The 113,894-nt window shown below is 67.6% G+C and carries 100 protein-coding genes and 3 tRNA genes (2 of these 103 running past the window's edge); 65 read left to right on the top strand and 38 right to left on the bottom strand.

The window, feature by feature from the left end:
• Positions 1–226, bottom strand: the beginning of a protein-coding gene (locus AC5P7F_RS09235; protein WP_164076945.1) for an aldehyde dehydrogenase family protein. Its footprint begins 1,271 nt before the window's first position; the window shows 226 of its 1,497 coding nt (coding positions 1–226); the start codon lies at positions 224–226; its stop codon lies beyond the left edge, outside the window.
• A gap of 103 nt (positions 227–329) precedes the next feature.
• On the opposite strand from AC5P7F_RS09235, the gene aptA reads away from it, so the two are divergent.
• The 6 genes from aptA (at position 330) to AC5P7F_RS09205 (ending at position 6,554) form a co-directional block, all read left to right on the top strand.
• A complete protein-coding gene (aptA, locus tag AC5P7F_RS09230) occupies positions 330–1,682 on the top strand; it encodes an omega-aminotransferase AptA (RefSeq protein ID WP_014646556.1) in 1,353 nt (450 codons plus the stop codon).
• A 62-nt stretch (positions 1,683–1,744) separates the two neighbouring features.
• Positions 1,745–2,623 (top strand): ParB N-terminal domain-containing protein, encoded by an 879-nt coding sequence (locus AC5P7F_RS09225; RefSeq protein WP_014646555.1) that lies wholly within the window; start codon positions 1,745–1,747, stop codon positions 2,621–2,623.
• A 124-nt stretch (positions 2,624–2,747) separates the two neighbouring features.
• A complete protein-coding gene (locus AC5P7F_RS09220) occupies positions 2,748–4,034 on the top strand; it encodes a DUF445 domain-containing protein (protein WP_046429775.1) in 1,287 nt (428 codons plus the stop codon).
• A 245-nt stretch (positions 4,035–4,279) separates the two neighbouring features.
• A complete protein-coding gene (locus AC5P7F_RS09215; RefSeq protein WP_046429774.1) occupies positions 4,280–4,594 on the top strand; it encodes a DUF3649 domain-containing protein in 315 nt (104 codons plus the stop codon).
• A complete protein-coding gene (locus AC5P7F_RS09210; protein WP_100449696.1) occupies positions 4,591–6,228 on the top strand; it encodes a PepSY-associated TM helix domain-containing protein in 1,638 nt (545 codons plus the stop codon). The genes AC5P7F_RS09215 and AC5P7F_RS09210 overlap by 4 nt, the downstream gene beginning before the upstream one ends.
• A complete protein-coding gene (locus tag AC5P7F_RS09205; RefSeq protein ID WP_032961601.1) occupies positions 6,225–6,554 on the top strand; it encodes a DUF3325 domain-containing protein in 330 nt (109 codons plus the stop codon). The genes AC5P7F_RS09210 and AC5P7F_RS09205 overlap by 4 nt, the downstream gene beginning before the upstream one ends.
• Before the next feature lie 120 nt (positions 6,555–6,674).
• Here the strand turns inward: AC5P7F_RS09205 and rlmKL are convergent, their stop codons facing one another.
• Together rlmKL and AC5P7F_RS09195 are read right to left on the bottom strand one after the other, a co-directional pair.
• The gene (gene rlmKL / locus AC5P7F_RS09200; RefSeq protein WP_197641411.1) at positions 6,675–8,813 is read right to left on the bottom strand and encodes a bifunctional 23S rRNA (guanine(2069)-N(7))-methyltransferase RlmK/23S rRNA (guanine(2445)-N(2))-methyltransferase RlmL; all 2,139 of its coding nucleotides are present in this window, start codon (positions 8,811–8,813) and stop codon (positions 6,675–6,677) included.
• A gap of 145 nt (positions 8,814–8,958) precedes the next feature.
• Entirely contained in the window at positions 8,959–9,486 is a 528-nt protein-coding gene (locus AC5P7F_RS09195) for an alpha/beta hydrolase (RefSeq protein ID WP_032961606.1), read from the bottom strand.
• A 72-nt stretch (positions 9,487–9,558) separates the two neighbouring features.
• Between AC5P7F_RS09195 and AC5P7F_RS09190 the strand changes: the two genes are divergently transcribed.
• On the top strand, positions 9,559–10,125 hold the full coding sequence (locus tag AC5P7F_RS09190; protein WP_014646548.1) for an N-acetylmuramoyl-L-alanine amidase: 567 nt from the start codon (positions 9,559–9,561) through the stop codon (positions 10,123–10,125).
• 256 nt (positions 10,126–10,381) lie between these two features.
• On the opposite strand, the gene AC5P7F_RS09185 is transcribed toward AC5P7F_RS09190, so the two are convergent.
• From AC5P7F_RS09185 to AC5P7F_RS09175, 3 genes are all read right to left on the bottom strand, one after another.
• On the bottom strand, positions 10,382–11,284 hold the full coding sequence (locus tag AC5P7F_RS09185) for a rhodanese-like domain-containing protein (RefSeq protein WP_164076946.1): 903 nt from the start codon (positions 11,282–11,284) through the stop codon (positions 10,382–10,384).
• Positions 11,281–12,084: a CoA pyrophosphatase gene (locus AC5P7F_RS09180; RefSeq protein ID WP_032960242.1), complete on the bottom strand. Its 804-nt coding sequence runs from the start codon at positions 12,082–12,084 to the stop codon at positions 11,281–11,283. Before AC5P7F_RS09180 ends, AC5P7F_RS09185 begins: the two co-directional genes overlap by 4 nt.
• Positions 12,085–12,261: 177 nt before the next feature.
• Entirely contained in the window at positions 12,262–12,963 is a 702-nt protein-coding gene (locus AC5P7F_RS09175; protein ID WP_014646545.1) for an FKBP-type peptidyl-prolyl cis-trans isomerase, read from the bottom strand.
• 167 nt (positions 12,964–13,130) lie between these two features.
• On the opposite strand from AC5P7F_RS09175, the gene AC5P7F_RS09170 reads away from it, so the two are divergent.
• Genes AC5P7F_RS09170 through nth form a run of 3 tightly spaced genes read left to right on the top strand, consistent with a single transcriptional unit; the run spans position 13,131 to position 14,963 of the window.
• Positions 13,131–13,913, top strand: a complete 783-nt coding sequence (locus AC5P7F_RS09170; RefSeq protein WP_014646544.1) for an enoyl-CoA hydratase/isomerase family protein — start codon at positions 13,131–13,133, stop codon at positions 13,911–13,913.
• 4 nt (positions 13,914–13,917) lie between these two features.
• The gene (locus AC5P7F_RS09165; protein WP_049442206.1) at positions 13,918–14,271 is read left to right on the top strand and encodes a hypothetical protein; all 354 of its coding nucleotides are present in this window, start codon (positions 13,918–13,920) and stop codon (positions 14,269–14,271) included.
• Positions 14,271–14,963 carry an endonuclease III gene (gene nth, locus AC5P7F_RS09160; RefSeq protein WP_014646542.1) on the top strand — a complete coding sequence of 231 codons (693 nt, stop codon included), beginning with the start codon at positions 14,271–14,273 and terminating at the stop codon, positions 14,961–14,963. The genes AC5P7F_RS09165 and nth overlap by 1 nt, the downstream gene beginning before the upstream one ends.
• 81 nt (positions 14,964–15,044) lie before the next feature.
• Here nth and AC5P7F_RS09155 read toward each other — a convergent pair whose 3' ends face one another.
• On the bottom strand, positions 15,045–16,277 hold the full coding sequence (locus AC5P7F_RS09155) for a porin (RefSeq protein WP_014646541.1): 1,233 nt from the start codon (positions 16,275–16,277) through the stop codon (positions 15,045–15,047).
• 554 nt (positions 16,278–16,831) lie between these two features.
• Between AC5P7F_RS09155 and pstS (AC5P7F_RS09150) the strand changes: the two genes are divergently transcribed.
• From pstS (AC5P7F_RS09150) to rnt, 11 genes are all read left to right on the top strand, one after another.
• Positions 16,832–17,848: a phosphate ABC transporter substrate-binding protein PstS gene (gene pstS, locus AC5P7F_RS09150; RefSeq protein ID WP_014646540.1), complete on the top strand. Its 1,017-nt coding sequence runs from the start codon at positions 16,832–16,834 to the stop codon at positions 17,846–17,848.
• Positions 17,849–18,264: 416 nt separating this feature from the next.
• Complete coding sequence (gene pstS / locus AC5P7F_RS09145) at positions 18,265–19,353, top strand: phosphate ABC transporter substrate-binding protein PstS (RefSeq protein WP_164076947.1); 1,089 nt, start codon at positions 18,265–18,267, stop codon at positions 19,351–19,353.
• Positions 19,354–19,432: 79 nt separating this feature from the next.
• A complete protein-coding gene (gene pstC / locus AC5P7F_RS09140; RefSeq protein WP_005412771.1) occupies positions 19,433–20,401 on the top strand; it encodes a phosphate ABC transporter permease subunit PstC in 969 nt (322 codons plus the stop codon).
• Positions 20,401–21,264 carry a phosphate ABC transporter permease PstA gene (pstA, locus tag AC5P7F_RS09135; RefSeq protein ID WP_014646538.1) on the top strand — a complete coding sequence of 288 codons (864 nt, stop codon included), beginning with the start codon at positions 20,401–20,403 and terminating at the stop codon, positions 21,262–21,264. Before pstC ends, pstA begins: the two co-directional genes overlap by 1 nt.
• A gap of 19 nt (positions 21,265–21,283) precedes the next feature.
• Positions 21,284–22,114 carry a phosphate ABC transporter ATP-binding protein PstB gene (gene pstB / locus AC5P7F_RS09130; protein ID WP_005408788.1) on the top strand — a complete coding sequence of 277 codons (831 nt, stop codon included), beginning with the start codon at positions 21,284–21,286 and terminating at the stop codon, positions 22,112–22,114.
• 76 nt (positions 22,115–22,190) lie between these two features.
• Entirely contained in the window at positions 22,191–22,898 is a 708-nt protein-coding gene (gene phoU / locus AC5P7F_RS09125; protein WP_005408787.1) for a phosphate signaling complex protein PhoU, read from the top strand.
• Between the two features lie 236 nt (positions 22,899–23,134).
• Positions 23,135–23,488 carry an HvfA family oxazolone/thioamide-modified RiPP metallophore gene (locus tag AC5P7F_RS09120; RefSeq protein WP_014646537.1) on the top strand — a complete coding sequence of 118 codons (354 nt, stop codon included), beginning with the start codon at positions 23,135–23,137 and terminating at the stop codon, positions 23,486–23,488.
• Positions 23,475–24,350, top strand: a complete 876-nt coding sequence (locus AC5P7F_RS09115) for an HvfB family MNIO-type RiPP peptide maturase (protein ID WP_164076948.1) — start codon at positions 23,475–23,477, stop codon at positions 24,348–24,350. The genes AC5P7F_RS09120 and AC5P7F_RS09115 overlap by 14 nt, the downstream gene beginning before the upstream one ends.
• Positions 24,343–25,098, top strand: coding sequence for an HvfC family RiPP maturation protein (locus AC5P7F_RS09110; RefSeq protein WP_069117332.1), 756 nt, complete (start codon positions 24,343–24,345; stop codon positions 25,096–25,098). The genes AC5P7F_RS09115 and AC5P7F_RS09110 overlap by 8 nt, the downstream gene beginning before the upstream one ends.
• A gap of 24 nt (positions 25,099–25,122) precedes the next feature.
• Positions 25,123–25,644, top strand: a complete 522-nt coding sequence (locus AC5P7F_RS09105; protein ID WP_164076949.1) for an HvfX family Cu-binding RiPP maturation protein — start codon at positions 25,123–25,125, stop codon at positions 25,642–25,644.
• A 131-nt stretch (positions 25,645–25,775) separates the two neighbouring features.
• Positions 25,776–26,426 (top strand): ribonuclease T, encoded by a 651-nt coding sequence (rnt, locus tag AC5P7F_RS09100; protein ID WP_032956522.1) that lies wholly within the window; start codon positions 25,776–25,778, stop codon positions 26,424–26,426.
• Positions 26,427–26,588: 162 nt separating this feature from the next.
• On the opposite strand, the gene AC5P7F_RS09095 is transcribed toward rnt, so the two are convergent.
• From AC5P7F_RS09095 to AC5P7F_RS09085, 3 genes are all read right to left on the bottom strand, one after another.
• A complete protein-coding gene (locus AC5P7F_RS09095; RefSeq protein WP_041864114.1) occupies positions 26,589–29,615 on the bottom strand; it encodes a ligand-binding sensor domain-containing diguanylate cyclase in 3,027 nt (1,008 codons plus the stop codon).
• Between the two features lie 176 nt (positions 29,616–29,791).
• Positions 29,792–31,201, bottom strand: a complete 1,410-nt coding sequence (locus tag AC5P7F_RS09090) for an ATP-binding protein (protein WP_164076950.1) — start codon at positions 31,199–31,201, stop codon at positions 29,792–29,794.
• Between the two features lie 6 nt (positions 31,202–31,207).
• Positions 31,208–31,936 (bottom strand): response regulator, encoded by a 729-nt coding sequence (locus AC5P7F_RS09085; protein WP_041863210.1) that lies wholly within the window; start codon positions 31,934–31,936, stop codon positions 31,208–31,210.
• A 204-nt stretch (positions 31,937–32,140) separates the two neighbouring features.
• Here AC5P7F_RS09085 and AC5P7F_RS09080 point away from each other — a divergent pair, with 204 nt between their 5' ends.
• Genes AC5P7F_RS09080 through AC5P7F_RS09070 form a run of 3 tightly spaced genes read left to right on the top strand, consistent with a single transcriptional unit; the run spans position 32,141 to position 36,773 of the window.
• On the top strand, positions 32,141–33,382 hold the full coding sequence (locus AC5P7F_RS09080; protein WP_014646531.1) for an efflux RND transporter periplasmic adaptor subunit: 1,242 nt from the start codon (positions 32,141–32,143) through the stop codon (positions 33,380–33,382).
• Entirely contained in the window at positions 33,379–35,337 is a 1,959-nt protein-coding gene (locus AC5P7F_RS09075) for a MacB family efflux pump subunit (protein WP_049442200.1), read from the top strand. Before AC5P7F_RS09080 ends, AC5P7F_RS09075 begins: the two co-directional genes overlap by 4 nt.
• Positions 35,334–36,773, top strand: a complete 1,440-nt coding sequence (locus AC5P7F_RS09070) for an efflux transporter outer membrane subunit (protein WP_164076951.1) — start codon at positions 35,334–35,336, stop codon at positions 36,771–36,773. The genes AC5P7F_RS09075 and AC5P7F_RS09070 overlap by 4 nt, the downstream gene beginning before the upstream one ends.
• Before the next feature lie 77 nt (positions 36,774–36,850).
• On the opposite strand, the gene rlmB is transcribed toward AC5P7F_RS09070, so the two are convergent.
• From rlmB to rnr, 3 genes are all read right to left on the bottom strand, one after another.
• Complete coding sequence (rlmB, locus tag AC5P7F_RS09065; protein WP_005408775.1) at positions 36,851–37,594, bottom strand: 23S rRNA (guanosine(2251)-2'-O)-methyltransferase RlmB; 744 nt, start codon at positions 37,592–37,594, stop codon at positions 36,851–36,853.
• Between the two features lie 161 nt (positions 37,595–37,755).
• Complete coding sequence (locus AC5P7F_RS09060; protein ID WP_014646528.1) at positions 37,756–38,238, bottom strand: GFA family protein; 483 nt, start codon at positions 38,236–38,238, stop codon at positions 37,756–37,758.
• An 84-nt stretch (positions 38,239–38,322) separates the two neighbouring features.
• The gene (gene rnr, locus AC5P7F_RS09055) at positions 38,323–40,782 is read right to left on the bottom strand and encodes a ribonuclease R (protein ID WP_495204150.1); all 2,460 of its coding nucleotides are present in this window, start codon (positions 40,780–40,782) and stop codon (positions 38,323–38,325) included.
• Between the two features lie 128 nt (positions 40,783–40,910).
• Here rnr and AC5P7F_RS09050 point away from each other — a divergent pair.
• Both AC5P7F_RS09050 and AC5P7F_RS09045 read left to right on the top strand, forming a co-directional pair.
• Positions 40,911–40,995: transfer RNA gene (locus AC5P7F_RS09050), tRNA-Leu, on the top strand.
• A gap of 207 nt (positions 40,996–41,202) precedes the next feature.
• Positions 41,203–41,287: transfer RNA gene (locus tag AC5P7F_RS09045), tRNA-Leu, on the top strand.
• A 56-nt stretch (positions 41,288–41,343) separates the two neighbouring features.
• Here AC5P7F_RS09045 and AC5P7F_RS09040 read toward each other — a convergent pair.
• Positions 41,344–42,090, bottom strand: a complete 747-nt coding sequence (locus tag AC5P7F_RS09040) for a sulfite exporter TauE/SafE family protein (RefSeq protein ID WP_014646526.1) — start codon at positions 42,088–42,090, stop codon at positions 41,344–41,346.
• Between the two features lie 98 nt (positions 42,091–42,188).
• Between AC5P7F_RS09040 and AC5P7F_RS09035 the strand changes: the two genes are divergently transcribed.
• Together AC5P7F_RS09035 and AC5P7F_RS09030 are read left to right on the top strand one after the other, a co-directional pair.
• On the top strand, positions 42,189–43,088 hold the full coding sequence (locus AC5P7F_RS09035; RefSeq protein ID WP_164076973.1) for a LysR family transcriptional regulator: 900 nt from the start codon (positions 42,189–42,191) through the stop codon (positions 43,086–43,088).
• A gap of 50 nt (positions 43,089–43,138) precedes the next feature.
• A tRNA-Leu gene (locus AC5P7F_RS09030) sits at positions 43,139–43,223 on the top strand.
• 153 nt (positions 43,224–43,376) lie between these two features.
• Here AC5P7F_RS09030 and emrB read toward each other — a convergent pair.
• Genes emrB through emrR form a run of 4 tightly spaced genes read right to left on the bottom strand, consistent with a single transcriptional unit; the run spans position 43,377 to position 48,097 of the window.
• Positions 43,377–44,963, bottom strand: coding sequence for a multidrug efflux MFS transporter permease subunit EmrB (emrB, locus tag AC5P7F_RS09025; RefSeq protein WP_005408769.1), 1,587 nt, complete (start codon positions 44,961–44,963; stop codon positions 43,377–43,379).
• 7 nt (positions 44,964–44,970) lie between these two features.
• Positions 44,971–46,152 (bottom strand): multidrug efflux MFS transporter periplasmic adaptor subunit EmrA, encoded by a 1,182-nt coding sequence (emrA, locus tag AC5P7F_RS09020; protein WP_032956867.1) that lies wholly within the window; start codon positions 46,150–46,152, stop codon positions 44,971–44,973.
• An 11-nt stretch (positions 46,153–46,163) separates the two neighbouring features.
• Positions 46,164–47,657 carry a multidrug efflux transporter outer membrane subunit EmrC gene (emrC, locus tag AC5P7F_RS09015; RefSeq protein ID WP_046429738.1) on the bottom strand — a complete coding sequence of 498 codons (1,494 nt, stop codon included), beginning with the start codon at positions 47,655–47,657 and terminating at the stop codon, positions 46,164–46,166.
• Entirely contained in the window at positions 47,654–48,097 is a 444-nt protein-coding gene (gene emrR / locus AC5P7F_RS09010; protein WP_014646521.1) for a multidrug efflux system transcriptional regulator EmrR, read from the bottom strand. Before emrR ends, emrC begins: the two co-directional genes overlap by 4 nt.
• Positions 48,098–48,269: 172 nt before the next feature.
• Between emrR and AC5P7F_RS09005 the strand changes: the two genes are divergently transcribed.
• Together AC5P7F_RS09005 and parC are read left to right on the top strand one after the other, a co-directional pair.
• The gene (locus AC5P7F_RS09005; protein ID WP_046429737.1) at positions 48,270–49,151 is read left to right on the top strand and encodes a helix-turn-helix domain-containing protein; all 882 of its coding nucleotides are present in this window, start codon (positions 48,270–48,272) and stop codon (positions 49,149–49,151) included.
• 60 nt (positions 49,152–49,211) lie between these two features.
• Positions 49,212–51,455, top strand: coding sequence for a DNA topoisomerase IV subunit A (gene parC / locus AC5P7F_RS09000; protein ID WP_164076952.1), 2,244 nt, complete (start codon positions 49,212–49,214; stop codon positions 51,453–51,455).
• A 318-nt stretch (positions 51,456–51,773) separates the two neighbouring features.
• Here parC and bfr read toward each other — a convergent pair whose 3' ends face one another.
• A complete protein-coding gene (bfr, locus tag AC5P7F_RS08995) occupies positions 51,774–52,262 on the bottom strand; it encodes a bacterioferritin (protein ID WP_005415872.1) in 489 nt (162 codons plus the stop codon).
• A 123-nt stretch (positions 52,263–52,385) separates the two neighbouring features.
• Here bfr and AC5P7F_RS08990 point away from each other — a divergent pair, with 123 nt between their 5' ends.
• Positions 52,386–54,713: a penicillin acylase family protein gene (locus AC5P7F_RS08990; RefSeq protein ID WP_164076953.1), complete on the top strand. Its 2,328-nt coding sequence runs from the start codon at positions 52,386–52,388 to the stop codon at positions 54,711–54,713.
• An 82-nt stretch (positions 54,714–54,795) separates the two neighbouring features.
• On the opposite strand, the gene AC5P7F_RS08985 is transcribed toward AC5P7F_RS08990, so the two are convergent.
• Entirely contained in the window at positions 54,796–56,184 is a 1,389-nt protein-coding gene (locus AC5P7F_RS08985) for a cation:proton antiporter domain-containing protein (RefSeq protein WP_014646517.1), read from the bottom strand.
• 101 nt (positions 56,185–56,285) lie between these two features.
• Positions 56,286–57,977: an asparagine synthase B gene (gene asnB / locus AC5P7F_RS08980; protein WP_164076954.1), complete on the bottom strand. Its 1,692-nt coding sequence runs from the start codon at positions 57,975–57,977 to the stop codon at positions 56,286–56,288.
• A 338-nt stretch (positions 57,978–58,315) separates the two neighbouring features.
• Here asnB and AC5P7F_RS08975 point away from each other — a divergent pair, with 338 nt between their 5' ends.
• Positions 58,316–59,194, top strand: coding sequence for an SEL1-like repeat protein (locus AC5P7F_RS08975; RefSeq protein WP_164076955.1), 879 nt, complete (start codon positions 58,316–58,318; stop codon positions 59,192–59,194).
• A 120-nt stretch (positions 59,195–59,314) separates the two neighbouring features.
• Here AC5P7F_RS08975 and dapE read toward each other — a convergent pair whose 3' ends face one another.
• Genes dapE through map form a run of 6 tightly spaced genes read right to left on the bottom strand, consistent with a single transcriptional unit; the run spans position 59,315 to position 66,205 of the window.
• Positions 59,315–60,442 (bottom strand): succinyl-diaminopimelate desuccinylase, encoded by a 1,128-nt coding sequence (gene dapE / locus AC5P7F_RS08970; protein WP_069117346.1) that lies wholly within the window; start codon positions 60,440–60,442, stop codon positions 59,315–59,317.
• Positions 60,439–60,810: a Spx/MgsR family RNA polymerase-binding regulatory protein gene (locus AC5P7F_RS08965; RefSeq protein WP_197602840.1), complete on the bottom strand. Its 372-nt coding sequence runs from the start codon at positions 60,808–60,810 to the stop codon at positions 60,439–60,441. Before AC5P7F_RS08965 ends, dapE begins: the two co-directional genes overlap by 4 nt.
• Positions 60,811–60,841: 31 nt before the next feature.
• Complete coding sequence (locus AC5P7F_RS08960) at positions 60,842–61,708, bottom strand: hypothetical protein (protein ID WP_046429728.1); 867 nt, start codon at positions 61,706–61,708, stop codon at positions 60,842–60,844.
• Positions 61,709–61,710: 2 nt separating this feature from the next.
• On the bottom strand, positions 61,711–62,790 hold the full coding sequence (gene dapD / locus AC5P7F_RS08955) for a 2,3,4,5-tetrahydropyridine-2,6-dicarboxylate N-succinyltransferase (protein WP_164076957.1): 1,080 nt from the start codon (positions 62,788–62,790) through the stop codon (positions 61,711–61,713).
• Positions 62,790–65,399, bottom strand: a complete 2,610-nt coding sequence (locus AC5P7F_RS08950; RefSeq protein ID WP_445978323.1) for a [protein-PII] uridylyltransferase — start codon at positions 65,397–65,399, stop codon at positions 62,790–62,792. The genes dapD and AC5P7F_RS08950 overlap by 1 nt, the downstream gene beginning before the upstream one ends.
• A gap of 20 nt (positions 65,400–65,419) precedes the next feature.
• The gene (gene map / locus AC5P7F_RS08945; RefSeq protein WP_005412748.1) at positions 65,420–66,205 is read right to left on the bottom strand and encodes a type I methionyl aminopeptidase; all 786 of its coding nucleotides are present in this window, start codon (positions 66,203–66,205) and stop codon (positions 65,420–65,422) included.
• Positions 66,206–66,435: 230 nt separating this feature from the next.
• Here map and AC5P7F_RS08940 point away from each other — a divergent pair, with 230 nt between their 5' ends.
• From AC5P7F_RS08940 to AC5P7F_RS08825, 24 genes are all read left to right on the top strand, one after another.
• A complete protein-coding gene (locus AC5P7F_RS08940; protein ID WP_032956855.1) occupies positions 66,436–66,966 on the top strand; it encodes a Csu type fimbrial protein in 531 nt (176 codons plus the stop codon).
• Entirely contained in the window at positions 66,966–67,715 is a 750-nt protein-coding gene (locus tag AC5P7F_RS08935; RefSeq protein ID WP_049403820.1) for a fimbrial biogenesis chaperone, read from the top strand. The genes AC5P7F_RS08940 and AC5P7F_RS08935 overlap by 1 nt, the downstream gene beginning before the upstream one ends.
• Positions 67,716–67,722: 7 nt before the next feature.
• Positions 67,723–70,092, top strand: coding sequence for a fimbria/pilus outer membrane usher protein (locus tag AC5P7F_RS08930; RefSeq protein ID WP_164076958.1), 2,370 nt, complete (start codon positions 67,723–67,725; stop codon positions 70,090–70,092).
• On the top strand, positions 70,089–71,126 hold the full coding sequence (locus AC5P7F_RS08925) for a Csu type fimbrial protein (protein ID WP_164076959.1): 1,038 nt from the start codon (positions 70,089–70,091) through the stop codon (positions 71,124–71,126). Before AC5P7F_RS08930 ends, AC5P7F_RS08925 begins: the two co-directional genes overlap by 4 nt.
• Positions 71,127–71,278: 152 nt before the next feature.
• Entirely contained in the window at positions 71,279–71,494 is a 216-nt protein-coding gene (locus tag AC5P7F_RS08920; RefSeq protein WP_041863203.1) for a hypothetical protein, read from the top strand.
• The gene (locus AC5P7F_RS08915; protein ID WP_049403809.1) at positions 71,494–72,192 is read left to right on the top strand and encodes a fimbrial biogenesis chaperone; all 699 of its coding nucleotides are present in this window, start codon (positions 71,494–71,496) and stop codon (positions 72,190–72,192) included. Before AC5P7F_RS08920 ends, AC5P7F_RS08915 begins: the two co-directional genes overlap by 1 nt.
• 220 nt (positions 72,193–72,412) lie before the next feature.
• A complete protein-coding gene (gene rpsB, locus AC5P7F_RS08910; protein ID WP_005408748.1) occupies positions 72,413–73,219 on the top strand; it encodes a 30S ribosomal protein S2 in 807 nt (268 codons plus the stop codon).
• Positions 73,220–73,344: 125 nt separating this feature from the next.
• On the top strand, positions 73,345–74,220 hold the full coding sequence (tsf, locus tag AC5P7F_RS08905; RefSeq protein ID WP_032956847.1) for a translation elongation factor Ts: 876 nt from the start codon (positions 73,345–73,347) through the stop codon (positions 74,218–74,220).
• 258 nt (positions 74,221–74,478) lie between these two features.
• The gene (locus tag AC5P7F_RS08900; protein ID WP_046429719.1) at positions 74,479–76,017 is read left to right on the top strand and encodes a GGDEF domain-containing protein; all 1,539 of its coding nucleotides are present in this window, start codon (positions 74,479–74,481) and stop codon (positions 76,015–76,017) included.
• 121 nt (positions 76,018–76,138) lie between these two features.
• Positions 76,139–76,867, top strand: a complete 729-nt coding sequence (pyrH, locus tag AC5P7F_RS08895) for a UMP kinase (protein ID WP_014646500.1) — start codon at positions 76,139–76,141, stop codon at positions 76,865–76,867.
• Positions 76,868–76,963: 96 nt separating this feature from the next.
• Positions 76,964–77,518 (top strand): ribosome recycling factor, encoded by a 555-nt coding sequence (gene frr / locus AC5P7F_RS08890; protein WP_014646499.1) that lies wholly within the window; start codon positions 76,964–76,966, stop codon positions 77,516–77,518.
• A 5-nt stretch (positions 77,519–77,523) separates the two neighbouring features.
• A complete protein-coding gene (gene uppS, locus AC5P7F_RS08885; protein ID WP_032956844.1) occupies positions 77,524–78,291 on the top strand; it encodes a polyprenyl diphosphate synthase in 768 nt (255 codons plus the stop codon).
• Complete coding sequence (locus AC5P7F_RS08880; RefSeq protein ID WP_014646497.1) at positions 78,288–79,124, top strand: phosphatidate cytidylyltransferase; 837 nt, start codon at positions 78,288–78,290, stop codon at positions 79,122–79,124. Before uppS ends, AC5P7F_RS08880 begins: the two co-directional genes overlap by 4 nt.
• Before the next feature lie 2 nt (positions 79,125–79,126).
• Positions 79,127–80,317, top strand: a complete 1,191-nt coding sequence (locus tag AC5P7F_RS08875) for a 1-deoxy-D-xylulose-5-phosphate reductoisomerase (RefSeq protein WP_495205414.1) — start codon at positions 79,127–79,129, stop codon at positions 80,315–80,317.
• Between the two features lie 55 nt (positions 80,318–80,372).
• Entirely contained in the window at positions 80,373–81,731 is a 1,359-nt protein-coding gene (gene rseP, locus AC5P7F_RS08870; RefSeq protein ID WP_164076961.1) for an RIP metalloprotease RseP, read from the top strand.
• A 74-nt stretch (positions 81,732–81,805) separates the two neighbouring features.
• Complete coding sequence (gene bamA / locus AC5P7F_RS08865; RefSeq protein ID WP_032956838.1) at positions 81,806–84,169, top strand: outer membrane protein assembly factor BamA; 2,364 nt, start codon at positions 81,806–81,808, stop codon at positions 84,167–84,169.
• 381 nt (positions 84,170–84,550) lie between these two features.
• On the top strand, positions 84,551–85,573 hold the full coding sequence (gene lpxD / locus AC5P7F_RS08860; protein ID WP_014646493.1) for a UDP-3-O-(3-hydroxymyristoyl)glucosamine N-acyltransferase: 1,023 nt from the start codon (positions 84,551–84,553) through the stop codon (positions 85,571–85,573).
• Positions 85,570–86,028: a 3-hydroxyacyl-ACP dehydratase FabZ gene (gene fabZ, locus AC5P7F_RS08855; RefSeq protein WP_005415845.1), complete on the top strand. Its 459-nt coding sequence runs from the start codon at positions 85,570–85,572 to the stop codon at positions 86,026–86,028. The genes lpxD and fabZ overlap by 4 nt, the downstream gene beginning before the upstream one ends.
• A 16-nt stretch (positions 86,029–86,044) precedes the next feature.
• A complete protein-coding gene (lpxA, locus tag AC5P7F_RS08850) occupies positions 86,045–86,836 on the top strand; it encodes an acyl-ACP--UDP-N-acetylglucosamine O-acyltransferase (RefSeq protein ID WP_014646492.1) in 792 nt (263 codons plus the stop codon).
• A 53-nt stretch (positions 86,837–86,889) separates the two neighbouring features.
• On the top strand, positions 86,890–88,092 hold the full coding sequence (lpxB, locus tag AC5P7F_RS08845; RefSeq protein WP_134967132.1) for a lipid-A-disaccharide synthase: 1,203 nt from the start codon (positions 86,890–86,892) through the stop codon (positions 88,090–88,092).
• Positions 88,089–88,748 carry a ribonuclease HII gene (gene rnhB / locus AC5P7F_RS08840; protein WP_014646490.1) on the top strand — a complete coding sequence of 220 codons (660 nt, stop codon included), beginning with the start codon at positions 88,089–88,091 and terminating at the stop codon, positions 88,746–88,748. Before lpxB ends, rnhB begins: the two co-directional genes overlap by 4 nt.
• Before the next feature lie 237 nt (positions 88,749–88,985).
• Complete coding sequence (gene dnaE, locus AC5P7F_RS08835) at positions 88,986–92,576, top strand: DNA polymerase III subunit alpha (protein WP_014646489.1); 3,591 nt, start codon at positions 88,986–88,988, stop codon at positions 92,574–92,576.
• Between the two features lie 64 nt (positions 92,577–92,640).
• Positions 92,641–93,510: a hypothetical protein gene (locus AC5P7F_RS08830; protein WP_014646488.1), complete on the top strand. Its 870-nt coding sequence runs from the start codon at positions 92,641–92,643 to the stop codon at positions 93,508–93,510.
• 113 nt (positions 93,511–93,623) lie between these two features.
• On the top strand, positions 93,624–94,583 hold the full coding sequence (locus AC5P7F_RS08825; RefSeq protein WP_014646487.1) for an acetyl-CoA carboxylase carboxyltransferase subunit alpha: 960 nt from the start codon (positions 93,624–93,626) through the stop codon (positions 94,581–94,583).
• 139 nt (positions 94,584–94,722) lie between these two features.
• Here AC5P7F_RS08825 and AC5P7F_RS08820 read toward each other — a convergent pair whose 3' ends face one another.
• The gene (locus tag AC5P7F_RS08820; protein ID WP_014646486.1) at positions 94,723–95,178 is read right to left on the bottom strand and encodes a CopD family protein; all 456 of its coding nucleotides are present in this window, start codon (positions 95,176–95,178) and stop codon (positions 94,723–94,725) included.
• A gap of 149 nt (positions 95,179–95,327) precedes the next feature.
• Here AC5P7F_RS08820 and AC5P7F_RS08815 point away from each other — a divergent pair, with 149 nt between their 5' ends.
• Together AC5P7F_RS08815 and AC5P7F_RS08810 are read left to right on the top strand one after the other, a co-directional pair.
• The gene (locus AC5P7F_RS08815; protein ID WP_014646485.1) at positions 95,328–95,918 is read left to right on the top strand and encodes a class I SAM-dependent DNA methyltransferase; all 591 of its coding nucleotides are present in this window, start codon (positions 95,328–95,330) and stop codon (positions 95,916–95,918) included.
• A gap of 93 nt (positions 95,919–96,011) precedes the next feature.
• Positions 96,012–97,319: a polyhydroxyalkanoate depolymerase gene (locus tag AC5P7F_RS08810; protein WP_014646484.1), complete on the top strand. Its 1,308-nt coding sequence runs from the start codon at positions 96,012–96,014 to the stop codon at positions 97,317–97,319.
• A gap of 199 nt (positions 97,320–97,518) precedes the next feature.
• Here AC5P7F_RS08810 and AC5P7F_RS08805 read toward each other — a convergent pair whose 3' ends face one another.
• The gene (locus tag AC5P7F_RS08805; protein ID WP_014646483.1) at positions 97,519–98,508 is read right to left on the bottom strand and encodes a sensor domain-containing protein; all 990 of its coding nucleotides are present in this window, start codon (positions 98,506–98,508) and stop codon (positions 97,519–97,521) included.
• Positions 98,505–98,870, bottom strand: coding sequence for a PadR family transcriptional regulator (locus AC5P7F_RS08800; RefSeq protein WP_004150914.1), 366 nt, complete (start codon positions 98,868–98,870; stop codon positions 98,505–98,507). Before AC5P7F_RS08800 ends, AC5P7F_RS08805 begins: the two co-directional genes overlap by 4 nt.
• A 136-nt stretch (positions 98,871–99,006) precedes the next feature.
• Here AC5P7F_RS08800 and AC5P7F_RS08795 point away from each other — a divergent pair, with 136 nt between their 5' ends.
• Entirely contained in the window at positions 99,007–99,909 is a 903-nt protein-coding gene (locus AC5P7F_RS08795) for a peptidylprolyl isomerase (RefSeq protein WP_075075656.1), read from the top strand.
• Between the two features lie 588 nt (positions 99,910–100,497).
• On the opposite strand, the gene AC5P7F_RS08790 is transcribed toward AC5P7F_RS08795, so the two are convergent.
• Positions 100,498–101,370, bottom strand: a complete 873-nt coding sequence (locus tag AC5P7F_RS08790; RefSeq protein ID WP_164076962.1) for an EamA family transporter — start codon at positions 101,368–101,370, stop codon at positions 100,498–100,500.
• 115 nt (positions 101,371–101,485) lie between these two features.
• On the opposite strand from AC5P7F_RS08790, the gene AC5P7F_RS08785 reads away from it, so the two are divergent.
• Together AC5P7F_RS08785 and AC5P7F_RS08780 are read left to right on the top strand one after the other, a co-directional pair.
• Positions 101,486–102,430, top strand: a complete 945-nt coding sequence (locus AC5P7F_RS08785; protein ID WP_014646480.1) for a LysR substrate-binding domain-containing protein — start codon at positions 101,486–101,488, stop codon at positions 102,428–102,430.
• A gap of 68 nt (positions 102,431–102,498) precedes the next feature.
• A complete protein-coding gene (locus AC5P7F_RS08780; RefSeq protein WP_005408721.1) occupies positions 102,499–102,792 on the top strand; it encodes a hypothetical protein in 294 nt (97 codons plus the stop codon).
• 31 nt (positions 102,793–102,823) lie between these two features.
• Here AC5P7F_RS08780 and AC5P7F_RS08775 read toward each other — a convergent pair whose 3' ends face one another.
• Both AC5P7F_RS08775 and AC5P7F_RS08770 read right to left on the bottom strand, forming a co-directional pair.
• Positions 102,824–103,639, bottom strand: coding sequence for a DUF4349 domain-containing protein (locus AC5P7F_RS08775; protein ID WP_032956827.1), 816 nt, complete (start codon positions 103,637–103,639; stop codon positions 102,824–102,826).
• Positions 103,636–103,992, bottom strand: a complete 357-nt coding sequence (locus tag AC5P7F_RS08770; RefSeq protein ID WP_014646478.1) for a GFA family protein — start codon at positions 103,990–103,992, stop codon at positions 103,636–103,638. Before AC5P7F_RS08770 ends, AC5P7F_RS08775 begins: the two co-directional genes overlap by 4 nt.
• A 112-nt stretch (positions 103,993–104,104) precedes the next feature.
• On the opposite strand from AC5P7F_RS08770, the gene AC5P7F_RS08765 reads away from it, so the two are divergent.
• Positions 104,105–105,913: a DUF885 domain-containing protein gene (locus tag AC5P7F_RS08765; RefSeq protein ID WP_032956825.1), complete on the top strand. Its 1,809-nt coding sequence runs from the start codon at positions 104,105–104,107 to the stop codon at positions 105,911–105,913.
• An 89-nt stretch (positions 105,914–106,002) separates the two neighbouring features.
• On the opposite strand, the gene AC5P7F_RS08760 is transcribed toward AC5P7F_RS08765, so the two are convergent.
• A complete protein-coding gene (locus tag AC5P7F_RS08760; RefSeq protein ID WP_046429698.1) occupies positions 106,003–106,239 on the bottom strand; it encodes a hypothetical protein in 237 nt (78 codons plus the stop codon).
• A gap of 211 nt (positions 106,240–106,450) precedes the next feature.
• Here AC5P7F_RS08760 and AC5P7F_RS08755 point away from each other — a divergent pair, with 211 nt between their 5' ends.
• Positions 106,451–107,449: a polysaccharide lyase gene (locus tag AC5P7F_RS08755; RefSeq protein WP_164076963.1), complete on the top strand. Its 999-nt coding sequence runs from the start codon at positions 106,451–106,453 to the stop codon at positions 107,447–107,449.
• A 9-nt stretch (positions 107,450–107,458) separates the two neighbouring features.
• On the opposite strand, the gene agp is transcribed toward AC5P7F_RS08755, so the two are convergent.
• The 3 genes from agp to AC5P7F_RS08740 all read right to left on the bottom strand — a co-directional run bounded on the left by agp (position 107,459) and on the right by AC5P7F_RS08740 (position 112,354).
• Complete coding sequence (gene agp, locus AC5P7F_RS08750; RefSeq protein ID WP_164076964.1) at positions 107,459–108,682, bottom strand: bifunctional glucose-1-phosphatase/inositol phosphatase; 1,224 nt, start codon at positions 108,680–108,682, stop codon at positions 107,459–107,461.
• 120 nt (positions 108,683–108,802) lie between these two features.
• Positions 108,803–110,635, bottom strand: a complete 1,833-nt coding sequence (smrA, locus tag AC5P7F_RS08745; RefSeq protein ID WP_164076965.1) for a multidrug efflux ABC transporter SmrA — start codon at positions 110,633–110,635, stop codon at positions 108,803–108,805.
• A 156-nt stretch (positions 110,636–110,791) separates the two neighbouring features.
• On the bottom strand, positions 110,792–112,354 hold the full coding sequence (locus AC5P7F_RS08740) for a serine hydrolase (protein ID WP_164076966.1): 1,563 nt from the start codon (positions 112,352–112,354) through the stop codon (positions 110,792–110,794).
• 110 nt (positions 112,355–112,464) lie between these two features.
• On the opposite strand from AC5P7F_RS08740, the gene AC5P7F_RS08735 reads away from it, so the two are divergent.
• On the top strand, positions 112,465–112,908 hold the full coding sequence (locus AC5P7F_RS08735) for a VOC family protein (protein WP_014646472.1): 444 nt from the start codon (positions 112,465–112,467) through the stop codon (positions 112,906–112,908).
• Positions 112,905–113,780, top strand: coding sequence for a DUF72 domain-containing protein (locus tag AC5P7F_RS08730; RefSeq protein WP_032956808.1), 876 nt, complete (start codon positions 112,905–112,907; stop codon positions 113,778–113,780). The genes AC5P7F_RS08735 and AC5P7F_RS08730 overlap by 4 nt, the downstream gene beginning before the upstream one ends.
• On the opposite strand, the gene AC5P7F_RS08725 is transcribed toward AC5P7F_RS08730, so the two are convergent.
• Positions 113,701–113,894, bottom strand: partial view of a Pr6Pr family membrane protein gene (locus tag AC5P7F_RS08725; RefSeq protein ID WP_164076967.1) — the 3' portion only. The gene runs 421 nt beyond the window's last position; 194 of the gene's 615 nt are visible here — the last part of the coding sequence; its start codon lies off the right edge, out of view; its stop codon occupies positions 113,701–113,703. The two genes, AC5P7F_RS08730 and AC5P7F_RS08725, sit on opposite strands and share 80 nt — an antisense overlap.

Genomic DNA, 113,894 nt, shown 5'->3' with positions numbered 1-113,894 from the left:
AGTGGCCCGCATCGAAGGCACGCCGCGCCGCGCCCACTGCGCGCTCCACGTCCTGTGCATCGCAGTCGGCGACCACCCCCAGCACGCGACCATCAATCGGGCTGATGCAGTCGAAGCGCGCGCCGCTGGCAGCGTCGGTGTAACGACCCTCGATAAAGGCCTGTCCGGGTATCGAAAGCTGCTGGGCCAGCGCCTGCCAGTGGCTGCGGTCGGGAAAGTCGGCCATGTCGGGCTCCTCGGAACAGTTTCCCCGGTTATACCGGCGCGGCCGCGACTCCACCGTGACGTGGCTGCGCTACATTTCCCCCATCGGACCCGATGGAGCTGGCATGAAGCGTTCCGCGAGCGACCTGCACGATCTGGCCACCCGACGCCCGGAGTCATTGGAGGCGTACTGGATGCCGTTCACCGCCAACCGCCAGTTCAAGGCCGCGCCGCGTGTGCTGGTGCGTGCCGAGGGCATGCACTACGAGGATGTCGACGGCCGCCAGATCCTCGATGGCACAGCCGGCCTCTGGTGCTGCAACGCGGGCCATGCACGGCCGCGCATCGTCGAGGCCATCGTCGAGCAGGCGCGCACGCTCGACTATTCGCCGGCCTTCCAGATGGGCTCGCCGCCGGCCTTCGCGCTGGCGCAGCGGCTGGCCGCCTTGGCGCCGGGCCCGCTCAACCATGTGTTCTTCACCAGCTCCGGTTCCGAGGCGGTGGATACCGCGATGAAGATCGTGCTGGCCTACCACCGCCAGCGCGGCGAGGGCCAGCGCACCCGCTTCATCAGCCGCGAGAAGGCCTACCACGGGGTGGGTTTCGGCGGCATGGCGCTGGGCGGGCTGCCCAACAACCGCAAGCCGTTCGGCCTGCAGCTGGGCGGCGTCGACTACCTGCGCCACACCCTGGACCTGCCGCGCAACGCGTTCAGCAGGGGCCTGCCACGCCAGGGCGCGGAGCTGGCCGATGACCTGGAACGGCTGATCGCGCTGCATGATGCCTCGACGATTGCCGCCGTATTCGTTGAACCCATTGCCGGCTCAGCCGGGGTGATCCTGCCCGCACCGGGTTACCTGCAGCGCCTGCGCGAACTGTGCGACCAGCACGGCATCCTGCTGGTGTTCGACGAGGTCATCACCGGTTTCGGCCGGGTTGGGATGCCCTTCGCCGCGCAGCGCTTCGGGGTCACCCCGGACCTGCTGACCTTCGCCAAGGCGGTCAGCAACGGCGCGGTACCGCTGGGTGGCGTGCTGGCCAGCGACGCCGTGCATGCAACCCTGATGCAGGCACCGCCACAGGCCATCGAGCTTTTCCATGGCTATACCTGTTCGGGGCACCCGCTGGCCTGCGCCGCGGCGCTGGCGACGCTGGAGGTCTATGCCGAGGAGCGTCTGTTCGAGCGCGCCATCGAGCTGGGCGAGTACTGGCAGGAACGACTGCATGCGCTGCAGGGCCTGCCCAACGTGATCGACATCCGCAACTTCGGCCTGGTCGGCGCGGTTGAGCTGGCGCCTCGCCGCGATGCGCCGGGCAGCCGGGGCTACGAGGTCTACCGGCGCTGCTTCCACGACGGCCGACTGCTGGTGCGCTGCACCGGCGACATCATCGCGCTGTCGCCGCCGCTGATCGTGGACAAGGCGCAGATCGACCAGATCACCGGCACCCTGGGCGAGATGATCCGGGCCACCGCCTGAGCCGGGCCGATGGTGGCGAGCGGGTACAATGGGCGGTTCCGCTCCTGCTCGCTGCCGTGCCCATGGATATCGTCGTCAAAGAAGAACTCAAGGCCTACATCGACCCGCTGACCGCGGACGAACATGACGCGCTGGAGCGCAGCATCCTGGCCGAAGGCTGCCGCGATGCGCTGGTGCTGTGGGGGAATGTACTGGTCGATGGCCATAACCGTTTCGGCATCTGCCAGAAGCATGGCCTGCCCTTCAATACCGTGCAGAACACCCGCTTCCAGAGCATGGAAGACGTGCACCTGTGGATGATCGAACAGCATCTGGGCCGCCGCAGCGTGTCCGACTTCCAGCGCGGCGTGCTGGCGCTGCGCAAGCGCGACATCCTGGCCGCCCGCAAGCAGGTCGAGCAGGCGCAGCTGCAGCGCGAGAGCGATGGCACCGCCGACGTCGCCGATGAGACCGGTGAAGACAGTCCGCCGTGGGAACCGGCACCGAAGATCAGCCGCGCCGAGCTGGCGCGCGAAGCCAAGCTGAGCACCAGTCAGGTCGGCATGATCGAGCGCATCCACGCCCAGGCCGCCGCGGAGGTGGTGGAAGCGGTCAAGGCCGGCGTGATCTCGATCAGCGCCGCCGCCGCCGTGGCCGACCTGCCGGAAGAAGAGCAGCGCGCCGCCGCCGCCGGTGGCAAGGACGAGCTGAAGCAGGCCGCCAAGCGCGTGCGCGAGTCCAAGCGCAAGCCGCGCGCACCGAAGCCGGAAGCGGCCGAGATGGACTTCGAGGAACCGGACGAGGAGCAGATCGCCAGCCGCGACGCCGAGGTGCTGTCGGCGCTGGAACAACTGGGCGAGGATGCCCCGGCACTGCGCCGCCGCGTCGTCGCGCTGACCCGCGAGAACGACACCCTGCGCGCGCAGCTGGCTGCGTTGCGCAAGCAACTGGAAGCGCTGTAAGCGCTCTCGACGCGCTTCTGTAGAGCCGAGCCCATGCTCGGCTGCTCTTTGCCACGCGCAAGGCAGCCGAGCATGGGCTCGGCTCTACAGGCAGGCGTCACCGGGCTGCGGTTAGACTTCCGGCATGACGCCTGCCCACGATCCGCGCCGCGCTCAGCTGCGACGCCTGAAAGCCCTCGCACTGGGCCTGCTGCTGTTGATGCTGGCCGGATTCGCGGTCAGCCACTGGCAGGGCGAACGCGGCATCTGGGCCTGGGTCTCGGCGTTCTGCGAGGCCGCAGCCGTGGGCGCACTGGCCGACTGGTTCGCCGTCGTCGCGCTGTTCCGGCGCCCGATGGGCCTGCCGATTCCGCACACTGCGATCATCCCGCGCAGCAAGGAACGCATCGGCGACAGCCTCGCCCTGTTCGTGCGTGACCAGTTCCTGGAACCGCAGGTGCTGCTGGCCAAGCTGCAGGTGTTCGATCCGGCCAGCCGCCTCGGCAGTTGGCTGGCCGACCCGGCGCGCTCGCGGATGCTGGCCGACATGGCACGCGGCTGGGCCCTGCAGGCACTGGACTTCTTCGACGAGACAGCGGTGCGCCGGCAGCTGCATGCGTTCGTGGTGCAGCAGCTGCGGCAGTGGAATGCCGCCGCCACCGCCGGTGAGCTGCTGGCCCTGCTGACCGCCGACGGGCGCCACCAGCGCGTGCTGGACGAGGGCCTGCAGCGGCTCGGCCGCTGGCTGGAACAGCCAGAAGTGAAGGAACGCGCCTCGCAGCTGATCGTGCGCTACATCCAGCGCGAATGGCCGACGCTGTCGAGCACGGTGAACTGGGTGAAGCCGATCGATGAGATCGGCGACAGCCTGGCCGAGCGCCTGGCGCGGGCGGTGCTGGAAGAACTGCAGCAGGTATTGGCCGAGCCGCAGCATCCGCTGCGCCAGGACTACGAGACCTGGCTGCAGAACTACGTGCAGCGCCTGCGCGAGGACCCGGCCCTGGCCGAGCGCATCGAACAGCTCAAGCGGGAAATGATCGACCACCCCGCCCTGCAGGACTACGTGCAGGGGCTGTGGGCGCGCATCCACGCCAGCCTGCGCGACGACCTGCAGCGCGAGGACTCGGCGCTGGTCGGACACCTGCAGCGCAGCCTCGCCTCGCTGGGCGCCAGCCTGCAGGCCGACCCGGCCCTGCGCGAGGCCCTCAACCAGCACCTGCTGGAAGGTGCGCAACGCCTGACCGGCCGCCTGCGCGAGGGTGTGACCACGCATATCGCGCAGACCGTGAAGGGCTGGGACGAGCGGCATCTGGTCGAACAGCTGGAACTGAGCGTGGGCCGCGACCTGCAGTTCATCCGCTTCAACGGCACGCTGGTGGGAGGGCTGATCGGCCTGTTGCTGCATGCGGCGACAGTGGTGTTCAGGTTCTAGGCCTCGGTGCGCCCCCGGATCATCATGCTTGATTCATAAAATGCGAATGCCTATCATTTACTGATCGGTTGTACGCTTAGCCAAGCGGGCGCGGAAGACGCGCCCATCGCCCGTGTACATCCCCGACCTCTGGATTGTCCGCCTGCGCGGGCAGTGCTTCGTCGATGGGACACGCTGGGCGACATGCGCAGGGCGCAAGGGGGCCGCGGACGCGTTCCATCCCCTCCCCTACCTGCAGGAACGCCGTGGACCGCTCGCCCGCAACCGCCAGCCCCCGCACCTTCTTCTCCAATCCACGCTGGGGCGTGCTGTCACGCTCGCTGGCCGCGATCTTCGGCGGCTACGCGCTGGCTTCGGCCACCAGCGTGTTCTGCGCGGTGGCCCTGCCCGGTGCGCGCGGCCAGGCCGTGCTGACCGGCATGCTGCTGGCCATCCTGGTCGCCGCGTGCGCAGCGCTGTGGGCGTTCGCGACCCGCAGCGCGCTGCGCGCCTGGGTGGGCATCCTCGCGCCCGCGCTGCTGATGGCCGCCATTGCGCGCCTGCTGGGGGCCTGGGCATGAAGAACGGCTTCCGCCAATCGATGGCCTGGCTGCATACCTGGACCGGCCTGCTGGTCGGCTGGTTGCTGCTGCTGATCTTCATGGCCGGCACCGCCAGCTACTATCGCGAGGAAATCAGCCGCTGGATGCGACCGGAACTTCCGTCCAGCCAGGTCAGCATCGATGTCGCCGCGCAGCGCGCCGTGGATTACCTGCAGGCCAATGCGGCGCAGGCCGGGAACTGGTTCGTCACCCTGCCGCAGCCGCGCAACCCGGCCATGCAGATGTTCTGGCGGTTGCCACCGGAGCTGGCCGATCCCAGTCGCGGCCGTCGCGGTGGCTTCGGCGAAGCCACGCTGGACCCGAATACCGGCCAGGCACTGAAGGCACGCGAAACGCGGGGCGGTGATTTCTTCTACCGCCTGCATTTCGACCTGCACTACATCCCGGTGCTGTGGGCGCGCTACCTGGTCGGCTTCTGCGCGATGTTCATGCTGGTGGCGATCATCACCGGCGTCATCACCCACAAGAAAATCTTCAAGGACTTCTTCACGTTCCGCAAGGACAAGGGCCTGCGTTCCTGGCTCGATTTCCACAACGTCAGCGCGGTGATGGCCCTGCCCTACCACGCGATGATCACCTACACCGGCATCGTCACCCTGATGGTCATGTACCTGCCGTGGGGGGTGAAAGTCGCCTACCCGCAGGACGAAGACAAGTTCTTCAGCGAAGCCTTCGGCGGCATGCCGGAGGTGACCGCGCCGGCCGAAGGACGCGCCACGCCGCTGCCGATCGCGCAGCTGCTGGACAGCGCACGTGCGCACTGGCACGGCGTGGAAGTGGCCGGCTTCACCGTGTCCAACCCGGGGGCGGCCAATGCGGTGATCGACATCCGCCAACGCGACGGCAAGCGCCTGTCCACCGACACTCCCGCCGTTCGCTACGACATGGTCAACGGCACGTTGCTGGAGGAAACGCCTCCATCCGGCGGCGCCACCGCCACCCGTGGCGTGCTGTACGGCCTGCACCTGGCGCGCTTCGCCGATTGGGGCCTGCGTGCACTGTTCTTCCTGTCCGGCCTGGTCGGCTGCCTGATGGTGGCCAGCGGCGTGGTGCTGTGGGCGGTGAAGGAACGGCCCAGGCATGCCAAGAGCGGCCGCACCGGCTTCGGCCTGCGCCTGGTCGATGCGCTGAACATCGGCACCGTGGCCGGCCTGCCGATCGCTTTCGCGGCCTACTTCTGGGGCAACCGCCTGCTGCCGCTGGACATCGCCGGGCGCGCGAGTGCGGAGGCCAACGTGTTCTTCTACGCCTGGGGCGGCGCGCTGCTGGCCGCCTTCATCTGGCCGAAGCGGATGATGTGGGCGTGGCAGCTGTACCTGGGTGCGGCTGCGTTCGCGCTGGTACCGGTGGTCAACGCGCTGACCACGCACGCGCATCTTGGCATCACACTGCGCAGCGGTGACTGGGTACTGGCTGGCGTCGATCTGTCGATGATCGCGTTCGGTGCGATGCTGGCGCTGTGCGGCTGGCGCATGCAGCGCTGGACGCCACCGCTGAGCGCGGCCGAGAAGAAGAAGCGCGCCGCCGCCGCAGCAGCACCCAGGGCCCCGGTGGACGCTGCGGAAACCGCCGAAGCGGAGGCCAGCGCATGATGCTGCTGGCACTGGCCCTGTCGTTCTCCGCGTTCACCGCGTTGTCGCTGGCGATGGAAAAGCACCAGCACGACCTGCACGGCAGGGCCGCAGCCACGCCCGCACGGCGCACCCAGTGGCGCGTGCTGGGCTGGGCCCTGCTGACGGTGGCGTTCGCGCTGTGCGTGATCGACCACGGCTGGGCGATGGGCCCGGTGCTGTGGCTGGGCACGATGACACTGGGCGGTCTGGCGCTGTCGTTCGGGCTGTACCCTTACCGGCCGAAGTGGATCGCGGCGTTGGCGATCGTGCTGCCGGTGCTGGGGCTGGTGGTGGCGGTGCTGTAGCCGGGCCACCGGGGTCGGATCCCTTTCGCGAAGCGCAAGGGCTCTGACCCCTGGTGCGTAGATCCGGATGGGGTCAGAGCCCCTGCGCTTCGCGCAGGGGATCCGACCCCGGGCGTCGCGTTACCCCAACCGCTTCAATTCCCACGCGCGGTGGATGCGCGCGTTGCGCTCGAAGTCCGGGCCGATGGTGCGCGCGGTGATCTCGCGGCACTGGGCGAATTCGGCGATGGCGTTCTCTTCCAGCTTGAAGCGGCGGAAATTGTTGGAGAAGTACAGCACGCCGCCCGGCGCCAGCCGCGCCACGGCTGCACGCAGCAGCTTGATCTGCTCGCGCTGCACGTCGAAGTCATCGGCGCGCGCGGAGTTGGAGAAGGTCGGCGGGTCACAGAAGATCACGTCGTACTGGCCACGGTCGCCCTCCAGCCACGCCATCGCGTCGGCCTGCACCAGCAGGTGCTGGTTGCCGCCCTGCCCGTTCAACGCCAGGTTGTCGTAGCACCACTGCAGGTAGGTCGCCGACAGATCGACGCTGGTGGTGCTGGCGGCACCGGCCACCGCCGCCTGCACGCTGGCCACGCCGGTGTAGCAGAACAGGTTGAGGAAGCGCTTGCCACGTACCTGCTCGGCCATCATCCGGCGCAGCGGGCGGTGGTCGAGGAACAGGCCGGTGTCCAGGTAGTCGAACAGATTCACCTGCAGCAGTGCATTGTTCTCGCGCACCACGATGAATTCGTCACGCTGCTCGAAGCGGCCGTACTTGCTGCCGCCCTTGCCGCGCTCGCGCGACTTCATCGAGACCTGCTCGGGCGGCACGCCGAACACTTCGCGCGCAGCGGCCAGCAGCTCGTTGCGGCGGCGGCGCACGTCGTTCTCGGGAATGGCAGCCGGTGCGGCGTATTCCTGCACGTGCAGGAAGGTACGGCGCTTGCCGCCGTCTTCCTCGTAGACGTCGATGGCGGCCGCGTACTCCGGCAGGTCGGCGTCATAGGCGCGGAAGCAGGTGATGTCTTCGCGGGCACGCCAGCTCTTGAACTTCTTCAGGTTCTTGCGCAGGCGGTTGGCCACCATCTGCGCGCCTTCGCTCAGCTCGCGCGGCTGTGCCGGATCACGGCCCGGCACGGCGATCGGGTCGCAGACGATCAGCACACATTCCAGCGCACCATTGAACATCTGGTACTTCTTGCCGGCGCGCAGGCCGGTGGCGAAGGCCAGTTCGTCGTTGCCGCACAGCAGGCTGGCGCGCCACTGCGGCACCGCCTTCTGCAGGGCGTTGCCCAGCGCGCGGTACAGCGCCGGATCGGCGGCCAGGCGTTCGTCGTACGGCGGGTTGCAGACCACCGCACCGATCTCCTGTTCCGGCGCGGCCAGGTCGGCCACGTCGGCGCGGGTGAAGCGGATCGCGTGGGCGACGCCCGCGACCTCGGCATTCTCGCGTGCCGCCTGGATCGCGGTCGGATCGATGTCGCTGCCGTGGATGACTGGCTTCAGCGCGGCCAGGCCGGCCGCTTCGCGCTCACGTGCTTCGCTCTGGATGGACTTCCAGGCGGCCTTGTCGAAGCCCAGCCAGCGGCTCGGCGGCAGGCTGCCATGACGCATCAGGCCGGGAGCGACGTCGGCGGCCATCAGCGCACCTTCGATCAGCAGGGTACCGCTGCCGCACATCGGATCCAGCAGGCCACCACCGGCAGCGTGCAGGCGCGGCCATTGCGCGCGCAGCAGCAGCGCGGCGGCCAGGTTTTCCTTCAGCGGTGCCTCGTGGGCAGCACCACGCCAGCCACGGCGATGCAGCGGGCCGCCGCCGAGATCGATCGACAACGAGGCACGGCCCTTGCGCAGCGACAGGTTGACGCGCACGTCGGGCAGATCGGTGTTGACCGAGGGGCGTTCCAGGCCTTCATCGCGCATGCGGTCGACGATGGCGTCCTTGATCCGCTGTGCGGCGAAGCGGGCGTGGGTGATCTTGTCGCCGGACACGTGCGCGTCCACCGCCAGGGTCATCTCCGGCGTGATGTGCTCGTGCCACGGCAGCGCACGCACGCCGTCGTACAGGGCCTGCTCGTCCGGGCACTCGAACTCGTCGATGGGCCACAGCACGCGGCTGGCCAGGCGCGACCACATCACGATCCGCAGCGCCTGCGCCAGTTCGCCCTCGGCGTTGACGCCGGCAATGGTGGCAGTGGCCTTGCCAAGGCCCAGGGCCGACAGTTCATCGGCAAGCAGGTATTCCAGGCCCTTGGCGCAGGAGACGAAGAATTTCACGGGATCGGTTCGCAGGTGGTCGGGCGCGGCACAGGGGCCGGGCCGGTCGGAAAGGAGGGCCGTAGGCACGGCCGGCAGGCCCGCGCCGGGGGCGGCGGGGCTGCCATTGTAGTCAATGCGGGCGGGCGCGCCGTGCGCCCGGGCTTCACAGTTGCCGCAGCAAGCGTTCGAAGGCCTGCGCGGAAGCCTCCACGTGGCGCTCGAGGCGGTGGCCGTCGTCGACCAGCAGCAGCTGCGCCGAGCGCGCCTGCGCCCACGCGATCACTCCCGCTGCTGGCACCACGTCGTCATGCCAGGCCTGGACCACGGTGGTCGGCACGGCGGCGGCGTCCAGCGCCGGCATCGGGCCCATCGTGGTCGGCGGCACCATCAGGAACAGGCCGGCCACCGGTACCTGCAACGAGGCGATGGCGGAGATGTAGGCGCCCAGGCTGGAGCCGGCCAGCACCACCGGCCCCTGCCGGGCCGCGATGGCGGCGCGCTCGACCAGGCGGCGCAGGCGGGTCGGCACGTCGCCTACCCGGCTGACCTCGCTCATCGCGTCCAGGTCGGTGTAGTCCGGGCGCTCATGGGTCCAGCCCAGGCGCTGCGCCACGTCGGCCAGCGCGGTGACCTTGGTCGCTTCCGGGCCGCTCTCGAAGCCATGCGACAGGATGCAGTGGCCGCGGCTCATGCGCGTGCTCCGTGCGAGCGGGCCAACGAGGAAAGAGAAGGCAGGTTCATGCCGCAATGCTAGCATCGACGGATGCCCAACCCGCTCCTGCCCGGCCTGCAGCTGCAGCCCCTGCCCTACGAAGACCGTCTGCCGCTGCGCGACCCGGCCACGCTGGAGATGGTGGTGATCCACTGCACCGAGCTGCCCGATCTGGCGACGGCCCGCGAGTACGGCGAGCGCGTACTGTACGACAGCGGCGCCGGCAACAGCGGGCACTTCTACATCGACCGCGATGGCAGCGTGGTGCAGTACGTGGCACCGGAACGCGTGGCCCATCACGTGCGCGGCATGAACGCGCATACGCTGGGCATCGAGCTGGTCAATACCGGGCGCTATCCGGACTGGTTCGACAGCCGCCACCAGGCGATGGACGAGGCGTACACCGAGGCACAGCTGCAGGCGCTGGAACAGCTGCTGCTGGCGCTGGTGGCGCACTACCCGTCGCTGCGACGGATTGCCGGGCATGACCAGCTGGACCTGGAACGGGTGCCGGCCAGCGACGATGCGACGTTGACGGTGGCGCGCAAGCGCGATCCGGGGCCGCTGTTCCCGTGGGCGCGGGTGCTGGCGAAGGTGCCGTTGCAGCCGGTTGGGTAAGCGGCAGGGCTGCGCCCTGCACCCGCAGAGGCAACGGCAACGTCAACGTCAAACGCTGGCATTCCGTGGGATGGCGGGGTGGGTCCGGTTGCGGACACCCCCGCAACCGGCCCCACCCCGCCTTCGACAGTTCTCCGCGATCCTTCGAATCGACACGGGGTTGGATCCCGTTGCTACGCAACGGGCTCTGACCCGATTTTCGGTTGATGGGGTCAGAACCGTTCTCCGTTGGAAAACGGATCCGACCCCGCGCGGCTCAGGCGCCGGTCGCCACCGGGCGGCTGCTGTCGCTGACCCACCCGCTCCAGGAGTCGGCGTAGATGCGCGCGCCGGACAGGCCCGCCGTTTCCATCGCCAGCAGCAGATGGCAGGCGGTCACGCCGGAGCCGCACATCAGCACCACCTGCTGCGGATCGCGGTTGCCGATCACGCCCTGCAGTTCGGCGCGCAGCGCCTGTGGGTCGCGCAGGTGGCCATCGAGTACGTTCAAGGCGAACGGGCGGTTGACCGCGCCCGGCACGTGGCCGGCGACCGGGTCCAGCGGCTCGACGTCACCGCGGAAGCGCTCACCCGCGCGCGCGTCGACCAACCAGCCCGGCGCGTGCTTCAGCCGTGCGCTGATTTCATCGGCGTTGGCGATCTGGGTGGTGTCGAAACGGCCCGGGTAGGCAGGTAACGCCGTCACTTCAGTCGGCCCGCTCGCCAGCGCGTGACCGGCGGCCTGCCAGGCGGCAATACCGCCGTCGAGCACGGCCACCCGGGTGTGCCCGATCAGCCGCAGCAGCCACCACAGGCGCGAGGCGGCCATGCTGCCGTCGCTGCCGTCGTAGACCACCACCTGGGTTTCGGGACCGATGCCCCACGTACCGAGCTTCGCGGCGAACGCATCGCTGTCCGGCAGCGGGTGCCGGCCATGGCCGCTTCGGGTCAGATCCGACAGATCACGGTTGAGATCGGCATGCACCGCAGTCGGTATGTGCCCTGCCAGATACTGGCCGCCCGCAGCCTGCGGATCGGCCAGCGAAGCACGCGCATCGACCACACGCACGGCGGTGCTGGCGGTGGCACGCGCGTCGACGACGCGCACGCCTGCGCCCAGCGCAGCGGCAAGGGTGGTGACATCGATCAGGGTGGTCCACGGCGGATCGATCGGCTTCATTTCACTTGCTCCAGGCGACGACGCAGGTTGTAGAGAATGGCGGCGGTCGCGCCCCAGATGCGCTGCCCCGGCCAGCCATACTCCAGGACGTGGCGGACCCGGCCGCGATGAGTGATTTCGACCTGGCGCAGGCTGTCGGGCGCCATCAGATAATCCAGCGGCACCTCGAACACTTCGGCCACTTCGCTGGGCTGCGGCACCGGCACGAAATCCGGGTCGACCACCGCTACCACCGGCGTGACCCGGTAGCCGGTGATGGTGACGAAGGGATCGAGATACCCCAGCGCCTGCACCTGGCCGGGCGCCAATGCGATTTCTTCCTGGCTCTCGCGCAGCGCGGCCGCCAATGCGTCGCGGTCATCGGGTTCGGTGCGGCCGCCGGGGAATCCGACCTGGCCCCCGTGCGTGCGCAGGGTTTCGGTGCGGCGGGTCAGGATCACCTGTGCGCCGTTGGCGCGCGGGACGATGCCGGCCAGCACCGCAGCCTCCACCGGAGGCCCGGGCGGCAGCAGGTCGATCAGCTCACTGCGGTTCCAGCCGTCGCCGGCCGGCGGTTGGGCCAAGGGGTGCAGCGCGCGCATCAGTCGCTCGTGGTCGGCCAGCGAGCCACGCAGCGATTGCTGCAGTTGTTCGCGCAGGGGCTGCACGCGGTGCAGGATGCGGCTGCGTTCCTCGTTGCTCATCGACGACCACCGCGCGATCTCATCGATATGCCGCGCGCAGCCGGTGCATTGCCGGTACGGATCCAGCGTGCACACTCCGATGCAGGGACTTGCGACAACACGCGCCGTTTCTTCCATTGTTTGCACCCGGCAACAGTAGCGCGATCGGGCTGAATTTGCGCGGGTGGCCCGGCCCAACGGTAGAGTCGACTGTCAGTCGACGCTCGCGCGCAGCGCGGGCGTTTCACCGCCAGGGGCTGCACAAACAGAAACGCGCCGGTGGGATCACCGGCGCGTTTCGTTTGCTGTTTCGATTTACTTGACGCTGACCAGCTTGATCTCGAACTGCACAGCCACGTTCGGCGGGAACGGGGTGCGCGGGTCGGCACCGTAGGCCTGGTCCGGCGGCAGGGTGACTTCCCACTTCGAGCCGGCCGGCATCTGCAGCAGGGTCTCGCGCATGGCCTTCATTTCAACTTCGCTGACCTTGATCGACGGGATCTGCTGGGCAGGGCGGGCTTCGGTCGGGCGCTGGCCGTACGGGAACGGACCGGCCACCTCCAGCTGCACGGTGCTGGCCTGGGTCGGCTTGGCGCCCTTGCCGGCTTCGATCACGCGGTACTGGACGCCGCTCGGCAGGGACTGCACGCCGGCCTTGGCCTTGTTCGCCGCGATGAACTGATCGCTCTTGGTCTTGTTTTCGGCAGCCGCCTTTTCGTACTCGGCCTTGGCAGCCTGGGCACGGCCCTGCTCGCGCTTCTGGAACGCTTCAACGGCCGGCTTCAGCTGCTCGGCGGTGATCGCCGGCTGCTTCTTGGCGTAGGCATCCTGCAGGCCCTTCACCACCGAGTTGATGTCCAGCTGCTCACCGCGACCGGTCAGCTCCGCCAGGTTGTTGCCGTAGTCGTAACCGAAGTAATAACTCAGCTTGCCCTTCTCGGACGCGATGTCCTGGGCGAAGGCATTGCCCGTCAGGGCCAGGGCCGCGACGGCGACCGCGATAGAACGCAACTTCATCAAACAGTTCTCCAGGGGTGGTAACTCAGGGACGTTCTTCGCCGCCCTGAGGCGACGGGTTAGGATAACGGGCGCAACGTGTAACCGCTACTCACGATGCAGGCTATGACCCGTCTGCGTTTGCAGAGTTCAATATCACTTTTTTTTAACGTTCCAGGAGTTTCCCCGTGGCCGATGCCCTGATCGCTGTTGCCGACGAAGGCGCCATCCGCACCGTGACCGTCCAGCGCCCGGACAAGCTCAATGCCCTGAACGCCGCGACCCTGCAGGCGCTGGCCGATGCCTTCAGGGACGCCGCTGCCGATCCGGAGGTGCGCGTGGTGGTGTTGACCGGGGCGGGCCCGAAGGCCTTCGTGGCCGGTGCCGACATCGCGGAAATGAACACCCTCAGCGCCGTTCAGGGACGTGATTTCTCGCTGCTGGGCCAGGCCCTGATGCGCCAGATCGAACGCATGCCCAAGCCGGTCATCGCGCGCGTGAACGGTTTCGCGCTGGGCGGCGGGCTTGAGCTGGCGATGGCGTGCCACCTGCGCATCGCCGCCGATACCGCCAAGGTCGGCCAACCGGAAATCAATCTCGGCCTGATTCCCGGCTTCGGCGGCAGCCAGCGCCTGCTGCGCCTGTGTGGCCGCGCCGCCACCCTGGAGCTGTGCCTGCTGGGGGCGCCGATCAACGCCGCGCGTGCGCTGGAGCTGGGCATCGTCAACGAAGTCGTGCCGGCCGACGCGCTGGACAACCGCGTGCAGGACGTCGCCCGCCAGCTGGCACGCTCAGCACCGCTGGCCCTGCGTGGCCTGCTCGACGCGGTGCACGTGGGCGGCGAGTGCAGCCTGGAGGCCGGGCTGGAATACGAAAGTGCGCAGTTCGGCCTGCTGTTCGCCACCGAGGACATGCGTGAAGGCACCAGTGCCTTCCTGCAGCGCCGCCCGCCGGCCTTCCAGAGCCGCTGACGCCATGGCATCCCGACCCAACCCCGCGCAGTTGTTCGCCCGGGTCCAGGCAGACGATCTCGATGGCGCCCTGCAGGCGGGGCTGATGGACTACGTCGCCCGAGCCGGCGACGAACAGCTGCTGCCTGGCCACCCGGACCTTCCGCAGCGGCTGCAGCAGGCCCAGCAGCAACTGCGTACGGCCTGGGCCGCACGCGAACGCTATCGCGCCCGCGCGGTGCGCCTGGCCCGCCGCGAAGCCGAGCGCGATGCACGTCGCACCCCGCCCCCGGCGCCGGACGTGAAGCCCCCCCTGCCCGCCGCGGCGGCCGCGATTCTCGCCCGGGCCAAGGCCCGCGTCACCGGCAAGGAGCCGTAATGGCCACCGCGAAGAAGACTGCCCGCGCACCGGCGCGGCGCGGCGGCCGCATGCCGCGCGCCGACGTGGTGGAAATGTTCACCCGCCTGCGCGAGCTCAATCCGCACCCGAAGACCGAGCTTGAGTACAGCTCGCCGTTCGAACTGCTGGTGGCCGTGGCGCTGTCCGCACAGGCCACCGACGTCGGCGTCAACAAGGCCACCCGCCGCCTGTTCCCGGTCGCCAACACGCCGGCGAAGATCCTCGCGCTCGGTGAGGATGGCCTGAAGCCGTACATCGCCACCATCGGGCTGTTCAACGCCAAGGCGAAGAACGTGATCGCCACCTGCGCGATCCTGCTGCAGAAGTACGGCGGCGAAGTGCCGCGCGACCGCGAAGCGCTGGAAGCGCTGCCCGGTGTGGGCCGCAAGACCGCCAACGTGGTGCTCAACACCGCCTTCGGCGAGCCGGTGATGGCGGTGGATACGCATATCTTCCGCGTCTCCAACCGTACCGGCCTGGCCCCCGGCAAGAACGTGCGCGAAGTGGAGGACACGCTGGTGAAGGTGATTCCGGCCGAGTTCCTGCTCGACGCGCACCATTGGCTGATCCTGCATGGCCGCTACGTGTGCAAGGCGCGCAAGCCGGATTGCCCGGGCTGCGTGATCGCCGACCTGTGCCGGTTCAAGGAAAAGACCACAGCCGAGACGTGACGCGGATCGTGTTGTGACGAAACGAAGACGGCGGGCACCAGGCCCGCCGTCCGCGTGTATGGACAAGGGTGCTTCAGGAGATCAGAACGACAGGTCGCCCCAGACGCCGAATTCCTTGGTCTTGTCGTTCTTCTTGTCGCTGGCGTTGGCCAGGTGCGTGTACTTGTACACGGTCGACAGCTTGAGGTTCTTCATGACCGGGAACTCGACGCCGACGTTCCAGTACTTGTCGCTCAGGGTCGGGTCCAGGGTCTTGCTGACGTCGGTGTCATCGTAACGACCGAACACGTTGATGCCACCGTCGGTCACGCGCACGCTGCCCCACACCGACCAGCCACTGGTCTTGTCGGTGGCAACGGTCAGCACGTTGTTGAGGTTCTTGGCCTGGAAGTACTCGCCGCCGACGCGGAAGTTGCTGTCGGCGTAGGCCACCATCGCGTTGGCGCGGGTGTAGGTGTTCTCGGCGCTCTGGATGTCGGTTTCCTTGCCCAGCTTGCCGCTGTAGCCGCCGACGGCGACCACGAAGTTCTCGTTCGGGGTGTAGGCCACGCGGCCTTCCACGTCCATGCCCTTGCTGCGGGTCGGGTTCTTGTAGCCGGCGCCGGACACGACCGAGACGGCGTAGTTGAAGTTGTTGCCCAGGTTGCCGAAGCCATGCAGGCCCCAGTCGGACGAGTTGCCGTACTTCAGGCGGTCGGTCAGGGTGTTCTCGACATAGCGCATGCCGTAGAACTTCTCGACGTACGGGATCCACGGCATGTCGGCGGCACCGACGCGCAGGTTGAAGGCCGGGTCGAAGCTGCCCTGCACGTAGGCCTTCTTGACGAACAGTTCGGTGTTGCCGATGGCCGAGCTGTACTGGAAGTCGGTGGTCAGGTTGGCCGACCAGATGTCGTTGAACTTGTGGTCGACGGTCAGGTAGAAGCGCTTGACGTCCAGGCCGGTGCCGCTGGCGGCGGTGTCCTTGCCGTTGCTGGTCTTGTCGATGTTGGTCAGGTCAAAGAACATGCGACCGCCAATCTTGTTGTCATTGACCAGCTTGGCCAGCTTGTCGACGCTGGTCTGGGTCTTCTGCGCACCTTCCAGGGCCTGCGCCTGGGTGATGTTCACTTCGGACTGCGCGTCGGACTGCGCCTGCAGCGCCTGCGAATCGTTCTGCAACTGCTGGACCTGGGCCTGCAGCGCAGCGATCTGTGCCTGCAGCTGCTGCAACTGTGCCTGGGACACGCCCGAGCTGGCGGGGGCTGCGAAGGCGTCGGCGGAAACCAGACCGAGGCTTGCAACGACCGCGGCGGCGAGCAAATGGGAACGCATTTTGGATTTCTCCAGAGGGTTGGAATGGCTTGGGCAGAACGCCACGCCGGCAGGCCGGTCAAGCGTTTTGCGAACGTTCCGTTAAAACCATGACAGCCGAATGACAGATTGAGCACCAACCCCAGATTTCTTCGTGCGGTCATGCGTACGACTCATTTGCGCGCACATGCTTATCGATCCCTTGCGCCCCATGGCGTGGTGTATCGGCACCGACACGCGGGCAAGCCGCCGGGTCACCCTGGTCCGCACCGCCCGGCTTCGCGCGGATGACGCGGAATCCCTGCGCAACGCCAGGCGCAGACCGCGCGAAGGGAGCCAGCCGTCACCTCATCGGCCACCTATGCAAGGTGACCGCAACCGGCGCCGGCGCACCTCCCTTGTGCCCGCACGACCGCCTCAGCCGCTGCGCGAAACCTTCACGGCCCGCGCTGCGCAAGCGTCAGCCAGCGCTGTAACGGATGCGTCATACAACGGTCCCCGCGCTGTCATCGAACCGTTATGGAATGTGCGCCGGGCGGGTAACCCCGCATTCCAATCAACCCAGGAGCCACCCCGTGATCCACGCCTTCAAGTCGCGCGTTGCCGTTGCCGTCTTCGCAGCGTCGTCCGTGTTCGCCGCCAACGCCGCTGAAATCACCGGCGCGGGCGCCTCGTTCATCTACCCGGTGATGTCGAAGTGGTCGGCCGACTACAACGCTGCCACCAGCAACAAGGTCAACTACCAGTCGATCGGTTCCGGCGGCGGCATTGCGCAGATCAAGGCCAAGACCGTTGATTTCGGCTCTTCCGATGCACCGCTGAAGCCGGAAGAACTGGCCGCCTCGGGCCTGGCCCAGTTCCCGTCGGTGATCGGCGGCGTGGTGCCGGTGGTCAACGTGGCCGGCATCGCCCCGGGCGCACTCAAGCTGGACGGCACCGTGCTGGCCAACATCTTCCTGGGCAAGATCAAGACCTGGAACGACCCGGCCATCGCCGCGCTGAACCCGGGCGTGACCCTGCCGAGCGCCAAGATCACCGTCGTGCACCGCTCGGATGGTTCGGGCACCACCTTCAACTTCGTCAACTACCTGTCCAAGGTCAGCCCGGAGTGGAAGAGCTCGGTCGGTGAAGGCACCTCGGTCCAGTGGCCGGCCGGCATCGGCGGCAAGGGCAACGAAGGCGTTGCTGCCTACGTGAAGCAGATCAAGGGCGGCATCGGCTACGTCGAACTGTCCTACGCACTGCAGAACAAGCTGTCGTACACGGCGATGAAGAACGCTGCCGGCAGGTTCGTCCAGCCGAGCGATGCATCGTTCGCCGCCGCTGCCGCCAGCGCCGACTGGGCCAGCGCCAAGGACTTCTACCTGGTGATGACCAACGCCCCGGGCGCCGAGTCCTGGCCGATCACCGCCACCAACTTCATCCTGGTGCACAAGAAGCCGAAGAACGCTGCCAACGGCAAGGCCACCCAGGAGTTCTTCCGCTGGGTCTACAAGAGCGGCGACGCCCAGGCCCGCCAGCTGGACTACGTGCCGCTGCCGGACAGCCTGGTCCGCCAGATCGAGACCTACTGGTCGCAGAACCTGAAGTAAGCACGTTCCCCCGCAGGAACGGGGCCGGCGGGTCCTCTCTCCCCCGCCGGCCCCAACCGGGCGCGAGATCCTCGAGATCTCGCGCTCTTCTTGTTTTCGGGGATGCATGCATCTGCCTCTGCAGCGCCGAGCCCACGCTCGGCTGGGTGCTGGAGCGTGCGGACCGACGGTCCGCACCTACCGAGGGCAGGGAGCCGTCGAACATGGCTTGACTCCACACGGGCCAACCGGCCGCCATACCGGTGCGCAGATCCGGGGTCTCCGGGGCTCTGCCGGATGGGGGCCAACCCGGTGAAACCCTTGTCAGAACGTGATCCAGGACACCTCTGTCATGGTCGTAATACGGCTGTAACAAAAACATCATTTCATAGCCGCATCCGCCGACCACGTCGGCTCTTCCCCGCTATGGAGTGACCATGAAACTGCACTCGGCCGGCCTTGCCGCCCTTTCCCTGGCCATCGCCCTGGGCCTGTCGGCCTGCGGTGGCGACAAGCAGGCCGCGCAGCAGCCGGCGGCCGACGGTGCCGCTGCCCCGGCCGCTGCCGGTGCCAAGGTGACCGCCGAAGTGTCCGGCGCGGGCGCGTCCTTCATCTTCCCGCTGGTCTCCAAGTGGTCGGCCGACTACAACGCCACCACCGGGGCCAAGATCAACTACCAGTCGATCGGCTCCGGCGGCGGCATCGCCCAGATCAAGGCCGGCACCGTCGACTTCGGCTCCTCCGACAAACCGCTGAGCAGCGAAGAGCTGGCACAGGCCGGCCTGGCCCAGTTCCCGTCGGCCATCGGCGGCGTGGTGCCGGTGGTCAACATCGAAGGCCTGGAAGCCGGCAAGCTGCGCCTGAGCGGCGCCCTGCTGGCCGACATCTTCCTGGGCAAGGTCAAGACCTGGAACGATCCGGCCATCGTCGCCGCCAACCCGGGCGTGAAGCTGCCGGACGGCAAGATCACCCTGGTCCACCGTTCGGACGGTTCGGGCACCACCTTCAACTTCTCCAACTACCTGTCCAAAGTCAGCCCGGAGTGGAAGAGCAAGGTCGGCGAAGGCACCTCGGTGCAGTGGCCGGACGGCGTCGGTGGCAAGGGCAATGAAGGCGTCGCTTCGTACGTGAAGCAGATCAAGGGCTCCATCGGCTACGTCGAGCTGGCCTACGCGCTGCAGAACGGCATGCCGTACACCGCCATGCAGAACGCCGCCGGCAACTGGGTCGAGCCCAGCTCGGAAACCTTCGCCGCGGCGGCCGCCAGCGCCGACTGGGCCAGCGCCAAGGACTTCAACCTGGTCATCACCAACGCCCCGGGCGAGCAGGCGTGGCCGATCACCGCCACCAACTTCATGCTGATGCAGAAGCAGCCGAAGGACGCCAAGCGCAACCAGGACACCCTGGCCTTCTTCAAGTGGGCCTTCGAGAACGGCCAAGCCCAGGCCAACGAGCTGCACTACGTGCCGCTGCCGGCCGAACTGGTCAAGCAGATCGAGGCCTACTGGGCGACCGACCTGAAGTGACGGACTCGACGGTGCCCGCCCCGCGCGGGCACCGCTTCCACGCCGTGCCGCCCCGCCCCTTCCTGGCCCTGCCGTCCCCATGAATGCCATCGCCCAGCCTGTAGCCGCCCCGTCCACGCGTGATGCGCGTGATGCCCGCAACGACAAACTGTTCCGATGGGTGCTGGTCGGCACCGTCATCTTCGTCCTGATCGCCCTGGCCTGCGCCGCGCTGTCGATGCTGTGGGGCGGCCGCCATGCCCTGCAGATGCAGGGCCTGAGCTTCTTCTTCTCCGCCGACTGGAATCCGGTCGAAAACAAGTTCGGCGCGCTCGCCCCGATCTACGGCACCCTGGTCACCGCCGTCATCGCGATGGTCATCGCCGTGCCGGTCAGCTTCGGCATCGCCTTCTTCCTCACCGAAGTCGCGCCACGCTGGCTGCGTGGCCCGGTCGGCACAGCCATCGAACTGCTGGCCGGCATTCCCTCGATCATCTACGGCATGTGGGGCCTGTTCGTGCTGGTGCCGGTGATGACCGAGTACGTCACGCCGTTCCTCAACGAGACCCTGGGCGAATGGCCGATCATCGGCCCGATGTTCCAGGGCCCGCCGCTGGGCATCGGCATGCTCACCGCCGGTTTCGTGCTGGCGATCATGGTCATTCCGTTCATCTCCTCGGTGATGCGCGAAGTGTTCCTGACCGTGCCGACCCGCCTGAAGGAATCGGCCTATGCGCTGGGCTCCACCAAGTGGGAAGTGAGCTGGGACATCGTGCTGCCCTACACCCGCTCGGCGGTGATCGGCGGCATCTTCCTCGGCCTCGGCCGCGCCCTCGGCGAGACGATGGCGGTGGCCTTCGTGATCGGCAACAGCGTGCGCCTGTCGCCGTCGCTGCTGGAACCGGGCACCACCATTGCTGCGCTGATCGCCAACGATTTCGGTGAAGCCACTGAAACCTACCGTTCGGCCCTGCTGCTGCTCGGCTTCGTCCTCTTCATCGTCACCTTCGTGGTGCTCGCCATCGCCCGCCTGATGCTGATGCGCCTGTCCCGCAAGGAGGGCAACTGATGTCCAGCACCGCTGACTCCCTGTACCTGCGCCGCCGCATCGGCAATGTCGTTGCGATCACCGCCTCCTGCGCCACCGCGCTGTTCGGTTTGTTCTTCCTGGGCTGGATCCTGTTCACCCTGGCCTCCAAGGGCCTGGCCGGCATCAACCTGGATCTGTTCACCAAGATGACGCCGCCGCCGATGCAGGAAGGCGGCCTCGCCAACGCGTTCTTCGGCAGCGCCGTGATGTGTGCGCTGGCGATCGGCATCGGCACCCCGCTGGGCGTATTGGCGGGCACCTGGCTGGCCGAGTACGGCAACGCCCGCAAGGCCGGCACCGTGGTCCGCTTCGTCAACGACATCCTGCTGTCGGCCCCGTCCATCGTGCTCGGCCTGTTCGTCTACACCCTGTACGTGATGCAGACCGGCGGCAACTTCTCGGCGTTCGCCGGTGCGCTGTCGCTGGCCTTCATCGTGCTGCCGGTGGTGGTACGCACCACCGACGAGATGCTGCGCCTGGTGCCCTCGCAGATGCGCGAAGCGGCCCTGTCGCTGGGCATCCCGCAGTGGAAGGTGATCGTGCAGGTGCTGTACCGCAGTGCCTCGGCCGGCATCATCACCGGCATCCTGCTGGCACTGGCCCGCATCTCCGGCGAGACCGCACCGCTGCTGTTCACCGCCTTCGGCAACCAGTACTGGAACAACAACATCTTCCAGCCGATGGCCTCGGTGCCGGTGGTGATGAACCAGTTCGCCGGCAGCCCGTATGAATCCTGGCAGGTGCTGGCATGGGCCGGTGCCCTGGTGCTGACTGTCTTCGTGTTGCTGGTCAGCCTTGCCGCCCGCGGCATCCTGCTGCGCAACCGTATCTCCCATGACTGACCTTTCCGTGGATAACGCCATGAACGACCTTTCCAACGCCGTGCCGATGCAGCGCATCGCCGTGCCGTCCTCGCACGAGAGCCTGCACACGCCGTCGCCGGTGAAGCTGGCTGCGCGTGGACTGGACTTCTATTACGACAAGTTCCACGCCCTGAAGGGCATCAACCTGGAAATCCCGGAAAAGCGCGTGACCGCGCTGATCGGTCCTTCCGGTTGCGGCAAGTCGACCCTGCTGCGCATCTTCAACCGCATCTACGCGCTGTACCCGAAGCTGGAAGCGCGCGGTGAAGTGCTGCTGGACGGCGAGAACATCCTGTCGCCGAAGTACCCGATGAACCGCCTGCGCAGCAAGGTCGGCATGGTGTTCCAGAAGCCGGTGCCGTTCCCGATGACCATCTTCGAGAACGTGGCCTACGGCATCCGCCACCACGAGAAGCTGAGCAAGGCCGACATGGCAGACCGCGTCGAGCAGGCGCTGCGCCAGGGCGCGCTGTGGGACGAAGTGAAGGACAAGCTGGGGCAGAGCGCACTGGGCCTGTCCGGCGGCCAGCAGCAGCGCCTGTGCATCGCCCGTGCCGTGGCCCTGCGCCCGTCGGTGCTGCTGCTGGACGAGCCGACCTCGGCGCTGGATCCGATCTCGACCAGCCGCATCGAGCAGCTGGTGGAAGAACTCAAGCACGAGTACACCATCGTGATCGTCACCCACAACATGCAGCAGGCCGCACGCGTGTCCGACTACACCGCCTTCATGTACCTGGGCGACCTGATCGAGCACGACCGCACCGAAGTGATCTTCTCGCAGCCGTCGCAGCGGCAGACCGAGGACTACATCACCGGCCGCTTCGGCTGAAACGTCAGTCGAGCACGGCTCGACCCTGCAGACACCATCAGTCGAGCGTGGCTCGACTCTACAGAGTGGAACAACCATGAACCTTCCCAACGACCACATCGTCAAGAGCTACGACGAAGAGCAGCAGCGCCTGGTGGCCGAGATCGTGCGCATGGGCGAGATGGCCGTCGCCCAGCTCGAAGCGTCGATGGACGTGATCGAGAAGCGCGACGAGAACGCTGCCCATCGCATCATCGCCAACGACGAGGCGATCGATGCGCTGGAACAGCAGATCAGCCACGACGTGATGCGCCTGGCGCTGCGTGGCCCGATGGCGCGCGACCTGCGCGAGATCCTTGCCGGCCTGCGCATTCCGGCCGACATCGAGCGCATCGGTGACTACGCTGCCAACGTCGCCAAACGCTCGATCGCGCTGGGCAAGGTGCCGCCGCTGCCGCAGATCCAGGGCCTGCGTGCACTGGGCCGCCTGGCCGCGCAGCAGGTCCGGCGTGCCATTGCCGCCTACCGCGACAACGATGCTGATGCCGCGCTGGAACTGCGTGAGGACGACGCCCGCCTGGACGCGCAGTACACCGCGCTGTTCCGCGAGCTGCTGACCTACATGATGGAAGACCCGCGCAACATCACCCCGTGCACGCACCTGCTGTTCATGGCCAAGAACCTGGAGCGCGTGGGCGACCACGCCACCAACATCGCCGAGAACGTATGGTTCCTGGTGCATGGCGAGCAGCCGCTGCCACCGCGTGAAAAGCGCGACGAGACCTCCAGCACCGGCCAGCCCTGACGCTGCACTGCAACACCGGAGTCGACTCCAAGGTGGCCGCTGTCCTGGTGACAGCGGCCTTCTTTTTTGGGGAGTTCCCCCGCATTGGGCCCGCCGGGCTTGCCCGGTGCGGACCTGCCGGATGCTTCTGTAACAGATCTCACGAAAATTTGAGTTCTTGGCGAGGATTCGTTGAGTAGGATCGCTGCACCATCGATTCACCCCGGGCACCTGCCCACCACCCAGGAGTAAGACCGATGAGCAGTTCCAACAAGACCCTGTCCCTGCTGACCGCTACCGCTCTGGCCGCCGGCCTGGGCATGACCGCCAGCGCCTCGGCGCTGAGCATGAGCGACCTCGCCCAGGGCTACCTGGTGGCCGGCCAGGCAGCCAAGGCCAGCACCGATGCCAAGGCCGCCGATACCAAGATGGCAGCCGACGCGACCAAGCACGCCGAAGGCAAGTGTGGTGCCGACGGCAAGACCGGCGAAGGCAAGTGCGGTGCCGACAAGGGCAAGGCTGCCGGCGCAGCGGGCGCCAAGGCCAAGACCGGCGACACGAAGTCGGCTGAAGGCAAGTGCGGCGAAGGCAAGTGCGGTGGCAAGCACTGACGTCCGCGCCAGCCTCGTCCACCCGCAGTCGCCGCTTCGCGCGGCGGCTGCAGGGTTGGGCCTGCGCCGGGCGCTGCTGCAGGATCTGCGTGACGCTCCGGCAGGCGACTTCGACTTCCTGGAATGCGCGCCGGAGAACTGGATCCATGTCGGCGGCCCGGCCGGTGATGCCCTGGCCGAACTGGCACACCGCCATCCGCTGAGCTGCCACGGCCTGTCGCTGTCGCTGGGCGGCAGTGCCGCCCTGGACACCCAGCTGCTGGAGCAGGTCGGCCGGTTCCTCGAAAAGCACCGCGTGCCGCTGTACAGCGAGCACCTGAGCTACTGCAGCGACGACGGCCACCTGTACGACCTGCTGCCGATTCCCTTCACCGACGAAGCCGTGCGCCATACCGCGCAGCGCATCCGCCACGTGCAGGACCTGCTCGGCCGCCGCATCGCGGTGGAGAACGTGTCCTACTACCTGGCGCCGGAACCGGCGATGGACGAGCTGGCGTTCACCAATGCGGTGCTCGCCGAAGCCGACTGCGACCTGCTGCTGGACGTCAACAACGTCTACGTCAACGCCTGCAACCACGGCTACGATGCCGATGCCTTCATCGCCGGCCTGCCCGCGCAGCGCATCGTCTGCCTGCACGTGGCCGGGCACCTGGACGAGGCACCCGACCTGAAGATCGATACCCATGGCAGCGCGGTGATTGATCCGGTCTGGGAGTTGCTGGCGCGTACCTATGCTCGCATCGGCCCACGCCCCACCCTGCTCGAACGCGATTTCAATTTCCCGCCCTATGCGGAACTGCAGGGCGAACTGCAGACCATCCGCCGCCTGCAGGCCGCACACGCCGGGGCTGCACATGGCTGACGCTATCGACACCCTGCGCGCGCAGCAGCACGCGTTCACCGCGCACCTGCGCGATCCACAGGCGGTGCCGGCACCGGCCGGCCTGGATGCACGCCGGTTGGCGGTGTACCAGCACCTGCTGTTCAACAACCTGCTCGGGCTCCTGAGCAACGGTTTCCCGGTCTGCGTCCGCCTGCTCGGCGAACCGGCATGGAGCGCGCTGGTGCGCCACTACTTCGCCACCCATCGCTGCCAGACCCCCCTGTTCACCGAGCTGGCCGCCGAGTTCGTGCAGTGGCTGCAGGCACAGTCGCAGCTGCCGCACCCGGCGCTGGCCGAACTGGCCCACTACGAGTGGGTGGAAACCGCGCTGTACCAGTTGCAGGCCGAGCCACTTCCTGCGCCTGGCGATGTCGATCCGCTGCGGGTGCCGCTGCAGCGTTCGCCGCTGGCGTGGCCGCTGCTGTACCAGTGGCCGGTGCACCGTCTCGGTGCAGAGGATGCGCCGACCCAGCCCCTCCCAGAACCCACCGGCCTGCTGGTCCGCCGCGAAGCCGACGGTGAAGTGCGATTCGCCGCGCTCAGCCCCTTGGCGGTGCACCTGCTGTCCAGCATCGGTGAACAGCCTGGGCTGGAAGGCCGTACGTACCTGCAACGCCTCGCCACCACGCATGGGCTGGCCGAAGACGCGCTGGCCGGCCCCGGTGCCGCGCTGCTGCGGCAGTTCCTGCAGGCCGGCGTGATCGGCCCGCTCACCGCCCCGCCCTGACACCCCATTTGCGGAGATCCCCTGATGAACCTTCCGACCCTGGCCGCCGCGCGTGACCAGCTGGACCGTCTCGCCCCCTGGTTGGCCCCGCTCGGCCTGCGCCTGCTGCTGGCCTTGGAATTCTTCGAATCCGGCCGCGAGAAGCTGCGCGGCCAGAACTGGTTCGCCGACCTGCAGGACGCCTTTCCATTCCCGTTCGACCAGTTGCCGGCCACCCTGAACTGGCAACTGGCGACCTGGTTCGAACTGCTCGGGGCGGCCTGCCTGCTGTTCGGTTTCGGCACCCGTTTCGCCGCCGCGAGCCTGCTGGTGCTGACCGTGGTGGCCACCTATGCGGTGCATTGGCCGATGGAGTGGAACTCGCTGGCCGACCTGGCCATGGGCTATGCGATCAGCGACCAGGGCTTCGGCAACTTCAAGCTGCCGGTGCTGTTCATGGCCATGCTGCTGCCGCTGATCTTCACCGGCGCCGGCAAGCTGAGCGTGGACGCCTGGTTGGCGCGGTGGTCTCCCTCGGCCACACCTGCGCGGCCAGCGGTTCGGTAGATGCCGACCTTGGTCGGCGCGTCATGTGCCAACCAAGGTTGGCACCTACCGGGTTCTGCGTTCGTGCCACCACGGTGGCTGGCATGGGCTGCGTGGCCGGGCGCTCAGGGCCGCTCTGATAGAATTCACGCATGACTGACCCCATCCCCGCACCTGCCGCCGTTCCCGATTCCGCACTTCCCCAGGCGCAGCGCGCGATGTCACAACGCTTCCGCGGCTTCCTGCCGGTGGTGGTGGATGTCGAAACCGGCGGCTTCGACAGCCAGCGCAACGCGCTGCTGGAAATCGCTGCGGTGCCGATCGAGATGGACGAGAACGGCCTGCTCTACCCCGGCCAGACCGCCAGTGCCCACGTGGTCCCGGCCGAGGGCCTGGAGATCGACCCGAAGTCGCTGGAAGTGACCGGCATCATCCTCGACCATCCGTTCCGGCTGGCCAAGGAAGAAAAAGCGGCGTTGGACCACATCTTCACTCCGGTGCGTGCGGCGATGAAGAAGTACGGCTGCCAGCGCGCGATCCTGGTTGGCCACAATGCCCATTTCGACCTCGGCTTCGTCAACGCGGCCGTGGCGCGGACCGGCCACAAGCGCAATCCGTTCCATCCGTTCAGCGTGTTCGACACGGTCACCCTGGCCGGTATCGCCTACGGCCAGACCGTGCTGGCGCGTGCGGCCACTGCCGCCGGGCTGGGTTGGGATGCGAATGAAGCGCACAGCGCGGTATATGACACCGAGCAGACCGCGCGGCTGTTCTGCACCATCGCCAACGCCTGGCCGCGGTAAGAAAGCGCTTTCTGTAGAGCCGAGCCATGCTCGGCTGCACCTTTTTCCGCGCTGCCGCGCGGTGGTCGAGCACGGCTCGACTCTACAGGCCGACGTCGTTCCATCGATGCATGGTGGCGAATCAATCGCCGCACAGTAGATCCACGCCATGCGTGGATGCGATCAACCAATGCTCGTGCGATCGCGGCCGTCGCTCTTGGCGCGGTACAGCGCGCGGTCGGCGCGCTGGTACAGCAGCGCCGGGGTGCGGTCGTCGGCATCCAGCTCCACCAGCCCCGCACTGAAGGTCACGCGCAGGCCTTCCACACCGGCCCAGTCGGGGTGGTCATGGAACAGGCCGCGCAGGCGCGCGCACAGCTGCGCGGCTTCCTCCAGGCGGGTGTCGTTGAGCAGCAGCGCGAACTCTTCGCCGCCGGTGCGCGCCGGCAGGTCGGAGTCGCGGCTGGCGGCTGCGATCAGCGTCGCCACCTGCACAAGCACGGCATCGCCGATGCTGTGGCTGTGGCGGTCGTTGACGTCCTTGAAATGGTCGATGTCCAGCACCACCAGGCACAGTGGATGACCACTACGCTGCGAACGGGCGAAGTCACGCGCCAGCGTCTCGTCGAAGCCGCGGCGGTTGGCCAGCCCGGTCAGCGCATCCTCGCGGGCCTGGCGCTCGAAGGCTTCGGCCTGGCGCGCCAGGCGCTCGGCCAGCTCGGTCTTTTCCTGGTTCAGCGCCTGCAGGTGCACGGTCTTGGCCTGCAGGTCGAAGGTCGCGTCGTCCACCCGCCGCGCCAGGCGCAGGTTGCTGGCCTTCAGCTGCTGCAGCAGCAGGCGGTACAGTGCCACCAGGCCGGCCAGCAGCAACAGCCCGCCCAGCGCCTGCACGCTGCGCCGCTGCCACCAGAACGGCTCGACGCTGAAGCTCCACACCGCCTCCTGTTGGCCCCAGCTGCCGCCCGGATGCGCCGCAGCCACATGCAGGGTGTAGTCGCCCGGCGGCAGGCCAACGAACTCGACGCTGCGCTGCGGGCCACGCTCGACCCAGCCGGCATCGAGGCCATCCAGCCGCGTGCGGTAGCGGATCCGGTCGGACATCAGGTAGCTCAGGCCGACATAGCTCACCGCCAACCGGCGGCCACCGGGAATGTAATTGCGATCCGGTCCCTCCCAGTGCACCGGCGCACCATCCACCTGCACGCTCTCGATCGCCGCCGGCGGCGATGGCCGCTCGCGGAAACGCTGCAGGCGTTGCGGGTCGACCGTGCTCAGGCCACCGGCGGTGACCACCCAGAACGTGCCATCCTGGCGCAGGATCGCCGATGGACTGGAGCTGCCATTGGCCTGTGCATTGGCCATGCCGTCGATCTCGTTGTAGCGCTCCAGCACCACCCGCGGCGTGCGGCCATCGGCCACCGCATTGAGGGTAGCCATGTCGGTGCGCAGCACACCACGGTTGCTGCTGATCCAGACATTGCCGAGGCGGTCCGGCACCAGCTGGAACACCGCGTCCACCGGCATGCCCTGCTCCAGGCCGACCCGCGCCAGCGCACCGTTGCGCCAGCGGTACAGGCCACGATCACTGCTGATCCACATCGCATCGCCCAGCTGGTGGAAGCCGAACACGCTGCGGCCGCCCCCCAGCGGGGCCAGGTCGATCGACTGCACGTGGTCGCCACGCAGCACGCGGATGCCTTCGATGGTGCCGATCCACAGGTTGCCCTGGTGATCATGCTCGAGCGCGGTGATCAGGCCGCCGGGCATGCCCGGCACGTTCGAGACCTGCACCCGGTCGCCGTCGATGCGCACCACGCCCTTCTGCGTGCCGGCCCAGACCACGCCCTGCGGGTCAACGGTGATCGCACGGATGTTGCCGCCCGGCATGCCGTCAGCCGCCGCATAGTTGTGGCGCAGGCCCCCATCGCGACCCAGCCGGTAAACGCCGTCGCCGAAGGTTCCCACCCACAGGTCACCGTCCGGCCCCTGTGCCAGGCTCAGTACCGAGGGCGCCTTGCCGCCGCGGTTGTGCAGCGGCACCGCGCGGAAACGACCGTCGCGGGTCTGGAGGTCAAGGCCGCTGGCGCTGCCGACCCACAGCTGGCGGTCGCGATCCTCGAACACCGTGCGCACGTAGTCGCCACTGAGCCCATCGCGCTCGGTGAAGCTGCTGAACAGTGTTTCGCGCAGGCGGTACAGGCCCCCATTGGCTCCCACCCAGATGCTGCCTTCGGCATCCTCGCGCAGGCTGACCACGCGTCCGCCCGGCAGGTTCAGGCCGGCCGGCAGCCGCTCCAGGCCATGGGCGGAAATGCGCAGCAGGCCCTGGTTCTCGGTACCCAGCCACAGATCGCCATGCCGGTCCTGCAGCATCGAGGTCATGTGCAGCTGGCCCGGCAGGCGGTGCACCAGCACCAGCTGGTCGTCCTCCACCCGGTACAGGCGCTCGCCGGCGACGATCCACAGCGCGCCATCCGGTGCCCGGTACGGCCACGACAGGCCGCTGCCGGCGCCCAGCCCCCACGCGGCGGGCGCGCGCTTGAGCACGCCGTCGTTGTCGCGCAGCACCAGCCCGTCGAGCGTGCCGACCCATACCCGGTCCTGTGCATCGACCACCAGCTTGGTGAAGCTCATCGCCATCGGCAGGTCCGCCGCCGGTGCCTGGTAGACGATGCCGGCATCCGGCGTCAGGTAGCCGATGCCCTTGCCTTCGTACAGCAGCCACAGCCGGCCCTGGCTGTCCATCTGCATGGACTGGATCAGCACCTGCGGTGTACCGGCCTGGTGCTCCCAGACCCGCCATTGGCCGTCGCTGCCGCGGTGGCTGACGTTGCCGCGCGAATCGCTGATCCACAGCCCACCCTGGCGGTCGACGAACAGTGCGCCGATGCCGTTGTCGCGCAGGCCCGGGCGCGTACTGCGGTCGAACACGGTGAAGTCCAGTCCGTTGTAGCGCACCAGCCCTTCCCAGGTGGCGAACCACAGATGGCCCTCCGGCGTCTGTGCGATGTCGCGCAGCGAGTTGTGCGGCAGGCCGTTGCGCGAGGTCCATACGTCGATGGCGTAGTCGCGCAGCGGGGGCGCGCCCTCCTGTGCCGCCAGCGGCAGCGCGAGGGCCAGCAGCAACCACAGCAGGCCCTGCCGCAGTGCCCGCCTGAATCCTGATGCGCGGCGCTCCACCCAGCGCCCCTCGTCCCCCTGCCCGCCCATCACCGCAGCAGCGGCGGCCAGGTGCGGCTGCAGGGCGCGGCAGCGTGCGGGAACAGCCGGGCAGCGCGCACTGGCATGCCGGCGGGAACGGGCTGGCTCATCGAGGGGAGACTGGGGAGATGGGCAGATGATAGGCCAAACCCCGGCCCCGGCGTCACCGTCCGCGGCCCGCCGGCTCAGCCGGCGCGGCCGGGCGCCACCACCTGGGCACTGGCCGGCCACTGCACCACCGCCTCCAGGCCACCTTCGGCCCGGTTGCGCAGCCACAGCCGCGCGCCGTCCTTCTCGGCCAGGGCGCGGGCGATGGTCAGGCCCAGGCCGGCCCCGCCGGTCTGGCGCGAACGCGAGGTTTCCACCCGCACGAACGGATCGAACACCGCCTCCAGCTGCTCTTCGGCCAGGCCGGGACCGTCATCGGCCACCACTACGGTGATCGCACCGCCGCTGCGCTCGACCCGTACCCGCGCCCGCTGCGCGTACATCACCGCGTTGTCCACCAGGTTGGAGAACAGGCGGTGCATGGCCAGCGGACGCAGCATCAGCACCGAACCACTGCCCCCCTCGAAGACCACGTCGGCGCCGCCTTCGGCGGTGTCCTCGACGATGCTCTCCAGCAGTGAATCCAGGTCGAGTGCGGCGCGCTGCTCGGCACTCTCGGCACTGCGGGCCAGTTCCAGGCCCTCGCGCACCAGCGCCTGCATCGCCGCCAGGTCACCGATCAGGCGCTCGCGCAGGGCTTCGTCGCTGACATTCTCCAGGCGCAGGCGCAACCGGGTCAGCGGCGTCTGCAGGTCATGGGTGATCGCCGCCAGCATCTGCGTGCGTTCGGCCAGGTGCCGCTGCAGGCGGTGCTGCATGGCGTTGAAGGCTTCGGCGGCGCGCTGCACTTCATGCGGCCCGCGCAATGGCAACGGGTCGCGCTGCAGATCGTCGCCGAGATCCTCGGCAGCGGCGGCCAGTTCCTGCAGTGGCGCACTGGCCATGCGCGCAACGATATAGGCCAGCACGGCAATCGCCAGCACCAGCAGGGTCAGGAACCACGGGTCCACGGCGAGGATGCCGTTGTGCGCCACCGCCGGCGAGTCCAGCGCCAGTTTCAGCAGCGTGCCGTCGTTGAGGGTCACGTCCACCGCGCGGCACTTGGGCGGGATGAACGCCGGGTCGCGTTCGCGCGGCGGCCGCCGGTGACCCGGCGGTGGCGGCGGCAGCAGGTCCTGCAGCTTGGGAATGCAGGAGCGGAACGAAGCGAAGTGCACATGCGCGCGCGACACCGGTCCGGGGCGGTCTTCCAGCACTTCCATCAGCGCCGTGTCGGCACGCCCGAGGCGGGCTCCGGGCTGCAGCGCGCGCACGCTCGGCCCGCCGATCGCCAGCAGGCGCTCGCGCAGCTCCGGATTGCCGTCCAGCAGGTTGACGTAGCCCTGCAGGCGGTCGGCGATGCGGTTCAGGTTCTGCCGCTCGAACTCCTGCTGGCGCTTGGAAGTGGCCAGCATGGTCGCGCCGATCGCAGCCACCGCCATGCCCAGCAGCAGGATCACGAACAACCGCCCGACCATCGAGGACAGGAAATGGCGCAGGCGCTTCATCGCGGCTTATTCCAGGTTGACCGCGGAGGCCAGCACGTAGCCCTCGTTGCGCACCGTCTTGATCAGTCCGTCCGGGCCACCGTCGTCGCCCAGCTTGTTGCGCAGGCGGCTGACCTGCAGGTCGATCGCGCGGTCCTGTGCCTCGTAGTTGCGGCCACTGCTGAGCGCGACCAGCTGCTCGCGCGACAGCACCTTGTTGGCGTGCGCGATGAACACCCGCAGCAGGCGGAACTCGGCGCCGGACAGCACCACCACGCGGTCATCCGGATCGACCAGGTGGCGATGCTCCAGGTCGAACACCCAGCGCGAGAAGCGCGCACGGCGCACCGCCAGCGGCTCCAGGTTGGCCGGCAGCGCCTCGGTCCGGCGCAGCACGTTGCGGATGCGCGCCAGCAGCTCGCGGGGCTCGAACGGCTTGGCCAGGTAGTCGTCGGCGCCCATTTCCAGGCCCAGCACGCGGTCGATCGGCTCGGCGCGCGCGGTCAGCATGATCACCGGCGTGTTGGAACGCGCACGCAGGTCGCGGCACAGGGTCAGGCCATCCTCGCGCGGCAGGTTGAGGTCGAGCACGATCAGGTCCACGTGCTCGCGGTCCAGCAGCTGGCGCATGGCGGTGCCATCGGCCGCCGTGCTCACCAGGTAACCGGCGCGGCCGAGCTGCTCGGCCAGCAGCGTGCGGATGTCGTTGTCGTCGTCGACGATCAGCAGTCGATGCATCGGGTTTTCAGTCTCCATGTCGCGATCATCCCGTGTCGGCAGCTGAACCGCATCCGGGGCAATGCGTACCAGTGTATCCACCCACGGGCGGGATACCTGTGGTTACGCGTATTCACCGACAGTGTTACATACAGACATACCCCGAGGATTGAGCCGTCCATCGCCCGGTCTTCACAATGCCCGCCAACGCCGCACGCGCGGCCCCGAGAGTGAAGCCACGACGTGACGTTCCGCCTGCTGCCCGCGACCCGCCGGAGTCGCCTGATACTGATCGCCCTGCTTGCCCTGATCGTCGCCGCGACCGCCTGGTGGCTGCTGCGCAAGCCCGCCGCGCCGGCGGTGGCCACCTCGCCGGTCAGCCGCGGTGACATCGAGCAGACGGTGGACGCCACCGGCGTGATCGATGCCTACAAGCTGGTCAGCGTCGGTGCGCAGGCCTCGGGCCAGATCAAGTCGCTGAAGGTGCAGCTGGGCGACACCGTGAAGGAAGGCGACCTGATTGCCGAGATCGACGCCACCACCCAGCAGAACCAGGTGCTCAACGCGCAGGCCTCGCTGGACCAGGTCACCGCCCAGCGCGCCGTCCAGCAGGCCACCCTGCGCCAGGCCGAACTGGAATTCGCGCGCCAGCAGCAGATGCTGGCTGCCGAGGCCACCTCGCGCCAGGAATACGATGCCGCCGAGGCGCAGCTGAAGACCGCCCGTGCCCAGCTGCAGTCCTACGAGGCGCAGATCAAGGGCCGCGAAACCGAGCTGGGCACCGCCCGCGCCAACCTGGCCTACACCCGCATCACCGCGCCGATGGACGGCACCGTGGTGGCGGTGGTGGCCGAGGAAGGCCGCACGGTGAACGCCAACCAGACCGCGCCGACCATCGTCATGCTGGCGCGGCTGGACGTGGTGACCGTCAATGCGGAGATCTCCGAGGCCGACGTGGTCAAGATCAAGGCCGGCATGCCGGTGTACTTCACCACGCTCGGCGACCCGGACCGCAAGTACCACGCCACGCTGCGCCAGATCAATCCGGCGCCAGCCTCGATCGCCAACGAGAATTCATCCAGCTCCAGCAGCTCCTCCAGTTCCAGTTCCAGCAGCGCGGTCTACTACAACGCGCTGTTCGACGTGGAGAACCCGGATGGCACGCTGCGCATCGACATGACCGCGCAGGTCTCGGTGCTGCTCAAGCAGGCCAAGGGCGTGCTGATGGTGCCGGCAGTGGCGCTGGGGCCGAAGCGCCGTGGCGACGAGCGCATGGTGCGGGTGCTGGACGACAAGGGCCAGCCGCAGCCGCGCAAGGTCACGGTGGGCATCAACAATGGCGCCTCGGCCGAGATCCTGTCCGGGCTGAAGGAAGGCGAGCGCGTGGTGGTTGGCGAAGCGGGTGCGGCCGGTGCCAGCGCCGGCGGCGGCAACCGCGGCGGCATGCAGATGCGGGTTGGCGGCCCGGGCATGGGGCGCCGATGAGCACGACGGCGCCGCTGCTGCGCCTGCGCGACCTGCGACGTGAATTCCCGGCCGGCGATGATGTGATCGCCGTGCTGCGCGACGTCAATCTCGACATCCACGCCGGTGAGATGGTGGCCATCGTCGGCCAGTCCGGCTCGGGCAAGTCGACGCTGATGAACATCCTCGGCTGCCTCGATCGTCCCACCCGTGGCAGCTACCAGGTGGCCGGCCGCGAAACCGGGAAGATGCAACCGGACGAACTGGCCGAACTGCGCCGCGAGCATTTCGGTTTCATCTTCCAGCGCTACCACCTGCTCGGCGACCTGGACGCGCGCGGCAACGTGGAAGTGCCGGCGGTGTACGCCGGCAGCCCCGGCCCGGTGCGCAACGCGCGTGCCGAGCAACTGCTGCAGCGGCTGGGCCTGAGCGACCGCATGCATCACAAGCCGGGCCAGCTGTCCGGTGGCCAGCAGCAGCGCGTGTCGATCGCACGCGCCCTGATGAACGGCGGCGAGGTGATCCTGGCCGACGAACCGACCGGCGCGCTGGACACGAAATCCGGCGAGGAAGTGATGGCGATCCTCGGCGAACTGCATGCCGAAGGCCACACCATCATCATCGTCACCCACGACATGAGCGTGGCCGAGCACGCGCAGCGCATCATCGAAATCCGCGATGGCGAGATCATCGCCGACCGCGCCAACCCGAATGCGCCGACCTACCGTGCGCAGCGCGAGGCCAGTACCGGCGTCGCCCGCGGCAACAGCTGGCGGGCCGCGCGCGACCGCTTCACCGAAGCGTTCCGCATGGCGCTGCTGGCGATGAACGCACATCGGCTGCGAACCTTCCTGACCATGCTCGGCATCATCATCGGCATCGCCTCGGTGGTCTCGGTGGTGGCGCTGGGCAATGGCTCCCAGCAGCAGATCCTGCAGAACATCAGCGCGCTCGGCACCAATACCATCGACGTCTATCCCGGCCGCGGTTTCGGCGACATGCGCTCGGCGCGCGTACAGACGCTCAAGGCCAGCGATGCCGATGCACTGGCAAGGCAGAGCTACGTGGACAGCGCCACCCCCAGCGTATCGACTTCGGTCACCGCGCGTTACCGCAACCAGTCGTCCACCGCCCAGGTCAGCGGCGTTGGCGAGCAGTTCTTCCGGGTCAAGGGCGTGACCCTGCTCAGCGGCAGCTTCTTCGATGCCGATGCGGTCAAGGGCCTGGGCCAGGTGGCGGTGATCGACGAGAACACCCAGTCCCAGTTCTTTCCCGATGTCGACCCGGTCGGCCAGGTGATCCTGCTCGGCAACGTGCCGGCGCGCGTGGTCGGCGTGGCCAAGCGGCAGAGTTTCGGCTTCGGCGGCAGCACCAGCCTCAGCGTGTGGGTGCCGTACACCACGGTGATGTCGCGCATGCTCGGCCAGAGCCACGTGTCCAGCATCACCGTGCGCGTGGACGATGACACGCCGATGGACGCCGCGCAGGAAGCGATCACCCGCCTGCTGACCCTGCGCCATGGCACCGAGGATTTCTTCCTCAGCAACAGCGCCGAGATCCGCGAGACCATCGAGCAGACCACGCGCACGATGACCCTGCTGATCGGTGCCATCGCCGCCATCGCGTTGCTGGTCGGTGGCATCGGCGTGATGAACATCATGCTGGTATCGGTGACCGAGCGCACCCGCGAGATCGGGGTGCGCATGGCCGTCGGTGCACGGCAGAGTGATATCCGCCAGCAGTTCCTGATCGAAGCGGTGCTGGTCTGCCTGCTCGGCGGCGTGCTCGGTATCGGCCTGGCCCTGCTGCTGGGCTCGATGATCGGCCGCTTCGCCAGCGACTTCCAGGTGCTGTTCTCCACCGCCTCGATCGTCGCCGCGTTTGCCTGCTCGACCCTGATCGGCGTTGCGTTCGGCTTCCTGCCAGCGCGCAACGCCGCGCAGCTCGACCCGGTGGAGGCCCTGGCCCGCGAATGAAGATGATGACCCGACTGCCCTTCCCCGCTCCCCGGCACCTGCTGCTGGCCGGTGCCGTTCTACTCGCCCTGTCCGGCTGCGCGTCGGTCGGCCGCTACCCGGTGCACGACCCGGCCGTGGCGGCGCAGTATGGACGTGGCGATGCCACCCTCAACGCGCCAGCCGATGACCCGCGCAGCAGCCTGGATACACCGGGCCGCGACATCCGCCAGGACACCTGGTGGACCGGCTTCGGCGATGAACGCCTGGACCGCCTGGTGGCGCAGGCGCTGGCCGCCAACAGCGATCTGGCCGCCGCCGGCCTGGCCGTGCAGCGTTCGCGCCTGCAGGCCGGCCTGGCCAGCAACGCACTGTGGCCGCAGCCCTCGTCATCCGGCGTGAGCGGCAGCGCCAGCCGCGCCACCGACCAGTCTGATGATTGGCGCCGCAGCTATTCCACCGGCGTCTCGCTGGGTTGGGAGGTGGACCTGTGGGGCCGCCTGCGCACCCAGCGCGACATCGCCCGCTGGGAAGCCGAGGCCAGCGAGGAAGATCGGCAGAACACCGCGCTGCTGGTGATCAGCGACACCATCACCCAGTACTGGAACCTGGCCTACCTCAACCAGTCGATCGCCACCGGCCAGGCCAACCTGGAGCGCCTGGAACGCACCCGCGAACTGGTGCAGGCCCGCTTCGACGCCGGTGCGGTATCGCGCCTGGAAGTGCGCCAGGCGCTGCAGAACCTGCAGTCGCAGCGGTCCTCGCAGAGCGCGCTGGAACAGCAGCGGGTGGAGGTGCGCAACGCGCTGACCGTGCTGCTGGACGGCACGCCCTGGCCCCAGCAGGACGAACCACAGGACCTGCTGGGCGCACGCAGCCCAGCCATCAGCGAAGGCCTGCCGACCGATCTGCTCGGCCGCCGCCCCGATCTGCGCGCGGCCGAACTTCGCCTGCGCAACAGCCTGAAGACCATCAAGGTCACCGCCACCCAGTACTACCCTGCGCTGAGCCTGACCGGCAGCCTCGGTTCCAGCGCGACCTCGCTGGGCGATGTGCTGCGCAACCCGGTGGCCACGCTGGGCGCCGGCCTGTCGCTGCCGTTCCTCAACCTGCAGCGTGCGCAGCTGGATACCGATATCGCCGGCACCACCTACCAGATCGCCGCCAGCAACTTCCGCAAGACGCTGTATACCGCGCTCTCGGAAGTGGACAACGCACTGTCGGCGCGCGAGCAGCTGGCGCGCCAGGTGGCGGCCTCGCAGGCTTCATACGACGAAGCGGTGGAAGTGGAACGCGCGCAGGAAGTGCGTTACCGCGTGGGTGCCACCGATCTGCGCACCTGGCTGGAAGCGCAGCAGACCCGGCGTGATGCCGAACTGTCGCTGGCACGTGCGCGCCAGGGCCAGCTCAACAACGACGTGACGCTGTTCAAGGCGTTGGGCGGCAGCGCGGGGTGAGGCGGGACATGAAACGGGGTCAGATCCCTTTTCCCATTGGAAAAGGGATCTGACCCCGATCACATCGCGCTGGCCGATCAACCGCGCTGGCGCACGGCCTCGAACAGGCTGACGCCGGCGGCGACGGAGACGTTCAGGCTCTCGATCTCGCCCGGCATCGGGATCTTGACCAGGCCATCGCAGTTCTCGCGGGTCAGGCGGCGCAGGCCATCGGCTTCGCCGCCCAGCACCAGCGCGATGTTGCCCTTCAGGTCCAGCTGGTACAGCGAGGCCGTGGCTTCACCGGCCAGGCCGTAGATCCACACGCCCTGCTTCTGCAGGTCCTTCAGGCAGCGCGAGAGGTTGGTCACCGCCACCACCGGGATCAGGTCGGCGGCACCGGCCGAAGTCTTGCGCACAGTGGCATTGACCGTGGCCGACTTGTCCTTCGGGATGATCACCGCGGTCGCCCCGGCGGCAGCGGCCGAGCGCAGGCAGGCGCCGAGGTTGTGCGGGTCCTGCACCTCGTCGAGCACCAGCAGCAGGGCCTTGCCCTCGGCCGCGGTGACCAGCCCTTCCAGCTCGTTCTCGCTGTAGGTACGGGCGGCGGCGTAGCGCGCGGCCACGCCCTGGTGGCGCACCGAACCGCCAACACCGTCCAGCGCCTGGCTGTTCACCTTGCGCACATCGATGCCCTTGCGGCGGGCGTTCTCTTCGATCTCGGTCAGGCGCGGGTTCTTCGCACCGGCCTCGACCAGCACTTCGCGGACGTTCTCGGCGTCGTTCTCGATGGAGGAGGCGACGGCGTTGACGCCGACAATCCACTGGCTGTTCTTGCTCATGCGGGCGGGGACCGGAAAGGGGGTGGCTATGGTAGAGCATCGGCAGGCCGGGCGCTGCGACCGGCCGCCCCTCTGTAGCGCCGAGCCCATGCTCGGCTGGCGGGGGGCCGATGAAGCCTGAACCCGGAGCAGCCGAGCGTGGGCTCGGCGCTAGAGGGGCGTTACCGACTGCGCGGCGGCCAGTGCGGGGTGTCGTGGTCGGGGTGCTGGTGGGAGACGATGGTGGCCAGGAACTCCAGCGCGGCGACGTCGTCCTCGGTGCGCCGCGCCGGCAGGCCGGACAGGCTGTCGACGAACGGCAGCTTGCGCTCCACCCCGTACTGGATCGTCGGTGGCAGGCGTTCCGGCTCATCGAAGGCGCCGGCAGCCACGGCCACGCCATCCGGGGCTTCATAGGTCAGGGGTGTACCGCAGTCGGCGCAGAAACCACGCCGCACCACGTTGGACGACTGGAAATAGCGCGGCTGGCCGCGGGTCCAGCTGAACTGCACGCCGCGCACGGATACCAGCGGCGCGTAATAGGCACCGAACGCCTTCTGGCACATCCGGCAATGGCAGATCGAGCTGTCGGTGAGCTCGCCACGCGCCTGGAAGCGGACCGCGCCGCACTGGCAGCCGCCACTGTATTCGGGTTGGCCTTGCATGCTGGGGTTCCTCCGGAACGTCGTGCCAACCAAGGTTGGCACCTACCAGTTGCGGTAGGTGCCGACCGTTGGTCGGCACACCTTTCAATACTTCTTCTTGGTGCGCTTGGCCGGCTTGCCCCGCTCGGGCGGCGGCGGCAGGCCATCGCCCTCGTCCTCGCCCTTGTGCTCGACCAGGCGGAAGTCGATCTTGCGCTCTTCCATGCTGGCCTTCAGCACCAGGATCCGCACGCGGTCACCCAGCCGGTAGCTGCTGCCGCGGCGTTCGCCGGTCAGCGTTTTGCGGGTGGCGTCGAACTTGTAATAGTCCTGCGGCAGCTGGGTCACATGCACCAGGCCCTGCACCTTGGACTCGTCCAGTTCCACGAACAGGCCGAAGCTGGTCACGCCGCTGATCACGCCGTCGAACTGGCCGCCCACGTGCTTTTCCATCCACGCCGCGCGGTAACGCTCGTCGACCTCGCGCTCGGCTTCGTCGGCACGGCGCTCGCGCTCGGAACACTGCAGCGCCAGGGCCGCCATTTCGCGCGCGTTGTAGGTGAACTTGTCCAGCGGCTTGCCGGACAACGCATGCTTGATCGCACGGTGCACCAGCAGGTCGGGGTAACGGCGGATCGGCGAGGTGAAGTGCGCGTACGCCTCCAGCGCCAGGCCGAAGTGGCCGTGATTCTCCGGGCTGTAGATCGCCAGGCTCTGGCTGCGCAGCAACACCGATTCCAGCAGCGTGGCATCGGGGCGGTCGCGGATCTTCTTCAGCAGCTTGGTGTAATCGCCCGGGCGCACCTTCGACCACGGCGGCAGGCTCAGCTTGAACTCCTTGAGGAATTCCAGCAGGTCGGCGTACTTGGTTTCCGGCGGCTTCTCGTGGATGCGGTACGGCGCCGGCACATGGCGCGACAGCAGGTACCTGGCGGCCTCGACGTTGGCCGCGATCATGCACTCCTCGATCAGCTTGTGCGCGTCGTTGCGCACCAGCATGCCGGCCTGGGTCACTTCACCACGGTTGTCCAGCACGAAGCGCACTTCACTGCTTTCGAATTCGATGGCACCGCGCTTGGCGCGTGCCTTGGACAGCACCTTGTACAGCTGGTGCAGGCGCTGCACCTGCGGCAGCAGGTCGCCCATCCAGGCCTTGGTATCGGCATCGTCCTCGCCCACCGCCTTCCACACCTGGGTGTAGGTCAGGCGCGCATGCGAGTTCATCACCGCCTCGTAGAAGCGCGAATGCGTGACCAGGCCATCGCGGTCGATCTGCATGTCGCAGACAAAGCACATGCGGTCGACCTTCGGCATCAGCGAGCAGATGCCGTTGGACAGTGTCTCCGGCAGCATCGGCACCACGAAGCCCGGGAAGTACACCGACGTCGCACGCTTCTGCGCCTCTTCATCCAGCGGCGTACCAGGGCGAACGTAATTCGAGACGTCGGCAATCGCCACCACCAGGCGGAAACCCTCGGCATTCGGCTCGCAGTACACCGCGTCGTCGAAGTCCTTGGCATCCTCGCCATCGATGGTGACCAGCGGCGTGCTGCGCAGGTCGACACGGTCGCCAATCATCGCCGGCTCGACCACCAGCGGCACCGAGGCCGCTTCGTCCAGCACCTCCTGCGGGAACTCGAACGGCAGCTCGTGGCCATGGATGGCGGTCTCCACCACCAGCGACGCGGTCAGCTTGTCGCCGAGCACCGCGATGATGCGGCCGATCGGCGGGCGGCGGCTGTCCGGCGCCTGGGTCAGTTCACAGACCACCAGCTGGCCGTCGCGCGCACCACCGGTCTGGTCCGGCGGCACCTGCACGTTGCGCTGCACGCGCTTGTCGTCGGGCACCACGTAGTTGATGCCCATCTCGATGCTGAAGCGGCCGATCAGGCGGGTCATGCCGCGCTCCAGCACGCGGGCGATGCTGCCTTCGCGACGGCCACGGTGATCGATGCCGGTCACGCGGGCCAGCACCTTGTCGCCGTGCATGACCTTGCGCATTTCATAAGGCGGCAGGAACAGGTCGTCGCCGCCCTCGACCGGGCGCAGGAAGCCGAACCCTTCCGGGTTGGCGATCACCACACCGGTGACCAGGTTCAGGGTCTGGATCGGGGCGAAACCGCCGCGACGGTTCTGCACCAGCTGGCCGTCGCGGACCATCGCACCGAGCCGGCGCGACAGCGCTTCGGCCCGGTCCGGAGCGGTCAGGCCCAGGCGCGCGCCCAGTTCCTCGGCGGTCTGCGGCCCCTCGCAGCGCTCCAGCAGGGCCAGGATGGCCTCGCGGCTGGCGATGGGCTGTTCGTACTTCTCCGCTTCGCGGGCGGCATAGGGATCGTCGATCACCTTGCCGGCCGGCGGCAGCTTGCGGCCCGGGGCCGGGCCCGGTGCATCGTTACTGCGGACCTTGCGGCCGCGTGGCGGTGCACCGCCTTCATTCAATTCGGGGAACCAGCCCGGCAGCGGCTTGCCCGGCTTGGTGGTGCGGGCTGCACCCGCCTTGGCGCCCTTGTTCGGGGCCTGGCTGCGGGACTTGCTCCCGCCCTTGCTTGGTTTTTTGGTAGTCATCGCCCTACATGGTAGCCGCTGGCGGCGTGCAGAACGGGTCAGCGGTCGCCTTCAAGCGATCGCGTCAAAAATATTCAGGAAGTCGTTGACAGCCTGCGGATTCATCTTCACAATTGCGCCTCTGGAACGCCCAGGTGGCGGAATTGGTAGACGCACTAGTTTCAGGTACTAGCGGGTAAAACCGTGGAGGTTCGAGTCCTCTCCTGGGCACCAACGAAAAAACTCCTCGCTTCGGCGGGGATTTTTTTTGCCTGTGATCCGGCAGCCGGGGTCGGATTCCTTTCCAGAGGAAAGGGCTCTGGCCCCAAGCGAGTGAGATGGGGGGCAGAGCCCGTTTCGCATGCGCAACGGCAACCGACCTGGGATCAGCAAAAAGTGTTGACACCCCCGTCACGGCACCCCATAATCTCGCTCCTCGACGCCCAGGTGGCGGAATTGGTAGACGCACTAGTTTCAGGTACTAGCGGGTAAAACCGTGGAGGTTCGAGTCCTCTCCTGGGCACCACGTCGAGAATGAGAAAAACCCGCGAAAGCGGGTTTTTTCATGCCCCGGATCCGGCATCAGAACAACGGCCGCAGCACCAGTTCCAGCCCGAGCAGCAGCAGGAACCCCAGGAAGCAGGCGCGGAACACGCGGGCACTGATGCGCTGCCGGATCACCTGGCCCAGCCACATGCCCAGCAGCGCCGGCAGCACCGCCAGCGCACTCAGCCCCAGCTGCTGGATGCCGAACGCACCGTGCAGCACCAGACCGGTGGTCAGCGAAATCGTCGACACGGTGAACGCCAGCCCGAGCGCCTGCACCAGCTCCTCGCGCTGCAATCCCAGCGACTGCAGGTACGGCACCGCCGGCATCACGAACACACCCGTCGCCCCCGTCACCACGCCGGACAGCGCACCCACCAGCGGCCCCAGCCAGCGCTCGCGCCGCTGCGGCACGCGGAACACCGGCGCGAGCAACGCATAGGCGGCATAGACCACCAATGCCACGCCCAGCGCAACGCGCGACCAGGTGCGATCGACCCGCACCAGCAGTGCGGCCGAACCCAGCGTCACCACCACCACGGCAAGCATCATCGGCCACAAACGCCGCACGATGTGGCCCAGCGACGGCCCGGACAGCAGTTGCCACGCATTGGTGACGAAGGTTGGAATGAACAGCATCGACGCCGCCGCCACCGGTGACAGGGTGCTGCCCAGCAGGCCCATCGCCACCGTCGGCAACCCCATCCCTGTCACGCCCTTGACCACGCCGGCCAGCACGAACACCACCACCAGCAGCAAATAGAAGTATGTCGATTCATGCATGGCTTCATTGGACCGGGCCCTCGCCAGGCGCACAATGCGGTCTTCCCGGCCCAGCCTTCGGCTGACCCGAAGGCGCCGGATCAGCAATGAGGCACGACATGCGGATGGACATCGCCGACCTGCGCCTGTTCCTGGCAATCGCCGAAGCCGGCAGCATCACCGCCGGCGCGGCACAGGCAAACCTGGCATTGGGTTCAGCCAGCGAGCGCCTGCGCACGATCGAAGCCGATGCCGGCACCGCGCTGTTGCACCGGCACCCACGCGGCGTCAGCCTGACCGAGGCCGGCGCCGCCCTCGCCCACCACGCACGCCTGATCCTGCAGCAGCAGGCACAGCTGCGTGGCGAACTACAGGCGTTCGCGCAGGGTGCGCGCGGCACCCTGCACCTGTATGCCAACACCGCCGCGCTGACCAACTACCTGCCCTCGCGGCTCGCGCCGTGGCTGGCCGAACGCCCACGCCTGCATGTCGAACTGCTGGAGCGCACCAGCCCCGAAGTCGTACGCGCGATCAGTGCCGGCCAGGCCGAAGCCGGCATCATCAGCGATGCGGTCGACGCTGCCGGCCTGCAGCAGCATGTGGTCGCCGAAGATCCCCTGGTGATGCTGCTGCCGGCCGACCACCGCTTCGCGACCCGGCGCAGCCTGGCTTTTGCCGAGGCTGCCGGAGAGACCTTCGTTGCCCTGGCCGACGGCAATGCACTGCAGACCTACATCGAGGCCCAGGCGCGCGACATCGGGCGCCGCCTGGATGTACGCATCCGCATGAAGACCTTCGAAGGCGTGTGCATCATGGTCGGCCACGGCATCGGCGTCGGCATCGCGCCGCGGACCATCGCGCGCCAGCATCGGCGCAGCACGCACACCGTCGCCGTACCGCTCGCCGATGCGTGGGCGCAACGACGCCTGTGCGCGTGCTTTGCCGAGTGGACACGACTGTCATCGGCGATGCGCAGCCTGCTGCATCACCTGGGCGTGCAGCCCCAGAAAAAAGTGTGAAATGTTGTTGACACATCTTCTGTCGCTCCCCATAATTCATCTCCTGAGTCGCCCAGGTGGCGGAATTGGTAGACGCACTAGTTTCAGGTACTAGCGGGTAAAACCGTGGAGGTTCGAGTCCTCTCCTGGGCACCACGACTCAAGATGATCAAACCCGCGAAAGCGGGTTTTTTCGTTTCCGGGGTCTGGGAATTCACGCCCCGAGATCCACCCATGCGAGGCGTGGATCCACCAAAAGAAAAACCCCGCCTTGCGGCGGGGTTTCTGCGTTTCAACAGCAATGAACGGTCAGTGCCCGCCACCGGCGGCAGCACCTGCACCCGCGCCGAACGGCGGCTTGGCCAGCCACAGGAACGTGATGATCGCCAGGAAGATCCAGCCCAGCAGGAAGAAGATGTCGTTGAAGCCCATCTGCGATGCTTGGTGGTTGATCATGTTGTTCAGTACCGCTGCACCGTGTTGCAGGTCGCCCTGCCCCATCGCCGTCACCTGGTCCTGCATGCCGGGCTGATAGGCCGAGATGTGCTCGGTCAGGTCGGCATGGTGCACCTGGGTACGCCGCGCCCACAGCCACGTCGTCAGTGACGCCGCGAAGCTACCACCCAGCGTACGCAGGAACGTGGCCAGGCCGGAGCCCGCCGCGATCTCGCGCCCATCCAGGTCCGACAGCAGGATCTGCAGCACCGGCATGAAGAACAGCGCGACGCCGATGCCCATGATCAGCTGCACGCCGGCCACGTGCATGTAGTCCACCTGCAGGTTGAAGTTCGAACGCAGGAAGCTGGTCATCGACAGCACGATGAAGGCCACCGTGGCCAGCATGCGCATGTCGAAGCGCGATGCGTACTTGCCGACGAATGGCGTCATGATCACCGGCAGGATGCCGATCGGCGCGGTCGCCAGGCCTGCCCAGATCGCGGTGTAGCCCATGTCACGCTGCAGCCACTGCGGGATCAGCAGCGCCACGCTGAAGAACGCCGCGTAGGCCACCACCATCGCCAGCGTACCGGCGCGGAAGTTGCGGTGCCGGAACAGCTTCAGGTCGACGATCGGATCCTTGTCGGTCAGCTCCCAGATCAGGAACACCGTCAGCGTCACCACCGCCACGCAGGCCAGCACCACGATCTTCATCGACGAGAACCAGTCCTCGTCGTTGCCCAGGTCGAGCACCAGCTGCAGGGCACCGACACCGATCACCAGGGTGACCAGGCCGACGTAGTCCATCTTCGGCTTCTCGATCTGCTCCGGGCGTCCCTTCAGCTGGTTGCCCACCACCAGCGCGGCGAAGATGCCCAGTGGCACGTTGATCAGGAAGATCCATTCCCAGCTGTAGTTGTCGGTGATCCAACCACCGAGGATCGGACCGCAGATGGGCGCCACCACCGTGATCATCGCCAGCAGCGCCAATGCCTGTCCGCGTTTCTCGCGCGGATAGATCGAGACCAGCAGCGACTGCGTGATCGGGTACATCGGGCCGGCCACGAAACCCTGCAGCGCACGCGACAGCACCAGCATGCCCATGCTCTGCGCCAGGCCGCACAGCAGCGAGGTGATGACGAAGGCCAGCGTGGCCCAGACGAACAGCTTGCGCTCGCCGAAGCGACGGCTGAGCCAGCCGGTCAGCGGCAGCGCGATGGCCGTGCTGACCGCGAACGAAGTGATGACCCAGGTCGCCTGCTGCGAGCTGGCGCCGAGATTACCGGCGATGGTCGGCAGTGAAACGTTGGCGATGGTGGTGTCGAGCACCTGCATGAACGACGCCATCGCCAGGCCCACGGTGCACAGGGCGACGCTGGGTGGCAGGAACCCGGAGGCCGCACCCGGCGCCGCCGGTGCACCCGGAGCGCCGGGTGCGGCTGGAGCTTGTGCGGACATGGCGACCTCAGCCCACCTTTGCCTGTTGCTGCGGCAGGTTGCCCTGGATGATCGTGTGGATCACCTCATCGGCATCATGCAGCTGCTTGGCATATACGTCGGTGTCGAACACGGTGCCCTTGGCCGGGGTGCTCGGCAGTACTTCACCCTTCTGGTCGCGCAGGCTCACTTCGGCCTTCATCGACAGGCCGATGCGCAGCGGGTGTTCGGCCAGCTGCTTGGCATCGATGGCGATGCGCACCGGCACGCGCTGCACGATCTTGATCCAGTTGCCGCTGGCGTTCTGCGCCGGCAACAGCGAGAACGCCGAGCCGGTACCCAGGCCCAGGCTCTGGATGCGGCCCTTGTACTTCACGTCACCGGCATACAGGTCCGACTTCAGCTCCACTTCCTGGCCCAGGCGCATATGGCGCAGCTGGGTTTCCTTGAAGTTGGCCTCGACCCACATCTGCTCGGTCGGCACCACGGCCATCAGGGCATTGCCCGGCTGCACGCGCTGGCCCACCTGCACCGAACGACGGGCAACGTAGCCGGTGACCGGCGCGACGATGCCGGCGCGGGCGTTGTTGAGGAAGGCCTGGCGCAGCTGCGCGGCGGCGGCCTGCACGTCCGGCTGGGTGGCGATCACGGTGTCGTCGACCAGCGCGCGGTTGCGCTCGACGGTCTCGCGCGAACCGGCAACGGCCGCTTCGGCCGCAGCCAGCTCGTCGCGGGCGTGGGCCAGTTCTTCGTTGGAAATGGCGCCAGTGGCGGCCAGATCCTTGCGGCGGGCGAAGTCCTCGCGCACGCGCTTCAGGGTCACCTGGCGGGCGTTCAGGTCCGCCTGCGCGCCTTCCACGCTGCGGTACAGGCCACGGGTCTGGCGCACGGTCTTGGCCAGGTTGGCTTCGGCCTGCTGCAGCGCCACCGAAGTGTCGGACGGGTCCAGCTGCACCAGCAGCTGGCCGCGCTCCACGCGCATGCCGTCATCGGCATTGATGGCGACCACGGTACCGGCCACCAGCGGGGTGATCTGCACCTGGTTGCCCTGCACGTAGGCATCGTCGGTCTCTTCGAACCAACGGCCGAACATGAAGTACCACAGCGCCAGGGCGGCAAGCAGCAGCACGACGATCACGAACAGGCCGCGCAGCAGGTTGCCGCGGCGGTTGGGGGCGGCCGGGGCCGCGGTGTCTTGGGTCTGGCTCATGGCGGGCGTCTTCAGGAATGCGAGGAATCGGAATGGGAGGCGATCGGTGCGCGGTCGGTGTCGGCGGGCTGGAAACCACCGCCCAGCGCCTTGCTCAGGCGCACCGAGGTCTGCACCTGCTGCGACTGCAGGCCGGCCAGCTGCTGCTGCGACTGCAGCAGGGTGGACTGCGCGGTCAGCACGTCCAGGTAGCTGCCGATGCCGGCGCGGTAGCGCTGCTGGGCCAGGTCGAAGGCCGAGCGTGCGGTGTCCACTGCCTGCTGCTGCGCGTGCGCCTGCTGCGCCAGCGAGCGCACCGCGTTGACCTGGTCGGCGACGTCGCGCAGTGCATCGAGCACGGCCTGGTTGTAGTTGGCCACCGCCAGGTCGTACTGCGCGTCGGTGTTGGCCAGGTTGGCGCGCAGCTTGCCGCCTTCGAAGATCGGCAGGCTCAACGCCGGGCCGATGTAGGCGAAGGTCGAGCTGCTCTTCAGCAGGTCACCCACGTTCGGGGCGACCACGCCGGCCAGCGCGGTCAGGTTGAAGCTCGGGTAGAACTTGGTCTTGGCGACCTTGATCTGCTTGTCGGCCGCTTCCACGCGCCAGCGCGCAGCCACGATGTCGGGGCGACGGCCGAGCAGTTCGCTGGGCAGTACGCCCGGCAGCTGCAGTGCCATCGGGTTCAACGGCTGCGGGCGCTGGATCGACAGGCCACGGTCCGGCCCCTTGCCGACCAGTGCAGCCAGCGCGGTGCGGGCGGCGTCGATGCGCTGCTGCGCGGCCAGCACCTGCTGCTGCGCGGCCGGCACGCGGGCCTCGGCCTGGCGCACCTGCAGATCGCTGTCGATGCCGGCGCTGCGGCGCTGGCGGGTCAGCTGCAGCGATTTCTGCGAGCGGGTCAGTTCTTCCTCGGCCACGTCGTTGAGCTGCCACGCGTAGGCCAGGTCGGCATAGGCCTGGGCAATGCCGGTGGACAGGTTCAGGCGTGCGGCCTGGGCTTCAACGGTGGCGGCATGCGCGCCATCCACGGCGGCTTCCCAGGCAGCGCGCTTGCCGCCCCACAGGTCCACGCCGTAGCTGAAATCGAAGGCGACCTGGCTGCTGCCGCCATAGCGGCCGCCCATCTCGCTGCCGACCATCGACTCGGGCAGGCGCAGGCCGGTGTAGCCGCCGGACACCGACAGGCTGGGCAGCTCGTCGGCGCGCGCGGTACCGACCTGGGCCTGGGCCTGGCGCAGGCGCGCGTCGGCGGCGTCCAGGCTCGGATGACCGGCCAGGCCTTCGGCGACCAGTGCGTCCAGCTGCGCATCGCCCAGTGCCTTCCACCAGTCCTGCGCCGGGAAGCCGGCGGCGCTCAGGTCGGTGTCAGCCAGGGTGCGTTCGCTGTGCAGGCTGTCCACGTCAAGCACGTGGCCCTGCGGGTTGAGGCCACGACTGCTGGCGCAGGCGGCCAGGGCCAGCGCCAGCGCTGACACCAGCAGCGCGCGCCCGGACCGGCGGAGAGTGGAATGCGGGATCGGGTTCATGGGGTCGTCAGTGAATCGCGGATTCGGGTAAGGAGGGACAGCAGCAGCGTGCGCTCGTCGGCGGAAAGATCACGCAGCGCGTAATCCATCACCGCGTCGCCGCGCAGCTTCAGCCGCGCCCACAACGCACGGCCTTCGTCGGTCAGCACGATCTGCAGTGCCCGCCGGTCCTGCGCATGCGCCTCGCGGCGGACGCAGCCCAGCGCCTCCAGCTTGTCCAGCAGGCGGGTGACCGCGCTGGGCACCTGGTCGATGGCCTGGGCCAGTTCGTTGGCGGTGCAGGGCGCCATGTGGGAAAGCACCTTCAACCCGATGTAATGGGTGAAGCCGATTCCCAGATCTTCTTCCGCCATGGACGCGTCGAGTTGGCGCACCAGGCCGTCGCGCACCTGGCGCAGCAGCAGGCCGAAGCTGGGGGGAGTGGTTGCAGGACAGATCATGGGGGAGCATTCTCTTCCAAAAAAAATATTTCTCAATGGAAATATTCGATCTGGCATCGAATGCTGTGTTGCAGCAGCGGGCTCGATCAGTGAAGGCGCCTACCTTAATGATCTGGTCAGGTGGCCCGGTAGTACAATCCAGCCAATGGATGTCACATTTCAGCCAGCGGACATGATGAACAAGGCAGAAATTCAGGTTCCCAAACGCCTACTCAGAGATGAGGCACTGGACTGGTTCGAGCGCAACGACGGCCCGCCGGTCATCGCCTTCCGCTTCGACAGCCAGCAGGGCCTGGCCCGCGAGGTCGACTGGCACCACCACCAGCGTGCCCAGTTGATCTGCGTCGAACGCGGCCTGCTGACCACCCGCACCTCGCATGGCACGTGGTCGCTGGCGCCGGGCTCGGCCGGCTGGATGCCGCCGCTGGAACCGCACACCGTCACCCTCGACGGCCCGTTGCGCGGCTGGGGCATGGCACTGGCTGCACCGGCCTGCGCCACCCTGCCCGCCGACCCCTGCGTGCTGGGCCTGTCCAAGCTGGCGCAGGCGCTGGCCGACCGCATCTGCGAATGGCCGCTCGGCCATGACACCACGCCCGAGCGCCAGCACATCATCGACGTGCTGCTGGACGAGATCCGCACCGCGCCGCGGCAGCGCATGCACCTGCCGATGCCGCACGACCGGCGCCTGCTGAAGATCGCCTCGCAGTTGCTGGCCGACCCCTCCGACGAACGCAGCCTGGCCGAATGGGCGCATTGGGCCGGTCTGTCACCGCGCAGCCTGACCCGTCACTTCCGCGACGAGACCACGCTCAGCTTCGCCCAGTGGCGGCAGCAGGCGCGCCTGTCAGAGGCCCTGCGCCAGCTGACCGACGGCCGCAGCGTGGCCGACATCGCCCACGCGCTGGGCTTCAGCAGCGCCAGCGCGTTCGTTACCGTGTTCCGCCGCCACTTCGGGCTGCCGCCCGGTCGCTACCTGGCACGGGCCGGGCACGGCCTGGAAACCGGGCTGGACCCTGCGCGCGGCTTGGCATCCCCCGCCGCATCCGGATAATCACAGGATTGCGAGCGGCGACCGCCGTCGCCGCCTCCCGACAACAGGTAACAACGCCGCATGACCGAACTTGCCCGCCCCGTGTTCCACGGATTCGAACAACTGCCGCTGCGCGAGTACGCCGAACGCGCCTACCTCGACTACTCGATGTATGTGGTCCTGGACCGCGCCCTGCCGTTCATCGGCGACGGCCTGAAGCCGGTGCAGCGCCGCATCATCTATTCGATGAGCGAGCTGGGCCTGAATGCCGCGTCCAAACCGAAGAAGTCCGCGCGCACCGTCGGTGACGTCATCGGTAAGTACCACCCGCACGGCGACAGCGCGTGCTACGAGGCCCTGGTGCTGATGGCACAGCCGTTCTCGTACCGCTATCCGCTGATCGAGGGCCAGGGCAACTTCGGCTCCAGCGACGACCCGAAGTCGTTCGCGGCGATGCGTTACACCGAATCCAAGCTGACCCCGATCGCCGAAGTGCTGCTGGGCGAACTGGGCCAGGGCACCACCGACTGGGCACCGAACTTCGACGGCACCCTGCAGGAGCCGACCTGGATGCCGGCACGGCTGCCGCACCTGCTGCTCAACGGCACCACCGGCATCGCCGTGGGCATGGCCACCGACGTGCCGCCGCACAATCTCAACGAGATCGTCAGCGCACTGTTGCACCTGCTGGACCACCCCGATGCCAGCGTGCGCGACCTGTGCGAGCACGTGCAGGGCCCGGACTATCCGTCCAGCGCCGAGATCATCACATCGGCCAACGACCTGCGGAACATCTACGAGACCGGCAACGGCAGCGTGCGTGCACGTGCGACCTTCACCAAGGAGGCCAACAACATCGTGGTGACGGCGCTGCCGTTCCAGGTGTCGCCGTCGAAGGTGATCGAGCAGATCGCCGCGCAGATGCGCGCCAAGAAGCTGCCGTGGCTGGAAGACATCCGCGATGAATCCGACCACGCCAACCCGGTGCGCGTGGTGCTGGTGCCACGTTCCAACCGCGTCGACGCCGACCAGCTGATGGGCCACCTGTTCGCGACCACGGACCTGGAGCGCAGCTACCGCGTCAACCTCAACGTGATCGGGCTGGACGGCCGTCCGCAGGTGAAGAACCTGAAGATGCTGCTCAGCGAATGGCTGACCTTCCGCAGCAACACCGTCACCCGCCGCCTGCAGCACCGCCTGCAGAAGGTCGAGCGCCGCCTGCACCTGCTGGAAGGCCTGCTGGTCGCCTTCCTCAACCTGGACGAGGTGATCCACATCATCCGTACCGAGGACGAACCGAAGGCCGCGCTGATCGCGCGCTTCGGCCTGTCCGAGGAACAGGCCGAGTACATCCTGGAAACCAAGCTGAAGCAGCTGGCCCGCCTGGAAGAGATGAAGATCCGTGGCGAGCAGGACGAGCTGGCCAAGGAGCGCGAGAAGATCCTCGGCATCCTCGACAGCAAGGCCAAGCTGAAGAAGCTGATCCGCGACGAACTGACCGCCGACGCCAGGAAGTTCGGCGACGCACGCCGCTCGCCGCTGGTGCAGCGCCAGGCCGCGCAGGCCATCGACGAGACCGAGCTGGTGCCGAGCGAGCCGATGACCGTGGTGCTGTCGGAGAAGGGCTGGATCCGAGCGGCCAAGGGCCACGACGTCGATGCGTCCGCCCTGTCCTACCGCGATGGCGACGCCCTGCAGGGCGCAGTGCGTGCGCGCAGCACCCAGCAGGTCGCGTTCCTCGACAGCGAGGGCCGCGCCTACTCGACGCCGGTGCACACCCTGCCCTCCGCGCGTGGCAACGGTGAGCCGCTGACCGGCCGCTTCTCGCCGGCAGCGGGTACCAGCTTCGTGACCCTGGCCAGTGCCGAGCCGGATGCCCGCTTCGTGCTGGCCTCCAGCCACGGCTACGGCTTCGTCACCCGCTTCGAGAACCTGATCGGTCGCAACAAGGCCGGCAAGGCGATGCTGAACCTGTCGTCCGGCTCGTCGGTGCTCACCCCGTCGATGGTCGCCAACGTGGCCACCGACCGCATCGTGGCGGTGACCAGTTCCGGCAACCTGCTGGCGATCGCCGCCAACGACCTGCCGGAACTGGACAAGGGCAAGGGCAACAAGATCATCGAGATCCCGAAGGCCAAGCTCGCCACTGAACGCGTGGTCGCCATCGTGGCGATCAGCCCGGGGCAGACCCTGCAGGTGCGCAGCGGCCAGCGCACCATGGGCCTGAAGTTCAACGAGCTCGACGCCTACCTCGGCGCCCGCGCCACCCGCGGCCACCTGCTGCCGCGCGGCTGGCAGAAGGTGGAAGGGCTGTCGGTGGAATAAGAGGTACGGGGGTCGGATCCCTTTCCATGGGAAAGGGCTCTGACCCCAGGCACGAAAAAGCCGGGGCATTCCCCGGCTTTTTCGTTGTCGGCTGGCGGGCGGTGGAGCGGCTGGCGGGCGAAGGCTGGCTGGCGGTGCTCCGGTGCTGGCGGGCGACAGAACGCTGTGCTGCTGGTGGAGCCGACCGCTGGTCGGCTGCTTTTGGCTCCTGGTAGAGCCGACCGCTGGTCGGCTGCTTTCTGCAGAGCAGCCGACCAGCGGTCGGCTCTACCAGAAGGCAGCCGAGCATTGGCTCGGCTCTACAAAAACGATGCCCGCTCAGTGCGCCGGGGCGCCGCTGCCGTCGATCTTGCTCAGCTGGTACAGCTCCAGGCCGATGCGCTTGATCAGGCCCAGCTGCTGCTCCAGCCACCAGGCGTGGTCTTCCTCGGTGTCCTTCAGCTGCGCCAGCAGGATGTCGCGGCTCACGTAATCGCCCTTCTCCTCGCACAGCTTCATGCCGGCGGCGAGATTGTTCCGAACGGCGTATTCAGTATCGAGATCCTTCTGCAGCATCTCCTCCACGGTCTTGCCCGGCTCGGTGGCATGCGGGCGCATGTCCGGGTCGCCACCCAGGAACAGGATCCGGCGCAGCAGCGCATCGGCATGCTGGGTTTCCTCTTCCATCTCGTGGTTCAGGCGTTCGTACAGCGCGAACAGGCCCTGGTCCTCGTAGCGGCGGGAATGGATGAAGTACTGGTCGCGCGCAGCAAGCTCGCCGCGCAGCAGTTCCTTCAGGCAGGCGATGACGTCCGGGTTGCCTTTCATGGGGGGCTCCTGTGAATCGATGCGGCATAGGGTGCCGCATTTCAAAATACGGTGATCTAATCGGAATCAGTCGCAGTTGCGCCTGCGGCTACAATCGGCCCACGAGTTCGGAAAGGACGTGCGATGCGACGTACATGGCGTTGGGTGCTGGGCGTGTTGATCGCCATCGTGCTGGTCACCGCACTGGTGCTGTGGCTGCTGCTGCGCGGCAGCCTGGCCGACCTGGACGGCGAGCATGCGCTGCCGGGGCTGGCCAAGCCGGTCACCATCGAGCGCGATGGGCTGGGCGTGGTCACCATCACTGCCGGCAGCCAGGCCGACGCGATGCGTGCGCTCGGCCGCGTACACGCGCAGGAACGTTATTTCGAGATGGACCTGATGCGCCGCAGTGCCGCTGGCGAGCTGTCGGCGCTGTTCGGGCCGAAGGCCATCGACGCCGACAAGCGCATGCGCGTGCATCGGCTGCGTGCACGCACCGAGGCGAATCTGCAGGCCGCACTGGGCGACAACGGCACGGCCGTGCGCGCCTACGTGGATGGCGTCAACGAAGGCCTGGCCGATCTCTCCGTGCGCCCATGGGCCTACCTGCTGCTGCGGCAATCACCACAACCGTGGCAGGCCAGCGACAGCGTGCTGACCGGGCTGGCCATGTATGCCGACCTGCAGGACCCCGGCAACCAGACCGAGCTTGCGCTCAGCCGCATCCGCGCAGTGGTGCCGCCGGCGCTGTACGCACTGATCGCCCACGACGGCACCGAATGGGATGCGCCGCTGTTTGGCGAACCCACCGGCAACGCCGCCCTGCCCGATGCCAGCCAGCTGGACCTGCGCACATTGAAGGGAAAAACGGGCACTGAGCAGGAAGAGGGCGACGTCATCGGCAGCAACAACTTCGCGGTGGCCGGCGCGCTTACCGCCGACGGCCGCGCCATCGTTGCCGACGACATGCACCTGGGCCTGCGTGCACCCGGCCTGTGGTTCCGCGTGCGCCTGCGCTACCCTGACCCGCAGGCCGCCGGCGGCCAGGTCGATGTCACCGGCTTCTCCCTGCCGGGCCTGCCGGCGGTGATCGTCGGCAGCAACGGGCACGTCGCCTGGGGCTTCACCAACAGCTACATCGACACGGCGGACTATCGCACGGAACCGGCCAACGCCGCCGTGACCGTGCACGAAGAGCGCATCGCCGTGGCCGGCCAGGCCGACGTGCTGTTCGCGGTGCGCGAAACCGACTGGGGGCCGATCCTGCATACCCATGCTGATGGCAGTGGCGACGCCCTGCGCTGGGTCGCACACCTGCCCGGTGCCGTACGCCTGGATTTCGCTGACCTGGCCCGCGCCGGTGACCTCGACGGTGCACTGCACTTCGCCGACCGTGCCGGCATCCCCGCACAGAACCTGGTGGTCGGTGATCGCAGCGGGCGCATTGCCTGGCGCCTGATCGGCGCTCGCCCGGACCGCGGCCCCGGCTGTGCACCGGCCGGCTTCAATGCCGCCAGCAACCAGGGCTGCGCGCCGTGGCCGATCCGCAGCGATGCCTCGCCGGCATTGATCGATCCCCCCAACCATCGCCTGTGGACCGCCAATGGACGCGTACTCGACGGCGAGGCACTCGCCAGCGTCGGCAACGGCGGCTATGACCTGGGTGCGCGGGCGCGGCAGATCCGCGACCTGCTGGCAATCCAGGAGCGCTTCGACGAGCACGACCTGCTGGCGATCCAGCTCGACGACCGCGCGGTGTTCCTGCAGCGCTGGTGGGCTCTGCTGCACGACGTCATCGAACGCAGTGGCGACCCTGCGCTGAAGCGTTTGAAGGAGGCCAGCCATCAATGGGGCGGGCGCGCCTCGGCCAGTTCGGTCAGCTACCGGGTGGTGCGTGAATTCCGCACGCAGGTCATGGCCACGCTGTCCGATGCACTGCTGGCCCCGGCCAACGCGCAGCTGGGCGATGCCTACCTGGACCCACGCCTGGCACAGCTGGAAGGCGTGGCCTGGCCGATGCTGGAACAGCGCCCGGCCAACCTGCTGCCACCGGCCTTCGACAGCTGGGATGCGCTGCTGATCGACGCCGCCCGCCGTACCGAGGGTGAGCTGGCCAAGCAGGGGCCGCTGGCCAAGCGCAGCTGGGGTGAACGCAATACCGCGGCGATCTGCCACCCCATCGCACGGGCGCTGCCGGACATCGCCAAGCGCTGGCTGTGCATGCCCGCCGACCGCCTGCCCGGCGACCGGGACATGCCGCGCGTGCAGACGCCGAACTTCGGCGCCTCCGAGCGCATGGTGGTCTCGCCCGGCCACGAGGCCGACGGCATCGTGCACATGCCCGGCGGCCAGAGCGGCCATCCGCTGTCACCGTACTGGGGTGCCGGCCACGAGGACTGGGTGCATGGGCGCCCGACACCGTTCCTGCCGGGCAAGACGCAGCACGTGATGACACTGGTGCCAGCGCGGTAGTGCCGGCCGCTGGCCGGCATCCATGCAGGGGTGTCCAGCATCATCAGGTTGCCGGCCAGCGGCCGGCACTACCGTTCAACGTTCAGGCCCTGCGCCGTTCGATCAGGTTCAGCAGCGGCCCGGTCATCGCCGTGGTCACCAGCGCCATGATCACCAGCACCGCGAACAGGCGGTCACCGAGCAGGCCCAGCTCATACCCCAGGTTGAGCACGATCAGCTCCATCAGGCCGCGGGTGTTCATCAGCGCGCCCAGCCGCCACGCTTCGCGCGTGGGCATGCCGGCACTGCGCGCGGCACTGAAGGTGCCCAGCAGCTTGCCCGTCGTGGCCACCGCGATCACCACCACGCACAGCACGATGTCGCTGGCCTGCAGCGCATCGGCGCGCATGCGCAGCCCGGTCATGGCGAAGAACAACGGCAGCAGCAGCGTGACCGCGAACGGCTCGACACGGGCCATCAGCAGGTCACGCAGCTGCGCGTTGGACGATACCGCGACACCCGCAGCGAACGCGCCGAACAGCGCGTGGATGCCCAGCATCTCGGTGACCAGCGCACTGCCCAGCGACAGCAGCAGGATGCCGAGCAGCCAGCGCCCCTCACGGCCCGGCGCAATCTGCCGGCGCGCGAACCACGGCTTCACCAGCCCCAGCATCAGCGCCACGAACGCGACCACGCACACCAGGTTGAGGCTGGCCGGCAACCAGCCGCTGGCCTGGGCGGCAGCCACGATCAGCGCCAGCAGGCACCACGCGGTGGCATCGCCCAAGGCAGCGCAGGCGATCGCGGTCTGCCCCAGCGGCGTCTGTGTGATCCCGCGGTCGGCCAGGATGCGCAGCAGCACGGGGAAGGCCGTGATGCTCATCGAGATGCCTACGAAAAGTGCGAATGCGGTGAAGCCCACACCCTGTGGGCCATGCTGCGGATACAGCCAGATCGCCAAGGCGACGCCGAGCACGAACGGCACTGCAATGCCGGCATGGCTGACGGTAAAGGCGAAACGCCGACGGCCACGCAGCGCCGCCAGGTCCAGTTCGGCACCGGCCACCAGCAGGAACATCAGCACGCCCAGCTGGCTGAGCATGCCCAGCGGGCCCAGCGAACTGGCCGGGAACAGCGCACCATGCAGCTGCGGCAGCAGGCTGCCAAGCACCAGCGGCCCCATCATCAGGCCAGCGGCCATTTCGCCGATCACCGCCGGCTGTCCCATGCGCTTGAGCAGCGCCCCCGCGCCCTTGGCCACCAGCAGCAGTACCAGCAGCTGCAGCAGGAACAGGCCCAGCGGAGACGCCAGATGCTGCACCCAGCCGCCTTCGGCGGCGACGGAGGCACGGGCAACCGCCTCGGGCGCCGCCGGCCCGGCATACCGCGCCAGCAGCACGCCAGCCAGCAACGGAACCCCGGCCCACGCCAGGTAGCGCCATCCCCATTTCGTGGGCGGCGCGTTGCCGCCTGCCTGTACGTCCATGAACATTCCCCAATGCGCAGGGGGCGATCATACAAAAAGGGGACGGAGGGGATTAAGTCGTTTGTGCCACAAACGACTTAATCCCCTCCGTCCCCTTTTTGGGGTGCTCAGGCCAGTGCCTGCTCGTGCACGCCGGCGATCGCGCGACCCGACGGATCCGCCGCCGCGGCGAAGCTGGCGTCCCAGGCGATGGCCGCGGGCGACGAACAGGCGATCGACTTGCCTCCCGGCACGGTCTCGGCCGCTGCCCGGCTCGGGAAGAACTGCTCGAACAGGTGGCGGTAGTAGTACGCCTCCTTGGTCTGCGGCGGGTTGTGCGGGAAGCGCTTGTCGGCGGCCGCCAGTACACGGTCGCTCACCTGCGCCTCGGCATGTGCCTTCAGCCCATCGATCCAGCCATAGCCCACGCCATCGCTGAACTGTTCCTTCTGCCGCCACAGGATGCTGTCCGGCAGGTAGCCATCGAACGCCTCGCGCAGCACCGCCTTCTCGATGCGGCGGCCACCAAAGCCGGCACCGACCATCTTGTGCGCGGCATCGAAGCGCATCGCCACATCGAGGAACTCACGGTCGAGGAACGGCACGCGCGGCTCCACGCCCCAGGCCATCATCGACTTGTTGGCGCGCAGGCAGTCGTAGTTGTGCAGGGCGTCGAGCTTGCGTACCAGCTCGTCGTGGAATTGACGCGCATCCGGTGCCTTGTGGAAGTACAGGTAGCCACCGAAGATCTCGTCGCTGCCCTCGCCGGAGAGCACCATTTTCACGCCCATCGCCTTGATCCGCCGCGCCAGCAGGAACATCGGCGTCGATGCGCGGATGGTGGTGACGTCGTAGGTCTCGATGTGGCGGATCACCTCCGGCAGCGCATCGAGGCCTTCCTCGAACGTGTACTCGAAACCGTGATGCACGGTGCCCAGCGCTTCGGCGGCGATCGCTGCGGCGGCCAGATCGGGCGAGCCCTTCAAGCCGATCGCGAACGAGTGCAGGCGCGGCCACCAGGCTTCGGTCTGTCCCCCATCCTCGATGCGACGACGTGCATAGCGCGCGGCCACCGCCGCCACCAGCGACGAGTCCAGGCCACCGGACAGCAGCACGCCATAAGGCACATCGCTCATCAGCTGGCGCTCCACCGCATGCTCGAACGCCTGGCGCAGTTCAGCCAGATCGGCCCGGCGGCCCTGCACGTCGGCGTAGTCGCGCCACGGTTGCTGGTAGTAGCGCACCAGCTCACCGCTGGCACTGTCGAAATAGTGGCCCGGCGGGAACTGCGCGACATCGGCACAGGTATCGACCAGCGCCTTCATTTCCGAGGCCACGCGCAAGCGCCCCTGGGCATCGTGGCCCCAGTACAGCGGCACCACGCCCACCGGGTCGCGCGCCACCAGCACGCGTCCACTGTCACGGTCCCACAGCGCGAAGGCGAAGATGCCGTTGAGCTGTTCCAGCCACTGCGTCGGCGCGCCGCCCTGGCGGTAGAGCGCGTTTATCACCTCGCAGTCCGAGCCGGTCTGGAAGTCGTAGGTGGTGGTCAGCGCCGCCTTCAACGCCTGGTGGTTGTAGATCTCGCCGTTCACCGCCAGCGCCAGCTGGCCATCGGCCGACAGCAGCGGCTGCGAACCACCGGCCGGATCGACGATGGCCAGCCGTTCATGGACCAGCAGCGCACCTTCGTCGAGGTACACGCCGCTCCAGTCCGGGCCACGGTGGCGCTGGCGTTGCGACAGTTCCAGCGCGTGGCGGCGCAGGGTGGGAAGATCGTCACCGGCCTGCAGGCCGAAGATTCCGAAGATCGAACACATGGGGGAGCTCCTGTTGGGGAATTTCACGGGTGGGAAGGTGTTCGACCGGCCATCCAGGCCCGGGCAGGCTGCGCCCGGGCACAAAAAAACCCGCATCGGCTGATGCGGGTTTTCTGGTGTCCGGGCGTGTGTTGCTGTCTATCTACCCAGGTCGCAGTCCCGCATCGGCCGCGCACGATTATTCGCGCGCAGATTATTGCGGTTGTTGTTATTGACGGCGGTGGCCAGGCGGATCGACATGGCATCGACCCTACCCCGCTTTCCGGCGCAGCGCAACCGTTGCGTTGGCAACCACTCCCCGGCGCGCATAATGGCGCGCCGTGAAACGTGTAATGGAAATGCAACACCGCACTGGACGCAACGTGGCGCTGGCCGCCCTGCTCTGCCTGGGCCTGGTCGCCTGCCAGACCCTGCCCCCACCGTCGCCCCTGCCGCCGGCCCAGCTGCAGGGCCTGGAACAACGCGGCACCGACGGCAGCTTCGAAGGTGCCTTTGACACTGCGCAAACCTTCGAGCGCTTCAACGATCCACGCGCCATCGCCTACTACGAGCGTGCCGCCGCGGTCACACCCTGGACCTTCCACAACACCAAGGCGGAAGAAGCACTGGGCAGGATCTGGATCTCCGGCACGCTGCGGCATGCCGACAGCCCCCACATCAATCCGGCGCCGGTGCTGCGTGCGTCCTGGCGACGCGGAGAACGCGCCTACCTGGCGGCGGCCTACCACGGCAATCCCTATGCGTTCTACGAACTCGCCAAGGCCTATCGTCAGCGAGGCGACGCGCAACAGGCGCTGCGCTGGGACCTGCGCGGAATGATCTACGAGCGCTACCCGAGTTCATCGTCACGGCTACCGGATGCGGTGGCCGCACAGGATGGCACCGTGCATCCACTGGTTGCGCAGATCCAGCGCCGCGCCGAGCGTGGCGATGCCGAAGCGCAGGTAGACCTGGGCGCGCTGCTGGAAAAGGGCATGGGACTGCCGCGCGATCCCGCACGTGCGCTGCAGCTGTACCAGCGTGCCGGCGAGAAGGGCAATGTGTTCGGCCAGTACTTCGCCGGACTGCTGCTGGGCCGCGGTGCACCGGGCGTGGAGAAGGACACCGACGCAGCCGCACGCTGGTTCGCCCGGGCCGAGGCGCAGCGCTTCTACATGGCGGCGCCGAGCTACTGGGAAAAAGCGATCAAGCCGCCATTCTTCATTTTTTCTGAGTAGAGCCGAGCCATGCTCGGCTGGGCATTCCCTGCAGAAGCAGCCGAGCATGGCTCGGCCCTACAGGAAAGCAATGCCGGCGAAAGGCGTGCCGACCAACGGTCGGCACCCAGCGTCGCAGGTTCACGCCAGCAGCCGCTCCACCAGCCGCTGGTACAGCCCCGGCAATGCCTCCAGATCGGCCACGCGCACGTTCTCGTCCACCTGGTGGATGCTGGCGTTGACCGGCCCCACTTCGATGCACTGCGCGCCCAAGGGCGCGATGAAGCGGGCATCGGAGGTGCCGCCGCCGGTGCTTTCTTCCGGTGCACGGCCGATGTGCTCGGCCAGCACCGCACGCGCGGTGGCGCGCAGCGTGCCCTCCGGGGTGTAGAACGGCTCGCCGCTGCGGTGCCACTTCAGCGTGTACTGCAGGCCATGCCGTTCCAGCAGCGCGGTGATCTCCGCTTCCAGCTTCGGTGCGTCCCAGTGCGGGTTGTAGCGGATGTTGAAATCCACCTCGAGCTCGCCGGGAATCACGTTGTTGGCACCAGTACCGGCATGGATGTTGGAGACCTGCAGGCTGGTCGGCGGGAAACTTTCGTAGCCGTCATCCCAGCGCCGCGCACTCAGCTCGGCCAGGGCCGGCGCCGCCTGGTGGATCGGGTTGCGTGCCTTCTCCGGATACGCCACGTGGCCCTGCACGCCCTGCACGCGCAGCTTGGCCGACAGGCTGCCGCGACGCCCCACGCGCAGCAGGTCACCCAGCGTCGCAGTCGAGGACGGCTCGCCGGTGATGCACCAGTCGATGCGCTGGCCGCGTTCGGCGAACAGGCGTGCGACGTGGCGCACGCCATCGATGGCGTCGCCTTCCTCGTCGCTGGTCAGCAGCACCGCCAGCGTGCCGGGATGATCAGGATGCGCGGCAACGAACTGCTCGGCGGCTACCACGAACGCCGCCACGCTGCCCTTCATGTCGGCGGTGCCACGGCCGTACAGCACGCCGTCACGGATCTGCGGCATGAACGGGTCGCTGGCCCAGGCCTCACGCGGGCCCGTCGGCACCACGTCGGTATGGCCCAGCAGCACCAGTACCGGCGCGCCCTGGCCGTGGGTCGCCCACAGGTTGTCGACCTCACCCAGCCGCAGGTGATCGCACTGGAACCCGGCCTGCTTCAGGCGTGCCGCCAGCAGCGCCTGGCAACCGGCATCATCGGGCGTCACCGAGGGCCGCGCGATCAGCTCGCAGGTCAGGTCGAGCACCGCGCTCATGCGTCACCCACGCCGAAGCGGGCCTTGAAGCCGTTGTCGCTGAAGCCCTGGCTGACCGTGCCATCGGCCGTGACCACCAGCGGGCGCTTGATCAGCTGCGGGTACTCGCGCAGCAGCAGCTTCCATTCGGCCTCGGAATCGGCGGCCTTGCGGTTGTCCGGCAGCTGCCGCCAGGTGGTGGAGGACCTGTTGACCATCGCGGCCAGGCCACCCAGCTGCGCGGCCCACGCCAGCAGCATTTCCGGGCTGGGTTTGTTGTCGCGGTAGTCGACGAAGGTGTACGGCACGCCGAAGCGGTCCAGCCACTTGGTCGCCTTCTTGCAGGTATCGCAGTTCTTCAAACCGTAGACAGTGGTGCTCATGGCCATCTGTGATGCTGGAAAACAGAGGGCCAGAATCTCACAACAGGCGCTCGGACACGACCCGGAAAGGTACTCTTGGCAGCTGGAAGGCCAGCCCCTCGTGCAGCGCCACGCCCATCGCCTGCAGGCGCGGGCACTGCTGTTCGCCTTCCAGCTGCAGCGGTTGCAGCTGCGCGATGTCCACCGGCAGAGCAATGCGGGTGCTGGCCCAGCGCTGGTCGCAGGTGCGGGCGATGGCCTCGTCCTGGCAGGTCAGCAAGCGCAGCAGGGCCTGGTAGCCGCCGAAGGCCGCCGCCCACCCGGCATCGTCCCAGCCCGCAGCGCCCTGCCACTGCAGGTGCAGCGCCGGCGCACTGCCCTGCCCGCCCTCGATCAGGGTGTACCCACCGCCATCGGCGCGCACCACGTGCGCGAAGCGCACCGACAGATGCGGCTGCATGGCATCGCTGAAAGCGCGCGCGCCGGCGACGAAGGCCAGCTGGTCCATCACGTTGCGATCAAACAGCACCACCGGCGTCCCGTCCCGATCGTCGTCACGACGCAGGTACCAGCGCCAGTTGCTCTGCCGGGGAGACGGCATCAGCGAGCGCAGCGGCCCGGCCAGCGCGGGCCCGAAGTGGCCGTGCCGGTAGCTGAGGATGGTGTAGGGCGTGCGTCCGGCATGGACCACGTAGTGATGGCCTGGTGGTGGCATCGGCGCTTGGCGTACGTCGACCCACCAGCTCACGTAGACCACGTCGCGCACATCGCTTAGCAGCGCCGGCATCGGCCAGCGCCGCGACAGCGCGCGGCGCAGCCTGGTCCAGCGTGGAGCGTGCAGCAGGCGCGGCAGCATCCGCCCGAACAGGGTGTCGGACGGATGCTGGTAGATCGCGGACTGCGCCAGATCCTCCGGCGCCGTCATCTTCAGTCAGCCAGGCCGCGCAGCAGGTCGTTGACGCTGGTCTTGCTGCGGGTCTTGGCATCAACCTGCTTGACGATCACCGCGCAATACAGCGAATGGGTACCGTCCTTGCTCGGCAGCGAGCCGGACACCACCACGCTGTACGGCGGAATGTAGCCGTAGGTGACCTCGCCGGTGGCACGGTTGTAGATGCGGGTGCTCTGGCTGAGGAACACGCCCATGCCGATCACGCTGTGGTGGCCGACCACCACGCCTTCCACCACTTCCGAACGCGCACCGATGAAGCAGTGGTCCTCGATGATGGTCGGGCTGGCCTGCAGCGGCTCCAGCACGCCACCGATGCCGGCGCCGCCGGACAGATGGCAGTGCTGGCCGATCTGCGCGCAGGAACCGACGGTGGCCCAGGTGTCGACCATGGTGCCTTCGCCGACATGGGCGCCGATGTTGGTGAAGCTCGGCATCAGCACCACGTCCTTGCCGAAGTAGGTACCGCGGCGGGCGATCGCGCCTGGCACCACGCGCACGCCACCACGGCGGAACTTCGCTTCGTCATAGCCGGCGAAGCGCGATTCGACCTTGTCCCAGAACGGCGCCGGGCGTGCATCGACCACCGCCATGTCGTTGACGCGGAAATACAGCAGCACGGCTTTCTTCAGCCACTCATTGACCTTCCAGCCGCCCTGGCCGTCCGGCTCGGCGACGCGGAACTCACCGCTCTCCAGGCCGTCGATCACGCGGTTGACCAGCGGCTTGGTCGACCCTTCCAGCTCGTGCAGGGTCAAGGTGGCGCGGCGCTCGAAGGCGCTCTCGATGCCGAACTTGAGTTCTTCCACGCCTGGTGCCGACGGCTTGCGCAGCGACTTGCGGGCGATGGTTTCGGCGCGGACGGCTTCGGCGCTCCTGGCCGGGGCCGGCTTCTTCACAGCACGCTTCACTGCAGCCGTTTTCTTCGCCGGGGCCTTCGCCGCAGCGGCCTTCTTCGGCGCAGGAGTCTTCTTCGCGGCCGGTGCGGCAGCAGCGGGTTTCCGGGCCGCTGCGCTCTTGGGGGTCGCGGCGGTCTTCTTGGCGGGCTTGGTGGCCATCAGGCGGGGTCTCCGGCGTTTCGATCAGGGTCCAGGCAGGCCAGCATCGCGTCATGCAGCTGCTGCCGGGCAGGTTCAGTCAGGGGGAGGTCGTGTTCGTCACTGATCACGAAGGTGTCTTCGGCGCGTTCGCCGAACGTGGCAATGCGCGCATCATGCACGCGCAGGCCCTGGTTGCGCAGCACGAACGCCACATCGGCCAGCAGGCCGGGACGGTCGGGTGCGACCAGGGCAAATCGGGTTGCGCCCGGTTCATCGCGGAACTCGATGCGCGGGGCGAAGCGGAAGTGCCGCAGCTGCCGCGGTACCACCCGGCGCGACGGCCGCAGGCGCGACAGGTCACCGCTGAGTGCCTCGCGCAGTGCCGCTTCCAGGTTGGCACTGCTGCCATCGGCAAAGGTGTCGGCCGGGTTCACTTCGAAGGTATCGAAGATGGTGTCGGCCGGACCGTCCAGCACGCGCGCGCGATGGATGCCGTAGCCCTTGCGGTCCAGGGTCATCACGATCGCGGCAAACAGGCCATCACGGTCGGGCGAGTGCACGAACACTTCCAGCGCCGGGTCGTCGACGCTGATCCGGCGCACCTTCACCAGCGCCTGGCCCTGCTTCACCGGCACCAGTGCGGCGGCCTGCCAGGCCAGCTGCTCGGGGCGCAGGCGGATGAAGCCCTCATCCGGCATCACCGCGAACTGGCGGTCGATGGTGGCATCGTCGTAACCCTGCTCGCGCACCAGTGCGCGCACACTGTCACGTGCCTCGGCCACGCGCTCGGCGGCCGGTACCGGGTGCTCCAGCCCCTCGCGCAGCGCGCGCCGGGTGGCAAAGTACAGATCGGCCAGCAGGCGGTCCTTCCAGGCATTCCACAGTTTCGGGCTGGTGCCGGCGATGTCGGCACAGGTCAGCAGGTACAGGTAATCCAGGCGGTCGCGGCTGCCGACCAGGGTGGCGAAGCGATGGATCACCACCGGATCGGCGATGTCCTGCTTCTGCGCGGTCACCGACATGCGCAGGTGCTGTTCGACCAGCCATGCCACCAGCTCGGTATCGGTGCCACTGAGCGCATGCGCCTGGCAGAACGCGCGCGCGTCCACCGCGCCCAGCTCCGAGTGGTCGCCGCCGCGGCCCTTGGCGATGTCATGGAACAGGCCGGCCAGCAGCAGCAGTTCCGGCTTGCGCAGGCGCGGCCACACTTCGTGCGCGATCGAGAAGCGCTCGTCGGCGCGGCTGCTGGCGAACTGGCCGATGTTGCGCAGGACCATCAGCGTGTGCTGGTCGACCGTATAGACATGGAACAGGTCGAACTGCATGCGCCCGCTGACCTGGGCAAACGCGGGAATCCACTGGCCAAGCACGCCCAGCCGCGCCATGCGCGAAAGCGTATCGACCGGACGCTGGCCGCGCAGCAGGGCCAGGAACTGCTCGCGTGCATCGGCATCGGCCTGGTCATAGGCCGGCAGCAGCGGCAGCGACTCGGCCAGTGCACGCGCAGTGAGCGAATGCAGGCCGCGTACCTGCGGGTTGTTGGCCCAGCTGGAAAACAGGGCGAACACCTGGCCGATGTCGCCGCGCGGCCAGTCGGCCTCGTTGGCGGCCAGGTAACCACGGCGCAGGGAAAAACCCACGGTCAGCGGCTCCGGCTGGGCCTCGCCGTCGAACTGCTCCTCGAAGCGCTGCAGCAGCCGGTCGCTGATCCGGCGCACCACCAGCGCGGCGCGGTAGAAGCCCTGCATCATCTTCTCGACGCCGAGGTTCTCGGCATCGTCTTCGAAGCCCAGCCGCGCGGCCAGGGTCTTCTGGTAATCGAAACGCAGGCGCTCTTCCGGACGGCGCGCGACCAGGTGCAGGCCGAAGCGCAACCGCGCCAGCACTGCACGTTCGCGCTTCAACGCCGCGGCTTCGTCGGCGCCCAGGTGGCCGAGCCCGACCAGGGCCTCCAGGTCGCGCACGCCGAAGGCACGCAACGCCATCCAGCCCAGCGTATTGAGATCACGCAGGCCACCGGGGCCATCCTTCAGGTCCGGCTCCAGGTTGTCGGCGGTATCGCCGAAGCGCTGGTGGCGGTTGCGCAGCTCTTCCAGCTTGGCCAGGAAGAAGGCGCGTGCCGGCCACAGTTCGCGGTCGTCGATCGCCTCGCGCAGCGCGCGGCGCGCAGCATCATCGGCCAGGATCGGGCGCGCCTCGATCAGCGCGGTCAGCACGGTCTGGTCAGCCGCCGCCTCCCGGCACTGCAATGCAGAACGCACCGCATGGCTGACAGCCAATCCGCAGTCCCACAGCAGCGCGAACAGGCGCGCCAATGCCGCCTCGTGCGCCAGTTGTGCCGGCGGATCGCCGAACACCAGCAGGTCGATGTCCGAACGCGGGAACAGTTCACCGCGGCCATAGCCGCCGACCGCGAACAGCGACAGGCCGCTGTCGGCCGGCAGGCAGCGCTGCCAGGCCAGGCGGATCAGATGGTCGGCAGCGCGCGCGCGCAACGCCAGCAGGCGCTCGATGTTGTCGCCCTGGTCGAAGCGGCGGTACAGGCGCGCGTCGGCCTGCTGCAGCGCCTGGCGCGCGGCAGCAGCCCAATCCGGGTCGTTGAGCGACGCGGCCGGCGTGTCCAGCAGCGAACTCGCCGGCAGCATCTTCAGGAAACCTGCGACTCGCCTGGCGACAGGGTCAGCACGTCCACGCCGGTCTCGGTGACCGCGATCATGTGCTCCCACTGCGCCGACAGCTTGCGGTCCTTGGTCACCACGGTCCAGCCATCCGGCAGCACCTTGTTGTAGCGGGTGCCCTCGTTGATCATCGGCTCGATGGTGAAGGTCATGCCGGGCTGCAGCACCAGGCCCTGGCCCGGGCGGCCGTAATGCACCACCTGCGGCTCGTCGTGGTAGACCTTGCCGATGCCGTGGCCGCAGTACTCGCGCACCACGCTGAAACGCTCGCCTTCGGCGTAGCTCTGGATGGCATGGCCGATGTCGCCCAGGGTGGCGCCCGGACGCACCGCACGGATGCCGCGCCACATCGCTTCGTAAGTGGTTTCCACCAGGCGGCGGGCCATCACCGACGGGGTGCCGACGAAGTACATGCGGCTGGTGTCGCCGTGCCAGCCGTCCTTGATGACGGTGACGTCGATATTGATGATGTCGCCATCCTTGAGCACCTTCCCTTCACTGGGGATGCCGTGGCAGATGACATTGTTGACCGAGGTGCACACGGTCTTCGGGAAGCCGCGGTAGCCGACGTTGGCCGGAATGGCACCCTGCACGTTCACGATGTGGTCGTGGCAGATGCGGTCCAGTTCCTCGGTGGTGACACCGGGCTTGACGTGGGGGGTGACGATGTCGAGCACTTCGCTGGCCAGGCGGCCGGCGATGCGCATCATCTCGATTTCCTGCGGGGTTTTCAGATTCACGCTCATGGCACCCATTATCGCCGATCCGGCCGCAATCTGAACGAACGCCGCCCAACTGGCGATCCGGGCCATGCACGATTCCGGCAAGGAAAGTGAAAGCGTGATGGCCTCCACTCTTGCGCCTGCCTATTTATCACGGATTACAGACACTTACGCCTCCTAAGCTGGACCCACTGTCGTCAAAGCGGCGCCGAACGTGCCGTCTTCGCCTTGTTCAACGGACCTTCGGGTCAGGGAGGTTGTCCATGCGATCCCCAGTTCGATCCCCGCTGACATGGGTCATGGCCGGGCTGCTGCTTTCCAGCCCGGCGCTGGCCGCCGACACCACCACCTTCAACGTCACCCTGGTGGTCACCAAGGCCTGCACCATCACGGCGGCGGCCGCCACCAACGTCGACTTCGGCACGGCGGCCTCGACCACCGCCACGCCCACCCTGGGCCAGGGTACGGTGACCGCGCAGTGCTCGGCACTGACGCCCTACACGATTGCGCTGAACGCGGGCGCCAACGCCGGCACCGCCAACGACGTCACCACCCGGCGCATGAAGAACACCAATGCCGCGGTGACCGCCAACAACTATGTCGGCTACCAGCTCTACCAGGATGCCGCACATACCCTGGTCTGGGGCGCCACAACCGGCACCAATACCCAGGCCGGCATCGGCACTGGCCTGGCCGTGCCCTACATCGTCTATGGCCAGATCCTGAACCTGAGCACCAACAACCCGGCCACCGGTAACTACCTGGATACGGTTACCGCCACGATCACCTATTGATGGAGCACGCCCGCATGGCCGGACCCCGCCCGTGGCGCGCCACCGGCGTGGCGCTGCTCGCCCTGTACCTGCTGGCCCCCGCCGGTGCCGGCGCCACCAGCCTGCAGGTCGCCCCGACCAGCCTGCAGCTGGAAGCCCGCCAGCGTGCCGGCGAGCTGTGGCTGACCAACAGCGGCACCTCACCGGTGACGCTGCAGGTGCGCGTGTTCCGCTGGGTGCAGCAGGACGGCCAGGAACAGCTGCTGCCCACCGATGAAGTGATGGCCACGCCGCCGATGCAGGAACTGGCCGCCGGCCAGCAGCAGCTGGTGCGGGTGATGCGTCCGGACAGCGAGCCACCGCCTGCACAGCGGCACTACCGGCTGATCGTGGACGAGGTACCCGACCTGGCCACCCGTGCCGAGGGCATGCAGTTCGTGCTGCGCTATTCGATCCCGGTATTCGTGCAGCCTTCGGCCGGCCGCCTGGCCCCACGGCTGCAGGCGCACCTGGTGAAACTGGCGGACGGCCGCAATGGCGTGGAAGTCGCCAATACGGGCGACAGCTACGCACAGATCGCCGATCTTGCGCTGGGCAGCGCCGCGCGCCCGCGCATTGTCCATCCCGGGCTGCTGGGCTACGTGCTGCCGGGCCAGGTGATGCGCTGGCCGATCGAACGCACGGCGATCGACCGCGACAACGACCAGATCACGGCCAAGCTCAATGGCGAGTCGGAACAGACGCCACTGTCGCCCCCACCGGCTCGCTGAGGCGTTGATGGGCGCGCTGTTGGCGGCCCTGGCTCCCGCGGCGACCGAGGCCGCCGATGTGTCCGGCGTGGCGGCCGTTGATGTATCCGGCGTGTCGGCCGATGCCATCCTGCCTCCCCCGACCCCGCTGACCGCCAGCCAGGCGCTGTACCTGGATGTGTCGCTCAACAGCACCCCGCGCGGCCTGCTGCCATTCACCGAGAACCGCGGCCGGCTGCAGGCCAGCCCCGAAGTGCTGCGCCAGCTTGGCTTCAACGCCAGCGGCGATGCGCCGGTCTACCTGGACCAGATCAGCGGTGCGGTGGTGCGCTATGACGCGCACATGCAGACCCTGGCACTGGACGTGCCGCTGGACCAGCTCATCCTGCCCACCACCGTGCTCAGCCGCCCGCAGACGCGCGCGCCCACCGGCAGTGCCTCGCCCGGCGCGCTGCTCAACTACGACGTCTACGCCAGCCGGGTGGACACGCTCAGCAACCTCAGCCTGAGCGCGGAGCTGCGCGTGTTCGGTATCGGCAACGGCACCTTCGAAAACACCGCCATCAGCCGCCGCTACCAGCAACCCGGCGACCGCCATTGGCGCGGCGAGAGCGTGCGCCTGGACACACGCTGGAGCCTGGATTTCCCGGACAGTGCAACCACGCTGGAGGTCGGTGACTTCTACAGCGGCTTCGTCGACTGGACCCGCCCGGTTCGCCTGGGCGGCCTGCAGATCGGCCGCAACTACGGCCTGCAGCCCTACCGCGTGCTCACGCCCACGCCCAGCTTCCTCGGCCAGGCGGTGGTGCCCTCCACGGTCGAGTTGTATGTCGATGGCCTGCGCCAGTACAGCGGCCAGGTGCCGGTCGGGCCCTTCCAGCTGGCGGCGCAGCCCGGCATCAGCGGCACCGGTAACGCGCAGGTGGTGGTGACCGATGCGTTCGGCCGCATGCAGACGCTGGATTTCAGTTTCTATGGCACCCAGCAGCTGCTGGCCAGGGGCCTTTCGGACTGGTCGGCCGGCGTCGGCCACCTGCGCGAGGACTTTGGCCAGCGCTCCTTCGCCTATGACGATCGCACGGTGGCCAGTGCCAGCTGGCGCGGCGGTGTCACCGACACGTTCACCGGCGAGGCGCATGCCGAAGGCGGCGGCGGCCTGGCCCAGGCCGGTGTCGGTGGCTGGTGGCTGCTCGGCGCCGCTGGCGTGTTCAATGCCGCCTATGCGCACAGCGGCTACCACGGCCTGCAGGGTGGGCAATGGGCACTGGGCTACAGCTGGAACAACCGTCGCTTCAACGTCAATCTGCGCAGCGTACGCAGCCATGGCGATTACCGCGACCTCGGCGCACTGCAGGGCAACCTGCCGCCGAGCATCAGCGAGCAGGCCACGCTCGGCCTGGACCTGCTGCGGCTGGGCACGCTCAGCGCCAGCTATCTGCGCCTGCGCTACCCGGATGGAGACGACAACCGCTATGCCAGCCTGTTCTGGTCACGTACCTGGAGCCAGCGCTGGTCGGCCTATCTTTCGGTAAACCAGAACCTGGACCGCAGCGACGACCGCAGCATCTACCTGTCGGTGACTGCCAGCCTGGGCAACAACCGCCAGGCCAGCCTTTCGAGCCAGCGCAACGGCGACAGCCAGAGCTGGGTGGCGGACGTGACCCAGCCAGTGCCGGGCGATGGCAGCGCCGGCGGCGTCGGCTGGCGCGCGCAGCTGCGCCACGGCGAGGACGGCAACGGCGGCCTGGCCGAGGTCGGCATCCTCAACGATGTCGGTCGCTACTCGTTCGGCGCCTCGCGCCAGGGTGGACTCAACTATGCCTACGCCAGCGCCAGCGGCAGCCTGGTGTGGATGGGCGGGCACACCTTCGCCACGCGCGAGGTGTCCGATGCGTTCGCGGTGATCAGCACCAATGGGGTGGGTGGCGTCCCGGTGCGGCTGGAGAACCGCCTGATCGGCGTCACCGATGATCGCGGCCTGCTGCTGGTCAGTCCGTTGCTGTCCTGGCAGCGCAACCGGGTCTCAATCGACACCCTGGACCTGCCCGAAGACATGCGCGCCGACCGCATCGAGGACTGGGTGACCCCGCGCCAGCGCGCCGGCACCCGCGTGACCTTCCAGCTGCGCTCGCGGCCGTCACTGAGCCTGACCCTGCTGGCAATGGACGGCCAGCCTCTGGAGGTCGGCAGCGAGGTGCGGTTGCCCGATGGCCGCCAGGCCACGGTCGGCTACGACGGCCTGCTCTATCTGGAAGACGTTGCCGCCGGCAGCGTGCTGTACGTCACCACCAGCCGCGGCCCCTGCCGCGTGAAAGTGCCGGACCTGCCCAAGGTGGTGGCGTCCGGCGCACGGCCGAAGCCGGCGCCGCAGCAGTGCATCCCGGAGGTGGCGCCATGAGGGTGCTGCTGCTCGTCCTGCTGCTCTGGGCCGGCCTGCTGGCAGCGGCGCCCGCCGGTGCCACCGCGGTCTGCACGGCGGTCGCCAATCCGACCCTGCCGTTCGGCAACATCAACAGCAATGCACCCGGCCCGAGTACGGCCAACCTCAACATCACGGTGACCTGCACCACCGCCGCGCTGAGCCTGCTGGCCACCACCGGCGTGCGCGTCTGCGTGGGCATCGGCGCAGGCAGTGGCGGCGGCAGCAGTTCCACCTTCCGCACGATGGCCACCTCCAGCAGTGACACCCTGAATTTCCAGCTGTACAACAACGCCAGCTTCGGCCAGGTCACCGGACTGGTGCCGCGCGGCACGCCACCTGCGCAGGAACTGACCATGACCTACAACGTGCCGCTGGTGACGGGCGGCAGCGGTGCGCAGTCCATACAGCTGTTCGGGCAGATCCCGGCCAACCAGATCCTGGCCTCCGGCGCGTACAGCAGCACCTTCAGCGGGGCCAACGTGGTCCTGACCTGGGCCTGGAACGAAGTCCTGCTCGGTACCGCCACCGTGCCCGCCACCTGCAATGGCGGCGCCACCGGCACCAACAGCGCCAGTGCAGCCTTCAGCTTCACCGCCACCGCCAACGTGCTGCCGCAATGTGGCAGCTACGTCACCACCACCATGGACTTCGGCAACGTCACCGGCGGCATTCCGGCCAACATCGACCGGACCGCCACCCTCACCCTGACCTGCCTGAAGAACACTGCCTTCCAGGTCGGCCTCGACAACGGCCAGAACAATCCCACTGCCACCACCACCCGGCGCATGGCCACCACCCTCGGCGGAAGCACCTATTACCTCGCCTACGAGCTCTACCGGGACTCGGCGCGGAGCCTGCGCTGGGGCAATACCCTGACCGTCGACACGGCCAGCGGCACCGGTACCGGCAGCGCGCAGCAGCTGACCATCCATGGCCGGGTGCCGCCGGTCAGTGGCCAGCCGCCGGCCGGCACCTACAACGACCTGGTGACGGTGACGATCACCTACTGACCGGCGTGCCGACCAACGGTCGGCACCCACCGGACGAAGGCCGTGCCGAGCGCCGGCTCGGCGCTACAGTTCCAGCACATCCCGCCGATACCGCGCAGCAAGTCTTTCAGCATGGTGGATGGCAGGTGGTTCGCACATTCCTGATCGGGGCGATGCTGGTCGCCAGCCTGCCGGCATGGGCCGAACCCAGCAGCCCCCTGCAGATCCGGCTGACCGTGGTTGAATCCTGCAGCGACGATGGCGGCGGCATCCGCTGCCCGGCACCGCACCAGCGCAGTGACGCACCCCAGGCGCCGCGCCAAGTCCGCGAGCTCGCACCACCGGCGACGGACGAGAACGCAACACCCTCCGTGACCCTCATCTACTGATGCGCGCGTTGCTGATCCTGCTGGCACTGCTGCTGGCACTGCCTGCCGCAGCGCTGGAGCTGTTGCCGACCACCCTGCAGCTGCCGGCCCAGGGCGGCAGCGCCGAACTGTGGTTGCACAACCCCGGGCCCGGCCGCTGGCAGGGCCAGGTGCAGGTGCTGGCGTGGGATCAGCAGCTGGACGCCGAACGACTGCACCCCAGCGACCAGATCCGGGTCAGCCCGGCGCGGCTGGACCTGGCCCCCGGCAGCACCCAGCGCGTCTGGCTGTTGCCGGGCGATCCGCCAGCGGCGGCCGCTGAACAGGCCTATCGGGTCGTACTGGCACCGACGTTGCCGGGGTTGCCGCGCTATTCGCTGCCGCTTTTCCGCGGCCCAGCGGGGCCAGCACTGCAGGCCCGGCTGCTGGGCCGCGTCGAGGCCCACGGGTCTCTGGCCGTACTGCGACTCAGCAATGCCGGTACCCTGCACGGCCGCCTGCACGATCTGCGCTTCATCACGGCGGACGGCCAGGCAACGCTGCTGACGGCTGGCCTGGCCGGCTACATTCTGGCGGGCCATGAACGCCGCTGGCCCCTGCCTGCCCGCGCCGATGGCTATGCAGGCGGCCGCTTCCAGGCACGCCTGCAGGACGGCCGCGAGGTCGATCTGGCCGCAACTGACCCTGCAATTGCAGCAAGCGCCCCCAGCGGGCTATAATCGACCGGATTCCTGCCGCCAGCGTGCGCGCGAACCCGTCCACACCGGACGTCACCGGTGAATCCACACCTGCTGCCCCCATCCGTGCCGGGGTGCTCCGCAAGGAGTTCGGCCACGGAGGCAACAGGGAAGCCCAACCCCGGAACCGATCGCGCTTCCACGCGTCCCGCATACTTATCCCCGCGGGCGGATTCGCTGGTTCCATATCAGGAGTATTGCAATGCCCCAGGTCACCATGCGTCAGATGCTGGAAGCCGGCGTCCACTTCGGCCACCAGACCCGCTACTGGAACCCGAAGATGGCTCCGTACATCTTCGGCGCCCGCGGCAAGATCCACATCATCAACCTGGAAAAGACCGTCCCGCTGTTCAATGACGCGATGAACTTCATCTCGTCGGTTGCCCAGAAGCGCGGCACCGTCCTGTTCCTGGGCACCAAGCGCAGCGCCCGCGAAACCATCAAGGAAGAAGCCGAGCGTTGCGGCATGCCGTTCATGAACCAACGTTGGCTGGGTGGCACCCTGACCAACTTCCGTACCGTCAAGCAGTCGGTTGCCCGCCTGAAGGAACTGGAAGCCGGTGAAACCGACGGCACCTTCGAGAAGCTGGTCAAGCACGAAGTGCTGGGCCTGCGTCGCGAGCGCGACAAGCTGGAAGCCTCGCTGGGCGGCATCAAGGACATGAACCGCCTGCCGGACGCCATCTTCGTGATCGACATCGGCCACGAAGACATCGCGATCAAGGAAGCCAAGAAGCTGGGCATCCCGGTCATCGCCGTGGTCGACACCAACTACAACCCGGAACTGGTTGATTACGCCATCCCGGGCAACGACGACGCCATCCGCGCTGTGCAGTTGTACGCCCGCGCCGCTGCCGACGCCGTGCTGGAAGGCAAGGCGGCTGCCCCGCACGCCGCTTCGGTGCGCGAGGAAGAATTCGCTGAAGCCGCTGCTGAAGGCGAAGAGAAGCCGGCCCGCCGCGCTCCGGCCAAGAAGGCTGCCAAGAAGGGCGACGACGCCCAGGCCTGATCCAGGCCCCGGGTGGACGCCCGGCGTCCACCCTCCCTGCACGCAGCCATCGGCGCGTGACAGGACCGTGTCACACGGGCCGGCCACCATGCCGGCCCAACCCCTTTCTTTCGTGAGGTAATCCCGTGGAAATCACTGCTTCCCTGGTCAAGGAACTGCGCGAGCGCACCGGCGCCGGCATGATGGAATGCAAGAAGGCGCTTACCGAAGCCAACGGCGACATCAACGCCGCTGCTGAAGCCATGCGCAAGTCCGGCGCCGCCAAGGCCGACAAGAAGGCTGACCGCGTGGCCGCCGAAGGCCGCCTGGGCCTGGCCCAGGACGGCGGCAAGGCCGTGCTGGTCGAAGTCAACTCGGAAACCGACTTCGTCGCCAACGATGACAACTTCAAGTCCTTCGTCAACGCCGTCGCCGCTGCTGCCCTGGCATCGGGCGCCAACGACGTCGAAGCCGTGAAGGCCGCCACGCTGGCCGACGGCCGTACCGTCGAGGAAGCCCGCGCCACCGCCGTGCAGACCCTGGGTGAGAACATCCAGATCCGCCGCATGGTCAAGGTCGACACCACCGGCAACATCGGTGCCTACGTCCACACCAACGGCAAGGTCGGCGTGCTGGTCGACCTGATCGGCGGCGACGTCGAGCTGGCCCGTGGCCTGGCCATGCACGTGGCCGCGCTGAAGCCGCCGCACAACAAGGCTGCGGACGTCCCGGCCGAGTTCGTCGAGAAGGAAAAGGAAATCGAGCTGGCCAAGATGACCGATAAGGACAAGGCCAAGCCGGCCGACATCCTGGAAAAGATCATCAGCGGCAAGATCAACAAGATCGTCAGCGACGTGACCCTGTACGGCCAGACCTACGTGCTGGGCGACACCACCGTCGAGCAGGTGGTCAAGGCCGCCGGCGCCGACGTGGCAGGCTTCAAGCTGCTGATCGTCGGCGAAGGCATCGAGAAGGTGGTGGAAGACTACGCCGCCGAAGTTGCCAAGGCGATGCAGGTCTGATTCCAGCCTTCCGGCTGTGAAGCGACCAGAAGGAGCCGCGGGAAACCGCGGCTCTTTTTTTATGCATGGGCCCAGGGATCAACCCATGGCCCACCGGTGGGTGCGCACCGTTGGTGCGCACAACCGGCACCTTTGCGTTGCGCGCGAATCAAGCCGATACTCGGCGCAGGGAATCCACAGTCATTTAGCAGGAACGAAAATCGCGGACTGTGATGCATTCCTAGGTATTCTTGTCCTAATGGAATTGAACGACCCGACATGCCTCCCGAGCTGACAGCTGCCCTGGCGCTCTGCCGCAACCTGCCTTCGCCACCCGGTATTGCCCTGCGCATCATCGAACTGGCCCAGGACCCGGAAGCGGACATCGCCACCGCTGCCGACATCATCGCCATCGACATGGCGCTGAGCGCTCGCATGCTGCGCATCGCCAATTCGCCGCTGTACGCCAGCCGCCGCCGGATCGAGAACCTCGGCCAGGCGCTGACCATGCTGGGCCTGAACGCCACGATCAGCCTCGCCCTCGGCTTCACTGTCACCCAGGGCCTGACCGGCGGCACCGGCGCCGACCACGACCTGCGCCAGCGCGCGTGGAAGCGCAGCATCCTCAGCGCCCTGGCTGCCAGCCAGCTGGGCCAGGCGCGCGGCCTGCGCCGGCTGGAAGAACTGATGCTGGCCGGCCTGCTGCAGGACCTGGGCGTACTGTGCCTGGCCCAGGCCGAGTCGGAGCGCTACCTGCCGCTGCTGCGCGAGGCACGCGACAACATCGACCTGGTCGCCCGCGAACGCGAGGAACTGGGCTGCAGCCATGCCGAGGTCGGCGCGTGGGTGGCCGAGCAATGGGGCCTGCCCCGCTACCTGGTGGAGAGCATCAGCCACAGCGAGGACGAGGACGCCGCCGAATCGCCGTTCCAGGCCTGCGTGCAGCTGTCCGGCGCGGTGGCCGACATCTGGCTGGACAGCGACGCCGACGCCGCGCGTGAGCGCGCCCTGCAGCAGGTGCACGACCGCCTGGAGCTGGACAGCGCGCGCTTCGACCAGGTCCTCGCCCGCATCAGTGAAGCCCTGCCCGACATCGCCAGCCTGTTTGATGCCGGCCTCAATTCCCCGGCGCGGGTGCGCGAGCTGATCGATCACGCGCAGGAGCTGGCCACGCTGCGCAACCTGCGCGAACTGCAGGACGCCGACCAGGCACGACGCCGCGCCGACGAGTTCGAGGCGCGCGCCAAGCGCCTCGCCGACCAGGCCCATCGTGACGCGTTGACCGGCGTGCTCAACCGCCGCCAGCTGGAAGCGGTGCTGGAGCAGGAATTCCTGCGCGCCGGCCGCCAGGGCTGGCCATTGTCGGTGGCCTTCATCGACCTGGACGACTTCAAGAAGATCAACGACGCCCACGGCCACCTGACCGGCGACGAGGTACTGCGCGCCTTCGCCGGCAAGCTGCAGGGCCAGCTGCGCAACAGTGACACCGTCGCCCGCTTCGGCGGCGAGGAATTCGTCGCGCTGCTGCCAAACACCAGCGAAAGCGTGGCCCTGGACGTGATCCGCCGGGTGCTGGCCAACATCGTCGCCACGCCGATGGCCGAGCTGGAGGGCGGGCCGCTGTTCGTCACCTTCTCCGCCGGCGTGGCCACCCAGGGTGGCTACGAGCGCTTCGCCGACGTGCAGGACCTGCTGCGCGCAGCCGACGACGTGCTGTACCGCTCCAAGAACCTGGGCCGCAACCGGGTGATCGCCCGCTCGCCAGGTGCCCTCGGCCACGACGAGCTGTCGGCCACCGCTGGCGCCGAGCTGGGCTGAACGGGAAGCCCCGTTTGACCGCGGCGAACGACCGGATTCTGCGCCGCAGTGCACAAAACACTTTGGCACGACGCCGCATGCGCGTAGAATCGCCCGCGATTTCCACGCACCCGAGGTCCTCATGTCCAAGCTCGCCTATCGCCGCATCCTTCTGAAACTGTCCGGGGAGGCGCTGATGGGAGACGAGGACTACGGCATCGACCCGAAGGTCATCAATCGCCTGGCCCGCGAGGTCATCGAAGCCCAGCAGGCCGGTGCCGAAGTGGCGCTGGTGATCGGGGGCGGCAACATCTTCCGCGGCGCCGGCCTGGCCGCCGGCGGCATGGACCGGGTCACCGGCGACCAGATGGGCATGCTGGCCACGGTCATCAACGCCCTGGCCATGCAGGATGCCCTCGAGAAGCTGGGCGCCAAGGCCCGCGTGATGAGCGCGATCAAGATCAACGACGTGTGCGAGGACTACATCCGCCGCCGCGCCATCCGCCACCTGGAAAAGGGCCGCCTGGTGATCTTCGCCGCCGGCGTCGGCAGCCCGTTCTTCACCACCGATTCCGGCGCCGCCCTGCGCGCGATCGAGATCGGCGCCGACCTGCTGCTGAAGGCCACCAAGGTCGATGGCGTGTACGACAAGGACCCGAACAAGCACAGCGATGCGGTCCGCTTCGACAGCCTGAGCTACGACGAAGTGATCCGCCGCGGCCTGGAAGTGATGGACACGGCGGCCTTCGCATTGGCCCGCGACAGCGACCTGCCGATGCGCGTGTTCGACATGGGCCAGCCGGGCGAGCTGCTGAAGATCCTCAACGGCGCGAACATCGGCACCCTGGTCCAGGGCCGCGACCCGGCCTGAGCCTGAGCGCAAAGCGGCGATCGGGCCGATTCAGGCCCGGCAGCGTCCCGTATTCGCCTATAATCGCCCGATTCCAGATACATCCAGGACCGGGCGATGCTCAACGACATCAAGAACAACGCGCAGACGCGCATGGCCAAGAGCATCGACGCTCTGAAGCACACCCTCACCTCCATCCGGACCGGGCGTGCCACGCCTGCCCTGCTGGACCGCGTGACGGTCAGTGCCTATGGCAACGCCAGCACCCCGCTGAACCAGGTTGCCTCGATCTCCAACGCCGACGCGCACTCGCTGCTGGTCACGCCGTTCGACAAGGGCATGATCAAGGAGATCGAAAAGGGGCTCTACAACGCCGAGTTCACCCCGAACACCCTCGGCACCGCGATCCGCATCAACATGCCGCCGCCGACCGAAGAGCGCCGCAAGGAGCTGGCCAAGCAGGTGCAGAAGGAAGGTGAAGGCGCCAAGATCGCGATCCGCAACATCCGTCAGGACGCGAACAAGGAAATCGCCAAGCTGGTCAAGGACAAGGCGATCAGCGAAGACGAGAAGAAGCGCGGCGAAGACGACATCCAGAAGCTGACCGACGCCAACATCAAGGACGTCGACAAGGTCGTCGCCGACAAGGAAAAAGAACTGCTGTCGGTCTGAAGTCGATGCCTTCAGCCCCGCCTCCGTTACCGGCCGCCCTGCCCCGCCACATTGCCATCATCATGGATGGCAATGGGCGCTGGGCACAGCAGCGCCGTCGCCCCCGCGTGATCGGCCACCGTGCCGGCGCGCGCGCGGTCAACCGCACCATCGAGCGCTGCCTTGAACTGGGCATTCCGGCGCTGACCCTGTTCGCCTTCTCCAGCGAGAACTGGGGCCGGCCGCAGGAGGAAGTGGATGCGTTGATGAAGCTGTTCCTCGGCGCGCTCGACCGCGAGGTGGACGAGCTGCACCGGCGCGGCGTGCGCGTACGCTTCATCGGCGAACGCGAGCGCTTCGGTGCCGGGCTGGTCAGCCGCATGCAGCTGGCCGAACAGCGCACCGCCGACAACACCACCCTGACCCTGTCGATCGCGGCCAGCTATGGCGGCCGCCAGGACATCGCCCGCGCCGCGCGCGCCCTGGCCGTCGAAGTGGCGGCCGGTCGCCTGTTGCCCGAGCAGATCGACGAATCGCTGCTGGGCAGCCAGGTCGCCCTTGCCGACCTGCCGCCGCCGGACCTGTTCATCCGCACCGGCGGCGACACCCGCATCAGCAACTTCCTGCTGTGGCAGCTGGCCTACACCGAGCTGTGGTTCACCGAGGCCCTGTGGCCGGACTTCGATGCCGGGCAGCTGCAGCAGGCGCTGGACGCCTATGCCGGCCGCGAGCGTCGTTTCGGCCTGACCAGCGCCCAGATTGCCGCACTGGCCACCGAGACTTCCAGCCCATGACCAAGACCCGAGTCCTCGCCGCGCTGATCATGGCGCCGGTTGCCATTGCGGCGATCCTGCTGCTGCCCACGCAATGGCTGGCCGCCGCCGCCGCTGCGGTGCTGCTGATCGGCCTGTGGGAATGGCTGAAGCTGGCCGGTATCGAAGACACCCTGGCACGCACCGTACTTCTGGTGCTGAACCTGCTGCTGATGGTGCTGCTGGTCTGGGCCGATGGCAGTACGCTGGTGCTGTTCCAGATAACCACGCTGGCCGGCGTTGCCTGGTGGCTGGCCGCGCTGGTCTGGCTGCGCTTCTTCAATTTCGGTGCACAGCCGTCGGCGCCCTCGCGCATCCTGAAGATGCTGGCCGGCACGCTTGCCATCGTGCCCGCCTGGGCCGCGCTGGTGCTGATCCATGCCGGTGGCGATCCGCCGGGCAAGCAGGGCCACCTGTGGCTGCTGGCTGCACTGGCACTGGTGTGGGCGGCCGACTCGGGCGCCTACTTCGCCGGCCGCCATTTCGGCAAGCACAAGCTGGCCCCGCGGATCAGCCCCAACAAGACCTGGGAAGGCCTGTTCGGCGGCCTGTTGGCCGGTGTCGCCGTGGCCGTCGGCCTGGGCTGGCTGGCCGGGATCGATACCGCACACCTGCCGGGCCTGCTGATCACCGCGGTCGTGGCCGTGTTCGCCTCGGTGCTGGGTGACCTGTTCGAGAGCCTCATCAAGCGCCACGCGGGCGCCAAGGATTCGGGCCACCTGATCCCGGGCCATGGCGGCGTGCTCGACCGGGTCGACGGCGTCCTCGCCGCCGTCCCGGTGTTCGCGCTGGGCAAGGAAATCTTCGGGTTCTGACCATGAATGCTGCTGCAGACCTGCGCCGGGTCGCCGTATTCGGCGCCACCGGCTCGATCGGTGCCTCCACGCTGGACGTGATCGCCCGCCACCCGCAGCGCTACCAGGCGACCGTGCTCGCCGCCGGACGCCAGGTGCAGGGGCTGCTGGCGTTGTGCCGCCAGCACAAGCCCGCGCACGCGGTGATCGCCGACGAATCGCTGTTCGCCGAACTGCGTGACGGCCTGCGCGACGCCGGACTGGCCACCGAAGCCCATGCCGGCCATGCCGCGTTGGACCAGCTGGCCGCCAGCGACGCCTGCGATACCGTGGTCGCGGCCATCGTCGGCGCTGCCGGCCTGTCCTCGACCCTGGCCGCGGCCGCCGCCGGCAAGCGCATCCTGCTGGCCAACAAGGAATCGCTGGTGCTGGCCGGCGAACTGCTGACCCGTACCGCCGAACGTGCCGGCGCCGAAATCATCCCGATCGACAGCGAACACAGCGCCATCTTCCAGTGCCTGCGCTCGCGCGACGCCAGCGTCGACGGCGCCGGCGTGCGCCGGATCCTGCTGTCCGCCTCCGGCGGCCCGTTCCGTGGCCGCAGCCGCGCCCAACTGGCCCAGGTCACCCCGGCCCAGGCCGTTGCCCACCCGAAGTGGTCGATGGGACCGAAGATCTCGGTCGATTCGGCGACGTTGATGAACAAGGGCCTGGAAGTCATCGAGGCCCACCACCTGTTCGGCGTGCCCGGTGAGCGCATCGAAGTGCTGGTGCACCCGCAGAGCCTGGTCCATTCGCTGGTCGAGTTCGTCGACGGCTCGACCCTGGCGCAGATGGGCCTGCCGGACATGCGCACCACTCTCGCCGTTGGCCTGGGCTGGCCACAGCGCATCGAATCGGGCGTGGCCGGGCTGGACCTGCTGGCCCAGGGCCGGCTGGATTTCGAGGCCCCGGACACCGACGCCTTCCCCTGCCTGGCCCTGGCCTGGCAGGCCATGCAGGCCGGCGGCACCGCACCGGCGGTGCTGAATGCTGCCAACGAGGAGGCGGTTTCAGCGTTTCTTCAGGGCCGGATCGGTTTCCTGACGATCCCGGCGCTGGTTGCTAACGCTCTTTCAACACTGCCGACGCAAGCAGCCGATACACTGGAGGTCCTGTTGTCCGCCGACCAGCGGGCACGCCAGCTCACCCTGAACGCCATCGACGCCGCCTGAACGACCGCCTCGCCCAGCATGACGCCGCCGCCCCTGCCCGCCACTGTGAGCCTGCATGACTGACTTCATCGGATCGGTCTGGTGGATGATTGTCAGCCTCGGGCTGCTGGTCACGTTCCACGAGTTCGGGCATTACTGGGTCGGGCGCCTGTGCGGGGTCAAGATCCTGCGTTTCTCGGTCGGCTTCGGCCGGCCGCTGTGGTCGCGCCGCGACCGGCATGGTACCGAGTTCGCCATCGCCGCCATTCCGCTGGGTGGCTACGTGAAGTTCCTCGACGAACGCGAGGTCGAAGTCCACCCGCACGAGCGCGGCCAGGCCTTCAACCACAAGACCGTCTGGCAGCGCATCGCGATCGTTGCCGCCGGCCCGATCGCCAACCTGCTGCTGTGCATCCTCCTGCTGTGGGCGATGTTCGTGATCGGCAAGCAGGATTACTCGCCCACCGTCGGCCGCGTCAGCGGCATCGCCGCCAGTTCCGGCCTGGCCAGCGGCGACCGCGTGCTGCGCGTGGACGACCGCCAGGTAGTCACCCTCGGCGAGGCCAGCATGGCACTGACCGCGGCCGCGATGGACCGCCGCGACGTGAAGCTGGAAGTGCTGGATACGGCCGACCAGGTGCGCACGCGCACGCTGCCGCTGTCGCAGCTGCCGCCGGGTTTCGATGAGCGGCGGGTGCCGATCCTGGCTGGCATGTACTGGCAGTCGTGGCTGCAGCCCGCGCTGGTCGAGTCGCTCACCACGGACTCCGTGGTGGCCGGGCAACTGCAGCCGGGCGACCTGATCGTGGCCATTGACGGCCAGCGCATCGACGGCGCCGACCAGGTGATCGGCGAGATCCAGGCGCTGGGCCGTGCCGGTGGCCCGGGCATGATCGAGGTCCTGCGTGGCGGCGAGCGCCTGGCGCTGGAAGTGACGCCACGCAAGGGCCAGGACGCCAAGGGCGGCCCCACGTGGCAGATCGGCGTTCAGTTCCCGACCAAGTTCAGCCCCCCCTACGACACCCTCCTGCGCTACGGCCCCCTGGACTCGGTCACCGTCGCGGTACGCGAAACCGGGCGCCTGGCGGCCGACTCGCTGGGCATGATGGGCCGCATCGTCACCGGCAAGGCCTCGCTTCAGAACGTTTCCGGGCCGGTCACCATCGCCCGCGTGGCCAATGTCTCGGCCAAGCGCGGCCTCGACTGGTTCCTGCAGTTCCTTGCCCTGCTGTCCCTCAGCCTGTGCATCATCAACCTGCTGCCGATCCCGATCTTGGACGGCGGCCACCTGCTGTATTACCTTATCGAGTTGGTCAAGGGCAGCCCGCTGAGCGAGCGTGCCATCGCCGCCGGCCAATACATCGGCCTGGCGTTGCTGGCCGGGCTGATGGGGTTGGCGTTCTACAACGACATCCTCGGCCTGGTCCCGCGATGAACTTTTCCATGTTGTTGCCGTCTACAGCGTCGGCATCCCGCACCAATGAAATCGACCTTCCTACCGGACGTGACATGACGCGACTCCCCAATCGCCGCCTGCTGGCCCTCGCCCTCGCCGCCGTCACCGGCGCTCCCGCCCTGGCCCAGGCAGCCGAGCCCTTCACTGTCAGCGACATCCGCGTCGATGGCCTGCAGCGCATCAGCTCGGGCACGGTATTCACCTACCTGCCGGTGGAACGTGGCGAGACGGTCACCGACAACAAGGTCGGCGAGACGATCCGCGCCCTGTACAAGACCGGCTTCTTCGAAGACGTGCAGCTGGACCGCCAGGGCACGATCCTGGTGGTGACCGTCAAGGAACGTCCGGCGATCAACAAGCTGACCGTGACCGGCAACAAGGACATCAAGTCCGACCAGCTGCTCAAGGGCCTGTCCGACATCGGCCTGACCGAGGGCGGCACCTTCGATCGCCTGAGCCTGGACCGCGTGACCCAGGAACTGCGCCGCCAGTACAACGACCGTGGCAAATACAACGTCGACATCACCCCGACGGTGAGCCCGCTGGACCGCAACCGCGTGGACATCGCCATCGCCATCAAGGAAGGCAAGGCGGCCAAGATCCGCCACGTCAACCTGGTCGGCACCGAAAAGTTCGAGAGCAAGGACATCCTGGAGACCTGGGAGTCCAAGGAGCACAACTGGGCGTCGTGGTACCGCCGTGACGACCAGTACTCCAAGGAAAAGCTGTCCGGTGACCTGGAAAAGCTCAACTCCTGGTACCTGGACCGCGGCTACGTCGATTTCAGCATCGATTCCACCCAGGTCTCGATCAGCCCCGACAAGCGCGACATGTTCCTGACTGCGGGCGTGACCGAGGGTGCGCAGTACAAGATCTCCGAGATTAAGGTCAGCGGCGACACCATCCTCCCGCAGGAGGACGTCGAGCGCATGGTGATCCAGAAGTCCGGCGACACGTTCTCGCGTGCCCTGCTGGAATTCAGCTCGGACACCATCACCAATTCGCTGTCCAACATCGGCTACGCGTTCGCCAAGGTGAACCCGATCCCGACCACCAACCGCGCCGAGCAGACCGTCGCCATCAACATGCAGGTCGTGCCCGGCCCGCGCGTGTCGGTGCGCCGCATCCTGTTCCGTGGCAATACCCGCACCTCCGATGAGGTGATGCGCCGCGAAATGCGCCAGTTCGAGAACAGCTGGTACTCGCAGGCCGCGATCGACCGCTCCAAGATCCGCCTGCAGCGCCTGGGCTACTTCGAATCGGTGGAAGTGGAGACCCCGGCCGTCAGCGGCAGCAACGACCAGGTCGACGTCGTCTACAACGTCAAGGAAACCACCTCGGGCAGCTTCGTGTTCGGCCTGGGCTACTCGCAGTCCTACGGCATGACCACCTCGGTGCAGCTGTCGCAGAACAACTTCCTTGGCGGCGGCAACCGCGTGTCGGTCGAAGCCTCGCGCAGCAGCTACCTGCAGCGCTACGGCTTCAGCTACACCAACCCGTACTTCACCGATGACGGCGTGTCGCTGGGCTATAACCTGTCCTGGCGCGAACTGGACTACTCCGACTTCAATACCGCGCAGTACAACAGCACCAATGGTTCGGCGCAGGTGGTGTTCGGCGTGCCGCTGACCGAGACCGATACCGTCTCGCTGATGTTCGGCATCGACAGCAACCAGATCACCACCTACCAGGGCTCGACCCCGCAGTCGATCATCGACTACATCAACGCGGTCGGTAAGCGCACCTTCCACGCCTGGCGCACCGAGCTGGGCTGGGCGCGCGACTCGCGCAACGACTACTTCATGCCGACGCGCGGCACCTACCAGCGCATCGGCCTGGAAACCACGCTGCCGGGTTCGACCATCGAGTACTACAAGCTGAACTACCAGATCAGCAAGTACTGGCCGATCATGCCGTCGCTGGTGATCAACACCCGCGCGGAAATCGGCTACGGCGATGCCTACGGCAACGACTACACCCGTACGCTGACCAATCCGGATGGCACCACCCGCACCGTCACCGCCAGCGGCCTGCCGTTCTTCGAGAACTTCTACGCCGGTGGCACCAACTCGGTGCGCGGCTTCGAGGACAACACCCTCGGCCCGCGCGAAGTCACCACCGGTTATCCGGAAGGCCAGCCGCTGGGTGGTTCGCTGAAGACCGTCGGTTCGGTCGAAGCCTACTTCCCGCGCCTGTTCGACAGCCCGTCGGCACGCGTGTCGGCCTTCGTCGACTTCGGCAACGTCTACAACGGCACTCAGAACTTCAAGGCCAACGAGCTGCGCGTGTCCACCGGCGTGGCCCTGCTGTGGCGCGCCCCGGTCGGCCCGATCTCGATCAGCTACGCCTTCCCGCTGAAGAAGGAAGACGATGACAAGATCGAGCGTCTGCAATTCACGTTCGGTGGCCAGTTCTGAGGAACGTTGTTCCCCAGAACTGATCCACCTCCGGTGAATTGCCCGCGCATTTCACCTATCCCCCGCGCCGCTGGCGCGCCCCCCTTAACAAAGGGGGGCTCTCCACCAGACGGGGTGCGAAGCGCCGGGCTCTGCCCGGCGTTTTCGTTTTGCAGATGACACTGCACGGCACGGGCTTTTGGCCGCGCTCGCGGGAAATTGTCCAGAGGCGGCGGGTGGCCCTGGACAGGACCGTTGGCGCCATGGATGGCGCCATCGAGCACCATGGAGGGGGTTTTGCGTGTCCTGGCCAGGGCCACCCGCCGCCTCCCGCCCGTACCAGGCAGGCGCCAAGCCTTGCCCCCGCATGACCGAAATGGCGCCACACGTTAAACTCCCGCCGTGAATACTCCCACCTACACCGCCCAGCAACTCGCCGAGCAGTTCGGCCTGCAGGTCCATGGCGACCCCGCCACCGCCATCCATGGCGTGGCCACCCTCGCCCATGCCGGCCCTGGCCAGCTGACCTTCCTTGCCAACCCGCGCTACCGCGCCCAGCTGGCCGACAGCCAGGCTTCGCTGGTGGTCCTGCGTGCCGACGACGCCGAGGCCGCCCCGGGCACTGCGCTCGTCGCCAAGGACCCGTACACCGCGTTCGCCAAGATCGCCGCGCTGTTCGACATCGCGCCGACCCGCCCGCCGGGCATCCACCCCAGCGCCGTCATCGACCCCAGCGCCCAGGTGGCCGCCAGCGCCCATATCGGCCCGTTCGTTTCGGTCGGTGCGCGCAGCGTGGTCGGCGAGAACTGCATCATCGGCACCGGCAGCGTGATCGGCGAGGACTGCAGCCTGGATGCCGGCTGTGAACTGATCGCCCGCGTGACCCTGGTCACCCGGGTCACGCTGGGCAAGCGCGTGCGCGTGCATCCCGGTGCCGTGCTCGGCGCCGACGGTTTCGGCCTGGCGATGGACGCTGGCAAGTGGATCAAGGTGCCGCAGCTCGGCGGCGTCCGCATCGGCGACGATTGCGAGATCGGTGCCAATACCTGCGTCGACCGCGGCGCGCTGGAAGACACCGTGCTGGACGAGGATGTGCGCCTGGACAACCTGGTGCAGATCGCCCACAACGTGCAGATCGGCGCGCATTCGGCCATCGCCGGCTGCACCGGCATCGCCGGCAGCGCCAAGATCGGCCGCTACTGCCTGCTTGGCGGCCACGTTGGCGTGGTCGGCCACCTCGAAATCTGTGACAAGGTCGTGATCACCGGCAAGTCGGTGGTCCGCAACTCCATCCATGAGCCAGGCGAGTACTCGTCCGGCACCCCGTTGACCGACAACCGCACGTGGCGCAAGAACGCCGCGCGCTTCAAGCAGCTGGACGCATTGGCTCGCCGCGTCCTGGCTGCTGGCAAGGAGAAAGAATGAACGATTCGCTGCAGCTTCCGATCGATGTCTGCCAGATCCAGGAACTGCTTCCGCACCGCTACCCGTTCCTGCTGGTGGACCGGGTGCTTGAACTCGACGTCGAGGCCAAGCGCATCCTGGCGCAGAAGAACGTCAGCATCAACGAGCCGTTCTTCCAGGGCCACTTCCCGGGCCGCCCGATCATGCCCGGCGTGCTGATCATCGAAGCGCTGGCGCAGGCCGGCGGCGTCATGACCCAGCTCACGCTCGGCCGCGATGCGCAGTCCAAGCTGTTCTACATGGTCAAGGTGGAAAACGCCCGCTTCAACAAGCAGGTCGTGCCCGGCGACGTGCTGATGCTGGACGTGCAGATGAAGCGCCTGATCCGCAACATGGGCTGGTACTACGGCGAAGCCAAGGTCAACGGCGAAGTCGTCGCGTCGGCCGAGGTCATGTGCGCCGGCGCCAAGGGCTGATCCACTGGAGGCAGCAATGACTGACAACGCACCGCGGATCCACCCCACCGCCGTCATCGATCCGGCCGCGCGCCTGGCCGACGATGTGCAGGTGGGCGCCTTCACCCTGATCGGCCCCGATGTTGAAATCGGCGCCGGCACGGTGGTGGGCCCCCATTGCAGCATCCACGGCCCGACCCGGATCGGCCGCGACAACCGCTTCGTCGGTCATGCCGCGATCGGTGGCGAGCCGCAGGACAAGAAGTTCGCCGGTGAGCGCACCGAACTGGTGATCGGCGACCGCAACGTGTTCCGCGAGTTCGTCACGCTCAACCGTGGCACCGGCGGCGGCGGCGGCATCACCACCATCGGCAACGACAACTGGATGCTGGCCTACACGCACGTGGCGCACGACTGCCATGTCGGCAATTTCTGCGTGTTCTCCAACAACACCACCCTGGCCGGCCACGTGACCGTGGGCGACTACGTGATCATCAGCGGCTTCGCCGGTGCCCACCAGTTCTGCCGCATCGGTGCGCATGCCTTCCTCGGCATGGGCGCGCTGACCAATGGCGATGTACCGCCGTTCACCATGGTCGGTACCGATTCGCTGGGCCGCCCGCGCGGCATCAACAGCGAAGGCCTGAAGCGCCGCGGCTTCGACGCCGACCGCATCTCGGCCATCAAGCGTGCCTACCGCACGCTGTACGTGGCCGGCCTGCCGTTGGCCGAAGCCAAGCAGCAGCTGACCGAACAGGCGCGTGACAGCAATGACGTGAAGGCCATGCTGGACTTCATCGAGCACGCCGAGAGGCCCTTGCTGCGATGAGCAGCACGACCGGCCAGGCGGCGGCCGGCGCCGCGGTGATTCCGTTGGCCTCGATGGCCGGCAGCGTTCCCGCACAGCGGGTGCTCAGCGAGCGCCCGTTGCGGATCGCGCTGGTTGCCGGCGAAGCGTCCGGCGACCTGCTCGGTGCGGGCCTGGTGCGTGAACTGAAGGCGCGCTTCCCGAATGCCGAGTTCGCCGGCATTGGCGGCGATGCCATGCGCAGCGCCGGCTGCCAGACCTGGCACGATGCCAGCGAGCTGGCGGTGATGGGCCTGACCGAAGTGCTGCGCCACCTGCCGCGGCTGCTCAAGCTGCGCTCGGCGTTCCGCCAGCGCGCCCTGGAATGGCAGCCGGACGTGTTCATCGGCATCGACGCACCCGACTTCAACCTGGGCATCGAGCGCTGGCTGAAGCAACGCGGCGTGCGCACCGTGCATTACGTCAGTCCCTCGGTCTGGGCCTGGCGCGAGAAGCGCGCCGAGAAGATCGGCAGCAGCGCGGACCTGGTGCTGTGCCTGTTCCCGATGGAACCGCCGATCTATGCAAGGCACGGCATCGACGCACGCTTCGTCGGCCACCCGATGGCCGATGACATTCCGCTGCAGGGCAACCGCGAGGAAGCCCGTGCCGCGCTCGGGCTGCCGACCTCGGCCAAGGTGCTGGCGGTGTTGCCGGGCAGCCGCCTGGGCGAGATCTCACGCCTGGGCGAACCCTTCTTCGAAGCCGCCTGGCAGGTCTCTGAACGCATTCCGGGCCTGCATGTGGTGGTGCCTGCCGCCAACCCGGCCTGCCGGCAGCTGATCGAAGAACAGCTGTCGCGCTCGGCGTTGCCGGTGGCCTACTCGCACGTGCTGGATGGCCAGGCGCGCAACGCGATGATCGCCGCCGACGTGGTGGTGCTGGCCTCCGGCACCGCGACCCTGGAAGCCATGCTGGTGAAGCGGCCGATGGTCGTCGGTTACCGCGTCAACGAACTGACCTATCGCCTGGTCAAGGCGCTGGGCCTGATCAAGGTCGACCGCTTCGCCCTGCCCAACATCCTGGCCGGCCAGGACCTGGCGCCGGAGCTGATGCAGCACGACTGCACGCCGGACAGGCTGGCCGCGGCCATCCAGCAATGGTTCGACCACCCGCAGCGGGTGATCGACCTGCAGGACACGTACGTGCGACTGCACGAGCGCCTGCGCCGCAATGCTTCGGCGCGTGCCGCCGATGCCGTCGGCGAACTGCTGATGCGCGACCAGGCGCAGGCATGAGCCGCCGTCACGCCGCAGCGGCCAGCCTGGCCCTGTTCGACGGCGCGACGGTGGTCGAGCCGGAACGCCTGGTCGCTGGCGTCGACGAGGCCGGACGTGGCCCGCTGGCCGGGCCGGTGGCGGTGGCGGCGGTGGTATTCGATCCGTCACGGCCACGCATCAACGGCCTGGACGATTCCAAGCAGTTGACGGCGGCCCGCCGCGAACAGCTGCATGACCGCATCATCGAGCGTGCCCTGGCCTGGCACGTGGTGCTGGTGGACGTGGACACCATCGACCGCCTGAACATCTACCAGGCCACCCTGCAGGGCATGCGTGACGTCGTTGCAGCGGTTGCCCATGTGGCCGGCTTCGCCCGCATCGATGGCAACGTGGTGCCCAAGGGCCTGGTGCTGCCGGCGCAGGCGCTGGTCGGCGGCGATGGCATCGACCGCGCGATCATGGCCGCCTCGATCCTGGCCAAGGTCTCGCGCGACCGTTACATGCAGGACGTGCATACCCGCCACCCGCAGTACGGCTTCGAACAGCACAAGGGCTATGGCACCCCGGCCCACCTGGCCGCCCTGCGCGAGCACGGCCCCTGCATGGAACACCGGCGCAGCTTCGCCCCGGTGCGTGAGTGCCTGGGCCTGACGCAGGCGGCGGCCATCGCCTGAGCCTGCTGGAGTTGTAGAGCCGAGCCCATGCTCGGCTGCTGTGGACAGCCGAGCATGGGCTCGGCTCTACAGAAGGCGGCCTCCCGCACGCCTGAATCCGGCGCCACGCCGTGCCCCTGTCAAGCCTTGTGGCAACCCCCTGCCCTCGCTACCCTGACCGGGCATTCCAGCGCTTCCCGACCCCGGCGACGATCTTCCGTCAGCACCCGGGGCCCGCGCGCTCCAACCTGGTCCGGCATGTCCAACTCCCGCTTCGTACATCTCCACGTCCACACCGAGTTCTCGCTGGCGGACTCCACCATCCGTGTGCCGGCCAAACCGGACCAGGCGGACCCGAAGAAGGCCAAGCAGGCCAACCTGCTGTCGCGCTCGGTCGAACTCGGCCTGCCCGCGCTGGCGGTGACCGACCTCAACAACCTGTTCGCCCTGGTCAAGTTCTACAAGGCCGCCGAAGGCGTGGGCATCAAGCCGATCGCCGGTGCCGACGTGCTGATCGCCGAGGAAGGCCAGGACCCGTGGCGGATGACCCTGCTGTGCCGCGACCGCGAGGGTTACCTGAGCCTGTCGCGGCTGCTGACCCGCGCCTGGATGGAAGGCCATCGCCCCGAGGGCGGCGTGGCCGTGCACCCGGACTGGCTGAAGGCCGGCAACGCCAACCTGTTCGCATTGGCCGGGCGGCAGAGCCTGGCCGGGCGCCTGGCGCTGGACGGCAAGCATGAACTGGCCGAGCAGCAGCTGGCCGACTGGCAGCGCGTGTTCGGCGATGGCCTGCACCTGGAGCTGACCCGCACCGGCCGCGAGGGCGAGGAAACCTTCAACCAGTTCGCGCTGATGGCCGCCGGCCAGCGTGGCCTGCCGGTGGTGGCCAGCAACGACGTGCGCTTCCTGTCGCCGTCGGACTTCAGCGCGCACGAAGCGCGCGTGTGCATTTCCACCGGCCGCGTGCTGGACGACCCCAAGCGCCCGCGCGAATACAGCGACCAGCAGTACCTGAAGTCGGCCGAGGAGATGTGCGCGCTGTTCGCCGACATCCCCGATGCGATCGACAACACGCTGGCGCTGGCCGAGCGCTGCAACATCGAGATGCGGCTGGGCACCTACTTCCTGCCCAACTACCCGGTGCCGGACGACGAGACGCTGGACACCTGGATCCAGAAGATGTCGCGCGATGGCCTGGAAGAGCGCCTGGAGAAGAATCCGCTGGCGCCGGGCAAGACCCGCGAAGAGTATTTCGAGCGCCTGGAATTCGAGCTCAACACCATCATCAAGATGGGCTTCCCGGGCTACTTCCTGATCGTGGCCGACTTCATCCAGTGGGGCAAGAACCAAGGTATTCCGATCGGCCCCGGCCGTGGTTCGGGTGCCGGTTCGCTGGTGGCGTGGGCGCTGAAGATCACCGATCTGGACCCGCTGCCGTACAACCTGCTGTTCGAGCGCTTCCTGAACCCGGAACGCGTGTCGATGCCCGACTTCGACATCGACTTCTGCATGGACCGCCGCGACGAGGTGATCGACTACGTCGCCCGCAAGTACGGGCGCGAGCGCGTCAGCCAGATCATCACCTACGGCACCATGGCCGCCAAGGCGGTGGTGCGCGACTCCGGCCGCGTGCTCGGCTTCCCGTACGGCCTGGTCGACGGCGTCTCCAAGCTGATCCCGAACATTCTGGGCATCCACCTGAAAGATGCGCTGGGCAAGGGCAAGGAAGGCCCGAGCTCTGAGATGGCGTCGGCCGAACTGATCCAGCGCTACGAGACCGAGGACGATGTCCGCGACCTGATCGACCTGGCGCTGCAGCTGGAAGACCTGACCCGCAACGCCGGCAAGCACGCCGGTGGCGTGGTGATCGGGCCCGAGCCTCTGAGCGAGTTCTGCCCGCTGTACGCCGAACACGACGAGAACGGCCTCGGCAAGAACCCGGTCACCCAGTTCGACAAGAACGACGTGGAAGAAGTGGGCCTGGTGAAGTTCGACTTCCTGGGCCTGCGCACGCTGACCATCATCGACTGGGCGGTGAAGGCGATCAACAAGCGCCATGAGCGCGCCGGCATCCCGCCGGTGGACATCGCCGCGATTCCGCTGGACGACACGCCCACCTACAGGGACATCTTCGCCAACGGCAATACCGGCGCGGTGTTCCAGTTCGAATCCTCCGGCATGCGCCGCCTGCTGAAGGACGCGCGCCCCGACCGTTTCGAAGACCTGATCGCGCTGGTGTCGCTGTACCGCCCCGGCCCGATGGACCTGATTCCCTCCTTCAATGCGCGCAAGCACGGCCAGGAAGAGATCATCTATCCCGATCCGCGCACCGAAGCCATCCTGAAGGACACCTACGGCATCATGGTGTACCAGGAGCAGGTCATGCAGATGGCGCAGATCGTCGGCGGCTACTCGCTGGGCGGCGCCGACCTGCTGCGCCGCGCGATGGGCAAGAAGGTGCCGGCCGAAATGGCCAAGCACCGCGAGATCTTCCGCGAAGGTGCAGCCAAGGGCGGCGTCGATGGCCCCAAGGCCGACGAAATCTTCGACCTGATGGAGAAGTTCGCCGGCTACGGCTTCAACAAGTCGCACGCCGCTGCCTACGCGCTGGTCAGTTACCAGACCGCCTGGCTGAAACGCCATTACCCGGCTGAGTTCATGGCGGCCACGCTGTCGTCCGATCTGGACAACACCGACAAAGTGGTCGGCTTCCTCGACGAGGTGCGCAACCTCGGCCTGACCGTGCTGCCGCCCAAGGTGAACCAGTCGGCCTTCATGTTCGAAGCGGTGACGCCGGACACCATCCAGTACGGCCTCGGGGCGATCAAGGGCGTCGGCCAGGGTGCCTGCGAGGCGGTGGTCGAGGAGCGGCTGAAGGGCGGCCCGTTCAAGGACCTGCTCGACTTCTGCACGCGCGTTGGTTCGGCCAAGCTCAACAGGCGCACGCTGGAAGCGATGATCAACTGTGGTGCGTTGGACGAGCTCGGCCGCAACCGTGCCTCGCTGATGCTGCAGCTGCCGGAGGTGATCAAGGCTACCGACCAGATGGCCCGCGAGCGGGCTTCGGGACAGAACTCGCTGTTCGGTGGCCCGGACCCGAGCGCGACCACGATCCAGCTGGACCTGCCCGAAGCCGAGGAGTGGCCGCTGCTGCAGCGCCTGAACGGCGAGCGCGACACGCTGGGCTTCTATCTCAGTGGCCACCCGTTCGATCCCTGGCGCGACGATGTGCGCGACCTGGTCGGCAATGACCTGGGTTCGGTGGAGAAGATCTGGAGCGCCAACAGCGGTGGTGGCGGCGGCGGCGAAAAGCGCTGGCGCCCGGAAGTGCAGACGGTGCTGGCCGGCCAGGTGGTCGGCGTGCGCCGCAAGGGCGAAAGCCAGATCTTCATCCAGCTTGAGGACGGACGTGGCCGCGTCGAGTGCAGCGCGTTCTCCGACGCGATGGCCGAGTTCGGCCACCTGATGACCAAGGACCGCATCCTGGTGGTCAAGGGCGGCCTGCGCGAGGACGAGTTCAACGGCGGCTTCGCGCTGCGCATCCGCCAGTGCTGGGACTTCGATGAGGTCTGCGCCAACTACGCCACGCGGCTGTCGCTGCGCCTGGACCTGCGCCAGCAGCGCCCGGTCTGGGAGCGCATCGATGCGCTGCTCGACCGCCATCGCCCGGGACGGACGCCACTGCGCCTGGACCTGCTGCTGAAGGGGCCGCACGGCGGCGTCGCCGGCATGCTCGATGTGTCCGGGCAGAGCGCGGTACGCATCGATTCCAAGCTGATGGAGGCGCTGCGCGCCGACCCGGCCGTGCGCACGCTGAAGGTGCGCTACAGCCCGCCATGGGCCAGCTGAGGCTGGCTCCCTCGCTGTCCTGTCTCCCCTGTTTCCCCGTTCCAAGTATCAAGGACGATTGCCGATGAAGACCCTGCTGTTCCCGTTCGCTGCCGCACTGGCCCTGGCCGCCTGCTCCCCTTCGAAGATCGAGTTCCAGATCGACAACCCGACCGACACGCCGCTGGCGTTGAGCATCGACGGCCAGGACCTGCCGGTGGCCGCACAGGGCTCTCGCCCGGTCTCGCTCGCTGTCGGCGAGCATCGCCTGCATACCGACAAGCTCGGTGATGTGCGCTTCATCGTCTACGTCGACGGTCGTGGCGGGCTGATCAATCCGACCCTCAGCGAGTACGTGATCGCCCGCGAGATCTACGTCACCGACGAGAGCAAGGTGAAGAACTTCGGCGTCGGCAACAGCGGTATCCAGCTCGGCGGCGTCGACTTCGAAGGCCCGTTCGAGAAGCGCCACGACCTGTTCATCGACAAGACCTGGACCTACGGCGTGCGCGAACCCTTCCCCAAGGAAAAGGTGGTGGCCCACGTTGATTCCAGCGGCGGCCAGATCGTGGCCAAGGTGTTCACCGCTCCCGACTTCATCGCTTACGTGGAAGAAGGCATGGGCGAGCCCGGCGCGTTCAAGCGCGAACAGCCAGGTGGCTACGTGGCCCCGGCCTACAGCCTGGAACCGGCCCCGGCCAGCCTGCCGGCGCTGGTGCCGGCCTTCGAGGCCCACGCCGCGCCCCTGCGCGAGGTCTACGCGCGCTGGCTGAAGGCCACCACCGCCGATGAACAGAAGGCCCTGCGCAAGCAGGATTTCGCCGCGCAGATGGCCTTCACCTCGGCCACTGCCACCCTGGGCAGCGGCCTTGGCCGGGAAGCCAACGAGGCCTACAACGACTTCGTCTCCCAGCGCAGCCAGTTGATGGGCCGCAGCGCCCTGGTGGTGCCCTGAGCTGACTGGCGCCCCCTGCCCGGCTGCGCTACCGTCGCCTTCCAGACGAAGGCGTACGGGTGGTTTGCACGCATTCGGCTAGAATTCCCCCCTTCTTTACACGACGGCTTCCGATGAATCCGAACTACCTCGACTTCGAGCAACCCATCGCCGACCTGGAAGCCAAGATCCAGGAGCTGCGCAACGCCAGTGCCGGGCCGGCGGTCAATGTCGAGGCGGAAGTGCACGCGCTGCAGGACAAGCTGCGCATGCGCACCGCGCAGATCTTCCGCAACCTGACCTCGTGGCAGGTGCTGCAGCTGGCCCGCCACCCGTCGCGCCCGTACACCGCCGACTACCTCCGCGTCATGTTCGATGAGTTCCAGGAGCTGGCCGGTGACCGCGCCTTCGCCGACGACAAGGCGATCATGGGCGGCCTGGCCCGCATCAATGGCCGCGCGGTAATGGTGATCGGCCACCAGAAGGGCCGCGACACCAAGGAAAAGATCAAGCGCAACTTCGGCATGCCCAAGCCGGAGGGTTACCGCAAGGCACTGCGCCTGATGAAGATGGCCGAGCGCTTCGGCCTGCCGGTGCTGACCCTGATCGACACCGCCGGCGCCTGGCCGGGCATCGACGCCGAGTCGCGCGGCCAGTCCGAAGCGATCGCGCGCAACCTGATCGAGATGGCCGAGCTGAAGGTGCCGATCATCTGCACCGTGATCGGTGAAGGCGGCTCCGGCGGTGCGTTGGCACTGGGTGTGGGCGACCGCACCGTGATGCTGGAATACGCGGTGTACTCGACCATCACCCCGGAAGGCTGCGCCTCGATCCTGTGGAAGGACGCGGGCAAGGCCAAGGAAGCGGCCGAACAGCTGGGCCTGACCGCGCCGCGCCTGAAGAGCCTGGGCCTGGTCGACAAGGTCGTGCGCGAGCCGACCGGTGGCGCCCACCGCAACCCGACGCAGATGGCCAAGCGCCTGAAGGCCGTGCTGCTGAACGAACTGGACGCGCTGGACAAGCTGTCCACCGAACAGCTGCTGGAACAGCGCTACACGCGCCTGCGCAGTTACGGCACGTACGAAGCAGCCTAAGCCCGGTAGTGCCGGCCGCTGGCCGGCAACACGAGGTGATTGCAGAAATGAAAGAGCCGGGCATTTGCCCGGCTCCTTCGTTTGCGCCCTGACAGCATCCACGCATGGCGTGGATCTACCGGACGCAGGTGACCCCGCCTCAGAACGGCTTGGCCAGCACCAGCCACACGATCGGAATGAACGCCAGCAGCGGGATCTCGTTGATCCAGCGCAGCGCGCGCGACGACGGCAGCGCCCGGCCCTTGGCCACGCCCTTGAGCAGGCGGCCGGTCCAGCCGAAGTACACCAGCAGCACCACCACCAGCCCCAGCTTGGCGTGCAGCCAGCCGGCAGCTCCCGGCGCCACCATGGTCGGGAAATCGGGGATGACCTTGTAGCCCAGCCACAGCACCAGGCCGAGCAGGAACGCCAGGCCGAACATCGAGTGGCCGAAGCGGTACAGGCGCAGGCCCATCAGCTGCAGGCGCTCGGTCACCGCCGGCTGGCCCGCGGTCTCGGCCAGGTTCACCAGGATGCGCGGCAGGTAGAACACCGTGGCCATCCACGCCACCACGAACACGATGTGGAAGGTCTTGACCCAGTAGTAGCTCTGCATGCGCTCGCTCCGGCGGCTGGCGTAGGTTGGCGGCCATTCTCGCATGCCGTGGCGAAGCCGCCGCAGGCACGCGCGCCGCGACACATCGACGCATGGCGCGCCGCAACACCGTACGATAGGCGCCGTTTTCCCCGATCGCGCACCGCCCCATGGACAAGACCTACGACGCCGCCTACTTCCAACGCTGGTACCGCCGTGCCGACATCGGCGGCAGCGCCCGCCTGGCGCGCAAGGTGGCATTGGCCGTGGCCAGCGCCGAGTACTACCTGGAGCGGCCGATCCGCAGCGTGCTGGATATCGGCTGCGGTGAAGGCGCCTGGCGCGCGCCGCTGCTGAAGCTGCGTCCGAAGGTCGAATATCTCGGCTTCGACAGCAGCGAGTACGCTGTGCGCCGCTACGGCAGGACCCGCAACCTGCACCTGGCCCGCTTCGGCGACTTCGCCTGGCTGCGGCCCTGTGCCCCGGTTGACCTGCTGGTGTGTTCGGACGTGATGCACTACGTGCCCGACCGCGAGCTGCGTGCAGGACTGGCCGGCGTGGCCGAGCTGACCGGCGGCGTGGCCTTCCTGGAGACCTTCGCCGCCGAGGACGCGTTCGAAGGCGACCACGACGGCTTCCAGGCCCGACCGGCGCGCTGGTACCGCCGCACGCTGGCCCGCCAGGGCCTGCAGCCGGTAGGGTCGCACTGCTGGCTCGGCCCCGCCCTGGCAGGCGATGCGGCCGCGCTGGAACGGATGTGAATCCGGATTCATTATTTTCAGCCGACTTAACCTGCGGGACCCCCGGATGGGATATGCTGCGCGGCAACATATGACCATACATATTCGGTCGTCATGCTCTATCAACTGCACGAACTGACCCGCAACCTGCTCGCCCCCTGGGTGCACCAGGCCCAGGCCAACGCCAGATTCTTCGCCAACCAGGGCCATTGGTGGTCGCAGATGCCCGGTGCTGATCGCCTGGCGGCGGTCAATGAACTCTTCCACCGCATCGGCAAGGATTACGAGAAGCCCGAGTGGGGCATCAACGAAATCGACGTCGATGGCGAGCGCGTGCCGATCGTCGTGCACGAGGAAGTGAGCAAGCCGTTCTGCAAGCTGCTGCGCTTCAAGCGCCACAGCAATGAAGCCGACCAGCTGCACACCATGCTCAACCAGCCGTTCGTGCTGGTGGTGGCGCCGCTGTCCGGCCACCACGCCACGCTGCTGCGCGACACCGTGCGCACGCTGCTGCGCGACCACCGCGTGTACGTCACCGACTGGGTCGACGCGCGCATGGTGCCGGCCAGCGAAGGCGAGTTCGGGCTGGATGACTACATCGCCTACATCCAGGAGTTCATCCGCCACCTCGGCGTCGAACGCCTGCACGTGGTGAGCGTGTGCCAGCCGACCGTACCGGTGCTGGCCGCGGTTTCACTGATGGCCAGCCGTGGTGAACCGACGCCGCGCACGCTGGTGATGATGGGTGGCCCGATCGATGCGCGCTGCAGCCCGACCGCAGTGAACAACCTGGCCACGCAGAACCCGCTGTCGTGGTTCGAGAACAACGTCATCCACACCGTGCCGGCCAGCTATCCGGGTGCCGGCCGCCGCGTGTACCCGGGCTTCCTGCAGCACGCCGGCTTCCTGTCGATGAACCCGAGCCGCCACTTCAGCTCGCACTGGGATTTCTACACCGACCTGGTCAAGGGCGACCTGGAAGACGCCGACGCGCACCGTCGTTTCTACGACGAGTACAACGCGGTGCTGGACATGCCGGCCAGGTACTACCTCGATACCATCCGCGTGGTGTTCCAGGACTTCCTGCTGCCGCGTGGCGAGTGGGTGGTCAACGGCGAGAAGGTCGATCCGTCGGCGATCCGCGATACCGCGCTGCTGAGCATCGAAGGCGAGCTGGACGACATCGCCGGCCTTGGTCAGACCGAAGCCGCGCAGGCGCTGTGCACCGGCATCACTGCGGACCGCCGTGAGCATTTCATCGTCGAAGGTGCCGGCCACTACGGCATCTTCAGCGGCCGTCGCTGGCGCGAGGTGGTGTACCCGAAGGTGCGCGACTTCTTCGCCGCGCATGCCGAAGCCCCGGCGGCGAAGGCCGCGAAGAAGAAGAGCAACGTCACCCCGTTGCGGCGCAAGGCGGGGTAACTCGCCTCTGGCGTGTGCCGACCTTGGTCGGTACGCCTTGGTAGATGCCAACCTTGGTTGGCGCTCTACCGTGAATCCCTGCAGCTGATGGATCGTGCCAACCAAGGTTGGCACCTGCCAAAGCAAAGCCCACCAAACGTCCCGGCGCTGATGGCTTGTGCCAACCAAGGTTGGCACCTGCCGAAGCATGCGCGCCCGCTTACAACCGCACCAGCAGGTTCTTGGCAATCAGCCCATGCAGCTTGCCGATGCCGCGTGCCAGGTGCATCGTCAGCACCAGCAGCAGTGCGCCCGCCGCAGCAACCGCGATCGCCACCAGCGGCGAGGCCGCCATCGGCAGCACATTCACGTCGTTGATGTACACGCCGGGGATGTCACCACTGAAGATCGCCGCGACCGGCGCCCAGATCAGGCTCAGCGACAGCGACAGCAGCGTCACCGCGATGGTGAAGTAGATCACGCCCAGCGGCAGCATCAGCACGAAGTACAGCAGCGTCAGCCAGGTACGGCCATCGGTGAACATGTCGCCGATGCGCTGCAGCCAGGTGCGGCTGCGGTCGGTGTAACGCGGGCGGCGCGGCATGCGCTCGCCCAGCAGCGCTTCCACCAGCCGTCCTTCCAGCAGCGCCAGCCCGCGCACCGAGCCGAAGAACAGCACGGTCAGCGGAATGCCGATGATCAGGATCAGCAGGCCCAGCGACAATGACAGGCCGGTCACCACCCAGGTGAAGAAGAAGATGCCGGTGGCCAGCGACAGCAGCATGTAGAACAGCGCACCGTAGGTGTGCGGATCGGTCACCACGCCGAAGAAGCGCGCCAGCAGCGAACGCTGCACCGGCGCCTGCGGCGGTGAGGCTGGCTCGACGCCACTGGCTTCCGCCGCTGCACGCAGCACCGGCGCGGTATCCGCACGCGGCGTACGCAGCGCGCGGTTCACCGTCACTTCGGTCTCGCGGTAGATGTCGGCCACTTCATCCGGCGCGCCATAGCTGCCGGCAACGTCGGCGATCACCTCGGCCTCGCTGCGGCCGGGCTGCGCCGCCAGCTCCGAGCGCAGGTATTCCTCGGCGTCGTACAGCGCGTCCTGCACCATCGCCGGATCGGCACCTTCCAGCGCCGCGCGCAGCTGCGCCAGGTACTGCGGGATGGTCGTAGGCAGGGCGCGGCCTGCCAGGCTCGGGTCGTTCATTGCGGTACCCCCTCCAACACGGAATCGACGGAATCGCGGGTGGCCTGCCAGGCCTGGCGCCACTGCGCCAGCACCTCGCGGCCACGTTCGTTGATGCGGTAGTAGCGCCGCGGCGGCCCGCTGCTGGAAGGTTCCACATGGCTTTCCAGCAGGCCGGCGCCCTCCAGGTTGCGCAGTACCGGGTACAGCGCGCTCTGCTTGCCGCTCAGCACGCCCTCGCCCACCCGCTCCAGCTCCTTGGCAATGAGGTAGCCGTACAGCGGCTCCCCGGCCCGGGCCAGCACCGCCAGCAGGGCCAGCGACACCGTTCCGGCGCTGAGCTCCTTCTGGAACTTCTTCAGGTGGACATCGTCCTCGGACATGACCGGCCCTCCACTACGTTGAAGTCCACAGTAGTGCGAAGTTCGGTATAGCGAATGTGTCGTTAGTCACTCTCCCGGTTGGCGCCGCTGCGCGGCTCGCGCAGAATCGAAGCCTCGTTCATGTTCCGGGGTTCCCATGCCGCACCGCCGTTGCCTTGCCCTGACCGCCCTCGCCCTGGCCTGCCTGCTGCCCGCCCTGGCCAGCGCGGCCACGCCCTACCGCAGCCCTCAGCAGATCCTCGACGCCTCGGCGGCCAGCGACTGGCGCACCCCGGACCCGGCCAACCTGCTGTACATGGACCTGCCGGCCGGTCGGGTCATCATCGAGCTGGCCCCGCAGTTCGCCCCGCGCCATGTCGCCAACATCCAGACCTTCGCCCACGAGCACTTCTGGGACGGCACCAGCATCTACCGCTCGCAGGACAACTTCGTGGTGCAGTTCGGCGATGCCGACGCCGATGACGCAGCCAAGGCCAAGCCGTTCGGCAGCGCCGCGCGCAAGTTGCCGGCCGAGTTCGAGCGCGCCAGCGCCGGCCTGAAGGTCACCGTGCTGCCGGACCGCGATGGCTGGGCCGCGCAGACCGGTTTTGTCGACGGCTTCCCGGTCGGCCAGGACCCGCAGGCCGGCAAGGCCTGGCTGGCACATTGCTACGGCATGCTGGGCGCGGGCCGCAGCAACGAGGAAGACAGCAGCATCGGTGCCGAACTGTACGTGGTGACCGGACAGTCGCCGCGCCAACTGGACCGCAACATCACCCTGGTCGGTCGCGTGCTGAAGGGCATGGAGCTGCTCAGCGCGACGCCGCGCGGGCCGGCGCCGATGGGCTTCTACACCGACCCGACACTGCGCACGCCGATCGTGTCGATCCGCCGCGCCAGCGACGTGCCGGCAGCCGAGCGCACGCCGATCCAGGTACTGCGTACCGACTCGAAGACCTTCGCCGATACGGTGGAGGCGCGGCGCAACCGCGTGGATGATTTCTACAAGCGTCCGGCCGGGCATATCGATCTGTGCAATATTCCGGTGCCGGTGCGCTGATGGTTTCCTGCGCGTGACGCGTGCTGAAGGTGCTTCACTGTTCATGGGCGTTACTTTTCTTTGTACGCAAAGAAAAGTAACCAAAAGAAACGCGCCGCCAGGTCGCGAGCCGCCGTGTTTCGCACATCGGTCCCCTGCGCTTCTCGGTGAATCAGGGGACGGTGTGCACAAGGCAGCCGACTAGCAGTCGGCTCTACAGGACATCGGCACCTCTTCGCCCCTGATTCCCCTGCGATGCTCGGGTCGCTCAAGGCGGACCCAGTTCAAAGGCCACAGCTGCATCCAGAAGATCCACGCAATGCGTGGATGCTTTTGCTGTTGATCTTGACCTTCCAGTCCGCCTTGAGCGAGCCGAGCACCGCAGGTCTGGCGAGGGCGAAGAGGCGCGGGTGTCTGAGCGCAGCGAGTTCCCGCGCCGTCCCTCGACGGGCCGAGGAGCGCAGGGCACCGGTGCGCAGCACCGGCTCGCGGCCTGGCGGCGTGTTTCTTTGGTTACTTTCTTTGCACGAGCAAAGAAAGTGACACCTCTCCGCAGGCGTGGAAAAGAGCTGCCGGGCAGCGCCCGGCACTACCAGTGCGTCGGCGCGCTCAGCCCTTCTGACTCACCGCCACGCTCCCCAGAATCAACACACCGGCAATCAACATCTGCACCGTCACCGGCTCACCCAGGAACAACCACGCAAACGCCGCGCCGAACAGCGGAATCAGGTAGGTCACCGTCGACGCCCGCGACGGGCCGATACGACCGATCAGGCGGTAGAACATCAGGAACGCCATCCCGGTGCAGGCCACGCCCAAGGCAATCGCCGCGCCCCACGCCTTCAGCGGAATCGCCGCCTGCGGCCAGTGGGTCACCGCCATCGGCAACATCCACAGCGAGGCACACGACAGCGTTGCAGCAGCGGCCGCCGCCGAAGGCAGGCCGGTCATGTGCCGCTTCACCAGGTTCACGCCCAGGCCGTACAGCAACGAAGCCGCGGCACCAGCCAGCACTGCAGTGCCGATGCTCAGGCCCGAGACTTTGGCCGTGGCCAGTACCACCACGCCGGCGAAGCCGACCAGCAACGCGCCCGCGCGGCGCATGCCGATCTTTTCACCGAAGAACAGGAAGGCGATCAGCGCGGCGAACAGCACGGTCATCGCATTGCAGATGGCGCCGATCGCCGCAGGGGCTCGCTCGGCCGCGTAGGCGAACAGCACGAACGGCAGCGCCGAGTTGATCAGCCCGATCGGTGCCAGCCACAGCCAGCGCCGCGGTGGGAACTGCGCGCGGGCACGCCACAGGAACGGCAGCAGCACCAGCGCGCCCAGCACCAGCCGCACCTCGACCAGCGCGAACGGGCCGAACGACGGCACCGCCACCCGCATGAACAGGAACGAGCAGCCCCAGATGGCGCCCAGCAGGGTCAACTCCAGCGGTGTGCGCCAGTCGCGCTCGGCTGCCTGTGGGACCGCATTCATGCCTCGCCTCCGTCCATCGTCAATTCCTCGTCAAGGCAGACAGGATCGGGCGCAGACGCCTGCCGCACAAGCGCGTAGTATCGCTGCCAGCCACAAATATGGTTTGAGGCTCGACATGCAGCTACGCCCTTCCCTGCTCCCCGCACTGGCCGTGTTCGCGGTCGCCGCGCGCCATCAGAACTTCGCCCAGGCCGCGCAGGAGCTGCACCTGACCGCCAGCGCGGTCAGCCACCATGTGCGCCGGCTGGAAGAAGTGCTGGAAGTACGCCTGTTCCTGCGCCACGCCCGCGGCGTGCGCCTGACCGCCGAGGGCCGGCAACTGGCCGACGCCGCCAGCGCCGCCTTCACCGATGTCGCGGCCGTCGCCCATCACCTGCAGCCGGATGCCGACAGCGTGCCGTTGCGGATCACCACGCTGCGCTCGCTCTCCTACTGCTGGCTGCTGCCACGGCTGCCGCGCTTCACCCAGGCCCATCCGCACATCCGCATCGAGCTGCACACCGGCAGCGGCCTGGATCGCTACGACGACAATGGGCCGGAAGTCGGCATCCGCTACGGTCTGGGCCAGTGGCCGGGCCTGCGTGCGCAGCACCTGATGGACGACTACCTGTTCCCGGTGGCCTCGCCGGCGCTGGCCGGGGTCGAAGCACTGGTCGATCCGGCGCGCATCGCCGACCTGCCGCTGCTGACCGACCTGTCGCCGCAGGGCTGGCGCGACTGGTTCCGTCATGCCGGCGTGCGCCCGCCCTCGCCGCTGCCGCCGATGCACACCTTCGCCGACAGCACCGATGCGATGCGTGCAGCGGTGTACGGCATGGGCGCGGTGCTGGCACGTACCCACATCGCGCAGCCCTACCTGCAGCGCTACGAGGTGGTACGCCTGCCCGGCCCGGCGCTGAAGGCGCGCTATGCGTATCACGTGGTGCACGCCGAAGGACAACCGCCGAGCCCGGCCGCACGCCTGTTCATCGACTGGTTGCTGGAGCAGGCGCAGGACGAACGCACGCCGATTCCCGCATTGCCGGACAGCCTGCTCGGACGCCCGGCCACACGCGCCTGACTGCGCCCTCACCCGTTCTTTGCCCGGCGCTGGCTAGGCTGCAGGCAACTCCACAACGTACCTACGCCATGGCCATGCTGCGACTGCGCATCACCGGAACCGAAGACGACGCCCGCGCCATCAGCGACCTGCTGCTCGGCCTGGAGGGCATCGAACATGTCGAGGAAACCGACGACCTGATGCCGCACATGGACGACGACGATTCCAGTTCGGCGGGGCTGTCCGATGACATCGGCCCGGGCATCCACGAGCTGGAAGTGGAAGTCGGCAATGAAAGCACCGCGCAGAAGGTGCGCGACGCGGTGCAGGAACTTGCGCTGGAGCTGGATGTGTTCGTCGAGTACGAGACCGACGAGGGCTGACGCCGGCTCCCTGCCGGCATCAGCCGTCACCTCAGCGGGTGGGCGGCAGCGTGCGACGGCGGCGACGCCACCACGCCCGCACACCCCAGGCCACGACCAGGGCCAGCACACCCACCGGCAGCAACGCGGCGACGGCGCGGATCAGGAACGCAATGCTGCCGCTGAGGATGCTGCCCGACTCGCTCAGCGCCTCGCCGATCTCGCTGCGGCTGCGCTGGCCCGAGGTGGTGTCGAAGTGGATCGTCACCAGCTGGGTATCGATGCGCCGACGCTGCTGTGCGGCATCCTTGTTGGCCTGCTCGACGCCTGCTTCGATCTCCGACAGCCGCGTGGTGATCGCCATCAGGTCCTCGATCTTCAGGTCCTTGCGGTCCTGGTAGGACAACAGCCGCGCGTGTTCCTTCTCCAGCCGGGACTTGGTCAGCGCGGTGTCCGCTACTTCCTGCGCGAGGTCCTCCGCGCGCGTGTTGCGCGACTGCAGCGTGCCGCCCTCACCGGCCATCGCGATCAGCGGCTCGGTGCCCTTCGGCGCGATGCGCACCTTCACTTCACCGCTGGGCTGCTCGCCGCCGCGCTGGTCGACCTGCAACACTGCACAGTCGCCGAACTTCGCGCTCTGGCAGGCCTGGGCGATCTGCTGGATGCGCGGTGCGATCTGCGCCGCCTCCAGCTGCACCTGCACGTCATGTTCGTAGGCCAGGAATGCGCCTTCCGGCGAAGCAACAGCGGCATCGGCCGCGGTCGCGCCCGCCTCTGCAGCGCGCTCACCGTTCTTGGCGCAGGCTGCCAGTGCCAACAGCAGCACCGGCACTGCCAGCGTGCGCGTCCACGCGCACAGCGGCCTCACAGCGCGGCTCCGTTGTAGGAGGTCACCGAAAGACCGGCCAGATCCACCTGCGGCACGCAGCGAACGTTCACCGCCACCATCGGTGTGCCGGTACGCGGATCGATCGCTTCGCTGTAGGGGGCGATACCGCATTGGCGGCAGTGGTGGTGGTCGATATGCGCCTTGTTGAAGTGGTAGGTGGCAACGTCAGCCGGATCGGTGGCCAGCTGGAACGCCTCGCGCGGGGCGAACCACAGCAGGCTGCCGCGACGGCGGCACATCGAGCAGTTGCAGTCGATGACGTCGCTGATCGGCGCCTCGGCCTGTACGGTGAATGCGATCCTGCCGCAATGGCAGCTTCCCTGGTATTCCATGTCCTGCGCTCCTTTGGAGGGTCCTTGAAACCGCCCATGGTAATCCTATGGCACGGGGACAAAGCAGCGACGGGGCCCTATGCTCAGGGTTTGACCCCGTACAGGAATGCCGATGCGCCCGCATCTTCTTGCCCTCGCCCTGGTCGCTGCGCTGGCCGGTTGCCAGCCTGCCGACGCCCCGACCAACGCTTCCACCCCGGCCACCAGCCAGCAGGCCGGTGACGCGGCGGTCGATGCCGCCTTCGCCGATCTGTCCAAGCGCGCCCTGGACACCTGGATGCAGCTGTCGCCGGTCAGCGCCACCCAGATCGGTGACCACCGCTACGACAGCGAACTGGACGACCTGAGCGCCGCCGGCCAGCAGAAGACCGTGGCCGCCTACAAGGCGCTGCTGGGCGAGCTGGACAAGATCGAGGTGGCCAAGCTGGGCCGCGAGAACCAGGTGGACGCGGCGATCCTGCGCAACCAGCTGCAGTCGGAAATCTGGAACGCCGAAGTGCTCCAGTCCGGCAAGTGGGACCCGCAGCTGTACAACGGCATCGCCGGCAGCGCGATCTATGGCCTGATGGCCCGGGAGTTCGCACCGCTGCCGGAACGCCTGAAGTCGGCGACCGCGCGCATGGAAAAGCTGCCGGCGATCTTCGCCCAGGCACGCGAGAACCTGGATCCGGCCCGCGTTCCGAAGATCCATGCCGAGACGGTGGCCAAGCAGAACAAGGGCATCCTCAGCATCGTCGATACCTTCATCACCCCGCACATCGGCGAACTGCCGCAGGCCGACCAGCAGCGCCTGCAGGCCGCCATCGACGGCCTGAAGAAGGCCGTGGACGAGCAGCAGACCTGGCTGGACAAGACCCTGGTGCCGAACGCCAAGGGCGACTTCCGCATTGGTGCGGAAAAGTACGACCAGAAGCTGAAGTTCGCGCTGAGCTCCTCGCTGTCGCGCCAGGAGATCGGTGAGCGTGCACGCGCCGAACTCAAGCGCGTGCGCGAGGACATGTACGGCATCGCGCAGACCGTACTGAAGGACAAGCCGGGTGCGCCGGAGATGCCGGCCCAGCCGACCGACGAGCAGCAGCAGAAGGCGATCGAGGCCGCACTGGAACTGGCCTACGCCGACAAGCCGGCGCGCGACAAGGTGGTCGATGATGCCAAGGCCGCGCTGGAGCAGTCCACCGCGTTCGTGCGCGAGCACGACCTGGTGACCCTGCCCGATGCGCCGGTGGACATCATCCTGATGCCGGAATTCCAGCGTGGCGTGGCCGTGGCCTACTGCGATTCTCCGGGCCCGCTGGACAAGAACCTGAAGACCTTCTACGCCGTGTCGCCGATTCCGGACGACTGGAACGAGAAGCAGGTCGACTCGTTCCTGCGTGAATACAACTCGCGCATGATCCACCTGCTGAGCATCCACGAAGGCACCCCGGGCCATTACCTGGAGGGCTGGCATTCGGCCAAGTTCCCCTCCACCCTGCGTGCGGTGCTGCGTTCGGGCCTGTTCGCCGAAGGCTGGGCGGTCTACACCGAGCGCATGATGCAGGAGCAGGGCTACCTCGACAACGACCCGCTGTTCCACCTGGTGCAGCTGAAGTTCTACCTGCGCACGATCTCCAACGCGATCCTCGACCAGGGCGTGCACGTGGACAACTGGGATCGCGAGAAGGCGATGCACCTGATGACCCACGACGCGTTCCAGCAGGAAAGCGAAGCGGCCGGCAAGTGGGTGCGCGCGCAGCTGACCTCGGCGCAGCTGCCGACCTACTTCGTGGGTGCGCAGGAACACTTCGACACCCGCAAGGCGGTGCAGGAAAAGCTGGGCGACAAGTTCAACCTGAAGGCGTACCACGACCAGGTACTGTCCTACGGCGCACCGCCGGTGCGTTTCGCACGCCAGCTGATGCTGGACCAGCCGATCGAGTGATCGGCTGCGGGGCTGAATGCCCCGCGGCTCTGGCAGCACCTCACGGCCCGGGCTTCCCGGGCCGTTCTCGTTTGAAGCGCCCGACGGCCTCACATCCGGTGTATGTACAGCTTCCCGGCATTGCTGCGGATATCAAGAAAGTACTTCACCTTGCAGCCCCGGCATGCCGCCGGATGCACTTCATCAAACCCACGTTGGTTCTCCAGCGCGACGGCCAGTATGGGATGCCCGCAGTCGAAACAGCAGAATGCAATGTTGTTGCCATGGGGATCGGCGTCGATCTGGTCGCCATAGTGATCCATTACCAGAAAGTCCGTGATTTTCATGGTCGATCTCCAGAGTAGGTGAATCACCCGCAGACTACATCGCAACCCCGCAGCCCAGAAGGGCACGCGTCGCCTACAGGGCAACGCATCCTTCCCGCCACGTTGGAGCCGCTCCGGTCCTGAACCGTTGCACATCGGGCGTGCGTGACCTCACACCTGGCGAACAACTCCGGGCGCATCTTTCGCCAGGTTCCCCCTTCCGCCGGCGTCCATGTCTCTCCCCCTCTTGCGTCTTGCGCTGCTGCCCGCGCTGTTGGCCAGCACTCCTGCCTACGCTGCCTGCCCGCCGCCACCGGCGGGACAGCCCGACATCCGTGCCCTGGGCTACTACACCGACAAGGCTGGTTCGGTGATCGACCCGGCACTTCGCCAGCAGAACAAGGACGCCACTGCGCCGCTGGACCGCTATGCCGCCGACGTGGCGCGCATGAGCGATGACTACCTGCGCACCGGTGACCGGGCGGCGGCGCAATGCACACTGGCCTGGCTGGGTGCGTGGGCCGACGACGGCGCCATGCTCGGGCAGATGATCCGGGTCAACAACAACCAGTCGTTCTACATGCGGCAGTGGATGCTCGATGCGGTAGCGATGGCCTACCTGAAGGTGCACGACCAGGCAGATGCCCGGCAGCGCGCGCGCATCGATCCGTGGTTGCAGAGGCTGGCCCGGGCCAACCTGGTGTACTGGAACAATCCGAAACGGCGCCGCAACAACCACTACTACTGGGGCGGTCTGGGCGTGCTGGCCACCGGACTGGCCACCGACGACGATGCCCTGTGGCAAGCCGGCCACGCCGCCTTCCAGAAGGGCGTCGATGACATCCAGGACGATGGCAGCCTGCCGCTGGAGATGGCGCGCGGGCAACGCGCCCTGCACTACCACGACTACGCATTGGCGCCGCTGGTGATGATGGCCGAGCTGGCACGGCTGCGCGGCCAGGACTGGTACGCCAGCAGGGATCACGCCATTGACCGTCTTGCCCGCCGCGTCATCGAAGGCAGCAAGGACCCTGCATGGTTCAACGAACACACCGGCGTTGCACAGCTGCCCCTGCAGGCCAGCGGCTGGGTCGAGTTCTACCGCTTGCGCTCACCCGATGGCGGCCCGTTCGATGCCGCGCATGCACGCGGACCGTTCCGTTCCCCACGGCTGGGCGGCGACCTTACGTTGATGGCTGCGCAGGGCATCGTGCGCACGCCGCTGCGATAGCCCCTTGTTTCAGCGACGGGTCCGCTGTAGCAGCTGCTGGAACTGCGCACGGCTGCAGCCCTGCCGGTCACAGCCCGGCAAGGGCAGTGCGACGCGTCCCGGCGGCTGCGCCTCGGTCAGCGGCACGGCATCGCGCAGCTGCGCGGTGGTCGGATAGACGTAGGCCAGGCGGAAACGCTCGCCACCGCCTTGGCGGTCACGCCAACGCTCGAACTGCAGCAGGCCACCGATCGGCGTCTTCTCGAACTGGCCTGGCAGGCTGTAGTCACCGATTCCTATCGCCGCCAGCACCGAACCGATATTGGAATCATGGCCGACCAGCAGGATCACCTTCGGCGACGCCGGATCACCGAACGACGCATCCACGCGCGCCAACAGCGGAGCGGCCACGTCACGCGCCACCGCGGGTGTTCCGAACAGGATGTCCTGGTAGCGGTTGCGGATCTGCGCCAACGCCATCCATTGGCCTTCCGTGTTCAAGCGGCCCCAACCTTCGCGCGGAACGCCACTTCCCTGGTAATGCTCCATCAGCAGGGCATCGACCAGACCGCTGGCCAGTGCCAGTGAACCCGAAGCGCGTGGCTCCTTGCCCGGCTCCGCATTGAAGGTCGTGTCGCCCAGCACCAGATGACAGTCGCTGCGCCCCGTACAGGCCGCCGACTGCGGGTAACGGGTGATTTCCTCCACCACGGACAGTGCCGGTGCGAGATCCGATGCTGTCAGCGCCTGCTGCATTGCCGCCAGCGCGCGCTTGCGGAATGCCGCGTCATCGTTGTGGATCACCGGGTCGAACAGCGGATCCATCGTCCCCAGCGCCATGCGCTGTTCGACCGCAACATGGCAGCCCGGAAACGCACCGGCAATGAAGAACTGCGCGGTGGCCTGGGTACGCTGCAGGCTGTTGGCATGGGCGTGGAAGTCAGCCGGCTGCGGGCAACCCGACGCCGGCAACAATTGCGCCTGGCGCAGCCACTGGCCGATGTAGCGCCCCATGTAGACTTCCAGCACGCCGCCCTTGGTGGTCAGCTCGCCGGGGCCTACGTCCCAGCGTGGCCAGCGCTCCGGCGTGGCATGGGCCAGGGCGCCCGACGCCACCACCGGCGCGCGCAGGTTGTGGCGGCTGAGCAGGACGACCTGCTCGAGCTGGTCGCCTTGCACCGGTGTCGGTGCCGCGGCTGCGGCCGTTGTGGCCAAGCCAAGTGCCAGCAGCAGCGGGCGCAGGCATCGGATCATGCAGGTCTCCGGAAACACGTTGGGGTCAGAGCCCTTTCCTGCGGAAAGGGATCCGACCCCAAGGCATACGTGGCCAGGGTCGGATCCTGCTCGCAGAGAAGGCTCCGACCCCGAAAGCAATCATTGATCGGCGGCCACAAAACCACCGGTCTGTCGCGCCCACAAGCGCGCGTACAGACCACCGGCGGCGATCAGTTCGGCGTGGCTGCCGGTCTCGACGATGCGGCCCTGGTCCATCACCACCAGCCGGTCCATGCGTGCGATGGTCGACAGCCGGTGCGCGATCGCGATCACCGTCTTGCCGCCCATCAGCTCATCCAGGCTGTCCTGGATCGCCGCTTCCACTTCCGAGTCCAGCGCCGAGGTCGCTTCGTCCAGCACCAGGATCGGTGCGTCCTTCAGCAGCACGCGGGCAATGGCGATGCGCTGGCGCTGGCCACCTGACAGCTTCACGCCACGCTCGCCGACATGTGCGTCGTAACCACGACGCCCCTGCCCATCCACCAGCGTGTCGATGAAGGCTTCGGCACGCGCCTTGGCCACCGCAGCGCGCAACTGCTCATCGGTCGCGTCCGGACGGCCGTACAGCAGGTTGTCGCGGATCGAGCGATGCAGCAGCGAGGTGTCCTGGGTGACCACGCCGATCTGCTGGCGCAGGCTTTCCTGAGTGACGTAGGCAATGTCCTGGTCGTCGATCAGGATGCGGCCGCTTTCCAGGTCGTACAGGCGCAGCAGCACGTTGACCAGGGTCGACTTGCCGGCACCGGAAGGACCCACCAGGCCGATCTTCTCGCCCGGCTTCACCACCAGGTCCAGGCCTGCGATCACGCCGCCCTTCTTGCCGTAGTGGAAGTGGATGTCCTGGAAGTGCACGCCACCGCGGGTCACCTGCAACGGCACCGCGTCCTCGCGGTCCTGCACGGTCAGCGGCTGGGCGATGGTGGTGATGCCGTCCTGCACCGTACCGATGTCCTCGAAGATGCCATTGATGGTCCACATGATCCAGCCGGACATGTTGTGGATGCGGATCACCAGGCCGGTCGCCAGCGTGATCGCACCGACGGTGATGTGGCCGCCATTCCACAACCACAGCGCGAGCCCGCAGGTACCGGCAATCAGGAAACCGTTGACGATGGCGATGGTCAGGTCCATGCCGGTGGTCACCCGGGTCTGCGCGCGGTGCTTGACCGCCAGTTCCTGGATCGATTCGGCCACATAGGCCTGCTCGCGCCCGCCATGGGCGAACAGCTTCAACGTGGGAATGTTGGTGTAGCCATCGACGATGCGGCCCATCGCCTTGGAACGCGCTTCGGACGCGATCCAGGCCCGTTCCTTCGCGCGCGGCACGAAGTAGACCATGATCACCGCATAGGCCAGCAGCCACAGGACCAGCGGCACCATCAGCCGCCAGTCCGCCTGCGCGAACAGGTACAGCGCGGTGCCGGTGTAGACCACGATGTACCAGAGCGAGTCGACCATCTGCACCGCCGACTCGCGCAGCGAGGTACCGGTCTGCATCACCCGGTTGGCGACGCTGCCGGCGAAGTCATTCTGGAAGAAGCTCAGGCTCTGCCGCACCACGTAGTTGTGCATCAGCCAGCGCGAGCGGTTGCTCAGGCCGGGCACGATCGCCTGGTTGACCAGCAGGTTGTGCAGGCCGACCAGGATCGGCCGCGCGATGACCGTGATGAACAGCATCCAGCCCAGTTCATTGGCATGGTGCTTGAAGAAATCGGCCCCCGGTTGCTCGGCGACCATGTCGACGATGCGGCCCAGGTAATCGAACATCGCCACTTCCACCAGCGCCAGCAGCAGGCCGGCGATCAGGGTCGCCAGCAGCACCGGCCACACCGGGCGCAGGTAGTGCAGGTAGAACGGCAGCACCTTGCGCGGTGGCATGCGCCCATCCACGGGCGGGAACACCGGGATCAGGGATTCAAACCAACGGAACATCGCACTCCCTCGCCTCTTGCAAGCGGCGAAGTATCCCACGCCGGATGTGTACGCCAGCCGATGATCGCCGCCGCTCCGGTAGTGCCGGCCGCTGGCCGGCACCCTTGCGGCATTTCGGAAGATCATGAGGTTGCCGGCCAGCGGCCGGCACTACCTTCATTCGTTGACCGGGGTGAACAGCAGGTCCTGGAAATCGAAGCTGAAATCAGTCAGGTCGGAGATCGACTGCATGCGCACCTCGCGCACCTTGCCGTCCGGGTCCAGGCTGAAGTTCACGAACGCATCGGCGTTGAGCGAGCGGTCATCCCAGCGCACGATGAAGGTGTCGTGCTGCCAGTGCTCCAGGCGGCCGCTCAGCTGCGCGGTCTTCATGAAGCGCAGGCGCAGGCCCTTGCCTGCGGCACTGACCTGCATGTCGCCATACCAGCGGTCGCGGAACGTGCCGATGTAGCCGGCCAGCGGCAGCGACGGCCTGCTGCCCTTGTCGCGCGCGCTCTGATGCTTGGCCCAGGCCTCGTCGGCCTTGTCCTGGCCCTTGGCCACGGCCTTGGCATAGGCGTCCACCCAGTCGTGCTTGTCGCCGCCCAGATAGGCATCAAGCACGCTCAGGGTGATCGCGTTGAACGCCGCGCCCACTTCCTGGTTGGTCAGCACCACCACGCCCAGCTTCTCGCCCGGCACCAGGGTCAAGCGCGAGACCATGCCCGGCCAGCCACCGGTGTGCCAGACCAGTTTCCGGCCGCGATAGTCACTCAGGCTCCAGCCTTCGCCATAGCCGGCAAAGTTGGCCCGTGCCGGTGCCAGCTCCGGCACGCTCGGCGCCGGGATCGACTGCGGGGTGATCATCCGCCACATCTGCTGCTGGCTCTTTTCGCTGAACAGCGCAGTGCCGTCGGCCAGCTTGCCTTCGGCCAGCTGCACCTGCATCCAGCGCGCCATGTCGTGCGCACTGGAATAAATGCCACCGGCGCCGGCATTGTTCGACCAGGTCAGCGGTGCGACGGTGCGCAGGTCCTTGAAATCGTACTTGGCGTGGCCGACCGCCGCCGTGTCACCCGGCTTCAGGTGGTCGGCGTTGTAGCGCGTGCCGGCCATGCCCACCTTGTCGAAGATGCGGGTCTGCAGGAACTGCTGGTAGCTCACGCCCGAGACGTGCTCGATCACCTGCTGGGCGACCGCGTACAGGATGTTGTCGTAGGCATAGCTTTCGCGGAATCCCCCCTTCAGCGGCACCTTGCCCAGCCGTTCCACCACTTCGGCGTTGCTGTAGGACGTGGTTGGCCAGAACAGCAGGTCACCGGCGCCCAGGCTCAGGCCGCTGCGATGCGACAGCAGGTCGCGGATCGTCATCTGCCCGGTCACGAACGGGTCAGACATGCGGAACGACGGCAGGTGGTCGATCACCTTGTCGTCCATCTTCAACTTGCCCTCTTCCGCCAGCAGGTTCAGCGAGGTGGCCGTGAACGCCTTGGTGTTGGACGCAATGGCAAACAGCGTATCGGCCTGCACCGGTTCCGGCTTGCCCTGCTCGCGCACGCCCCAGCCGCGCTCCAGCACCACCTCGCCATCCTTGACCACCGCTACGGCAATGCCGGGCACGTCGAACTGCGCGCGCACGCGCTCGACGGTCGCATCCAGGTCCTGCAGCGGCGGCGGGGTCGCCGCGCTCGCCATGGTCGTGCACGCCAGCAGCACGGCTCCTCCGATCCAGGGTTTCATCCAGCACGATCTCCGAACAGGGGTGGCGGCCATGTGCAGGCCGTCACCGGGGTTTCGCGGGATGGTAACGTCCGGCGGCGCATCCTGCCCTGTGCCATAGGAGGGGTGTCATGGGCGAGAACGGCCAACCCAGCAGCGGCTCCACGATCATTCCGTGCCTGCGCTATCGCGACGCGCAGGCCGCCATCGACTGGCTGCAGCGCGCCTTCGGCTTCCATGCCCAGGCCGTCTACGCCGATGGCGATACGGTCTTCCATGCGCAGCTCACCTTCGGCAGCGGCATGATCATGCTGGGCTCGGCCAGCAACCAGAGTGCGTGGAGCAAACACGCTGCCCTGCCTGACGAGGTCGGCGGACGCCAGACCCAGAGCGCCTGCGTGATCGTCACCGATGCCGATGCGCACTACGCGCGGGCCAAGGCCGCCGGTGCCCGCATCGTCATCGACATCGCCGACCAGGACTATGGCGGACGCGGCTACGCCTGCGCCGACCCGGAAGGCTACCTGTGGTGGTTCGGCAGCTACGACCCGTGGCGCACGGACCACGGCCAGTGACCACGGCCGGCCGGCAGGCAGAGATCCGCTGCGGCATCGGCGGCTGGGTGTTTCCCGAATGGCGCGGCGGTGTGTTCTATCCAGCAGGCCTGCCGCAGCGGGAAGAACTGGCCCACGCCAGCCGCGCCCTGCGCTGCATCGAGATCAACGGCACGTTCTACCGCACGCCAACTGCGGCCCAGTGCGCGCAATGGGCTGCGCAGACACCCGACGGTTTCCGCTTCTCGATGAAGGCGCCGCGCTACCTGGTGCAGCGACGCGACCTGTCCAGCACCGTGGAAGCGGCCACACCGTTCCTGCAGGCGGCACTGGCGCTCGGTGACCGGCTCGGCCCATTGCTGTGGCAGTTCGATCCGCGCCACCCGGCCGACGCCGATGCACTGGAGGCGCTGATGGCACAGCTGCCTAAGCAGCTGGACGGGGTGCCGCTGCAGCATGCGCTGGAGGTCCGCAACGCCGAGGCACATGGCCCGGCACTGGTCGACGCCGCCCGCCGCCATGGCGTGGCGCTGGTGATCGAGGACAGCGACGAGGCGCCATTGCACGGTGATGTCAGTGCCGGCTTCGTCTATGCGCGGATCAAGCGCAGCCAGGCCCGCTTGAACGAGGGCCTGCCGGCGCCCGTGCAGCAACGCTGGGCCGAACGCGCACGCCGCTGGTCACGCGGTGAACCCGTGGATGACCTGCCCTGCCTGGCCGGGCCCGCTGCGGAGGCCCCGCGCGAGGTCTACCTGCTGTGCATCGGCGCAGGCAAAGCGCGCAACCCGGCGGCAGCGATGGCCCTGCAGCGCCTCATCGACAGCGCCAGCGGTCCAGCTCCCACAGCAGGGTCCACCCCACCACGAACACGCTCGCAACGCGCAGCACGTTGAGCAGGAACGCCGCCAGCCCCAGGCGTTGCAGTTCGAGGAACGGATACGGCGCCTGTCCTGTCACTTCGGCCACCAGCATCGCCCAGCCCAGGTACACCAGCGGTACCAGCAGCA

Source organism: Stenotrophomonas sp. YJH_SMC_105-26, from assembly GCF_059368915.1.
Note: the sequence above shows the minus strand (reverse complement) of the source record. Positions and strands in the feature narration are given on the sequence as shown.

Excerpts from the sequence above, each read along its gene's own strand:
- aptA (WP_014646556.1), top strand. The coding sequence starts at position 330 with ATGAAGCGTTCCGCGAGCGACCTGCACGATCTGGCCACCCGACGCCCG.
- AC5P7F_RS09225 (WP_014646555.1), top strand. The coding sequence starts at position 1,745 with ATGGATATCGTCGTCAAAGAAGAACTCAAGGCCTACATCGACCCGCTG.
- AC5P7F_RS09220 (WP_046429775.1), top strand. The coding sequence starts at position 2,748 with ATGACGCCTGCCCACGATCCGCGCCGCGCTCAGCTGCGACGCCTGAAA.
- AC5P7F_RS09210 (WP_100449696.1), top strand. The coding sequence starts at position 4,591 with ATGAAGAACGGCTTCCGCCAATCGATGGCCTGGCTGCATACCTGGACC.
- AC5P7F_RS09205 (WP_032961601.1), top strand. The coding sequence starts at position 6,225 with ATGATGCTGCTGGCACTGGCCCTGTCGTTCTCCGCGTTCACCGCGTTG.
- AC5P7F_RS09195 (WP_032961606.1), bottom strand. The coding sequence starts at position 9,486 with ATGAGCCGCGGCCACTGCATCCTGTCGCATGGCTTCGAGAGCGGCCCG.
- AC5P7F_RS09190 (WP_014646548.1), top strand. The coding sequence starts at position 9,559 with ATGCCCAACCCGCTCCTGCCCGGCCTGCAGCTGCAGCCCCTGCCCTAC.
- AC5P7F_RS09185 (WP_164076946.1), bottom strand. The coding sequence starts at position 11,284 with ATGAAGCCGATCGATCCGCCGTGGACCACCCTGATCGATGTCACCACC.
- AC5P7F_RS09180 (WP_032960242.1), bottom strand. The coding sequence starts at position 12,084 with ATGGAAGAAACGGCGCGTGTTGTCGCAAGTCCCTGCATCGGAGTGTGC.
- AC5P7F_RS09175 (WP_014646545.1), bottom strand. The coding sequence starts at position 12,963 with ATGAAGTTGCGTTCTATCGCGGTCGCCGTCGCGGCCCTGGCCCTGACG.
- AC5P7F_RS09165 (WP_049442206.1), top strand. The coding sequence starts at position 13,918 with ATGGCATCCCGACCCAACCCCGCGCAGTTGTTCGCCCGGGTCCAGGCA.
- nth (WP_014646542.1), top strand. The coding sequence starts at position 14,271 with ATGGCCACCGCGAAGAAGACTGCCCGCGCACCGGCGCGGCGCGGCGGC.
- AC5P7F_RS09155 (WP_014646541.1), bottom strand. The coding sequence starts at position 16,277 with ATGCGTTCCCATTTGCTCGCCGCCGCGGTCGTTGCAAGCCTCGGTCTG.
- pstS (WP_164076947.1), top strand. The coding sequence starts at position 18,265 with ATGAAACTGCACTCGGCCGGCCTTGCCGCCCTTTCCCTGGCCATCGCC.
- pstC (WP_005412771.1), top strand. The coding sequence starts at position 19,433 with ATGAATGCCATCGCCCAGCCTGTAGCCGCCCCGTCCACGCGTGATGCG.
- pstA (WP_014646538.1), top strand. The coding sequence starts at position 20,401 with ATGTCCAGCACCGCTGACTCCCTGTACCTGCGCCGCCGCATCGGCAAT.
- pstB (WP_005408788.1), top strand. The coding sequence starts at position 21,284 with ATGAACGACCTTTCCAACGCCGTGCCGATGCAGCGCATCGCCGTGCCG.
- phoU (WP_005408787.1), top strand. The coding sequence starts at position 22,191 with ATGAACCTTCCCAACGACCACATCGTCAAGAGCTACGACGAAGAGCAG.
- AC5P7F_RS09120 (WP_014646537.1), top strand. The coding sequence starts at position 23,135 with ATGAGCAGTTCCAACAAGACCCTGTCCCTGCTGACCGCTACCGCTCTG.
- AC5P7F_RS09110 (WP_069117332.1), top strand. The coding sequence starts at position 24,343 with ATGGCTGACGCTATCGACACCCTGCGCGCGCAGCAGCACGCGTTCACC.
- AC5P7F_RS09105 (WP_164076949.1), top strand. The coding sequence starts at position 25,123 with ATGAACCTTCCGACCCTGGCCGCCGCGCGTGACCAGCTGGACCGTCTC.
- rnt (WP_032956522.1), top strand. The coding sequence starts at position 25,776 with ATGACTGACCCCATCCCCGCACCTGCCGCCGTTCCCGATTCCGCACTT.
- AC5P7F_RS09095 (WP_041864114.1), bottom strand. The coding sequence starts at position 29,615 with ATGGGCGGGCAGGGGGACGAGGGGCGCTGGGTGGAGCGCCGCGCATCA.
- AC5P7F_RS09090 (WP_164076950.1), bottom strand. The coding sequence starts at position 31,201 with ATGAAGCGCCTGCGCCATTTCCTGTCCTCGATGGTCGGGCGGTTGTTC.
- AC5P7F_RS09085 (WP_041863210.1), bottom strand. The coding sequence starts at position 31,936 with ATGGAGACTGAAAACCCGATGCATCGACTGCTGATCGTCGACGACGAC.
- AC5P7F_RS09075 (WP_049442200.1), top strand. The coding sequence starts at position 33,379 with ATGAGCACGACGGCGCCGCTGCTGCGCCTGCGCGACCTGCGACGTGAA.
- AC5P7F_RS09070 (WP_164076951.1), top strand. The coding sequence starts at position 35,334 with ATGAAGATGATGACCCGACTGCCCTTCCCCGCTCCCCGGCACCTGCTG.
- rlmB (WP_005408775.1), bottom strand. The coding sequence starts at position 37,594 with ATGAGCAAGAACAGCCAGTGGATTGTCGGCGTCAACGCCGTCGCCTCC.
- AC5P7F_RS09060 (WP_014646528.1), bottom strand. The coding sequence starts at position 38,238 with ATGCAAGGCCAACCCGAATACAGTGGCGGCTGCCAGTGCGGCGCGGTC.
- rnr (WP_495204150.1), bottom strand. The coding sequence starts at position 40,782 with ATGACTACCAAAAAACCAAGCAAGGGCGGGAGCAAGTCCCGCAGCCAG.
- AC5P7F_RS09040 (WP_014646526.1), bottom strand. The coding sequence starts at position 42,090 with ATGCATGAATCGACATACTTCTATTTGCTGCTGGTGGTGGTGTTCGTG.
- AC5P7F_RS09035 (WP_164076973.1), top strand. The coding sequence starts at position 42,189 with ATGCGGATGGACATCGCCGACCTGCGCCTGTTCCTGGCAATCGCCGAA.
- emrB (WP_005408769.1), bottom strand. The coding sequence starts at position 44,963 with ATGTCCGCACAAGCTCCAGCCGCACCCGGCGCTCCGGGTGCACCGGCG.
- emrA (WP_032956867.1), bottom strand. The coding sequence starts at position 46,152 with ATGAGCCAGACCCAAGACACCGCGGCCCCGGCCGCCCCCAACCGCCGC.
- emrC (WP_046429738.1), bottom strand. The coding sequence starts at position 47,657 with ATGAACCCGATCCCGCATTCCACTCTCCGCCGGTCCGGGCGCGCGCTG.
- emrR (WP_014646521.1), bottom strand. The coding sequence starts at position 48,097 with ATGATCTGTCCTGCAACCACTCCCCCCAGCTTCGGCCTGCTGCTGCGC.
- AC5P7F_RS09005 (WP_046429737.1), top strand. The coding sequence starts at position 48,270 with ATGATGAACAAGGCAGAAATTCAGGTTCCCAAACGCCTACTCAGAGAT.
- parC (WP_164076952.1), top strand. The coding sequence starts at position 49,212 with ATGACCGAACTTGCCCGCCCCGTGTTCCACGGATTCGAACAACTGCCG.
- bfr (WP_005415872.1), bottom strand. The coding sequence starts at position 52,262 with ATGAAAGGCAACCCGGACGTCATCGCCTGCCTGAAGGAACTGCTGCGC.
- AC5P7F_RS08990 (WP_164076953.1), top strand. The coding sequence starts at position 52,386 with ATGCGACGTACATGGCGTTGGGTGCTGGGCGTGTTGATCGCCATCGTG.
- AC5P7F_RS08985 (WP_014646517.1), bottom strand. The coding sequence starts at position 56,184 with ATGTTCATGGACGTACAGGCAGGCGGCAACGCGCCGCCCACGAAATGG.
- asnB (WP_164076954.1), bottom strand. The coding sequence starts at position 57,977 with ATGTGTTCGATCTTCGGAATCTTCGGCCTGCAGGCCGGTGACGATCTT.
- AC5P7F_RS08975 (WP_164076955.1), top strand. The coding sequence starts at position 58,316 with ATGCAACACCGCACTGGACGCAACGTGGCGCTGGCCGCCCTGCTCTGC.
- dapE (WP_069117346.1), bottom strand. The coding sequence starts at position 60,442 with ATGAGCGCGGTGCTCGACCTGACCTGCGAGCTGATCGCGCGGCCCTCG.
- AC5P7F_RS08965 (WP_197602840.1), bottom strand. The coding sequence starts at position 60,810 with ATGGCCATGAGCACCACTGTCTACGGTTTGAAGAACTGCGATACCTGC.
- AC5P7F_RS08960 (WP_046429728.1), bottom strand. The coding sequence starts at position 61,708 with ATGACGGCGCCGGAGGATCTGGCGCAGTCCGCGATCTACCAGCATCCG.
- dapD (WP_164076957.1), bottom strand. The coding sequence starts at position 62,790 with ATGGCCACCAAGCCCGCCAAGAAGACCGCCGCGACCCCCAAGAGCGCA.
- map (WP_005412748.1), bottom strand. The coding sequence starts at position 66,205 with ATGGGTGCCATGAGCGTGAATCTGAAAACCCCGCAGGAAATCGAGATG.
- AC5P7F_RS08940 (WP_032956855.1), top strand. The coding sequence starts at position 66,436 with ATGCGATCCCCAGTTCGATCCCCGCTGACATGGGTCATGGCCGGGCTG.
- AC5P7F_RS08935 (WP_049403820.1), top strand. The coding sequence starts at position 66,966 with ATGGAGCACGCCCGCATGGCCGGACCCCGCCCGTGGCGCGCCACCGGC.
- AC5P7F_RS08930 (WP_164076958.1), top strand. The coding sequence starts at position 67,723 with ATGGGCGCGCTGTTGGCGGCCCTGGCTCCCGCGGCGACCGAGGCCGCC.
- AC5P7F_RS08925 (WP_164076959.1), top strand. The coding sequence starts at position 70,089 with ATGAGGGTGCTGCTGCTCGTCCTGCTGCTCTGGGCCGGCCTGCTGGCA.
- AC5P7F_RS08920 (WP_041863203.1), top strand. The coding sequence starts at position 71,279 with ATGCTGGTCGCCAGCCTGCCGGCATGGGCCGAACCCAGCAGCCCCCTG.
- AC5P7F_RS08915 (WP_049403809.1), top strand. The coding sequence starts at position 71,494 with ATGCGCGCGTTGCTGATCCTGCTGGCACTGCTGCTGGCACTGCCTGCC.
- rpsB (WP_005408748.1), top strand. The coding sequence starts at position 72,413 with ATGCCCCAGGTCACCATGCGTCAGATGCTGGAAGCCGGCGTCCACTTC.
- AC5P7F_RS08900 (WP_046429719.1), top strand. The coding sequence starts at position 74,479 with ATGCCTCCCGAGCTGACAGCTGCCCTGGCGCTCTGCCGCAACCTGCCT.
- pyrH (WP_014646500.1), top strand. The coding sequence starts at position 76,139 with ATGTCCAAGCTCGCCTATCGCCGCATCCTTCTGAAACTGTCCGGGGAG.
- frr (WP_014646499.1), top strand. The coding sequence starts at position 76,964 with ATGCTCAACGACATCAAGAACAACGCGCAGACGCGCATGGCCAAGAGC.
- uppS (WP_032956844.1), top strand. The coding sequence starts at position 77,524 with ATGCCTTCAGCCCCGCCTCCGTTACCGGCCGCCCTGCCCCGCCACATT.
- AC5P7F_RS08880 (WP_014646497.1), top strand. The coding sequence starts at position 78,288 with ATGACCAAGACCCGAGTCCTCGCCGCGCTGATCATGGCGCCGGTTGCC.
- AC5P7F_RS08875 (WP_495205414.1), top strand. The coding sequence starts at position 79,127 with ATGAATGCTGCTGCAGACCTGCGCCGGGTCGCCGTATTCGGCGCCACC.
- rseP (WP_164076961.1), top strand. The coding sequence starts at position 80,373 with ATGACTGACTTCATCGGATCGGTCTGGTGGATGATTGTCAGCCTCGGG.
- bamA (WP_032956838.1), top strand. The coding sequence starts at position 81,806 with ATGACGCGACTCCCCAATCGCCGCCTGCTGGCCCTCGCCCTCGCCGCC.
- fabZ (WP_005415845.1), top strand. The coding sequence starts at position 85,570 with ATGAACGATTCGCTGCAGCTTCCGATCGATGTCTGCCAGATCCAGGAA.
- lpxA (WP_014646492.1), top strand. The coding sequence starts at position 86,045 with ATGACTGACAACGCACCGCGGATCCACCCCACCGCCGTCATCGATCCG.
- lpxB (WP_134967132.1), top strand. The coding sequence starts at position 86,890 with ATGGCCGGCAGCGTTCCCGCACAGCGGGTGCTCAGCGAGCGCCCGTTG.
- rnhB (WP_014646490.1), top strand. The coding sequence starts at position 88,089 with ATGAGCCGCCGTCACGCCGCAGCGGCCAGCCTGGCCCTGTTCGACGGC.
- dnaE (WP_014646489.1), top strand. The coding sequence starts at position 88,986 with ATGTCCAACTCCCGCTTCGTACATCTCCACGTCCACACCGAGTTCTCG.
- AC5P7F_RS08830 (WP_014646488.1), top strand. The coding sequence starts at position 92,641 with ATGAAGACCCTGCTGTTCCCGTTCGCTGCCGCACTGGCCCTGGCCGCC.
- AC5P7F_RS08825 (WP_014646487.1), top strand. The coding sequence starts at position 93,624 with ATGAATCCGAACTACCTCGACTTCGAGCAACCCATCGCCGACCTGGAA.
- AC5P7F_RS08820 (WP_014646486.1), bottom strand. The coding sequence starts at position 95,178 with ATGCAGAGCTACTACTGGGTCAAGACCTTCCACATCGTGTTCGTGGTG.
- AC5P7F_RS08815 (WP_014646485.1), top strand. The coding sequence starts at position 95,328 with ATGGACAAGACCTACGACGCCGCCTACTTCCAACGCTGGTACCGCCGT.
- AC5P7F_RS08810 (WP_014646484.1), top strand. The coding sequence starts at position 96,012 with ATGCTCTATCAACTGCACGAACTGACCCGCAACCTGCTCGCCCCCTGG.
- AC5P7F_RS08805 (WP_014646483.1), bottom strand. The coding sequence starts at position 98,508 with ATGAACGACCCGAGCCTGGCAGGCCGCGCCCTGCCTACGACCATCCCG.
- AC5P7F_RS08800 (WP_004150914.1), bottom strand. The coding sequence starts at position 98,870 with ATGTCCGAGGACGATGTCCACCTGAAGAAGTTCCAGAAGGAGCTCAGC.
- AC5P7F_RS08795 (WP_075075656.1), top strand. The coding sequence starts at position 99,007 with ATGCCGCACCGCCGTTGCCTTGCCCTGACCGCCCTCGCCCTGGCCTGC.
- AC5P7F_RS08790 (WP_164076962.1), bottom strand. The coding sequence starts at position 101,370 with ATGAATGCGGTCCCACAGGCAGCCGAGCGCGACTGGCGCACACCGCTG.
- AC5P7F_RS08785 (WP_014646480.1), top strand. The coding sequence starts at position 101,486 with ATGCAGCTACGCCCTTCCCTGCTCCCCGCACTGGCCGTGTTCGCGGTC.
- AC5P7F_RS08780 (WP_005408721.1), top strand. The coding sequence starts at position 102,499 with ATGGCCATGCTGCGACTGCGCATCACCGGAACCGAAGACGACGCCCGC.
- AC5P7F_RS08770 (WP_014646478.1), bottom strand. The coding sequence starts at position 103,992 with ATGGAATACCAGGGAAGCTGCCATTGCGGCAGGATCGCATTCACCGTA.
- AC5P7F_RS08765 (WP_032956825.1), top strand. The coding sequence starts at position 104,105 with ATGCGCCCGCATCTTCTTGCCCTCGCCCTGGTCGCTGCGCTGGCCGGT.
- AC5P7F_RS08760 (WP_046429698.1), bottom strand. The coding sequence starts at position 106,239 with ATGAAAATCACGGACTTTCTGGTAATGGATCACTATGGCGACCAGATC.
- AC5P7F_RS08755 (WP_164076963.1), top strand. The coding sequence starts at position 106,451 with ATGTCTCTCCCCCTCTTGCGTCTTGCGCTGCTGCCCGCGCTGTTGGCC.
- agp (WP_164076964.1), bottom strand. The coding sequence starts at position 108,682 with ATGATCCGATGCCTGCGCCCGCTGCTGCTGGCACTTGGCTTGGCCACA.
- smrA (WP_164076965.1), bottom strand. The coding sequence starts at position 110,635 with ATGTTCCGTTGGTTTGAATCCCTGATCCCGGTGTTCCCGCCCGTGGAT.
- AC5P7F_RS08740 (WP_164076966.1), bottom strand. The coding sequence starts at position 112,354 with ATGAAACCCTGGATCGGAGGAGCCGTGCTGCTGGCGTGCACGACCATG.
- AC5P7F_RS08735 (WP_014646472.1), top strand. The coding sequence starts at position 112,465 with ATGGGCGAGAACGGCCAACCCAGCAGCGGCTCCACGATCATTCCGTGC.